General features: G+C 69.5%; 100 protein-coding genes, 1 tRNA gene and 2 pseudogenes (2 of these 103 running past the window's edge). 36 read left to right on the top strand and 67 right to left on the bottom strand.

What is annotated here, in order from left to right; genetic code table 11:
* Positions 1 to 328 carry the 3' end of a transposase gene (locus tag HUT19_RS42330; RefSeq protein ID WP_254886260.1) on the top strand. It extends 425 nt beyond the left edge of the window, so only the last 328 of its 753 coding nucleotides appear in the window; its start codon lies off the left edge, out of view; it ends in the stop codon at positions 326 to 328.
* A 31-nt stretch (positions 329 to 359) separates the two neighbouring features.
* On the top strand, positions 360 to 1,211 hold the full coding sequence (locus tag HUT19_RS42325) for a transposase (protein WP_217712300.1): 852 nt from the start codon (positions 360 to 362) through the stop codon (positions 1,209 to 1,211).
* A 210-nt stretch (positions 1,212 to 1,421) separates the two neighbouring features.
* On the opposite strand, the pseudogene HUT19_RS32985 reads toward HUT19_RS42325, so the two are convergent.
* Positions 1,422 to 1,853: pseudogene (locus HUT19_RS32985) on the bottom strand (ABATE domain-containing protein); the annotation flags it as partial.
* Between the two features lie 7 nt (positions 1,854 to 1,860).
* Between HUT19_RS32985 and HUT19_RS32980 the strand changes: the two are divergent.
* Together HUT19_RS32980 and HUT19_RS32975 are read left to right on the top strand one after the other, a co-directional pair.
* Positions 1,861 to 2,205, top strand: a pseudogene (locus HUT19_RS32980) (MBL fold metallo-hydrolase); the annotation flags it as partial.
* Positions 2,206 to 2,536: 331 nt separating this feature from the next.
* Positions 2,537 to 3,808: an IS256 family transposase gene (locus tag HUT19_RS32975; RefSeq protein ID WP_176183950.1), complete on the top strand. Its 1,272-nt coding sequence runs from the start codon at positions 2,537 to 2,539 to the stop codon at positions 3,806 to 3,808.
* A 70-nt stretch (positions 3,809 to 3,878) separates the two neighbouring features.
* On the opposite strand, the gene HUT19_RS32970 is transcribed toward HUT19_RS32975, so the two are convergent.
* From HUT19_RS32970 to HUT19_RS32880, 20 genes are all read right to left on the bottom strand, one after another.
* On the bottom strand, positions 3,879 to 4,376 hold the full coding sequence (locus HUT19_RS32970; RefSeq protein ID WP_176183949.1) for a hypothetical protein: 498 nt from the start codon (positions 4,374 to 4,376) through the stop codon (positions 3,879 to 3,881).
* Between the two features lie 150 nt (positions 4,377 to 4,526).
* The gene (locus HUT19_RS32965; protein ID WP_176183948.1) at positions 4,527 to 4,853 is read right to left on the bottom strand and encodes a hypothetical protein; all 327 of its coding nucleotides are present in this window, start codon (positions 4,851 to 4,853) and stop codon (positions 4,527 to 4,529) included.
* A gap of 135 nt (positions 4,854 to 4,988) precedes the next feature.
* The gene (locus HUT19_RS32960) at positions 4,989 to 5,465 is read right to left on the bottom strand and encodes a hypothetical protein (protein WP_176183947.1); all 477 of its coding nucleotides are present in this window, start codon (positions 5,463 to 5,465) and stop codon (positions 4,989 to 4,991) included.
* A gap of 298 nt (positions 5,466 to 5,763) precedes the next feature.
* Positions 5,764 to 6,486, bottom strand: a complete 723-nt coding sequence (locus tag HUT19_RS32955) for a DUF317 domain-containing protein (protein WP_176183946.1) — start codon at positions 6,484 to 6,486, stop codon at positions 5,764 to 5,766.
* A 97-nt stretch (positions 6,487 to 6,583) separates the two neighbouring features.
* Entirely contained in the window at positions 6,584 to 7,300 is a 717-nt protein-coding gene (locus tag HUT19_RS32950) for a DUF317 domain-containing protein (RefSeq protein WP_176183945.1), read from the bottom strand.
* 578 nt (positions 7,301 to 7,878) lie between these two features.
* On the bottom strand, positions 7,879 to 9,687 hold the full coding sequence (locus HUT19_RS32945) for a VWA domain-containing protein (protein ID WP_176183944.1): 1,809 nt from the start codon (positions 9,685 to 9,687) through the stop codon (positions 7,879 to 7,881).
* Between the two features lie 87 nt (positions 9,688 to 9,774).
* Complete coding sequence (locus HUT19_RS32940; protein WP_176187586.1) at positions 9,775 to 10,839, bottom strand: AAA family ATPase; 1,065 nt, start codon at positions 10,837 to 10,839, stop codon at positions 9,775 to 9,777.
* A gap of 1,043 nt (positions 10,840 to 11,882) precedes the next feature.
* On the bottom strand, positions 11,883 to 14,615 hold the full coding sequence (locus tag HUT19_RS32935; protein WP_176183943.1) for a BTAD domain-containing putative transcriptional regulator: 2,733 nt from the start codon (positions 14,613 to 14,615) through the stop codon (positions 11,883 to 11,885).
* Between the two features lie 35 nt (positions 14,616 to 14,650).
* Positions 14,651 to 15,094 (bottom strand): pilus assembly protein TadG-related protein, encoded by a 444-nt coding sequence (locus tag HUT19_RS32930; RefSeq protein WP_254885908.1) that lies wholly within the window; start codon positions 15,092 to 15,094, stop codon positions 14,651 to 14,653.
* Positions 15,091 to 15,525 (bottom strand): TadE/TadG family type IV pilus assembly protein, encoded by a 435-nt coding sequence (locus HUT19_RS43405; RefSeq protein WP_254885907.1) that lies wholly within the window; start codon positions 15,523 to 15,525, stop codon positions 15,091 to 15,093. The genes HUT19_RS32930 and HUT19_RS43405 overlap by 4 nt, the downstream gene beginning before the upstream one ends.
* Positions 15,522 to 15,893 carry a TadE/TadG family type IV pilus assembly protein gene (locus HUT19_RS32925; RefSeq protein ID WP_176183941.1) on the bottom strand — a complete coding sequence of 124 codons (372 nt, stop codon included), beginning with the start codon at positions 15,891 to 15,893 and terminating at the stop codon, positions 15,522 to 15,524. Before HUT19_RS32925 ends, HUT19_RS43405 begins: the two co-directional genes overlap by 4 nt.
* A 3-nt stretch (positions 15,894 to 15,896) precedes the next feature.
* Positions 15,897 to 16,097, bottom strand: a complete 201-nt coding sequence (locus HUT19_RS32920) for a hypothetical protein (protein ID WP_176183940.1) — start codon at positions 16,095 to 16,097, stop codon at positions 15,897 to 15,899.
* A 53-nt stretch (positions 16,098 to 16,150) separates the two neighbouring features.
* On the bottom strand, positions 16,151 to 17,047 hold the full coding sequence (locus HUT19_RS32915; protein ID WP_176183939.1) for a type II secretion system F family protein: 897 nt from the start codon (positions 17,045 to 17,047) through the stop codon (positions 16,151 to 16,153).
* The gene (locus HUT19_RS32910; protein ID WP_176183938.1) at positions 17,044 to 17,955 is read right to left on the bottom strand and encodes a type II secretion system F family protein; all 912 of its coding nucleotides are present in this window, start codon (positions 17,953 to 17,955) and stop codon (positions 17,044 to 17,046) included. The genes HUT19_RS32915 and HUT19_RS32910 overlap by 4 nt, the downstream gene beginning before the upstream one ends.
* Positions 17,952 to 19,286, bottom strand: a complete 1,335-nt coding sequence (locus HUT19_RS32905; protein ID WP_254885906.1) for a CpaF family protein — start codon at positions 19,284 to 19,286, stop codon at positions 17,952 to 17,954. The genes HUT19_RS32910 and HUT19_RS32905 overlap by 4 nt, the downstream gene beginning before the upstream one ends.
* The gene (locus tag HUT19_RS32900; protein WP_176183937.1) at positions 19,283 to 20,128 is read right to left on the bottom strand and encodes a hypothetical protein; all 846 of its coding nucleotides are present in this window, start codon (positions 20,126 to 20,128) and stop codon (positions 19,283 to 19,285) included. Before HUT19_RS32900 ends, HUT19_RS32905 begins: the two co-directional genes overlap by 4 nt.
* Positions 20,125 to 20,691, bottom strand: a complete 567-nt coding sequence (locus HUT19_RS32895; protein WP_368661720.1) for an SAF domain-containing protein — start codon at positions 20,689 to 20,691, stop codon at positions 20,125 to 20,127. Before HUT19_RS32895 ends, HUT19_RS32900 begins: the two co-directional genes overlap by 4 nt.
* Positions 20,692 to 20,897: 206 nt before the next feature.
* Entirely contained in the window at positions 20,898 to 21,515 is a 618-nt protein-coding gene (locus HUT19_RS32890) for a hypothetical protein (protein WP_254885905.1), read from the bottom strand.
* 221 nt (positions 21,516 to 21,736) lie between these two features.
* Positions 21,737 to 22,075, bottom strand: a complete 339-nt coding sequence (locus HUT19_RS32885; protein WP_254885904.1) for a hypothetical protein — start codon at positions 22,073 to 22,075, stop codon at positions 21,737 to 21,739.
* Positions 22,076 to 22,505: 430 nt separating this feature from the next.
* Entirely contained in the window at positions 22,506 to 22,973 is a 468-nt protein-coding gene (locus tag HUT19_RS32880; RefSeq protein ID WP_176183935.1) for an ATP-binding protein, read from the bottom strand.
* A 555-nt stretch (positions 22,974 to 23,528) separates the two neighbouring features.
* Between HUT19_RS32880 and HUT19_RS32875 the strand changes: the two genes are divergently transcribed.
* Positions 23,529 to 23,972 (top strand): dihydroxyacetone kinase subunit DhaK, encoded by a 444-nt coding sequence (locus HUT19_RS32875; RefSeq protein WP_176183934.1) that lies wholly within the window; start codon positions 23,529 to 23,531, stop codon positions 23,970 to 23,972.
* Here the strand turns inward: HUT19_RS32875 and HUT19_RS32870 are convergent.
* Both HUT19_RS32870 and HUT19_RS32865 read right to left on the bottom strand, forming a co-directional pair.
* Entirely contained in the window at positions 23,861 to 24,610 is a 750-nt protein-coding gene (locus tag HUT19_RS32870; protein ID WP_176183933.1) for an HAD family hydrolase, read from the bottom strand. The two genes, HUT19_RS32875 and HUT19_RS32870, sit on opposite strands and share 112 nt — an antisense overlap.
* The gene (locus HUT19_RS32865; protein WP_368661719.1) at positions 24,607 to 25,932 is read right to left on the bottom strand and encodes a helix-turn-helix domain-containing protein; all 1,326 of its coding nucleotides are present in this window, start codon (positions 25,930 to 25,932) and stop codon (positions 24,607 to 24,609) included. Before HUT19_RS32865 ends, HUT19_RS32870 begins: the two co-directional genes overlap by 4 nt.
* A 611-nt stretch (positions 25,933 to 26,543) precedes the next feature.
* Between HUT19_RS32865 and HUT19_RS32860 the strand changes: the two genes are divergently transcribed.
* The 11 genes from HUT19_RS32860 (at position 26,544) to HUT19_RS32810 (ending at position 38,161) form a co-directional block, all read left to right on the top strand.
* On the top strand, positions 26,544 to 26,879 hold the full coding sequence (locus HUT19_RS32860) for an ATP-binding protein (RefSeq protein WP_176183931.1): 336 nt from the start codon (positions 26,544 to 26,546) through the stop codon (positions 26,877 to 26,879).
* Between the two features lie 559 nt (positions 26,880 to 27,438).
* Complete coding sequence (locus HUT19_RS32855) at positions 27,439 to 27,810, top strand: DUF6415 family natural product biosynthesis protein (RefSeq protein WP_176183930.1); 372 nt, start codon at positions 27,439 to 27,441, stop codon at positions 27,808 to 27,810.
* Positions 27,807 to 28,262, top strand: coding sequence for a hypothetical protein (locus HUT19_RS32850; RefSeq protein ID WP_176183929.1), 456 nt, complete (start codon positions 27,807 to 27,809; stop codon positions 28,260 to 28,262). The genes HUT19_RS32855 and HUT19_RS32850 overlap by 4 nt, the downstream gene beginning before the upstream one ends.
* A 327-nt stretch (positions 28,263 to 28,589) precedes the next feature.
* Positions 28,590 to 29,060 carry a helix-turn-helix transcriptional regulator gene (locus HUT19_RS32845; RefSeq protein WP_254885903.1) on the top strand — a complete coding sequence of 157 codons (471 nt, stop codon included), beginning with the start codon at positions 28,590 to 28,592 and terminating at the stop codon, positions 29,058 to 29,060.
* A gap of 174 nt (positions 29,061 to 29,234) precedes the next feature.
* On the top strand, positions 29,235 to 29,729 hold the full coding sequence (locus HUT19_RS32840) for an RpiB/LacA/LacB family sugar-phosphate isomerase (protein WP_176183928.1): 495 nt from the start codon (positions 29,235 to 29,237) through the stop codon (positions 29,727 to 29,729).
* 534 nt (positions 29,730 to 30,263) lie between these two features.
* Positions 30,264 to 31,451, top strand: a complete 1,188-nt coding sequence (gene fxlM, locus HUT19_RS32835; protein ID WP_254885902.1) for a methyltransferase, FxLD system — start codon at positions 30,264 to 30,266, stop codon at positions 31,449 to 31,451.
* 39 nt (positions 31,452 to 31,490) lie between these two features.
* On the top strand, positions 31,491 to 31,715 hold the full coding sequence (locus HUT19_RS32830) for an FxLD family lanthipeptide (RefSeq protein ID WP_254885901.1): 225 nt from the start codon (positions 31,491 to 31,493) through the stop codon (positions 31,713 to 31,715).
* A gap of 62 nt (positions 31,716 to 31,777) precedes the next feature.
* Positions 31,778 to 34,849 carry a lantibiotic dehydratase gene (locus HUT19_RS32825; protein WP_254885900.1) on the top strand — a complete coding sequence of 1,024 codons (3,072 nt, stop codon included), beginning with the start codon at positions 31,778 to 31,780 and terminating at the stop codon, positions 34,847 to 34,849.
* Positions 34,846 to 36,075 carry a lanthionine synthetase C family protein gene (locus HUT19_RS32820; protein ID WP_176183926.1) on the top strand — a complete coding sequence of 410 codons (1,230 nt, stop codon included), beginning with the start codon at positions 34,846 to 34,848 and terminating at the stop codon, positions 36,073 to 36,075. Before HUT19_RS32825 ends, HUT19_RS32820 begins: the two co-directional genes overlap by 4 nt.
* An 18-nt stretch (positions 36,076 to 36,093) precedes the next feature.
* Entirely contained in the window at positions 36,094 to 36,975 is an 882-nt protein-coding gene (locus HUT19_RS32815) for a thiopeptide-type bacteriocin biosynthesis protein (protein ID WP_176183925.1), read from the top strand.
* Positions 36,976 to 37,012: 37 nt separating this feature from the next.
* Positions 37,013 to 38,161, top strand: a complete 1,149-nt coding sequence (locus HUT19_RS32810; RefSeq protein WP_176183924.1) for a hypothetical protein — start codon at positions 37,013 to 37,015, stop codon at positions 38,159 to 38,161.
* A gap of 120 nt (positions 38,162 to 38,281) precedes the next feature.
* Here the strand turns inward: HUT19_RS32810 and HUT19_RS32805 are convergent, their stop codons facing one another.
* A complete protein-coding gene (locus tag HUT19_RS32805) occupies positions 38,282 to 38,419 on the bottom strand; it encodes a hypothetical protein (protein ID WP_176183923.1) in 138 nt (45 codons plus the stop codon).
* 32 nt (positions 38,420 to 38,451) lie between these two features.
* Between HUT19_RS32805 and HUT19_RS32800 the strand changes: the two genes are divergently transcribed.
* Positions 38,452 to 38,724 (top strand): hypothetical protein, encoded by a 273-nt coding sequence (locus HUT19_RS32800; RefSeq protein ID WP_176183922.1) that lies wholly within the window; start codon positions 38,452 to 38,454, stop codon positions 38,722 to 38,724.
* Between the two features lie 273 nt (positions 38,725 to 38,997).
* Here the strand turns inward: HUT19_RS32800 and HUT19_RS32795 are convergent, their stop codons facing one another.
* On the bottom strand, positions 38,998 to 39,417 hold the full coding sequence (locus HUT19_RS32795) for an NUDIX domain-containing protein (protein ID WP_176183921.1): 420 nt from the start codon (positions 39,415 to 39,417) through the stop codon (positions 38,998 to 39,000).
* 267 nt (positions 39,418 to 39,684) lie between these two features.
* Entirely contained in the window at positions 39,685 to 40,986 is a 1,302-nt protein-coding gene (locus tag HUT19_RS32790) for a GNAT family N-acetyltransferase (protein ID WP_176183920.1), read from the bottom strand.
* 699 nt (positions 40,987 to 41,685) lie between these two features.
* Between HUT19_RS32790 and HUT19_RS32785 the strand changes: the two genes are divergently transcribed.
* Positions 41,686 to 41,985 (top strand): hypothetical protein, encoded by a 300-nt coding sequence (locus tag HUT19_RS32785; RefSeq protein ID WP_176183919.1) that lies wholly within the window; start codon positions 41,686 to 41,688, stop codon positions 41,983 to 41,985.
* A gap of 7 nt (positions 41,986 to 41,992) precedes the next feature.
* Here the strand turns inward: HUT19_RS32785 and HUT19_RS32780 are convergent, their stop codons facing one another.
* The 3 genes from HUT19_RS32780 to soxR all read right to left on the bottom strand — a co-directional run bounded on the left by HUT19_RS32780 (position 41,993) and on the right by soxR (position 47,052).
* Positions 41,993 to 45,295, bottom strand: coding sequence for a type ISP restriction/modification enzyme (locus tag HUT19_RS32780; protein WP_254885899.1), 3,303 nt, complete (start codon positions 45,293 to 45,295; stop codon positions 41,993 to 41,995).
* Positions 45,296 to 46,344: 1,049 nt separating this feature from the next.
* A tRNA-Pro gene (locus tag HUT19_RS32775) sits at positions 46,345 to 46,421 on the bottom strand.
* Positions 46,422 to 46,578: 157 nt separating this feature from the next.
* Positions 46,579 to 47,052, bottom strand: a complete 474-nt coding sequence (soxR, locus tag HUT19_RS32770; RefSeq protein WP_176183918.1) for a redox-sensitive transcriptional activator SoxR — start codon at positions 47,050 to 47,052, stop codon at positions 46,579 to 46,581.
* Between the two features lie 160 nt (positions 47,053 to 47,212).
* Between soxR and HUT19_RS32765 the strand changes: the two genes are divergently transcribed.
* Positions 47,213 to 47,932, top strand: a complete 720-nt coding sequence (locus HUT19_RS32765; protein ID WP_176183917.1) for a transketolase — start codon at positions 47,213 to 47,215, stop codon at positions 47,930 to 47,932.
* A 62-nt stretch (positions 47,933 to 47,994) separates the two neighbouring features.
* Entirely contained in the window at positions 47,995 to 48,906 is a 912-nt protein-coding gene (locus HUT19_RS32760; RefSeq protein WP_176183916.1) for a transketolase family protein, read from the top strand.
* A gap of 67 nt (positions 48,907 to 48,973) precedes the next feature.
* Here the strand turns inward: HUT19_RS32760 and HUT19_RS32755 are convergent, their stop codons facing one another.
* Positions 48,974 to 49,915: an alpha/beta fold hydrolase gene (locus tag HUT19_RS32755; protein WP_176183915.1), complete on the bottom strand. Its 942-nt coding sequence runs from the start codon at positions 49,913 to 49,915 to the stop codon at positions 48,974 to 48,976.
* A gap of 384 nt (positions 49,916 to 50,299) precedes the next feature.
* On the opposite strand from HUT19_RS32755, the gene HUT19_RS32750 reads away from it, so the two are divergent.
* Positions 50,300 to 53,581 carry an amidohydrolase family protein gene (locus tag HUT19_RS32750; protein WP_176187570.1) on the top strand — a complete coding sequence of 1,094 codons (3,282 nt, stop codon included), beginning with the start codon at positions 50,300 to 50,302 and terminating at the stop codon, positions 53,579 to 53,581.
* Between the two features lie 76 nt (positions 53,582 to 53,657).
* Here HUT19_RS32750 and HUT19_RS32745 read toward each other — a convergent pair whose 3' ends face one another.
* Entirely contained in the window at positions 53,658 to 54,083 is a 426-nt protein-coding gene (locus HUT19_RS32745; RefSeq protein WP_176183914.1) for a VOC family protein, read from the bottom strand.
* A gap of 99 nt (positions 54,084 to 54,182) precedes the next feature.
* Positions 54,183 to 55,193, bottom strand: coding sequence for a LysR family transcriptional regulator (locus HUT19_RS32740; protein WP_176183913.1), 1,011 nt, complete (start codon positions 55,191 to 55,193; stop codon positions 54,183 to 54,185).
* Between the two features lie 70 nt (positions 55,194 to 55,263).
* Here HUT19_RS32740 and HUT19_RS32735 point away from each other — a divergent pair, with 70 nt between their 5' ends.
* Entirely contained in the window at positions 55,264 to 56,481 is a 1,218-nt protein-coding gene (locus HUT19_RS32735; protein WP_176183912.1) for a TDT family transporter, read from the top strand.
* Here HUT19_RS32735 and HUT19_RS32730 read toward each other — a convergent pair.
* The 5 genes from HUT19_RS32730 to HUT19_RS32710 form a co-directional block, all read right to left on the bottom strand.
* On the bottom strand, positions 56,406 to 57,143 hold the full coding sequence (locus tag HUT19_RS32730) for a helical backbone metal receptor (protein ID WP_176183911.1): 738 nt from the start codon (positions 57,141 to 57,143) through the stop codon (positions 56,406 to 56,408). The two genes, HUT19_RS32735 and HUT19_RS32730, sit on opposite strands and share 76 nt — an antisense overlap.
* 108 nt (positions 57,144 to 57,251) lie before the next feature.
* Entirely contained in the window at positions 57,252 to 58,091 is an 840-nt protein-coding gene (locus tag HUT19_RS32725; protein ID WP_303332259.1) for an aldo/keto reductase, read from the bottom strand.
* 250 nt (positions 58,092 to 58,341) lie between these two features.
* Entirely contained in the window at positions 58,342 to 59,952 is a 1,611-nt protein-coding gene (locus HUT19_RS32720) for a TROVE domain-containing protein (RefSeq protein WP_176183909.1), read from the bottom strand.
* Positions 59,953 to 60,380: 428 nt separating this feature from the next.
* Positions 60,381 to 63,002 carry an ABC transporter permease/substrate binding protein gene (locus HUT19_RS32715; RefSeq protein ID WP_176183908.1) on the bottom strand — a complete coding sequence of 874 codons (2,622 nt, stop codon included), beginning with the start codon at positions 63,000 to 63,002 and terminating at the stop codon, positions 60,381 to 60,383.
* A complete protein-coding gene (locus HUT19_RS32710; RefSeq protein ID WP_176183907.1) occupies positions 62,995 to 64,143 on the bottom strand; it encodes a glycine betaine/L-proline ABC transporter ATP-binding protein in 1,149 nt (382 codons plus the stop codon). The genes HUT19_RS32715 and HUT19_RS32710 overlap by 8 nt, the downstream gene beginning before the upstream one ends.
* A gap of 189 nt (positions 64,144 to 64,332) precedes the next feature.
* Here HUT19_RS32710 and HUT19_RS32705 point away from each other — a divergent pair, with 189 nt between their 5' ends.
* Positions 64,333 to 65,289 (top strand): 5'-3' exonuclease, encoded by a 957-nt coding sequence (locus HUT19_RS32705; protein ID WP_176183906.1) that lies wholly within the window; start codon positions 64,333 to 64,335, stop codon positions 65,287 to 65,289.
* Positions 65,290 to 65,337: 48 nt separating this feature from the next.
* Positions 65,338 to 66,207: a siderophore-interacting protein gene (locus HUT19_RS32700; protein WP_176183905.1), complete on the top strand. Its 870-nt coding sequence runs from the start codon at positions 65,338 to 65,340 to the stop codon at positions 66,205 to 66,207.
* Positions 66,208 to 66,307: 100 nt separating this feature from the next.
* Here HUT19_RS32700 and HUT19_RS32695 read toward each other — a convergent pair whose 3' ends face one another.
* Complete coding sequence (locus tag HUT19_RS32695) at positions 66,308 to 67,522, bottom strand: IS30 family transposase (protein WP_254885897.1); 1,215 nt, start codon at positions 67,520 to 67,522, stop codon at positions 66,308 to 66,310.
* 511 nt (positions 67,523 to 68,033) lie between these two features.
* Here HUT19_RS32695 and HUT19_RS32690 point away from each other — a divergent pair.
* Together HUT19_RS32690 and HUT19_RS32685 are read left to right on the top strand one after the other, a co-directional pair.
* Entirely contained in the window at positions 68,034 to 68,831 is a 798-nt protein-coding gene (locus tag HUT19_RS32690; RefSeq protein WP_176183904.1) for an IPT/TIG domain-containing protein, read from the top strand.
* Positions 68,832 to 68,995: 164 nt separating this feature from the next.
* Entirely contained in the window at positions 68,996 to 70,261 is a 1,266-nt protein-coding gene (locus HUT19_RS32685) for an IPT/TIG domain-containing protein (RefSeq protein ID WP_254885896.1), read from the top strand.
* A 49-nt stretch (positions 70,262 to 70,310) separates the two neighbouring features.
* On the opposite strand, the gene HUT19_RS32680 is transcribed toward HUT19_RS32685, so the two are convergent.
* The 11 genes from HUT19_RS32680 to HUT19_RS32630 all read right to left on the bottom strand — a co-directional run bounded on the left by HUT19_RS32680 (position 70,311) and on the right by HUT19_RS32630 (position 81,821).
* Positions 70,311 to 73,133: an RNA helicase gene (locus tag HUT19_RS32680; protein WP_176183903.1), complete on the bottom strand. Its 2,823-nt coding sequence runs from the start codon at positions 73,131 to 73,133 to the stop codon at positions 70,311 to 70,313.
* A gap of 253 nt (positions 73,134 to 73,386) precedes the next feature.
* A complete protein-coding gene (gene tatC, locus HUT19_RS32675) occupies positions 73,387 to 74,364 on the bottom strand; it encodes a twin-arginine translocase subunit TatC (RefSeq protein ID WP_176183902.1) in 978 nt (325 codons plus the stop codon).
* Positions 74,365 to 74,427: 63 nt separating this feature from the next.
* On the bottom strand, positions 74,428 to 74,721 hold the full coding sequence (gene tatA / locus HUT19_RS32670) for a Sec-independent protein translocase subunit TatA (protein ID WP_176183901.1): 294 nt from the start codon (positions 74,719 to 74,721) through the stop codon (positions 74,428 to 74,430).
* A 230-nt stretch (positions 74,722 to 74,951) separates the two neighbouring features.
* The gene (locus tag HUT19_RS32665) at positions 74,952 to 75,188 is read right to left on the bottom strand and encodes a hypothetical protein (RefSeq protein ID WP_176183900.1); all 237 of its coding nucleotides are present in this window, start codon (positions 75,186 to 75,188) and stop codon (positions 74,952 to 74,954) included.
* A gap of 10 nt (positions 75,189 to 75,198) precedes the next feature.
* On the bottom strand, positions 75,199 to 75,462 hold the full coding sequence (locus tag HUT19_RS32660) for a hypothetical protein (protein WP_176183899.1): 264 nt from the start codon (positions 75,460 to 75,462) through the stop codon (positions 75,199 to 75,201).
* On the bottom strand, positions 75,455 to 76,426 hold the full coding sequence (locus HUT19_RS32655; protein WP_176183898.1) for a YafY family protein: 972 nt from the start codon (positions 76,424 to 76,426) through the stop codon (positions 75,455 to 75,457). The genes HUT19_RS32660 and HUT19_RS32655 overlap by 8 nt, the downstream gene beginning before the upstream one ends.
* Positions 76,427 to 76,445: 19 nt before the next feature.
* A complete protein-coding gene (locus HUT19_RS32650) occupies positions 76,446 to 77,423 on the bottom strand; it encodes a YafY family protein (protein ID WP_176183897.1) in 978 nt (325 codons plus the stop codon).
* A gap of 114 nt (positions 77,424 to 77,537) precedes the next feature.
* Positions 77,538 to 77,909, bottom strand: coding sequence for an FKBP-type peptidyl-prolyl cis-trans isomerase (locus tag HUT19_RS32645; protein ID WP_176183896.1), 372 nt, complete (start codon positions 77,907 to 77,909; stop codon positions 77,538 to 77,540).
* A gap of 39 nt (positions 77,910 to 77,948) precedes the next feature.
* Entirely contained in the window at positions 77,949 to 78,944 is a 996-nt protein-coding gene (locus tag HUT19_RS32640) for an FKBP-type peptidyl-prolyl cis-trans isomerase (RefSeq protein WP_176183895.1), read from the bottom strand.
* Positions 78,945 to 79,058: 114 nt separating this feature from the next.
* Positions 79,059 to 80,420: a Pup--protein ligase gene (gene pafA, locus HUT19_RS32635; protein WP_176183894.1), complete on the bottom strand. Its 1,362-nt coding sequence runs from the start codon at positions 80,418 to 80,420 to the stop codon at positions 79,059 to 79,061.
* A 9-nt stretch (positions 80,421 to 80,429) separates the two neighbouring features.
* Positions 80,430 to 81,821: an MFS transporter gene (locus tag HUT19_RS32630; RefSeq protein WP_176183893.1), complete on the bottom strand. Its 1,392-nt coding sequence runs from the start codon at positions 81,819 to 81,821 to the stop codon at positions 80,430 to 80,432.
* 150 nt (positions 81,822 to 81,971) lie between these two features.
* On the opposite strand from HUT19_RS32630, the gene HUT19_RS32625 reads away from it, so the two are divergent.
* Positions 81,972 to 83,051 carry a LacI family DNA-binding transcriptional regulator gene (locus tag HUT19_RS32625; protein ID WP_176183892.1) on the top strand — a complete coding sequence of 360 codons (1,080 nt, stop codon included), beginning with the start codon at positions 81,972 to 81,974 and terminating at the stop codon, positions 83,049 to 83,051.
* 277 nt (positions 83,052 to 83,328) lie between these two features.
* Here the strand turns inward: HUT19_RS32625 and prcA are convergent, their stop codons facing one another.
* The 5 genes from prcA to arc form a co-directional block, all read right to left on the bottom strand.
* Positions 83,329 to 84,087 (bottom strand): proteasome subunit alpha, encoded by a 759-nt coding sequence (gene prcA, locus HUT19_RS32620; RefSeq protein ID WP_176183891.1) that lies wholly within the window; start codon positions 84,085 to 84,087, stop codon positions 83,329 to 83,331.
* Positions 84,088 to 84,140: 53 nt separating this feature from the next.
* Positions 84,141 to 84,986, bottom strand: a complete 846-nt coding sequence (gene prcB / locus HUT19_RS32615; protein ID WP_176183890.1) for a proteasome subunit beta — start codon at positions 84,984 to 84,986, stop codon at positions 84,141 to 84,143.
* A gap of 112 nt (positions 84,987 to 85,098) precedes the next feature.
* A complete protein-coding gene (locus HUT19_RS32610; RefSeq protein ID WP_059148607.1) occupies positions 85,099 to 85,317 on the bottom strand; it encodes a ubiquitin-like protein Pup in 219 nt (72 codons plus the stop codon).
* A 135-nt stretch (positions 85,318 to 85,452) separates the two neighbouring features.
* Complete coding sequence (gene dop / locus HUT19_RS32605; protein WP_176183889.1) at positions 85,453 to 86,964, bottom strand: depupylase/deamidase Dop; 1,512 nt, start codon at positions 86,962 to 86,964, stop codon at positions 85,453 to 85,455.
* 259 nt (positions 86,965 to 87,223) lie between these two features.
* Complete coding sequence (arc, locus tag HUT19_RS32600) at positions 87,224 to 88,990, bottom strand: proteasome ATPase (RefSeq protein WP_176183888.1); 1,767 nt, start codon at positions 88,988 to 88,990, stop codon at positions 87,224 to 87,226.
* 254 nt (positions 88,991 to 89,244) lie between these two features.
* On the opposite strand from arc, the gene HUT19_RS32595 reads away from it, so the two are divergent.
* A complete protein-coding gene (locus HUT19_RS32595) occupies positions 89,245 to 89,535 on the top strand; it encodes a ferredoxin (RefSeq protein ID WP_176183887.1) in 291 nt (96 codons plus the stop codon).
* A gap of 19 nt (positions 89,536 to 89,554) precedes the next feature.
* On the opposite strand, the gene HUT19_RS32590 is transcribed toward HUT19_RS32595, so the two are convergent.
* The 3 genes from HUT19_RS32590 to HUT19_RS32580 all read right to left on the bottom strand — a co-directional run bounded on the left by HUT19_RS32590 (position 89,555) and on the right by HUT19_RS32580 (position 92,555).
* Positions 89,555 to 90,133, bottom strand: a complete 579-nt coding sequence (locus tag HUT19_RS32590) for a hypothetical protein (RefSeq protein ID WP_176183886.1) — start codon at positions 90,131 to 90,133, stop codon at positions 89,555 to 89,557.
* 140 nt (positions 90,134 to 90,273) lie between these two features.
* Entirely contained in the window at positions 90,274 to 91,230 is a 957-nt protein-coding gene (locus HUT19_RS32585; protein ID WP_176183885.1) for a tRNA (adenine-N1)-methyltransferase, read from the bottom strand.
* Between the two features lie 83 nt (positions 91,231 to 91,313).
* Positions 91,314 to 92,555, bottom strand: a complete 1,242-nt coding sequence (locus HUT19_RS32580; protein WP_176183884.1) for a site-2 protease family protein — start codon at positions 92,553 to 92,555, stop codon at positions 91,314 to 91,316.
* 84 nt (positions 92,556 to 92,639) lie between these two features.
* Between HUT19_RS32580 and HUT19_RS32575 the strand changes: the two genes are divergently transcribed.
* Positions 92,640 to 93,629, top strand: a complete 990-nt coding sequence (locus tag HUT19_RS32575) for a PD-(D/E)XK nuclease family protein (RefSeq protein WP_176183883.1) — start codon at positions 92,640 to 92,642, stop codon at positions 93,627 to 93,629.
* 27 nt (positions 93,630 to 93,656) lie between these two features.
* Positions 93,657 to 94,328: a response regulator transcription factor gene (locus HUT19_RS32570; protein WP_009719179.1), complete on the top strand. Its 672-nt coding sequence runs from the start codon at positions 93,657 to 93,659 to the stop codon at positions 94,326 to 94,328.
* A gap of 103 nt (positions 94,329 to 94,431) precedes the next feature.
* On the opposite strand, the gene HUT19_RS32565 is transcribed toward HUT19_RS32570, so the two are convergent.
* The 4 genes from HUT19_RS32565 to metH form a co-directional block, all read right to left on the bottom strand.
* A complete protein-coding gene (locus HUT19_RS32565; RefSeq protein WP_176183882.1) occupies positions 94,432 to 96,027 on the bottom strand; it encodes an ABC transporter substrate-binding protein in 1,596 nt (531 codons plus the stop codon).
* 54 nt (positions 96,028 to 96,081) lie between these two features.
* Positions 96,082 to 97,686, bottom strand: coding sequence for an ABC transporter substrate-binding protein (locus HUT19_RS32560; RefSeq protein ID WP_176183881.1), 1,605 nt, complete (start codon positions 97,684 to 97,686; stop codon positions 96,082 to 96,084).
* A gap of 338 nt (positions 97,687 to 98,024) precedes the next feature.
* Positions 98,025 to 98,726 carry an HAD family phosphatase gene (locus HUT19_RS32555; RefSeq protein ID WP_176183880.1) on the bottom strand — a complete coding sequence of 234 codons (702 nt, stop codon included), beginning with the start codon at positions 98,724 to 98,726 and terminating at the stop codon, positions 98,025 to 98,027.
* 139 nt (positions 98,727 to 98,865) lie between these two features.
* A complete protein-coding gene (gene metH, locus HUT19_RS32550) occupies positions 98,866 to 102,375 on the bottom strand; it encodes a methionine synthase (RefSeq protein ID WP_176183879.1) in 3,510 nt (1,169 codons plus the stop codon).
* 293 nt (positions 102,376 to 102,668) lie between these two features.
* Between metH and HUT19_RS32545 the strand changes: the two genes are divergently transcribed.
* The 6 genes from HUT19_RS32545 (at position 102,669) to HUT19_RS32520 (ending at position 109,204) form a co-directional block, all read left to right on the top strand.
* On the top strand, positions 102,669 to 103,433 hold the full coding sequence (locus HUT19_RS32545; protein WP_176183878.1) for an IclR family transcriptional regulator: 765 nt from the start codon (positions 102,669 to 102,671) through the stop codon (positions 103,431 to 103,433).
* A gap of 250 nt (positions 103,434 to 103,683) precedes the next feature.
* Positions 103,684 to 104,466, top strand: coding sequence for an MIP/aquaporin family protein (locus HUT19_RS32540; RefSeq protein ID WP_176183877.1), 783 nt, complete (start codon positions 103,684 to 103,686; stop codon positions 104,464 to 104,466).
* A 41-nt stretch (positions 104,467 to 104,507) separates the two neighbouring features.
* A complete protein-coding gene (gene glpK, locus HUT19_RS32535; RefSeq protein WP_176183876.1) occupies positions 104,508 to 106,034 on the top strand; it encodes a glycerol kinase GlpK in 1,527 nt (508 codons plus the stop codon).
* Positions 106,035 to 106,038: 4 nt separating this feature from the next.
* A complete protein-coding gene (locus HUT19_RS32530) occupies positions 106,039 to 107,649 on the top strand; it encodes a glycerol-3-phosphate dehydrogenase/oxidase (protein ID WP_176183875.1) in 1,611 nt (536 codons plus the stop codon).
* 272 nt (positions 107,650 to 107,921) lie between these two features.
* Positions 107,922 to 108,392 (top strand): hypothetical protein, encoded by a 471-nt coding sequence (locus HUT19_RS32525; RefSeq protein WP_176183874.1) that lies wholly within the window; start codon positions 107,922 to 107,924, stop codon positions 108,390 to 108,392.
* Positions 108,393 to 108,532: 140 nt separating this feature from the next.
* Complete coding sequence (locus tag HUT19_RS32520) at positions 108,533 to 109,204, top strand: FadR/GntR family transcriptional regulator (protein ID WP_176183873.1); 672 nt, start codon at positions 108,533 to 108,535, stop codon at positions 109,202 to 109,204.
* A 31-nt stretch (positions 109,205 to 109,235) separates the two neighbouring features.
* On the opposite strand, the gene HUT19_RS32515 is transcribed toward HUT19_RS32520, so the two are convergent.
* The 6 genes in view from HUT19_RS32515 to HUT19_RS32490 are tightly spaced (at most 59 nt apart) and all read right to left on the bottom strand, a layout consistent with a single transcriptional unit that may run on beyond the window.
* On the bottom strand, positions 109,236 to 110,087 hold the full coding sequence (locus HUT19_RS32515; protein WP_176183872.1) for an amidohydrolase: 852 nt from the start codon (positions 110,085 to 110,087) through the stop codon (positions 109,236 to 109,238).
* 11 nt (positions 110,088 to 110,098) lie between these two features.
* Complete coding sequence (locus HUT19_RS32510; RefSeq protein WP_176183871.1) at positions 110,099 to 111,100, bottom strand: aldo/keto reductase; 1,002 nt, start codon at positions 111,098 to 111,100, stop codon at positions 110,099 to 110,101.
* Between the two features lie 26 nt (positions 111,101 to 111,126).
* On the bottom strand, positions 111,127 to 112,164 hold the full coding sequence (locus HUT19_RS32505; protein WP_176183870.1) for an ABC transporter permease: 1,038 nt from the start codon (positions 112,162 to 112,164) through the stop codon (positions 111,127 to 111,129).
* Positions 112,161 to 113,828, bottom strand: a complete 1,668-nt coding sequence (locus HUT19_RS32500; RefSeq protein ID WP_176183869.1) for a sugar ABC transporter ATP-binding protein — start codon at positions 113,826 to 113,828, stop codon at positions 112,161 to 112,163. The genes HUT19_RS32505 and HUT19_RS32500 overlap by 4 nt, the downstream gene beginning before the upstream one ends.
* Before the next feature lie 2 nt (positions 113,829 to 113,830).
* On the bottom strand, positions 113,831 to 114,868 hold the full coding sequence (locus tag HUT19_RS32495) for a sugar ABC transporter substrate-binding protein (protein WP_176183868.1): 1,038 nt from the start codon (positions 114,866 to 114,868) through the stop codon (positions 113,831 to 113,833).
* Between the two features lie 59 nt (positions 114,869 to 114,927).
* Positions 114,928 to 115,343, bottom strand: the 3' end of a protein-coding gene (locus HUT19_RS32490) for an SDR family NAD(P)-dependent oxidoreductase (protein WP_176183867.1). Its footprint extends 427 nt past the window's final position; the window shows 416 of its 843 coding nt (coding positions 428-843); its start codon lies off the right edge, out of view — the gene reads right to left on this strand; its stop codon occupies positions 114,928 to 114,930.

The following is a 115,343-nucleotide window of genomic DNA, read 5'->3' as shown; positions in this document are numbered from 1 at the left end:
GAACCGGGGAGAGTTGGTCGCCGAGACCTTACGGACCGCGCTGGAGGAGCTCTCGGAGCACGGTGAGGAATGGCTGGCCCGGCTCGTCACCCAGGACTGGGCAGACCGCTATGGCCGGCCGGTGCGTTATGACCGGCTGCCTCGCGGTGGGGACGCGCTGATCGCCTACGTCCTGAAGGTCGGCGCGGCAGGTCTGGGTTCAGCAGTACTGGTACGACGGCGATGGCCAGCTGCGCTGGCGTGGACCGAAGTCCACTCGCGACCGGGCCAGCCGACGGGCTACCGAGCAGAGGAACACCGGCAAGACCAAGGCCGACGGTCGGCCTGATCCCGCCTCGGCACGAGTGCCATGGTCCAGTATGGAGATCGTTACCCCGCATGATCCCGAGGCCCGTTACAGCCAGAAGGTCACAGCAGCCGGACAGCGCGACTGGATCGGCTACCGCGACCACCAGAGCGAAACCTGCGACAGCCCCGGCCCGAACGTGATCGTGCAGGTCGTCACCCGGCCGGCGCCGGAACAGGACATCGATGCTCTCGACCGCATCCACCAGGGCCTGACCGCGCAGGGCTTCCAGCCCACAGAGCACGTCGTTGACGGCGGCTACGTCACTCCGGACAGTATCCACCGCACCGAACAGCGATGGGGCATCAGACTGCTCGGTCCGGTCCGCGACGATCCCCGTGCCTGCCAACGGCCGGGTTTTGCCAAAGAGGACTTCCGCATCGACTGGCAGGCCCGCACCCTGACCTGTCCGCGCGGTGTGACCAGCCCACCGTGGAAAACCACTCTCGGCGATGGACACCCCCGGCTGTCGGTTCTCTTCCCCCGTAAAGCCTGTAGAGAGTGCGAGGACAGGCTTCAGTGCACCGGCAACGTCGACGGCAAAGGACGCCACATTTTCCTTCTGCCAGAGCCCCAGCAGAAGCTCCAGACGAAGGTCCGGAAGGAACAGAAAACCGATCAGTGGCGTCGGCGCTATGCCATCCGCGCGGGTTGCGAGGCCACTGTCTCCGAGACTGTCCACGCTCATGGACTCCGCCGCTGCCGCTACCGAGGCTTGGCCAAGGCTCATGTCCAGCACGTGCTGACAGCCGCCGGAGCCAACATCATCCGCCTCAGCGAGTGCTTCCCACCCGGCACGGCACCATCGCGCCCGCCTCGACCGACGAGCCACTTCCAGCGAATCTGCCAAAGACTCACGACCTAGAGATCGCCAACAGCATCCAGAACCGCGGTCAGAGCCGCTTTCAAAGAGCGCCATCACCGTTGTCAGTGGTGGATGCCGATACACCGGTCGCGGCAGGAGCGGTTGCGCTGTGACCGGCGTGGCTTTGTTCGTGAGATGGGCAGCAGACTTTCACCCTTGAACAGCGGTGAGCCAGGACGTTGTTTTATTTGGCGCTGGGTGGCTGCTGAGCTATTGGGATGTGGTGCGGCGGGCGTAGGCGCGGGCCGCGCGGGCGCGGTCGCCGCAGCGGGTGGAGCACCAGTGACGGCGGCCGTGGCGGAGCAGGTAGCGGGTGCAGGGGGGAGAGCCGCAGGCGGTGAGGCGGTCCGCGTCAGGGCCCGTGAGCAGGTCCGCGGCATCGGCGGCGAGAGTGGCCAGGGCGTGGTCCACGATCGCGGTGGTGGGGTGGGGGGTGGCGCGGTAGGGACCGGTCTTGTCGTCCCACCGCAGCAGCGGGGCGGTGGGGACGCGGGTCATCGCGTCGTTGATGGCCCTGACCGCGGCGGGGAGGGCGGGCAGGCCTTCGGCTCGGGAGGCGAACAGCGACCGGATCTGTTCGCGCAGCGAGCGCAGTTGCGTCGCGCACATCTCCCGCATGCCGGCGTCGATCGGGGCGAGACCGCGTTCCGTGCTGACTGGCGAGGACCTGCCCACCGTCTATGTCAGCGGCGACAACGCCTCCCTCGACGCGGTCCGGGAGATCGCCGACCGGTTCGCCCCCATCGACACCGCCCTCCTCTTCGCCGGTGCCCCCCGCTTCCCTGTCCTCTTCGACAACCAGCTGCTCGTCCTCAACAGCGCTCAGGCCGCCGAGGCGGCCCAGATCCTCGGCGCCCGCCGCGTGGTCCCCGTCCACTACGACAGCTGGGCTCATTTCACCGAAGGCCGCGACGAACTGGAAGCTGCCTTCACCGCCGCCGGACTGGCCGACCGCCTGGACTGGGGTCAGCGAGACTGGCCTCTGGCGGCTTAAGGGCTAACGGCAAACGGCCTCCACGCCGCTCACAGCCGGGGCTCGGCCACCCGCCGGGCCCCCGTCCCATCGGAGCTGTCAGTACTGCGCCACCGGCGAGCAGTTCGGTTACTGCGGCCCCCTCAGCGGCTCCTGAACATCTGCTGGCGTCCTCGTGAACAAGCCAACCGGCGTACCACTACCGAGCCACTGGCGCGCCACCCGGGAGCCAGTGGCGAGCCAGCCTGGCCCCGGCTCGGCGGGAGCGTGTCTGAAAGATCGTGTAAGTCCGTGATGTGACAGGCTGGCCGAGGCCCGGCCTCGGGCCTTGGCCAGCCGGGACGGACAGAACATGACGGACAACGACACCCCGACCGCCGCATCGGTCGAGGACAAGCTGGTGAACGAGGTCGTCGAGCGGCTGATGGACCGCGCCGACGCATCAGGAGCTGCCCTGCTGGGCGAGGGCGGGCTTTTGACCGAGGTCACCCGTGCGGTTCTGGAGCGGGCTCTGGATGCCGAAATGAGCGAGCACCTCGGCTATGAGAAACACGATCCGGCCGGCCGGGGGTCGGGCAACAGCCGCAATGGGACCTCGCCGAAGACCGTGCTGACCGATGCGGGTGCGGTCACGGTGGCCGTTCCGCGAGACCGCAACGGCTCCTTCACGCCGAGGCTGGTACCCAAGCACGCCAGGCGGCTGGCCGGGTTCAACGAGCAGATCCTGTCGCTGTACGCCCGCGGCATGAGCGTGCGCGACATCCGCTCCCACTTGGCCGCCATGTACGACGTGGAGGTTTCACCGGACCTGATCAGCAAGGTCACCGATGCTGTCGCCGACGAACTGGCCACCTGGCAGAACCGGCCGCTGGACGCGATCTGGCCGATCATCTACATCGACGCCCTATGGATCAAGATCCGCTCCGGATCAGTGGTCTCCAAGCCGGTCTACCTCGCCGTCGGCGTCGACATGGACGGCCGCAAAGACGTCCTGGGCCTATGGGTCGGCGACGGAGGCGAAGGCGCTACGACATGGATGACCGTGCTCACCGAACTGCGCAACCGCGGCGTGGAGGACGTGTGCATCGTCGCCTGCGACGGCCTGAAAGGCCTCCCGGAGGCGGTCACCGCGACCTGGCCCAGAACCACGGTGCAAACGTGCGTGATCCATCTGATCCGAGCCTCGCTGCGACTCTCCTCCAGCCGTGACTACCCCAAGCTCGTCCCCGCGCTCAAAGCGATCTACACGGCGCCGACCGAACAGGCCGCCGAACAGGCGCTGGAGGAGTTCACCGCCTCGGAACTGGGCCAACGCTATCCGGCAGTCGTGCGGATTTGGCAGGCCGCCTGGAGCGAGTTCACCCCCTACCTGGCGTTCCCACCGGAGATAAGGAAGGTCGTCTACTCGACGAACCTGATCGAGTCGATCAACGCCCGGCTGCGGAAGACCACCCGCAACCGCGGCCATTTCCCCTCCGAGCAGGCCGCACTGAAGGTGCTCTACCTCGCAGTGCGCGAGCTGATCACCCCCAAGGCCAGCGATATCAACCACGTCGCGGCACACTGGAAGAAGGCGCTGAACCAGTTCTCACTGTTCTTCGAGGACCGGCTCAACACTACGTAGCCCCCAAAGGACTTACACAAAGACACTGACACGTCCTATCGGTCGCGGCAGGAGCGGTTGCGCTACTTCGCTACCGGCCTCCACCGCATCCGGCGTGCCCGCAGCCGCCGCAGGAACCGCCGTTGTTACATGCGCAGGGGCACGGTCCTACCCGTCTGGGGCGCGGTGCGCCGTCTGCCGTGCGCTGGTGGGGCATGGAAGCCGTGACGGGGGCGGTGGGGCGGTCGGGGTTGGTGCGGTAGGCGGCGGTCTCCAGCAGGCGCAGCCGGGCGGGGTGGGGGCGTTGGTCGAGGCGGGTGAGGAGGTGCGGGAGGGCAGGATCGGTCAGGCCGGTGGTGTGCCATCCGGCGGCTGTGACGATGTGTGAGGCGGCTTCTGCTTCGAGCCACGCCGCGTGGTGGGGTGAGAGGTGGCTGGCGTGCTGGTTGCAGATCTTCTCTGTTGCGGTGTGCAGGATGTCAGCGAAGGGGGCGGGGGTGTTGGTGCTGACGCGCTGGAGCAGGCGGTGGCTGCGGGCGAGGATCTGGTGGACGAGGACGCGGTGGTCCTTCAGGCCGAGAGTCGACATGATTCTACCTTTCGGGGAATTGTTTGGGGAATTGCCAGGCGCTTTGCATGGCGCGCCGGATGAGGGCCATGAGGGGTGGCGGGTCACGGGCAGGCGTGCGGAGCTTTGCCGTGCCGTCGGCTTGGAGCTGCCGGGTTCTGTCGCTGAGGGTCAGACAGCCAGGAGGGCGGTCCGGTAGGCGTCGAGGACTAGGTCGAGCTGGTGCATCTGTTGCGCGTAGCGGGCTGCGTGGAGTTCGGTGGCGCGGCTGGAGTAGAGGATGGCGGTCGCGTCGGCGTGGGGTGGACCCTGGTCGGTCAGTGCGTCGTTGAGGTGGTCGCGGGCGTTGGTGGCGTGGCGGCGGAGTGTGGTGTGGAGGCGGTCGGTTTCGCGGGCGGTGTCGCACAGGAGTTGGGCGAGTGTGCCGAGGGCGGTGTGGGTGGCCTGGCGGTGGCGGCGCAGGGCGATGTAGCCGTCGTCGCCGAGGGTGGTGCGCAAGGCTGCTTCACCCGGCCCGGCCGGGCTTGGGAACGGTGCGCTCATGTGGGGTGGGGAGGTCTTCGCGGTGCCGCGAAGGCGGCTGGCGGGGCTGTTCATGGCGGGTGGTTTGCCTTCCGGTGGTGTGGGTGCGGGCTATGAGGTCGCGCCGTAGGAGCAGGTGGGGGTGTGGGCTTCGTCGTTGGCGAAGGTGGTGGGGTAGGTGGGCGGGATGGGTCCGCCGCCCACGGGTGCGGGGCCGGTGGCCAAGAAGGTGCCGAGGTCGGCAAGGTGACGGATATCGGCCAGGGGCACCCGGGCTTTGCACATCGGGCAGGGGCCGAGGAGTTCGAAGGCGTCGTCCTCGTGGAGAGGTTGGCGGGCCAGGAATTCGTAGCGGGTGCCGGTGGCCCGGCAGATGGCGGTGGCCAGGAGGGGTTCGCCGGGTGTGGTGCGGCGCCGCAGCCAGTCCGGGGAAACCGTGATGCGGTCCAAGGTCAGGGCCAGTGCACTGGCCAGGCGTACGGCGGTGCGAGCGAGGTCGGCACCCCGGTACGGGCCGTAGGCGCTTGCGGCGGCTGTCTGCCGGATGAATACGGCGGCCTCCTGAGCGGATTCGGCGATGGACATCATGACCCCTGCCCGTCCTTCAGCAAGGTGGCCGCAGTGCGCCGGGGTGAGGTGGTGGAGGGGGTCGGCACCGGGTGCCTGGCCGACAGTTCCTCACGGGGCCTGCCGGTACTGAGGCGACGGGCCGGGCGGGTGCCAAGGTGCGTCTCGGGCTGGCTGTGCTGCATCGCGATGTACTCCTTGTCTGCGGCGATACGGGGCCCCGTCCTGTGCCGCCCGGGGGTTGTTGGGGGCGGCACCGGCCGGGGAGCAGTGCGGCATGGTGGGGGCGCAGGCGTTGGCGCTGCGAGACCGTGGGCGGTCAGGCCGGGTGAGTGATGGTGAGTGCCCCGGCCTCTGGGTTGGGCAGGGTGCGTCGTGGGACCGGGGTCGGATCGGTGATGGCCCGGCAGAGGGCGGCGACCAGGTGGGTTGGGGTGTGGGGGCAGGCGAGAACGAGCCACAGCACGGTCAGATCGGTCGCGCGGCGGGCTGCGCACAACCAGCTCGCCGCGCCTCCGTGGCTCGTGTGCGGGAAGCGTGGGGTGACGACGGTTGCCTGCTGATGGGGGCCGTACCAGGCGGTTTCGCCGTTCCCGAGGTCGCGCGTCCATCCGGCTGCCGCCAGCGGGGTCGTCGCATGTTCGGGGGAGGTGGGTGGCTGGAGGTAGTGCGGACCCGTGCCCGGGGTGGGAAGGGGGGTGTCATCGGCGAGGGCGGCAGCGAAGGCAGCGATGATCTCCGGCGGGGTGTCCCGGCAGAACCATGCCGTCCAGGCCGCGGGCCCATCGTGCACCGGGCTGGCGGTGAACTCCCAGTTCATCAGGGGCTGCTCGGGGCGCTTCGGGTCGGTGATATCGGCGAGGTGGCGTGCCTGGCACAGGCCGCTGGGGTCGCTGTAGTCGGTGTGGTGGGGTGTGTGCTCAGTGCGCCAACCGGCGGCTTGCAGGACGTGTGCGGCGGTGGTCGTGGCTTCGGGGTCCGGGCCCGCGAGGTAGCGGGGCACGATCAGATACGGCTGCCTGCTTCGGGGGTGGTGTGTCACGAGGGTCGTCTCCGTTTGTTCGGGGGTTGGCTGGGTGGGTGGTCGGGGTGCCGCCCCGGCCCGGGGTGTGCGGGGCGGCACCCTGCCTGCGAGGTGCTCAGGAGCCGTTGATCAGGTGGCGGGCCTGGGGCGGGAGGGTGTTCCCCATACGCCGCAGCGGCTGCGGGGATGCCAGGGCCGTGGTGAAGCTGGTGATCAGGTGGGCCGGGGTGGCGTTGTGGAATTCGGCCCACCACGGCGCCTCGTCTCCATCGCTGGTCCGTACCTCGACCTGCCACGCCTCCTCGCGGGCCTGGTCCAAGGCGGGGCCCGGGCGTGGCGGGGTGTGGGTGACTTCGGCGAGCAGATCCGGTGCCAGGGCGCGGGCCCCGAAGTCGCTGGTGCTGTACCGCCATCCGGCCTCGGTCAGGGGGTGCCAGACGGTGTCCGGGTGGCCGGTGTTGTGGAGGTAGGGCGGGCGGTCGCTGCCACTGTCGACGTCGGCGGCCAGTGCGGTGGTGAGGGCGGCGATGATCTCGGGCGGGGTGTGATGGCTCATCGCCGCGCGCCACACCGTGGGGGCGTGGCGGTGGGGGCGGGCTTCGATGTGCCACAGGCCGATGGGTTCGGCCAGTTCGCAGTATTCCGGGATGAGCCCGATGTGGAGGCGACTGTGATCGCCGAAGGCGTGGTAGTTGCCCCACTCGTCTTGCCGCTTGTGCCATTTGGGCCCGATAAGCGGGGCGAAGGCGGCGTCGGTGCGCCCGTCGCTGGCGGTCAGATAGCAGGGGTTGGGGTGCAGCGGAATGCGGGCACCGGCGGTGGAGTGTTTCATGATGCGGGCTCCTTCCTAGAGGAATAGAGAAACGAGGTGTGGTTCTTTGCCATGGCGCGCGGGCGCCGGGCGGGGCTTGGGGCCGTGGCAGGCGCGGTCAGTGCCTGGTTGAACGCATCTCGCCTGGCATCCCGCCAGGGAAGCCCGTGTGCCCGAGGGTGCTGGATCGTCGAGTTCGCATTCGACTGCAAGATCCGGCACCTCCTTTTAGGCAAAACCGTCCTACGGTCGGAATTCGCTGGAGTAATTCGATAATTGACTTCCCGGGATTTCCGGGGAATGCGACCACCATAGCTCGACCCATGGGACAAGCAAGCCTGAATTCGGGCCCTGAATTGCTAGAATTCGCGGGGCTTTGCGACGGGAACTAAGGCGTATTGGTGAGCGTGCGACGCAATGCGTCGAGCATCGCCCGGCGTACGACACTTTCCCTGGTCACCGCGGGTCCGGCGGCGCGTGTTTCGGATATGCGACCGATTCGCGGTCCCCGGGCCCCGGCCCGGTGCTGGGCCGGGGGCGGTAGTTGTGGGCGTTTGCTGTTGTGGCTGTGGTGCGGGCCGGGTCGGCAGGTTGAGGTGTTATGGGGCGGTGGTGAGGGCTGCGGTTGCGGCCTTGGCGATCGCGGCGGTTGCGCGGGCCGGATCGGTCAGTTCCAACAGGGTGGCGCCGGGCAGCGGGTAGGGGTCGGGGGCGAAGGCGAGCCATAGCACCGCGCAACCGGCCTTGTGCAGGGCGGTGACGCGTACGCTGGCCCGGGCGGCTTCACCCGTTGAGTAGTAGCCGTCGGAGGCGATCACCAGCAGGCGGCCCGCGCCTGGTTGGGTGAGGACGAGCCCGGCGGACAGGGCGTCGATGGCTTCGGCGAGGCTGTGGCCGACACCGCCTGCCTTGAACTGGGTGACCTGTGTTGGGGTGCGACCGGGGGCGGTGATGGCGGTCAGGGACCGGTTGTAGGCCACGGTCGCGGTGCGCGAGTCGGGGTCGGTCAGTGCGGTGGCCTTGGCGAGGATCCATGCGGCCGAGGAGATGGGATCGGCGGCGGCGCCCATCGACCCGGATACGTCCACGGCGATGCCGACCCGCAGTGGTGGAGTTGGGCTGGGCCGGTGTGCGGTACGCACCCAGGGTGTGGCAGTCGGGGTAGCGCCTGCGGCCCTTTGAGCGTCCCGGGCCAGGGCCTGGCGCATGTTGAGGCGACCGGGCGGGGCAGCCGAGGCGGTCACGGTGGTGATGCGTTCCCGGTAGGCGGCAGTCCGCAGCGCCCTGGCCATCTGTCCGGCGGCCGACTTCTCGGCCCCGGTCGGTGGCCGCGTGCCGGTCACCGGCGAACTGCTGCCTCCTCTGCCCGGTCTGCCTGGGGTGAACGGGCGCGTCGGGTGTGCAAATACGCGGTCCGCTGTTCGAGCGGCCTGCCGTGCGCGGGCCGCCTCGGCAGCCTTCGCCCGGGCCCGGACAGCTCGCGCGGCAGCGGCCTGGGCCTGGGCTGCGGCCTGAGCAGCCTCGTTCGCCTGGACCCGTCCGACGACTTTCCCGACCGCCTCGGCCAGCTCGCCTGGCCGTCCGACGCCTACCGGTTCCGGCCCGGTGGGTTCGGTGCCCAGCGCCTGGCACCAGGCGCGTGCGTGCTCGAGCATTCCGGGCCCGTCGTCGTCACCGGTGGCGTGTGCGGCCGTCCAGATGGCCGTCAGTGTGTTTAGGAGGTCGGGGCCGAGAATGCCGGTGACGGTCTGTTCCAGGGGTTCGGTCTCGTCGGGGTCGAGGATTCCGGCGTCGCGGCGGGCGAGGACCAGACCGGCGGCGAAGGCGGCCTGCCACCGGTCGCTGGGCGTTTGGGCGTTGATGTCCGCCAGGATCAGGGTGTGGGTACAGGCTCTCAGGAACCGGCGGTCGGCGGCGCGGCAGGCAAGGTGGGCGCCTTCAGCGCGCGCCTCTTCCAGGAGTGCGGCTGCCGAGTCGAAGGCTGTGCCGCGTAGTTCGGGTGGGGTGGTCCAGAGGCTGTGGGCGGCGTGTGCGGCCTCGTGCACCAGCGCGCCCCAGGCCACCGGATAGCGCTCCTCGTCCCCGGCCCGTCTCGGGTTGATGGTGACCGGGTTCAGAGGGGCGAAGAGCGCGGTGTCGATTTCCAGGGAGGCTGTGGCGGGATAGAAGGCGGCTGGGGCGCCGGACCGGGTGCCCAGCTCACAGGTGACGATCACATCCTCGCGCCCCGCCAGTTCCGGCAACCGGTGTGTCAGGGCGGCGGAGATCCGCAGCCACTGCCTGGCCTGGTGTGCGGGGCTCGGCTCGAAGGGTGGTCCGCCGTCGTCCTCCCAACGGGCCTGGGCCCATTCGGACTCGGACAAGGCGGGTGGCTGGTGCTGTACATGGGCCTGGGTCTGCGTGGGCATGGCTGATCGGTCCCTTCCTTAAGGTGTCCTGGGGGTCGGCTGGTGGCCGGAAGCGGCGGGGCGAGGGCGGCGGGGCGAGGAATGGGATCAGAGTTGGCGGCCGAGGGCCAGGGCGGTGACGGGCCTGCCCAGGGCCTTGGTGACGATTTCAGCGACCGTGTCACGGTCTTCCAGGGGGGCGATGCCGACCAGGTTGGCGAAGGCAGCATCGGCGCCCAGGACATCAGCGATCTTCTGGAAGGCGATCAACTCCCGTAGCTGCGGGGCCCATCCCACCTCGCCCGCCTGCTGGCTGGTGGCCAGGTGACGGGCGATCCGCACCGCCGTCCTGTTGATCTTCAAGGCGGCGGCAAGGTCGTAGTCGGAACCCACCTGGACCTGCACCGAAAACCTGCTCGCCAGAGCCTCGGTCAGGACCGCGCCATGGACTCCGGGGTTGTGACCGGCGATCACATAGAACCCGTCAGCGGCGGTCACCGTCTCGCCTTTGTGCGCCTTGACCTGGATCTGACGCCGCCCGTCCATCGCCGGATACAACGCTGCCAGCACCTTCGGGGAGATCAGCGTCGCGTCATCCAGCAACAGGGCGTGCCCCTCCTGCATCGCCGTCACCAGCGGGCCGTAGACGAACTGGTAGCCGCCGTTCTCGTCCTGGGTGTACTCGCCGATCAGGTCACCGACCGTCGTATCACCGTCCCCGGCAACCGTGATCAGATCTGGGAAGGCTGCCTCGATCAGCGACGTCTTCCCGGTGCCCGGTGGTCCGTACAGCAACACCGGCACGCTTGCCTCACGCAGCCGCCGCAGCGCCTCGACATCGGGCAGTTTGGCCAGTGCCCTGGGGTGATAGCGCTGCCCGTTGGGCCGGGTGACCGGGTCGGGCTTCCCGCCCGGCGGCGGGGTGGCCGGTCGTGGCGCCGGAGGCATACCGCCTGGACTGGGCGCCATGGTCACCGTGTGCTGTACAGCACCGGCGGTAAGGCCCGTGGCCCGGTACATACGGGGTTTGGAGCCGACCCTCTCCGCCTCGCCCCGGGCCACCAGGGTCTCGCAGGCGTTACCGACCGCGCCGCCCGAATGCCCGAGCGTGTGTGCCAGTTCCGTGACACTGAACTGCGCACCCGATGGGCTAGTGGCCAGGATTTTCGCGATCCAGGCCCGCAACTCACCCGGGCGCGCCCTGCTGCTCGCCGTGGCCGCCGAAGGCACTGGTCCTGTCAATGAGTTCGGTCCAGGCGTGGCAGGCGTCGTGGGCGGGGTGGGCGGGGTGGGCGGGGTGGGCGGCTGGGCGGTGCTGGTCATCACATGGCCTTTCGTTCGTCACAGGGCGCGGAAACGGGGCGGGCGGTCAAAGGTGGCGGTGCCGGACTGGCCGGCCTCGGGGCCAGGCAGAATGCGCATGTCGGCATTCACGCCCATTGCGCATCTCTCCTTTCCTTTCACGGCTGCCCGCCACCTTTCGGGCACACTCCACCCGTCATCCGTATTCGGGCGGGCCCCATTAACGGGAATTTCTTCCCGGGATTCCCCGGGAACACAACTAATATAGCTCGACTCGCGGGGCGCTTCGGTATTAATTCAGGCTTGGAATTGCTGGAATTCTCGCGAATTCACGACGCTAGTTAATGGCAAAATGCAGGCGTGCGACGCAATGCGTCGTGCAGGTCGGGATGGACGACGCTTCCCCAGGCGGCACCGGCACGGCGGCACCGGCACGGCGGCACCGGCACGGCGGCACCGGCACGGCGGCACCGGCACGGCGGCACCGGCACGGCGGCACCGGCACGGCGGCACCTTCGGCTGACGCCTGGGTGCCGCCGCGCCTCAGATCTGGCCCAGGCTGACGGCCGGCAGGGAATGAAAAGTGCTGGTGACGGGGCAACACGCCAGAGGCCAGGGACAGTGCAATGGCCTGTGTTCATGAGGCCGAGGGGCCGGGGCGGCCGGTCAGGTAGATCGGGGTGCGTTGCTGTACCGATATACAGTCGCCCTCGCTGGCTCCCGGCTCGCAGGAGCTGTGACCTGCGGCGATCCGGTGCCTGGGGTGTCGCATCCAAGGCCGGGCCCCGAATCGGCCCCCGGAACGAACCCCGGATCGACGGGGGGTACGCCACCCGAGCTGGCCGAGCCACACGGCAAGTACCAGTGACCTGTGGAGATGTCAGGAGTCCCGGCGCCTGGCGGGAGGGAGCTGGTTATCCCAGGTGGTGGGCGGAGCGGGTGCGAGTGGTGAGCAGTGCGCGGGTGGCGGGGTCTGGTTCGAGGCCGAGTTCTTTGAGGTTGCGTTCGAGGAGGGTGAAGGTGTGGCGCGCTGTGTCGTGTCGTCCGGCGGCTTGGTGCAGGCGGATGGCGTGCTGGTAGAGCAGTTCGTGGGTGGGGGTGAGGGTGATGGCCCTTTCCAGCAGGGCGAGTGCGTCGTCGGCATCCTGGCGGGTGCCGGTGTGTTCCGCGTGGTGGGCGAGGACCGCGACCGCGTCGGCGGCTTTGCTCGCGAGTGACTCGCGGACGCTGTCGCTCCAGGGATAGTCGCCGCCGTGGGCGAAGGGGCCGTGATAGTGCTCGACGGCCCGGCGCAGTGCGGACAGTCGCTGGGGCGTGTGGGTGGTGGTCGCTGCCTCGTGGAGCGCTTGGGCAAAGGCGGCGAGATCGGTTTCGACCATGCTGGGGTGGAGTTTGTGTAGTTCTCCGTGCAGCTGGATGAATTCAGCCCGGCTCTGCCCGGTGGCGGCGCGCAGCACGCGTCGTACAGCGCGGCGGAGGTTTTTCAATTCTCTTGCGATGTGGTCGGGGTCGTCGCTGAGGCGCAGGCTTCGGGCGATGTCGTCGGCGATCAGTCCAGTGGGGTGGGCTGCGAGGAGGGCGAGGAATTCGCGTACTTCGTCGCGCAGTCCTCCTCCGACGGGTTCGGGATTTCCCTGTACGTAGAGCGTTACTGGGCCGAGGACATTCAAGTGGACCGGCTTGGTCTGTTGTGGTTCCTCGGGTTTTACGGGCTCTGCGGGTTCTGGTCCGGCCGCCGGTGGCTCGTCTTTGGGCTCCTCGGCAGTGCCCTGCTCCAGGTTGTCAGGGCAGGGCGTGGCTGCTCGGGCGCCCGGGACCATGCGCAGGCGGGGTCGCTCGTCATGCGCCGTGAGCAGGACTTCCAGGACGTCGCGGCCGGCATGTGGGGCAAGGTGGAACAGCTGGAGGTCATCGAGTTGTCCGCCGGTTGCTGTCTGTTGTGTGGCGGTGCCGTCATGGGCAATGTGCCAGCTTGTGGCGCCGGGCAGGGTGCCGAGGGTGAGGACGATGAGGGTCCCATGCTTGGTGCGGTCGGCCAGAGCGGTCAGGCGTCCGGCGTGCGCGGCATCCGGCTGGGCGAAAAGGACGAGAGAGCCCGGTGCGCGGCGCTCTTCCTCCCCGGTCTTTGTCGTCGCCTGCTCGTCTTCGGTGTCTTGAGTGTCTCGTTGGTGGTGGGCGTGGGCGATGAGGTGTTCTTCCGCGCAGTGGATAGCGTGTTCGAGATCGTCGGTCACGGTCAAGGCGCTGAAGTTCGGTGGCATGCCTGGTAGCAGACGATCGGCTAGCTCTTGGGGGAGGACGCCTCTCACCTGGGGCGTGCCAGGTCGTTGGCGTTCGGCCGCGGTGAGGATGCCGGTCAGCAGCGCACGGGCGGCCCCCTCAGCGCCGGGCCCAGTCCAGCAGCAGCCGCCGACCCGGGCAAGAGTGGCCAGCGGGACTTCGGCGGCGTTGGCACTCCCGATCGTCACGGTGGAGGCGGGCTGGGGTGGTGCGGGCGGAGTGCGGCGCGTGATCAGCGTCATCGGATCGGTGTGCGCAGTACGGGGCAAGGCAGCCTCGCCCGCCGCCATGACAGCCCTCTCAACCACAGGGCTCAGGGGTGGGGCCTGTGCATCGAGGCCACGGCGGCGGGAGCGGTTCCGGTAGAAGCGGAAGAAACGCAGTGCGGCAAGGATACCGGCGGCACTGGTGATGCCGATGATGCTCGCCGTCCCGACGCTGATCGCGACCGGCCCTGGCCGCTCATGACTCGTGGCATGGGCGGGGGTGGCTCGGCTCTCTGTCTCACGCTGCGGGCTGATGCCGCGAGTTGCCGGGGCGGGGGCGTCTTCTGCTGATGTGGAGGGAGCGGAAGGCTTCGCCGGTGCGGTAGGCGGCGTTGGCGAAGTAGGCGGCCGTGGCGATGAGGCGGATGGGGTGACGGGGATGGTGAGTTGCCAGCCCGGCGTGAGCCGATCCGGGTCGCTCAGTCGGCCGCCGTCGGTCTGGATGCGCGTCTTGTTCAGGCCGTAGATGCGCGGCCATTTCAGCGCATCGCCCAGGTGCACCTCGGCGATGGCCCACAGGGTGTCGCCTTCAGCCACGGTGTACTCCACATCCCGGCTCTCAGCGGCCCTCGCTTCATTTGTCGAAGGGCGCTTGGTTTCCGACGATACCGCCGGGTTGACAGGAGCCGTGGAAGCTACATGAACGCGAAGATCTCCTGAGGAAGCATGGGGGTGAGCGTTCGCGGCGTAGGGCCGCCACAGGCTGACCAGGGCCAGGACGAGTGTGCCGATACACAGCGCGGCCAGCGTCCGCTGCGCCGACAGGGTTTCCAGGTGGACTGTGTGGGCCGTGCGGTCGCGTAGCAGCTGCGGCACATGGCCCGCGTACCAGGCGACTTCTTTGAGGATGGAGCAGGCGAAGGCGGCCCAGCACACCCAGCCGACCATGGCCAGCAGGTCGACGATGACCGGGTCAGTGATGGGCTCCATGACCCATCCGCCCAGGTCCCGCCAAGAGCCGAACTGGTCGAGCCACGGCATGCCAGTTGCCTGCCAGAGCACGTACGGCATGCCGGCCAGCAGGGCAAGGGCGACAGCGGCCGTGCCGATAGCCGTAATGGCGGCGCGCAGCCGGGCCCGCGATGAGGATCGGGAGGCCATGAGCGTATTCGCCCCTCTTCTGCTTCGCTGGTGCGCTACGGGTTGGTGCGTTCGGCGCGCACGGTGGCGTGGGCGGTGACAGTCAGGGCGCGTACGCCGATCAGTTGCAGGATCTGGGCGGGCTGATGGTGGGTGACCTGGACGGTGACCTCCTGGCCACGCACCGTCGTCTTGGCGGTGTCTCCTGTGGCGGTGACGTAGGCGGTGGCGGCGTGGGCCGCTTTGCCTTTGAGGAGTCGAATGTCTTCGGTGCTGCGCAGTCGGCCGATGTCGAGTTGCTGGGCTCCGGTGCGGGCGGCCTCCTGCGCGACATCCAGGGCGCGTACCTTGCCGGCCAGGGCCAGTCCGCCGTCGACGACGATCCCGGCGAACAGCCACAGTGCTGCCACGATGCCGACCACGAAAGCGGTGACCTGCCCGCGGTCCTGGTTGTTCGCCGCCTGCTCGCGGAGGCGTTGGATGTGTGCTGGTCGTTTCACCGGGTGCTCCGATGCACATCCACCGGGGAGTGGGCGGTTTGGTGGAGGGTGATCCGGCCCGGCATGCGGATGCGGGTGAGGTCGGTCAGCGTGACGGTGCAGCTGATGTATGCGGTCACAGTGCTGCCCGGCTGGAGACCGCTGGTGGTGAGGGTGACCTTGGGCTGTGAGCATGCGGTGCCAGCGTGGTCAAGGGAGGCGTGCGCGGTGCGTCGTGCGGTGGTGAGGGCTTGGCCTTGGGTGCGGGCGAGGGAGGCTGCGCGGGCTGCCTGGTGGACTGTGTCCGCCACGACGAGCCGGGCGTCGGTCAGGCGTCCCAGCGCGACAACGGTCATCAGAATGAGCAGGAGCAGGGGTGTGACCAGGACGAGTTCGACTGCTGCCGAGCCACGGTCCACTGTCGTTCCGGCGTGGCGCGGTGTGTTGCTCACGACGGTCCTCCGGCGGGGGTGGTGATCCGCTCGACCGCGCCGGAGGCAGTGCCGTGCACCCGCACGGTGGCCTGGGTGGGGGTGCGGCGGACCGTCACAGAGGGGGAGGTGAGGACGCGGCTTCCGAGTTGGGCCAGGCTGCGTAAGCCCCGGGCTTGGCCTTGTGCTGCGGTGCCGTGCTGGACCCGGGCGGCGGCCAGGGCGCGTTCGGCCGTGTAGTGGGCGAGGTGCCGGGCGTGCCAGGCCAGAGCGAATTGGACGATCAGCAGGGCGAGTATCAGGAGGGCGGGGACGGTCAGGACCAGCTGGGTGGTGGCGGCGCCGCGGTCGTCGTGGCCTGGTCGCGGTGTGCGCAGCAGGTGGTGCACCGGTTATCCCAGGTCGATGGAGTTGGCCTTGGCGAGGACCTTGGCGGTGATGATGCCGATCACCGTGATGGTAAGGATGGCCAGGAGTGCGGTGACGATGATGGTTTCGGTGGTGTAGCCCGCGTCCCGGCGGGCGTGGCGGCGTACGAGGCCAGCGTGGTGGCGCAGGGCGGCAGCGAAGGCCTTCAGGTGCGGGTGGAGCATCGAGATCGTTCTCCGTAATGCGTAGCGGCAGCGCTTTTTTTGGGGGGTGGTGGTCAGGTGACGGCGAGGACGTGTGCGAGGGCTGGGTAGCCGATGAGGAGCAGGAAGGCGGCGAAGAGGAGGACCACTGGCAGGGACATCTGTTCGGTGGCTGCTTGGGCTGCTCCGTCGGCCTCGGACAGGCGACGGCGTCGCATGGCGCGGGCCTTCGCGGTCAAGGAGGCGCGGACTTTGGCGCCTTCGGTGCCGGCCAGATTGAGGGTGGCAGCGAGTTCCGTCAGGTCGCTGACCCCGAGGTGCTGTCCGAGGTCGCCCAGGTGCTGCCAGGGGCTGGTGCGGGTGACCTGGGCGAGGTGCAGGGCGTGGCGGAGTTTGGATGCTGCCCACCCCTGAGGGGCTTGGACGGCGTCGGCCAGGGCCTGGTGTACGCCTGCTCCGCCCGCCAGGGAGATCACGGTCAGGTCCAGGACCAGTGTGAGTGTGTGCCGCATCTGGCGTCGGCGTTCAGCAGCTGCCTTACGGACGGTGATGTCCGGGAGGAAGAACAACGTCACCGCGAGGGTCAGGGAGCTGGCCAGGGGCATCCACCAGCCGATGTCGAGACCGGCGCCGAAGCGTGCCAGTGCGCCTGCGGCCCATGGTGTCAGCAGCCCGGCGGCGGCGCAGGTTGCCTTACCTGCCAGGTGTTTGTCCACATCCGTCCCGCACGCAGCAAGGTCCGCGCGCAGGGAAACGGTGGGGAAGCCCAGAGCCCGCACCAGCGGCACAGCTTTACGGCCCAGGCGCGTTGCCCACTCCGGGTCCTCTTCCCTCGTGCCGGTCGCCGATTTCGGCGGTGGTGCGTCGAGGGCGGCGAGCACGTCCGCGAGCGCGGGCCGTGGCGGGCGCAGCCCATAGGCGGTGACCACGAGTCCGGCGCCGAATACCGCGCCCAGCACGATCGTGATCATCGTGTTCTCCCCGTGGCGTGTGTGGTCTTGGCAGGGGTGGAGTCGAGGAGGCGTACCGGCTCCTCCAGGCGGCCGATGGCGGTCAGCCAGGTGAAGGAGGCTGCGAACAGGACACCGACGACGCCTAGGACCAGCTGGCCGGCCACGGTGTTGAACGGGTTCAGGTAGGGCCGGTTGAAGACGGTCAGGCCGACGGCCATGCCGAGGGTGACGGTTACGGTGACTCTCACTCCGGTGCGGATGCTGGCGCGGCCTGCGTCGATCCGCTGGCGCATGGCTACCTGTTCGCGCACCGAGTCGGCCAGTTCCCCCAGGAGTGCGGCGAGCTGGCTGGCTTGGCGTTCGGCTGCCATCACCAAGGCGGCGACCACCACGTCAGCGAGCGGGTCATCGACCTCGTCGGCGAAGGTCCGCAACGCGGCGGGCAGGGGCTGACCGGAGCGGATCGAGGCGACCAAGGTCCTCAGCTCGCGCTGCACCGCGGCAGGGGCGATGTCGGCGGTGGACAGGATGGCCTGTTCCAGCCCGGCAGCGGCGGAGAGCGTGTCGCGCAGCATCTCCGTCCACAGCGCGAGTGCTTCCATCCGTTCCGTCCGCCGAGCGGCCGCCCGGTCCGGGCTCAGGAGTCCAGGCAGTGTGAGCAGGGCCGCGGTGGTCAGCACGGCCGCTACCGGCCACCGCGTCAACGCTCCTGCCGCCACTCCAACGACCAGGGCGGCAACGAGGCGGCGCCGGTTCCAATGCGCGGGCAGGCGGCCACATACCCGCTGCCACCAGCCAGCCTTGGCGGTATCGCGGGCGGGTCGGCGTAGTGCACCGGTGATGATCAGCAGGAGGCCGGTGCCGAAGGCGGCACCCAGGATCGTGGCGACGACGGTGGCCGCCTCACCCAGTCGTGGGCCGGTCATTGGCCAGCTCCCCACCAGGTGAAGCCCGCAGCTTGAGCGTCCATGCCTGCCGCGATCAGCTCCTGAAGTGTCTCCGTTCGCAAGGGCGTGGCGGGGACCGCGCGGCCGTCAGGGCCGGGGCGGTAGACCTCGTTGGAGACCAGTTGGGCTCCGTCGGCGTCGACGACCTCGCGCACCGAGTCGATCACGCGCCTCCCCTCGGCGTCCCACCCGAGGTGCACCACGAAGTGGACGGCGGATGCCACAAGCAGATTGGTGGCCTCAAGCGACAGGCGCTCGGGCGCTTGAGCTGCGTAGGCGGCGAGCTTGGTGAAGACCCCGCGGGAAGTGGAGGAGTGGATCGTGGACAGTGAGCCGTCGTTGCCTTGGCTCATCGCGTTGCACATCGGGATGACCTCGCTGCCGCGGATCTCGCCGACGATGACACGGTCGGGCGACATGCGCAGGCCCCAGCGCACCAGCTCCGCCTGGTCGATGGCGCCCTGGCCCTCGATATTGGGCTCCCGGGCCTGCATCGCCACCACGTTGGGGTGCGCTGCCCGATCGTTGCCGAGTCCGAGTTCGAAAGTGTCCTCGATGGTGATCAGCCGCTCGGTCAGAGGAATCTGGGAGGCGAAAGCGCGCAGCACCGTGGTCTTCCCCAGATTGGTGCCGCCGCCGATGATGATGTTCTTCCGTGCCCGCACCAGCGCCGTGAGGAAGGCGGCCATGGGCTGGTCACACACCCCAAGGCGCACCAGATCGTCCATCGATGCTGCCGGAAACCGGTGGCGGCGTACCGACAATGAGACGCGCCCGGTGACGGCCATCACCGCGAACAGCCGTGAACCGTCCGGCAGCTGCAGGTTGAGCCGGGGCATCCCTCGGTCGAAACGTCGCTCTTCGCCATCCACACTCGCCGCCAGGGCGCGCACCAGGTCGACCAGCTCGCCATCGGAGGCCGCTACCGGTGCCCCTTGACGCCAGAGGCCATCTGCGGAGCGGATCCAGACCACGTCGCACCCGTTGACGCAGATGTTCTCCACTGCCTCATCCGCCAGCAGCCGCTCCAGCGTGCCGGTCCCGAGCAACGCGTCAGTGACCGCCTGCGCGACGCGTTCTTCCGCCGCGCGGTCCAGGGCGCCCCCGCCACGGACCAGCGCCTCGCGGGCCCGCGCCCCAAGCTCCTCATCGACCAACCGCTGGACTGTCACCCGACGTTGCGACTCGGCCTCTGGCGGCAGGCCCGCAGCTTCTCGTTCATTCGCATACTGCGCCAGGCGCGCCACGACCCGCCCGCGCACTGCGGCGGCCAGCTCCCGCTCGTCGGAGCGCTCCGTCACCGTGCTCACGAACCGGTCTCCTTCGTTGCCAGACCCGCCAAGCCGCGACGCAAGGAACTGCTGGCAGATGGAACAGCGCCCGCCCTTGCGAGATGACCGCCAAGGCCTTTCACTCCGACCTCGCCGGTCCCGGTCAGCATCTGGGCGACCTCACGGGCCGCTGCCATCAACCGCCCCGTCCGCCAGCCACTGGTCCGCAACGCCGAACGAGAACGCCCAGCCAGGACATCGGCCACCTTCGGATCCCAGGGCAGGAAGACGACGCGGCCCACACCAAGCGTTGCTGTGATCTCCCCCGGGCTGTAAGGACACGGACCGACCACGACCAGCACGTACTGCTCCACCAGAGGGCCTGCCTCCGCCAGGTGCGCATACGCGTGCGCCAGCGCATCCGCTCCACCTCGGGAAACCAGCACCACGGCACCGGAGGCACCCAGCAGACCCTCTACACACTCCCCCACACGGCCCACATCCAGCAGGACCGTGCCCTGCTCGGACCCTTCCCCCAACAGCACCCGCTGCCCGGACTCAGCAACCAAACGGACAGCCTCCGCGCACGCCCTGCCACCCGCTGGAGAGGCCACCGCACGAACACCGAAGGGCAGATCCGCTGTCGCTGCCAGCAAAGAACCTGGCTGTTCCTTCCGCGCCGCGGTGGCAAGGTCGAGTAACCCAGGCGTATGCGGACACCCGAACCGGACCGCCAGATCACCGCCAGAGACATCCGCCTCCACCACCACCGGCCGCAGATGGTCATCCGCCTGCTCCGGCCATGCCGCGGCCACAGCCAGCGCAGTTGTCGTCACCCCGGGCGCGCCCTTGACCGATCCCAGGGTGATCAAACGCCTCACGGTGCTTCCCGCCCTTCAGCAGGAAGCACCACCACACGGGGGTGCTCGATCCCCGCAGCGCGCCGCACCGCACCGGTCTCCATCAAGACCGTCACCGCCCGCGCACCGCCCGGGGACTCAGGAGCCTTCGCCTCCGCCACTGTGCCGACAACGGGAGCCGCAGTCTCCTCCTCATCGCTTGCCGGTGTACCTGCGCCGTCCGGGCCCTCGAGGACAGCGACCCGGTCGCCACGCGTCACATACGGCGAAGCGTTTCCCGCTTCGATCGCGAACGCCACTTCCGACTGCCCCTTGGGCGGATAGGCCCGCTGACCACCGAACTGCCCTGGTGCCAGCAACGACCCAGCCACCAGCGGCACCCGTGTCCGCCGACCCAGCACCTCGGCGCTGTCGGCCACTGGCACGACCCCAGTCTCCGACGCGGCCTCAGTCTGCCGCAGATCACGCGCCTCAAGGGAATGTCCCGCCGGCACATCCCGCGTCAGCACCAGCACCTTCTCCCGCTCGCCTGCCATCGACGCGACGAGCGAGAACCCGACCGCCGAGACGACCACAGTCCCCACACCGGCCCAAATCCAGCCCGGCCTGCGCCGTCCCACGGCCGCCGTCGGCCGCTGCGCGGGATCAGGGCGACGCGCCCCCGGCAACCTGGCACCCTCTCTCGGGCGCAAAGGTGACATGGAGGTACCCACAATTCACTCCACAGGAAGAGAAAACTCGCTGATCTCATAGGCCCCGCATCCCGCGGAGCGGTGCGTCCCCAGCGCGTTCAGCGCACGACGACTGCCTGAACCTCATCAACGACAAGCGGCCTCTCGGCTGCTATCGCCAGCCCCGGCACCCGCCCGGCCTGGCCCCCGCCATGCCATTCCACATCCCAGGTGACCCGAACCGAGACCGTGAACGTCCGACCGGGCTCACCCAGCGACGACATCCGGTAGGTGTAGCCACAATCCGGTGACGCTCCCTGCGGCGGCAACCTGGCCGAGTACTCAGTCCCGGGCCCAGAGCAAGTCACCACGCCACCCTCACCCATCGACCACACCGCCTCACGCGGCCGAGCCGTCGCAGTCACCCTCAGACCGGGCACCTTGACAGTCTCGGCAACCAGCCGCCATGAGCCGTGCTCTACCCACATCCAGGTCGGAACCCGTACCACCTGCACGAAATCCTCATCCGGACTCGTACGGATGACTGGCCTCGGCAACTTCAAGTTCTTCACAGCTCGCCGTGCGACAACCTCCACCGGCACCTTCTGCCGACGCTTCGGCTTGGACTTCTTCTGCTTCTCACCGTCAAAGCGCGGCAAGATCCCCAAACCGTCCCCAAGCCCGTACTCCCAGCCGTCCGACCTGACTGTCGGTGGCGCAGAAGAGACGTCCTTCATATGCGCCCGGGAGCCTCGCCGGGAAGGAGCCCTACGTTCCCCCGCGGCATCCGCAGTGCGTTTGCCATGGGCCTCAGCCCGTACTTGGCATCCGCCAGCCGCACAGCTGACGCCCCCGATGAGGTCTCGTCCCTCGTCAGCCTGCGCGGGAGTCACGACCGCCATCACGTCCAAAGATCCAAGCAACGAAACGACGGTCCAAATACCAACACGCCTCACCGTCAGCACGTGCCAGCCTCATGGATATAAAGATACGAGACCTTCCATACAGTCCCGTTACGCAGCACACGGGCGTCCGCCTTGAAATGGCTCCCCGGAACATCGTTCTTCAGCGTTCCGTTCAGCTTGTACTGCAGCCAGCCTGTGCCGTCCACGCAGTCCCGCAGTTTCACCTCTTTAGGGGTTGCCGTGACCACCTGCGGATTGACATACAGCTCCCCTTTAGTGACGACCTTTTCTCTCTGCGCCTCCTTCAAGCCGTACTTCATCAGCTCCAAGGCACCATCTCTCGCGTGGTCGTCCAACAGAGGAGAGGACGCATCGGAGTTGGCCGAGGCCACAGTCAGATCCTGCCACATAGCCCTGTACGCGCTCAGTGCCCTCCTGTGCCCCTGAGTAGACCTCTCATGCGATGAACTCGACTCCGCCCCCCTCACCAACGGCTTAGCGTCCGATGGAATCTCTGAGCAGCCGCATAGAGTCGCTCCCGCAACCGGGACGAGCACCAAGGCTAATCTTGTAAGCTTATTGGCATTCATTCCCCGATTTCACCACCCTCCAAAGCCAAAGCAGAATCTATAGGCGATCACGTGCTTGGAGTTCCCAACGAGACGTCAACTAAACCACTCCGACAGTCACTCGATCTGCTACAGGTTCGTTCATCTCTGCCCGGACAGGAGCGGTACTTGGCGCCGAATGAATGGTAATCACGCAGCAGCGGCTACTTGCTGATGCGGCGCGCGGCCGCCAGAAGCATCCGAGGTGGAAGGATCATCCTTTCGGGGGGTCAGAGATCACCATCCAGGCGGCCTTTATACCTGACCTTGAGGGACGGAACCCCCATTGGCCACCTGTAATTTGATCCACGATACGCAGTCCCCGCCCATCCTCGGATAGACTAGCAATCAGACTGTCGAGATCATCTCCATCTACTTCAAACTCCCCTCCGGAAGGGACAGCAGGAGGAGTGGCCGGGATGCGTGGGTCCCCGTCTTCAATTTCGAACACGAGCGATGCGCCTTTTCGTTGCAGCCGCATCTCGTATGGCCCACACGCGTGCTCCATGGCATTGGCAGTCAACTCCCAGGCCGCCCGTGTCACATCACATACCGCTCCGTCAGGTAGCCCCAGCTGGGCCAAAGCGCTCCGCAGGGCTACTCGGGCAGACACCGCGGCATCGCCGCTACGGCTGTTCCACCGCCACACCGAGGCTTGCCCTTCTCCCGCAGCGCCAATCATCGCCGCACCCCTCGTCCCGCGTGGTGGCGAGTGACACGTCGGTGACGACCGCGCCCAGTCTGTCCCCATGCGCGGGCCACACTCAATACGATCGGTGCATTCGTGAGGGAAATCGGTAGAAGAAGTACAGCCGTGAAACTGACGGGCACCATGGAAGACCTCCACCGTTCGCGGTTGGGATGCGACCACAACACCGCAAAGCTCACCCAGAGCGGAATCACACCTACGGGTGAAATCGCACCACCCCACTCAATGCCCAGCTCCCTTTCACAACCAGGCGCGCAGGGGAATCCCCAAACTCCTGCAGCTCACTCTGATTCAACTGCTCAGCCTACGCCCCCAATTGTCACCTATCGCAAAGTCCGCTTGCCCTCCACGCCAGTCCATGTGACGTAGGAGGAAACCGGGGTTCCGCTCTTCACGGTTGCCGGGTGTCGTATGGGTGCCCCAATCCACCCGCGACGGAGGCCAAGGTGTCGTCTTGTGTAGCCAAGCTATGCAGCTCATGCCGCCACCAGCTACTTGCCGTTGCATCAGCCGTGAACTGTCTCAACAATGAAGAGAATTCTCAATTCTTCGGACAATGTCGTGGAAGATATGCTCTCCGGGATTTCTGAAGCCCACTCCGACATCGTGCGCGTCGATCTCACCCAGCGGCTGTGTCTCCATCGCGCGCCACTGCCCGCGGGGCAAGTAGCTGTGATCTCCGGAGGCGACTCAGGTCATAAGTCATTGCACGCCGGATTCGTCGGAGAAGACATGCTCACCGCAGCTGTGCTCGGCGACATCTTCGCCTCCCCCAGCGCATACCAGACCGGCGGCGTGCTGAACGATGCCGAGGTTGCGCATCTGCTCGCTGGGCCGCACCTCGATCATCTGAACTCCTCTTACATCGCATCCTGCGGTGGCTCAGGACAGCCTTGGTCAACGTCCGAGGCAGCACATTGGTTGATCAGGCGAATTACGCGTTGCACGTCGGTTAGGTCAGGGACGACGTGACAGGCGCCGGCGGCAGCGAGTTTCTCGGCTGAGGCGGTACCGGAAGCGACGCCGACCACGGTGGCGCCTCCCTCCCGTCCAGTGCGGACGTCTTCGAGAGAGTCGCCGATGATCACGGTCGTATCCCGTGTGAAGGTATACGCGTGGCGTGTGCCGGCTCGCTGCTGTGCCACGCGCACGAGGGCAGGGCGGTGGGCGTCGTCGGAGGCGTATCCGCCGATGCTGAGGTCGAGATACTCGTCCAGGCCCAGAGCCTTGAGCTTGATCTCGGCGCTGCCTCGCAGGTTGCCAGTGACCACAGTGGGAACCAGCCCGGGCTCCAGTTGCACGGCGGCAAGGGCAGCGGGTGCACTGGGCATGACTTGCCCCGTGCGAGAAAGTTCGTCACGGTGACGTTCTAGTTGCGCGGGCATACGCTGCACGATGCGCTGCGCGAGTTCCTCGATCAGCTCGGGTTCCACTGCATTCACGCGCAGCAGCTCCCGGACAGCGAGGGGCATCGTCACCCCGGTTCCCCGAGCGGGCAAACTCTCGGCAGGCCGGCCCACTACCTCCTCGAAAAGTTCCCGATAGACCAGCCGGTCGGTGTCGCCGGTGTAGAGGAGGGTGCGGTCAATGTCCCAGAGAACCAGGATCATGCGGCGGCTCGCTGACGCATGATGCTTGCCCCGCGTTCCAACAGATCCCGGGCGAGTGAGGAGGCGCCGTAGGAACGCGCCTCGTTGAGCATGCTGCGCAGGTGGTCGTCAAGGCGGGCGGATTGAATGCCTTCGGCGAGGGTCAGGACGTCATGAGCAGTGGCGCAGCCAGCGTCGGCGTCGGCGGCGCGCATCTGTGCGGTGGCGGCTCGGGAGAGGAACTGGGCGGTGGTTCGGGTCTCATCCCGACTAAGCACGTCGCGGGCCGCGGCGAAGGATTGGGCTGCACGAGCTGGCTGGCCCAGGTCGAGGTAGCAGCTACCGGTCTGTCCGAGGATCTCCCCCGAGTTGATCCAGTACAGCCAGTGAGGATCGTCCGCACCCCGGCCGCGGGCGCAGAGTTCTTCGGCTTCGGCAAGTGCGGCCAGGGCGTAGCGCTCTTCACGGAGTCGGGCGTGGCCGCGAGCCTGGCGGGTGAGGAGCATGGCGTTCAGGGCAGGGGCGTCGTGATCGGTGATTGCCTGGCGCGCTGTGCGAGCGGCGGTGACAGCGTCGCGCGGGTCGCCGACGGAGTAACCGTGGATAGCGAGGAAGCCGAGGGCGCCGGCGTGCAGGCGGGAGTCGCCTGAAGCGTGGGCTGCGCGCAGAGCGCCGAGGAAGAAGTGCTGGGCGGTGTCGTGGTCGCCGCTGTCGAAGGTGTACCAGCCAGTCTGGGCTGCCGTGTCGGCGGTGACGGCAGCCAGGCGGCGCCCGTGATTCTCCGTATAGGAGCCTTGCTTGAGCAGGTTCAGGAGCATCCGCAGGTGAGTCTTCGCCGTGTAGGCGAGGCTTCCGCTCCCGCTGGTGGCGTCGACCTGACGGAGTGCGTCGGTGGTGCCTTGAAGCGAGTCGATCAGGGCGTCGGTGACAGTCGTGGTCCCGGAAGAAGCGGCCATGGCTTCCGCGGGGGCGATGGCGGACTGCATGACGTACTGGGTGAGTGCGGCTCCGCTCAGGGCGGTTAGCACGCGGCGGCGCTTCATAGCGGTACCTCCGATAGCCACTTCAAGTGACGTCACCATACGGTCCGCCGTCCAGGGCAGTACGGCCTCTGCGGATCGGCTGTGACCAGGCTTCGGCGCATCACCGCGTAGGGGTGTCAGCAGCAAAGGCTGCAGGTCGGAGGGCAGGCCGAGGCCGTTGAGAAGGTCGAGAAGGGTGGCAGGGCTCCCGATCTGCTTCTGACCGCGTTCTAGACCGGAAATGAAGGACTGAGGTAGCGCCGTCAGCTCACGCACGGCCATCTGAGATAAGCCAGACCGCTTGCGCACCAGGCGCAGCACATCGCCGAAATCCCAAGCGGCCAGGGCCCGGTAAACAGCTTCGTCGCGCCAAGCTCGATCGGGAACTCCCGGCGCCGTTCCCGCCTTTGCGCATAGGGCGCACAGGGCATCGGGGTTGTACTGACTCAGCTCGGTGGCACACCTCTCGCATACGCGGCTCGGCGGTCTCATAGCGCGGCCCCCTGGGTCGAACTTCCCGACGGTCCACACGATATGCGGGATTCCTTATCTCTACAGAGATATCGCCGCAGAGATCAGCACGGGTGCCTCCTGGCCCCACACTCATGTCCACTGCGCTGACCACTCGGTCAGATGCGGTGATCACGTTGTCGCTGCGGAGAAGGGAAGGACATGCGCGGCACCACGACGCCTCTGTTTGGCCCATGCCCGTCCCGTCTCCGCCCTGACAACGAGCGGACCACTCCTCGTAGGGCGACATCCGCCGCCCGATCGGTCCTCCGTGCCCCCAAGAGGACGTGATGACAACGACTGCCGAACGACCGCTTCGCTCTCCCATGACCGACGCTGACCTGTTGAGTCGCACCTTTCAGATCGCTGAGCGCAGGCCAGGCCAACCCCTTACACAGATTGACGCGTTGCAGGTCCGAGAGATGCGAAGCCTGACCAGGACTCGCCTGAACCAAAGCGGCCTGTCCTCCTTGGCGGATGACGCCGCGCTTGTCGTATCCGAGCTGGTCACCAACGCGGTGCAGCACAGCCACGGTCGCGAGATCACCCTTACTCTCTCCCTCCGGGACGGCCACTTGCACATTCGGGTGCACGACGGGATGAACAGCCGTCTACCCATCGTCTCCAAGCCGGACGCTCACGCGGAGAACGGCCGCGGATTGTGGGTCGTCGAGTCCATCGCCAACCAGCGACACGGCTCCTGGGGGAACAGCGACAACGACGCGATCTGGTGCGACCTGACCCTGGAGGTGAGCTGATGACCACGGCCTCCAGGCACCACTTGCTAGACCGCGCAATAGGGTGTGGCTTAAGGGCAATCGCACGCATCCGATCGCCCTGGCCGTCGCTTCCTCGCTCGCGCATGCGTGGCGGCCGGACATCGGCTCTCGGCCTTCCGCGGTGCGAAGCCGCAGGAGTGATGTCTGTGGGCCCCGTCCCTGATCAAGGTGATCACCGGTGCGATGGGCTGGCTCGGCGCTCGGGGCGCTCGCGGGTTCTCGCCCCCGCTCCCGGAACAGCAGGGGCAGATGACGAGCCCGCGCGGCCGAGCACCCGGCGGACTCCTCACCCCTCGCCCACCGCCGAAAGCCTCATCCACCCTCAGACCGCCTCGGGGCCAACAGACCCCGGAAATCCCGGGCCCCACGGAGTACAGACACGATGGAACGCCACCCCCACCCCCCAACGGCCGGCCCCGAGAGTCTCCCGCACTCCGCTTTACCGGGCGACCGCATCGGTGAGCTGCCTCAACGCCAGCGCTGGCACTTGGACGTAGAGCCCGCCCGGCTCACTCCAGTCACGGCCCTTCACACGTGCATGGCCGCCCTGCACAACTCGTTCATCCACGAAGAAGGAATCGACGACGACCTGGACACGGCCTTCGGCTTGCAGTCCGCCCTGCTCACCGTTGAGGACGTGCACGAGCTGGCGCCCCGCATCCGTCGCCACCTGCGCCAGTTGCTGAACATCGCAGTCCAGCGTGCCGCTGGAGTCCCGATTCCGGAACTCACGGTGATCGTGAGCCGAGCCCAGCAACTCGAAGTCTCGCCCCCACCTGCCGACCTCGCGGCAGGCCGAGGCTATGTGCGTCGGCTAGCACTGGCCGCCGAAGACGTCCTTGATGTGCTGACAGCCAAGGTGACCGACATCACTGGCCCCGTGTATGTCGAGGAGCGGTCGTCAGCATGACGCTGCCCCGTGGCTACTGGTGCCAGGTGATCTACACGGAACCGAATCGGTCCGACGCCGTAGTGCTGAGCATGACGACCGGGTTCCCCGGCCGCGCGATCACCTGGCTCAGGACGACCGCACCGAACATCGCCGTCGACATGGATCGCGAAGCCTTCGGCACCGTTTGGGCATGGCTCGGCGACCACCAAGGCGCCAGCAAGGCCGTCCGAGAGCTGCACAGCGGACGCCCGTACACCGTCGGCTTGGGCCGTAGCGAACGCCCAGTGTGGCTCCTCGCTCACCCCGTCCCGTGCCTTCCGCTCGCCAGCACCTGCATCGGTGTGTATCAACACGACTCATCCGATCTCAGCCGGGCCCCTGCGCTCCGAGGCCGGGTGGTAAGCCCGTCGCGCTGTCCTATGACCGGAGGTCCGCATGACCACCCCGACCACTACGCTCCCGTCGAGTGACCGAGCGGCCCCCGTCCGTTCGTTCGCGAGATCCCAGCCGGTCTATCAAGGCGGCGCCGATGTTGCGGCCCTAGGTGACTTGTGCTGGTCATGTAATCCGCCGCCGGGCGGCTCGGCTCACCCGGCAGGCAACAGCCCGGGCGGGGCTGACTGCTCGGCATGCCGCCCCTTCGTGCACCGGCAACGCCCCCGTCGGGGCCCAGGACGACCGGAGTGCACTACCGCATCCGCATGGCCCAGGAGCGCACCCCTCCAAACATCCGGCGTGCGGCGCGGGCCAGCCGTACGCGCTCACTAGACCACGCACGCAACTCACGGAGGACAGCAGTGACCCAGGCCGTCACGAACCCGGCCGCACGCCTATCGCCCAGGGAACAGCAGATCTTCGAGTACCTGGCCGACGGAAGCTCCCTCGCCGAGGTCGGGCTGCGGCTCGGCATCCGGCAGAACACCGTTCAGAGCTACCTCAGCCTGGCCAAGCTGAAATTGGGTGCCAAGAGCGAGAACGCGGCGGCTCTCGCTGCCGCCTACGCCCTCGGAGGCCTCCCGCAGCCCAAGCCTCTGGATCCTTCAGAGCTGAGCCTGCCCCGCGAGCAGCTGGCCCTCGTGCCGCTCCTCGCCCAGGGGATGCGGGTGTCGCAGATGGCGTCGGTGCTGAAGCGCCCAGTCAGCATCATCCGGCGCGACGCCCGCGGCTTGATGAAGAACTTGCGGGCCAGGAATGCGGCTCAAACCGTCAAGCGCACGTGGCAGTACCAACTCCTCACCGCAGACCAGGTGCTCGAGTGGCTGACGTAGGCGGACACGCCTCTGTTGGCGGCGCTTGATCCGGTTCACGGCAGTAGTCACGGCCATCGTCCCCGTGGGGAAGCGGGGCGGTGGCCGGGCTCGCCGTTCCAGCCGCGCGCGGCTTGTAGCTCCCAGTCCCCTTCACACCCGAACCGTCAGACAGGAGTACCCGCCGTGCCTTCCATGTCTGGGCTGCACGCTCTTCTTCGTATTGCCGTAGGAGCCGACCCGGCCGGTCGGCAGTACGCGAGTACGCTCACCGGTGATCTGTGTGCTCACCCCTTGGTCGATTTCGTCATCGATGTCAACGACAGCGGGGATCCGCCGCCCGCCTATCCCGAGGTAGCGCTCGCTGCGGCGCAGCTCGTCGCAGAAGGGCTAGCAGACCGGGCGCTGCTGGTCTGCCACACCGGACTGGGCATGGCCATCGCCGCGAACAAGGTCCACGGCATCCGCGCGGTGACCGCCCACGACTTGCTATCAGTGCAGGCATCGGTGGAGTGCAACAACGCTCAGGTCCTCACCCTCGGCCAAGGCGTCGTCGGCATCACCGCTGCGCGCCGCTTGGTGGCCGCATGGGTGACCTTCCGATGCGACTTCACCGCACCGGCGGCAGCGAAAGTCTCCGTCATCACCGAGTACGAGAACCGGGCTTCACGCCCGGCTGCCACCCGCTGACACAGGAAGGGGTGCCCACCATGCCAACCGACCCAAGGCCCTGCCTCGCTCGACCGCCGCACTTCGCTGTCGAGCCGAGCCTGCCATCCGCGGTAGGTACACGGATGTCGAACACCGGGCTGCCACGCACGTACTGGCCGAGTGCAACGACTGGCGTATTGGGTGGAAGTCCGTCGACGACCCAGCCCTTCGAGGACGCCTTCGCCGCCTTCACCCGGTGCGGACCGAAGGCGAGCACCGGCGACCTTATCCAAGTGGGCTTCTCTGTCGCGGTGCGGCCACCGTGTGCGTCCACACGGCACGGCCCCGGGCCCCGGAAAGGACGGCGCCACTGCCCAGCCCACGCCGACGCTGGGAGCAGGCGCCCCGACCACCCTCGCCCGCAGTCAGCGAGCGGCGGCCGCCGAGATCCGTCTGTGCTCTTCCCGGACGCCTCGTGCTCACGAATGACGATGGAGCCACTGCGGAGAGTGCTGGGGCTGCACGGAAACGACTCGATAGGGTGACGCAATGACTACGGTCCGAGAAAATGGCGTGGATGACGAAGCGGCCTCGCTGCGGGCGGCCATGGTGCGGGAACTGCATGATCTGGGGGCGATCACGTCCGAGACCCTCGCTGGCGCTGTGGCCACCGTGCCTCGGCATCTGTTCGCCGTCGACGAGCCGCTGAAAGCCGCGTACGCCGCCGACCAAGCCCTGGTGATCAAGCGCGATCAGGACGGTACTGCCCTCAGTTCTCTGTCGGCCACCCATATCCAAGTGGTGATGCTGGAGCAGGCCGAGATCGAACCTGGCATGCGGGTCCTCGAAGTCGGCTCAGGCGGCTACAACGCTGCGCTCATCGCCGAACTTGTCGGCGACACCGGGGCGGTGGTCTCAGTGGACATCGATGCGGAGATTGTCGAGCGCGCCCGCACTTGCCTGGACGCGGCGGGATACGAACAGGTCGAGGTGGTGCAGTCCGACGCCGACGCTGGCGTACCCGAGCATGCGCCGTTCGACCGCATCATCGTCACAGCCGGGGCGTGGGATATCCCGTCGGCGTGGCTGGACCAGCTCTCCGAGCACGGCAGGATCGTCGTCCCGCTGCGTATGCGGGGGCTCACCCGCTCGATCGCGTTCGACCGCGCCGATGAGGGCCTGGTCAGCGACAGCTACCGGCTGTGCGGCTTCGTGGCAATGCAGGGAGCCGGCGCCTACACCGAGCGACTCATCCGGGTTGCCGACGGCATCGGGCTGCGCGTCGATGACCAGAGGCAAGACTTCGACATCAATGGCTTGGCCGCCGCCGTGCGCTCGCCTGGACTGGAGGTGTGGTCCGGTGCGGCCTTCGACCTGCCGGACGAGCTGGAGCTCTTCCTGGCGACAAGCACGCCTGAGATGGCGATGCTGCACGGCAGCAAAGACCTCGTCGAGCAGGGCGTCTTCGCGCTGTCGGTGACGCGCGGGGTGCCCGCGCTGGTCGTCGGCGGGAGCTTCGCATACCGCACCAAACGGCCGAATCAGGAGACAGGCGGTTTCGAGAGCGGCGTCTTCGCCCACGGGCCTGATGCGGAGGCAGTCGCGGCGCGCTACATCGATTTGCTACGCCGTTGGGCATCCGAGCATCAGCGGCGCGGCGCGGCCCGCATTCGGTACCGGCCGATGCCCTCCGGCACGGCCAAGCCGTCCCAGGGAATTGTGGCGAAACAGCTCGGAGCCGTCGAGATTTCCTGGTCGTAGGCTCCGCGCCCTGCGACATCGTCGCGGGGAGGCGGGGAAGTGCGCACCACCCAACTCATCAGGGAGGTTTTTGTGTCCGTCCAGTTCGAGGACGCGGCGGCGCCGTCGGCCCCGCCGGTAACGAGCCATGAGGGGGATTTCGAGGGCTGGGACCTGGATGTCTCCATCGTCGAGTCCGGTCCTTCGGCCGACAGGCTCATCCGGATGACCGACGACGGCTGCGGCCAGACCTGCCAGTCCGCCTGCTCGACGACCTGCCCGTAGCCAGGCCGTCCGGAGTCCTGAACCGCGGTGTCCGGCTGGCTTTGGCCGGACACCGCACTCCGATGGGGGTGCGGGTGTACGAGTACGTCGATGCAGCGATGCTGCGGGCCGTGGCCTGGCCGCCGGGGCACCAGGTCCGGTCATGGCCCGATCCGACCGGAGGTGTGGCGTCCTGGCGGTTGTGGCTGGAGCGGCTGTTGCAGATGCCCGGCTTCGCAGCCGCCTTAGAGCAGGCAAGTCCCGTGCTGGCCCGCAGCGTCTGGGAGATCTGCGACGGAAGGAAGATGCCCGAGCCCGCCGTGCGGAAGGCGGTCCTGGCCGTCATGCGTTACCTGCTGCGCGCTTCAAGCCGGGCCACACCGTTCGGCCTGTTCGCCGGGGTGGCGCCTGCCCGGATCGCTGACGTGCCGACGGTGCACATCGGCACCGGACACCGGGCCGTCGCCAAGCCAGACGCTGCGTGGCTGACCGCGGTGATCGAACGGCTGGAAACCGACCCCGCGCTCCTGCCGCGCCTGACGGTCCAGGCCCACGCGCTGGCGGTCGAGAAGGACGGCCACCTGATTCTCGAACACCGCGGGGGCGGCAGCTCCGGCGGTCCCCCGGCCCACGTCCGGGTCCGCGCCACCACACCCGTCATGTCGGCCATGGACGCGGCACGCCGCCCTATCCGGGCGCAGGACCTCGCGTCCAAGCTCAGCGCCGACTTCCCCCACGTGCCTGCGGAGGTCATCGACAAGCTGCTGGCGGACCTAACTGCCCAGCGCCTCCTGCTCACGAACCTGCGCTGCCCGATCACAACAACAGATGCGCTGGGTCGTCTCCTGAATGCACTCGACGCAGCGGAGGCCGAGAACATTGCCACGGTCGCCAACACCACTGCACAGCTACGCCAGATAGCCGACGCTCTGGCCCGGCACAACACCACCGCCACCCGAGCGCGAGAGCAGCGCGCCCAGCTCACCAACGCGATGCAGAGCCTCAGCTCCTGTTCCGGGCCCGCGCTCGGTGTCGATCTGCGGCTCGAGGGAGAGGTGACGATCCCGTATGCGGTCGCCACCGAGGCCGCGCGGGCGGCGACGGCACTGGTACGGCTGGCCCACCACCCCTTCCTCAGCCGCGCCTGGGCGAGCTGGCACAGCCGCTTCCTGGAACGCTACGGCCCGCGCGCTCTAGTACCGATCCTGGACGCCGTGGACGGCGATACCGGCCTGGGCTATCCGGCCGGCTTCCTCGGCGGGCCACCCGCCCCGGAGAGCGGCCCGTTGGCCGAGCGGGATATGAAACTGCTGGCGCTTGCGCAGAACGCGGCGCTGCGACGCCAGCACGAGATCGTTCTGGACGACGCCATGATCGCCGACCTCACCACAGCAGGCTCCGACATGCGTGTCCAGCCGACCACAGAACTGACCGTGCGCGTCCACGCCTCCAGCACCCGGGCGCTGGGAGCCGGGGAGTTCACGCTCGCGATCACCGGAGTATCGCGCACCGCCGGAACGGTGACCGGCAGGTTCCTGGGCCTCCTCGGCCCCGGTGACCGCGAGCGGATGGCGAAGGCGTATGCGGCCGCGTCCGCCGCGACCGAGGGTGCCCTGACCGTACAGATCTCCGCACCCCCGCTGCATGTGGACACCGAGAACGTCGCGCGAGCTCCCCGGGCGATGCCCGCCGTCCTTGCCGTTGGCGAGTGCCACGACCACGACGACAACGGGAGGGTGCTCCTGGAAGACATCGTCGTCACCGCGGACGCGCAACGCCTCTACCTGATCTCGCGGACCCGGCACCGGCCGCTTGAGTTCGTGACCCTCAATGCAGTGGAGCCGGTTCACCGCACGCATCCGCTGGTCCGGTTCCTCACCGAGGTCACCAACGCGATGAGCGTCCCGTGCACGACCTTTGACTGGGGAGCCGCGACGAACCTGCCTTTCCTCCCCGCGCTGCGTTACCGACGAACGATCCTGTCCCCGGCGCGCTGGCTGCTCACGGCCGCTGAACTGGCCGCCCGCGAGGCAGACGGGGCCCAGTGGGACCGTTCCCTGGCCGCATGGCGGGACCAGGTGGCTGCTCCGAGCACGGTCTATGCCGGGGACGGTGACCAGCGCATCCGCCTGGACCTGACCGAGCCTGCGCACCGGGCGCTGCTGCGCGCGCAGGTGCAGCGCGACGGCGCCGCCGTACTCCGTGCGGAAACGGCCGCTGATGCGGGATGGATCGGCGGGCGCGCCCACGAGCTCGTCATCCCTCTCGCCGTGGGCGGCGAGCCGCAACGAGCACCGCAGTGGCTGGACGGCGGGCAGAGCGTCGGGCGCGAGCATGGTCACCTCCCCGGTTGCGATGGGCGTTTCCTCATCAAGCTCTACGGCCGCCCCGACCGCTTCGGCAGCATTCTCACCCGCCATCTTCCGGGCCTGCTCACCGAACTGGACAGTAGAGCGCGGTGGTGGTTCCTGCCCTACCGCGACCCCGACGACCATTTGCGGCTGCGCCTGGTCGTGCCGACCGACCGCGCCACGAGTACCCCCGCAGCGATCGGTGCCTGGGCCCGGAGACTGCGCCAGGCCGGGCTGATCTCCCGGGTGCAGTGGGACACCGATTTCCCCGAGACCGCCCGCTTCGGAGGCACCCTGGCGATCGACGCCGTCGAGGCGTACTTCGCGGCGGACTCGGAGGCTGCCGTCGCACAGATCGCTTGCAGCGTGACGAAAGGCAGTCCCGATACACGGGCCCTGACCGCCGCCAGCCTGCTCGACCTCACGACCAGCCTTATTGGGAACCCCGCCGAAGCGATGACCTGGCTGATCGACCACGCCCGGACCACCAGCACAGCTCCCGCCCGGGCCCTGTACGACCAGGCGGTCACCCTGGGGAACCCCCACGGCCACGGGCATCTGGCCCGGCAGCCTGGCGGCGAGCGGATCGTCGCCCGCTGGGCCCAGCGGCGCGAAGCGCTGGCCGCCTACAAGGCCGTGCTCGACACGGCGAGCACGGCCCGCGCGACCACTCTGCTGCCCGAACTGCTGCATCTGCACCACACCCGCATATCCGGACTCGACCTGGACGCAGAACGCCAGTGCCTGCACCTGGCCCGCGCCGCAGCGTTGAGCTGGACAGCACGAGGGAGAAGCGGCTCATGAGACCGATACCGCAGGCGCTGGCCGCCGCCGACACCATCGTCGCGGCGCTGACCGACCCGCACACCGCCTGGGCCGCAGCATCCAGTGGGCGAGCGTGGCCGCAATCGCTGGCCGGCGGCGCAGCGGGCATCGCCCTGCTCCACATCGAACGAGCCCACACCGGCCACGGCGACTGGATCACCGCGCACACCTGGATATCCCGGGCAGCCTCCGAGGACCTGACCGCCGCCTCCAACGCCAGCCTCTACCTCGGGGCTCCGGCCCTGGCCTTCGTCCTGCATGCCGCCGCAGGCTCCACCGGCCGGTACCGGAACGCGCTGGAGAAACTGAACGAAGCCACCATCGCAGTCACCCGTCGGCGCCTGGCCCACGCTCACGCCCGCATTGGCCGAGGCGAACGCCCCGCCATGCAAGAGTTCGACCTGATCCGCGGGCTCGCTGGGCTGGGCGCCTACCATCTCGTACGCCAACCGCACCACGAGATCACCGCCGATGTGCTGGCCTACCTGGTGCGCCTGACCGATCCCCTTCCCGAGGAAGGCGACCTCCCCCCGTGGTGGACCGACGTGTCCCCCAGCGGCGAGTCGAACCCGGCCTTCCCCGGAGGACACGGGAACTTCGGGCTGGCCCACGGCATCGGCTCCGTCCTCGCCCTGCTCTCGCTAGCTCTGCTGCGCGGCCTCCCCGTCCCCGGGGCACCGGAGGCGATCAGGCGGATCTGCGCGTGGACCGACCAGTGGCGCCAGCAGGACGACACTGGACCCTGGTGGCCGGGTCTCATCTCAATCGAACAGGCGACCGGCGGACATATCGATCCGGCTCTGCGGCCCCGGCCCTCCTGGTGCTACGGCGTCAGCGGCACCGCCCGCGCACACCAGTTGGCTGGCCTGGCATTGGGCGAGCCAACACGCGTACAGGCCGCCGAGAACGCCATTCTTGCGGCCCTGCGCGACCCGATCCAACTGGAGCTGCTCCCCGAGATCGGGCTGTGCCACGGAACGGCCGGACTGCTCCACGCCGCGTGGCGGATGGCCGACCAGACGAGGAACCCCGCGATCACTGCAGAGCTGCCGCACTTGGCCGACCGTCTGATCGTCGCGCTCGGCCGGCCCGACCACGATCCCGAACTGCTCGATGGAGCCGCTGGAGCGGCCCTCGCCCTGCACACCATAGGTACCGGAATCGCACCCGCATCGCACTGGGACACCTTTCTCGCTCTGGCTTGATCATCCTGGAGACGTCTGATGGACAACTCGCCCGCGTGGCACCAGGTCAACATCGCCTTCCCCGACTGGAGCCGAGCCGAGCACACCGCTCTGACCCGCCTCACCCCCCTCCTGTGCACTGCCGAGGACGAAGGCGCGATCAACACGTGGTTCCTCATCCGTAAAATCCCGTGCTGGCGGGTGCGCTACCTGCCCGGCCCCGACACCGAACACGACCGCATCGGCCGGGAGCTGGACGCTCTGACAGCCGCAGGGCACATCGCCGACTGGACACCGGCCATCTATGAACCCGAAGTGCACGCCTTCGGCGGAGTCGAAGGTATGGCAGCGGCCCACCGCCTCTTCCACCGCGACAGCCGTGGCCTCCTGACCTACCTCCAGGGCGGGGGCGGAGCCAAAAACGGACACCGTCGGGAGATGTCCCTCATGCTGGGCAGCATCCTGATGCGTTCTGCCGGCCTGGACTGGTACGAGCAGGGCGATGTCTGGGCGCGGGTTGCCGCCCACCGAGCACTGCCCACCACCTCCGACCAGAGGAGCTCCGACCGACTGCAAGCCGCCGTGCACCGGCTGATCACCGTGGACGCGGAAGACCAGATGAGCGAGGGCGGGCCCCTGGCCCATGCCGCGGGATGGGCCTGCGCCTACGCCGCCGCCGGGCAGGAGCTGGCCCACCTCGCCGCCTCAGGAGCACTGCACCGCGGACTGCGCAACATCCTGGCCCACCACGTGATCTTCGCCTGGAACCGGATCGGCCTGCCCTACGCCACTCAGGCCGCCCTCGCAGCCACCGCCACGACCGTCATATTCGGCCCCGACCCCACCGCAGAAGACGGCGTCGGCGCGGTGAACACCGACACGACCGCCACCGCCAGCGGCCCGCCCTCGGCACCCCACTGAACCGCGTCATCCCCGCTCCTCCTACCACCGGGGACCCATGGACCCAAACGGACCTATCGCCCAGCGCTTCCCGCTCGTCGCCCGCCCCCGTCCCGCCTGCCGACCGCTGCCCGAACGCGTGCACGCCCTGGTCGACCTTGCCGACACCGCAGCGCGCCAGTCCGACCCAGGAATCGCCTCGACCGTCTACAACCAGTCGGCTCTCATCGCATCCGACCTCAACATTCCCGAACTCGCTCGGGATCTGTGTTACCAGCACGCCAACGCCTACCTGCACGCCTGCCCCCTGCCCGGAAAGAGCGCCATCCGAGGACTGGAACCCGTCGTCAACCTGGCCCGCTTGCAGATCCGCGCAGGGAAGACCGACGACGGCCGACAACGCCTCCTCACCCTGTACGAAGCCGTCAGCACGGGCACGGCCGCACAATTCGATACCGTCGCCCTCCCCGCGCACCTCACCGCGACACCGGAAGACCGCAACCAGGTCCGAGCTTGGCTGTGGGCGGTCCTCCTCGCCGATGGCACGCGAACCCTCACCACCAAGGGACGCTGGGACGAGGCGCTTGCCCACATCAAGGAACACCGCGGCGTGGGCAACCGGATGCTCGATGGACGACAAGTCGCGGTCCTCGCCGCCCTTGTCGCAGGCGACCTCGCCCGCGCCGCAGCTCTCCTTGAAGACACCGCTCCCGGCCAACCATGGGAGCAAGCCGTGACAGCGTGCCTCATCGCGCTATGGCGTCGCGCCGCCAGGCAGCCGGCCGACCGCCACCCGCACGGCCTGGCAGACATCTACGCCGAGCTGGAGCCCGAACTCGGCATGGCCGTCTTCGACGCACGCCTCGGACTGACGATCTTGGATATCATCGGCAGCGACGAGGAGCCCGTCGCGCACCGCGTCGTCGACGAACTGCACCGCCGTGCGACAACACTGAACGATGGATATGCCGCCCGCGAGAACCTGACCCACCCCTTGTTCACCGCTCTCGCCACTGAGGCACAGCAGAAGAGTTGCCGCGACATCGTGGACGTGTGCGCACTCGGAGCTGGAAAGCTCCCTGACGAGCTGCGTAACCAACTCGCCATGGCGCTGCGGACGAGCGACCGCACGATCCGGAAAAGCGCTCGCTACCTGTACATAGCCGCGCCCACATCCAGAGCGGATTGTCCAACTGGGCAAAAATGATCACGGTCGGCCTTCGCTTTCAACCGCCTCGGAGCGCCTTCTGGCGAGCAGGCCACTGCCGCATGGCTGGGCGACCAAGTCGCCTTCGGCGAAGGGGAAGCAGCCAACGCGCCTACGCACCTACGCACCCCCGAAGTCATCGCCGCATTCCGGGACACCGATAGCCACCCGTTCCTCCCCGGCGTCGACTTCAAGGCCGCGTACGCCGAGGACGCGGTGCCCATCAAGCACGACGACCGGCCAGATGATCTCCTCCATCTCCGCCGAGCGCTACACCCACTACCCACAGCATGCCGGTCACTCCTCAGGCAGAACGTTTCTCCGAGGGCGACGCCGAGGCCGACCCGGGCGTGGGCGAGCAGATGCAGGACCTCCCGTTCGGTGTGCCCGTCTTCGAGCCGCGCTTCGAGACGGGCGACCAGCGGCCACCGTTCGACGACGGCTGCGGAGGCGTGACCGCTCTGGCGGGCGATTTCGGCGAGGCGGACCGTGGACTGTCCGAACTGAACCATCGCCCGGTGGTCGGTGTCAGCCGGATCGGTGACACCCAGGATGTGCGGTAGCAGCCGCAACTGCTCGGAGACACGGGGGAGGGAACCCACATCACCCAAGGTCTTCTTCCGGAGTTCAAGGACCGAGATGCAGGTCTTGTCGTAGCCGAGAAGGTCTCCCAGTTCGGTTTGGGTCAGGCCGTGGACGGTTCGATGGAAGCGCAGGATCGCACCGAAATCGCCGCTGCCCAAGATAGTGCTGGCCTGCGGGGTGACCCAGTGCCACACCACGTGCTGAGCCGAGGGACGGGACGCCGGCAAACATTCGGGGGCGGCCACGGCCTGTTACATCCGCCCGTACCAAGTGGCGATGGACTCCTTATACCCCTCGGGCATGGTGAGTTCCGGGACCTCGGCCTCCGTGAACAGTCCGATCTGCTGGTGCTCATGGCTGAGCACCGGGTCCACTTCCGGCGTGAGGACCGTGCAGCCATAGGTGACGATCAGGACGCGTCGTTCCGGGCGGGTCTGCGGAAGCGGCTGGTAGATCCAGACGTCCAGCAGCGGCCCCGCCTTGACCCTCCAACCGGACTCTTCCTGCAGTTCGCGCTCCACCGTGCACTCGGGGCTGATATCTGCTGCCTCCAGTCGGCCGCCGGGCAGCTCCCACTCGTCACGTTCGTTCTTCAGCAGCAGCACCCGACCGCGCACGTCCAGGGCGACGCCTTTGACGGAGACGGGCCAGGCGGGGGGCGTGTGCGTCATGAGAATCCCTCGCAGTGCGGGGCAGTCCCTGAGTGTTCGGACCGTAGCACGGGGCGTTCAACCCTCCCTGCTCTTGGGCGATTTACCTGAGTCGACAATCTGTACTAGTGGACGCGGCCGAGCTCTGCGGCGATCTCGTCAGCAGAACTCCATAAGTCGGGCACGACGCACTTTGCGTTACTGGTCTGCCTCGTTTCGGCTCCGCCACAGCTCAGCGCCTCTTCCTGGGTTGATCTGCGCAATCACTCCGGAGTGTTGCAGGACTGTTCAGCTGACCCAGATGCCATCGGGTGAGAGTCGGCGAGCAAGGCGCTGGCCCGCGGCGCTTACGGGAGTCGACCAGGACACATCCGCGACCTTGCATCCAAAGTCAGTGGCGAGTGCCTGTACGAGCGTGGCACCAATGCCACGGTGTCGATAGCTATCTGCTACCCAAATCAAGATAATTCGGGGGCGCAGGGTGGCGTCCGCATCCCTGCACGTGGAACCGTCGATGAGATCCCAACGGCGGTGCTCGTTGGTGTCGTGGGCGGCCACGTAGCCGATGATGCACTCGTCCACTTTTAACAGATATGCGCGATAGTTGTCCGTAGTCGCTTCAGGCTCACCTAAGTGGGACCACGACGGGAAGTCGTAGTTATACTCCCTCTGCGGCATACGCGCCACTTGGTGGGCCAACTTCCGCCACGAAATGGGTGACTGCGTTGTGACAATTGCCAGGTCACCCCACCAGTCAAGCCCCTTCGACACCCGCACGCCTAGCGCCCAAGCCACATGATGCACGCGGTGGACGTTGTCATCATCCCCCGTATCCCGAAGTCGCATGCCGCAGGGGCACTCATGGCTACTCGCGGTCTCCAACTGCTGGAATTGGACTGGTATCGCGCCGCGGCTAAGATCCTCGCCACTACCTCCCACCCAAGGCCGGAAGGGTGCATCATCCGACTCGACGTAACCAGTCCAGCGGTCCACCCACCCCGGATATTGCTCGGGGAACATCTCACGAATCTGTTTCTGAGCCGCTGACAGTGTGGGGCGAACCCACACACTGCCAGCCGTCGCCCGACCGTTGAGGCGCAGACCGCACTTCGTTGCCTTGGCTCGCAGGAACTTCAAGAACACCCCGGGGGGTGAATCGAAGTCGACTCCGCGGATCAGCTCTCGCTCACCAGGACCGAGCCATTCATCGACGGGTAATGCGAGGCGGTCGGCGAGTACGTGTAATCCGCTGTAATTGTGTTCGAGCTCAGCAGCGCGCAATGCTTCGACCGTAGCCTCGACGTCTCGGAACCTAGCGCACAAATCGATCCAGCGAGGACCGTTCCCGAAGTAAAAGGAGCCTTGGTAACCGTCATATCGAATGCGGTCTATCGCCGCATAGCGCGCCCTGTTGACTGCCTCGATGTAGTCCGCAGGTAAAGTTGGTTCGCTGCCCCGTGAGGATTCGGCATCGACGTAGTTATCTCGGTCGAGCTGAACGGTGGCGAACCAGCGTAATGCCCGGACTCGGAACTTCCGGGTATCCCGACTGCTTGCATCAGCGACAAGGTGGATAGTCCGCTCGGTCATGCATTCTACTCCATGGCTCTAGCCGGATCGGTCAGACCCATCATTCCTGCCTGTGCAACCCTCGGGAAGAGCACGGATCTGGAAGTGTCCATGCTGTCCGTCGTGCGGCACGCCCCCGCCACACCGCCGACGCCGTGCCCCCGGATTGAGTTCCCTCCCAGCCCAGAAGTAGCGGAGGTCTTGTTCGACGCAATCACTGTAATGCCGGCCCCCGCGCGGGAGGTGTCCGGGCTGTCCGGTCACAGACGGCTGCAACACCCAGGGTGTTGCAGCCAGTCGGCGAAGCCGACCTCTCGGCGCAGGCACCAGAGGCGACTTCCGATCTTGGCTGCAGCAGCGGGGACGGAACTTCCCTGCCTGGTCAAGAGCGGCCCGCCCGCTCCATCCGATCGCGCAGAGCGCCTGCGGTCCAAGGCGCGCCCTCTTCACAGCAAAAGAAGGGGGGCACGAGCGCAGGCGGGTAGCCGTTGGTGGGCGGCGCCTTCACAGACGGGCCGTGCGCACAGAGCCCCGAGCAACCCGGGGATACTGATCTGATTCAGGTGGAAGTTGGGTCGAACTCGGCCCTGATGCACGGGACTGACCCCCTGTGCTGCTAGACATGCAACCGTGCACTCAGCTCTCTCCCCTTCGCAGCTTCAACTTCTGCAACACCTCATGCTCGCCGAGGTTCCACACCCCGATACGGATCCCATGGCGGTGGCTGTCCGAGACCTCGAAGAAGCGAGCATCGCGGACGACGTGCGAACTCTCAGCTGGATGGGACTGGTGGAGACCCGGGGTGAGCGCCTGGCCATCACGCCGCGCGGACGGGCAGTGCACTTCGAAGCCGAGTGCGCCGTGCTCTCGGCGCGCCTGGCCGAGGTGAGCGTCTTCGCCGACGCCCTCCAGCGACGCACACCCTCTCTCGGTGCAGAACTACACGCGCTCCGCCAACTCGCCGACGGGGCATGGAGCGTGACGGAGGCGGTGGCATACGTGGAGCGCTGTGCCCACTGACCAGGCTCTACGCCTCCTCGCCGGCCTCAGTGGGGAGTACGACTCGGCGGTGAGGTTTGCGGGCCTTGTCGGCGACCGGCAGGATGCCGACCTTCTCAAGGTCGATTGTAGTAATAGTGGGAGCGGCGAGGACGCGGTCCAGCAGGCCCTGCTGGGTGGGCGCGAGGTCAACAAGTCGGCGCAGCACGGAGAGCAGTTCTCTGAGCTCCCGCGACCAGTCAGCTGGCCAGGACTCGACATGCAGGTCGTCCAAGGGGCTGGTCTTGCGGCTGTTGGGGTTGGCTTTTCGGTAGCCGAACCATTTCTTGACGATCTGCATGCCGCCGACGTCGTAGTTCCATACCTCGGCGGGGACAGGGCTGACGTGCCCGCCGCCCAAGTGCAGGGTGCCGGTCAACTCGGCGTACCGGATTTCGGCGGGGACTTCCGCCCCTATGTGCTGGTCGTAACGGAGCCGACGCGCATCGCCTAGCGGAAAGAGGACGTCTCCGGCCGGTCGGCCATCTTCTGGATCGACATAGCGCTCCCCGTACGTCGAGGCCCACAAGAGGCGTTTGCCCAGTTGCACCGCTTCGTACCACAGGGCGGAATCGCGGGTGAGCGGCAGCCGCACGCCCGGGGTGAGGAGCTCCTCGGTGAACCGCTTGGTGAACCCGGCGTGCCCGGCAACAGCCGCCGCGTATGCAGCCAGATCGTGCACCGTGACGTGGTCAAGGCCAAGTTCGGCGGCGAGGTACGCGAGGAGGCGTGGATGCACGTTGGGGGTACCGTCCGGATGGAGGATCGGCATGACCTTGCCACCACGGCCGTTGAAATGGTGGGTGTCAGGGAGCAGGGAGGTAGCGACGATCGCCGGCCCGGTTTCGATCTCGTGCGAGGACTGCTGGTTCAGGAAGAGCTGATCTGGCTGCATGGCTTCCCACAATGCAGGCCGGGCGAAGTCGATGACACGGCTATCAGAGATCAGCCACTGCCGGTCGAAGCTTCGCATGGCGATACGCACCAGGTCAGGTGCCAGGTCTGTTTCGTCCGCGAGCTCCTGGGTGTGCTTAGGCTGCCCGGGCAACGGATCCCTGCTGGCGTGCAGCGAACGGTCCCTTGTCTCCTTGAGCAGCTCCGCCTTCTTGGCCGGATCGTTTTCGTGGATCAGACGCGCCCATCGCTTCTCAAGCACCTGCCTGCTGGGGCCGTTGACCCAGGACCGATTGGCAGTGATGCCCAGGCTCCCCCAGCAGAAGAGATCGTGGAGAGCAGGGTAATCCTCCCACCCCGTCTCAGTGGTGGGACGGAAGGGGCGGATGGCATCCGAGTGCGTGTCCTGCCAGCCGTCGTCGTCCAGTCGGATCTCCTTGAGCTGGCGGTACTTGACGCCTCGCTTGCCGTGTACGGCGCGGTAATGGATACGGGCGGGTCGCTCAGGGTCGGTGTCTTTACTGCGGACAAAAACGCAGATGGCCAGCGGCTGGGCGACACCCGGGAAAATCCGGCTGGCCACATCCGGGCGGTGCCCTTCTGGAGACAGGTCGATGATCCAGCCCTCGTCACAGGTGCGCCGCAGGTAGTCCCGCATGCCACGCCCGCCGGGCCCAGTGGTGAAGCCAGAGGGCGTAATGAAGCAGACGACTCCCTGCTGATCCTGTGGATGGGCGTCGAAGACCTTCCACGTCGCCCAGCGCCAGAAGTAGACGTAGAGGTTCTTCAGCACGTGCTCATAGCGCCCGTTGCCAGGCCACTTGAAAGCCTCGATGGGAGCCACGCCCTGCGCGGGTGTGCCCTTCTCGACCCAGCCGCCGCGGCCCTTGGCCTTGTCGTCGTAGGGAGGGTTGCCGATCGCCACGGTGACTGGCGTGCTGGCCTTCACCCGGTTCGCCCGTTTACGGGACTCCGAGATCACCCCATACGTCGAGGCGAGGGTTTCCTCGGCCAGATAAGGGTCGTCCAACGTATCGGTGACGAACAGCTTCATCCCATCCGGCGGTGCGACCGCTTGATGCCGCTTAAGTAGATCCGACGTCCGCAGCTCGGCGACAGCAAAGGGCCCCATCTGCAGCTCGAACCCAATCAGACGCTTCGCCAGATCACCTATCGCATCCGGCGTTGCACCAGGGCCGATGTTCTCCGCCGCCCACGCGGCGACATGCTCAATGACCGTGTGAAGGTAGGTGCCCGTCCCCATCGCTGGATCGACGATGCGCACGCTCTCGTCCGCATATCCGTCCGAGAGGCCCAAGCGGGTACGCAGCACGTCCTCGGTGAGGCGCACCATCTCCTCAACCACTTCGCGCGGGGTGTAGTACGAGCCGCTCTTCTGCCGCAGCTTCTCGTCGTACACCTCCAGGAACGACTCGTACAGGTGCAGATATGCATCCCGCCGGCCCTTACGAATCGCCGCCCAGTCAACCGCGTCAATCACCTGAATCAGCAGATCGAGGCTGACCTCGAAGCTCACCGTGATGTTGTCGGTGAGGAGCTGAAGGGCTTTGCCCATCAAGGCATGTCCGGCATCCAGCCGCCGACCGACCTCATGCAGCCCCACCCCCTTCAAGGAGATGTCCTCGGTGCGTGCCAGCAGCAGAGCGAAAGTCACTGCCTGGGCATAACCGTCGGCGAAGGTGGCATCATCGGCCGTCGGAAAGAGCAGCTTGCGCCAGTCGTTCTTCAGCCCCGTGAACCGCAACTCCTCAGGACGCGCGCCCTCCGCCGCATACCGCCCCTCGAACTCCAGTTGCTCCAGGACCGCCGCGCGCAGGAGGCGGCACAGCGGCGCAGTGCGCCGAACCAGAGCGGAGGCTTGGCGGATTGGCTCGGGAACCCAGTGCAGGAAGGTCCGCAGGAGGCTGTTGAACGCTGCAGGCTCACGGGCGGTTAACGACCGTCCTGCACTGGCCAAGTCGCCCTCGAAGACGACCGGAGTGCCGATCTGCTCCCCGGTGCGGAAAAGCCGCCACTCCGTGCCGTTGGTGTAGAGCACGTTCGGCAGGTCGCGCAGTCGCTCCCACTGCTTCTTGTTACGCCCCGTGAACTTCTCCGGATCAACAGGATGACCGGGGCGCTTGACCTCGATGTAACCGACGATGTCGCCGTGTACCTCGACCGCATAGTCGGGGCGCACACCTACATCACGCAGGGGCGTTTCCGAGTGCCACAGAACGCCGTCCAAGGCATCGTGACTGCCCACAGTCTCTAGGAGCTTCTGCATCGGCGGGCGGATGGACGCCTCGGGGTCGCCCGGTCCGTTCACCATGTCCTTGCACGACGCACCGAAGGTCGATATGGCTTCCGAGAGCCAGCCGAACTGCTCCTGCGTCAATGTTGCACCCCCACGCACTGCCGATCACGACTTGATAGTATGTCAGGTCCGCAAGAAGAGCGAAACGAAGTCCCAGCGCAGCTTACGAAGTTGAGGGAAGAGCTTGGAGTATGGCTCGGTCGACGCTCCGCGCAGACGTAGAGGATCAGGCGAGGTCGCCAGAACGGAACCGTTGCCCTTGGGTCCCAGCTCTCGTCGACGCCGCCCCGTGCCTCGTCGACCTTTCGGTGCATGTAGTCCACTAGGTTCAGCCCGTAGTAGACGATGCCGGTCTGCCACATCGAGAGCACCGGATGCCCGAAGCTTTTTGCGGTCAGCGCAGGGGCTCAGCCGTAGCGAGCGCGGGCTCGTGCGACACACCCACCGACACACCGCCGGAACTCCACCACATGCCATACCTACTTCCCCAACTGCGCCCACCCCTCAGTCAGCAAGAACGCACGAACGCCCCACCGTGCAAGTGATGCGTCCTGACGCCACCCCATCGACCTCTCATCGGAATTGCTTGGCACACTATTTTGCCTCCCCTGAAGCCTCTCCCGGATGTCTCACTACGGCGCTACAGAGCCGACTACCGCGCTCACGCCCTGGGAGTGCCCCGTCCGCCGCCCAGCGCAAAGGGGCTTTGCCCCACCTTGGCGCGGCAAGCATCAGGCGACCGGAGAGCCCGAGTGATCACGGGCCTGCCAAGACGGGCTGCCCAGCGTCGCCAGCGTGGTCGGGCCTCCCCTGCCGCATGGGGAGCAGGAAGCCGGGCTCCCACTCCGAAAGGAGGTCGGAAACCGTCAAGGGGTTCTTATGCCTCTCGATGGCGAGAGCATCCATACCGGCGGGGTGACCTCGGCGACCTACGGTTGACGACGGCGCCCGGTGGCGCGGTACCGCGCGACAGGTCGACCGGATCGGGCGACGGACAAACCGGACGGGATTGACCCATCTGCGAGTTGGGAGCACGAGGGCTCCCAGAGGGCTCCCCATCGCTCCCAGTCCGGGAACGACAAAGGCCGCTTCCGCTACCCGCGGAAACGGCCTCCGACCTGCAAAAACGCTGGTCGGGACGACAGGATTTGAACCTGCGACCCCTTGACCCCCAGTCAAGTGCGCTACCAAACTGCGCCACGTCCCGGTGCTTGTTCGGCATGGGATCTCGCCCTCGCCGACCGCGCACGAGAACAATACCGCACTTCAGGGGGTGGTCGCTGCCACCCGGGGACAGGCGATGGATCTCCGCCAGGTGGGCGGCGGCTCGGCGGGGGTGGCGGGGTGGGCGTACCCAGCAAGGGTCACGCTGGGTGGTCGGATGGTGGCAATTCGTCGCCGAGGAGGTAGCGGGCACCTGGGCCGTGGGTGGAGGCGGTGTCGGAGGGGTTGTAGAGGGAGCATTTGCGCAGGGACAGACAGCCACAGCCGATGCAGCCGGTGAGTCTGCGCTTCAGCCGTTCCAGGTCGGCGATCTGCTGGTCGATGCGGTGGGACCAGGTGCGCGCGACGGCGTTCCACTGGGTGGCGTTGGGGGCGCGGTCGGCGGGGAGGCGGTCGAGGGCGGCGCGGGTTTCGTCGAGGGAGAGGCCGACCTGCTGGGCGGCCCGGATGAAGGCGACGCGCCGAAGGGTGGAGCGGGCGAAGCGGCGCTGGCGGCCGGTGGTGCGCTGGGAGTGGATCAGGCCGAGTTCCTCGTAGTAGCGCAGGGCCGAGGTGGCCAGGCCGCTGCGGGCGGCCAGTTCACCGATGGTGAGGAGGTCGGAGGTCGACGTCATGGCGGTCGATCCTAAGACGGTTCCAGGGCGGGCCCGGGGTCGGCCCGGGGTCGGCCCGGGGTCGGCGCCGGGCCGTTCCAGGGGCAGCCTCGGAGCGGCGCCGTTACCGTGATCCCTGCGCGCTTGACTTCAAGTCCACTTGAAGTTGCACGCTCTTCCCATGACCTCTACCGCAGTTCACAGCGCATACGCTTACACCGATCTTCAGCGGCTGATGGGCCTGATGACCGGCGACGAGAAGCACGGTCCGGCGGCCACCTCCACGCTGGACGCGCTCTGGGTGCTCTACGACCGGGTGCTGCACGTCTCGCCGGAGGGCGTGGATGACCCCGAGCGTGACCGGTTCCTCCTCTCCAAGGGGCACGGGCCGATGGCGTACTACGCGGTGCTCGCCGCCAAGGGGTTCTTCAGCGAGTCGCTGCTGCCGGGCTTCGGGTCCTATGACTCCCCGCTCGGGCACCATCCGGACCGGCTGCTGGTGCCCGGTGCCGAGATCGGCAGCGGGTCGCTCGGGCACGGGCTGCCGCTGGCGGTGGGGACCGCGCTCGGGCTGCGGGCGCAGGGGCGCACCGGGCCCGCGGTGTGGGTGCTCATCGGCGACGCGGAGCTGGACGAGGGCAGCAATCACGAGGCGATCGCGTACGCCGGGGCGGTCGGCCTGGAGCGGCTGCACACGCTCGTGATCGACAACGCATCCGCCACCCACGGCTGGCCCGGCGGTATCGCCTCCCGCTTCGCGACCGAGGGATGGTCCACGACCACCGTGGACGGGCGTGATCACCAGGCGCTGTACGAGGCATACACCGCACCGCACCCGGGGCGGCCGCACGCCGTCGTCGCCCGGGTGGAGGCCAAGCACCGGGTCGAGCCAAGGAGCTGAACCCCGCCCGACCTCCCGCACCAGCCATCTTCTCGGTTTTCGATGTGAAAGGACCCCGTGTCATGGACACCATGCGTGAGCGCTTCGCCTCCACCGTCTCCCGTCTGCTCGACGACGACCCCCGGCTGGCCGTCGTGCTCGCCGAGATCGGCATGGCCGACTTCGCTGGCGCCCAGCGTGCTCATCCCGATCGTGTGATCAACGTGGGCATCCGGGAGCAGCTGCTGGTCGGGGTGGGCGGTGGGCTGGCGCTGACCGGGATGCGGCCGATTCTGCACACGTTCGCCAGCTTTCTGGTCGAGCGCCCCTTCGAGCAGCTCAAGCTGGACTTCGGGCACCAGGGCACGGGCGGGGTGCTGGTGAGCGCGGCCGGTTCCTACGACTGGCCCGCGGGCGGCTTCACCCATATGTCGCCCGGGGACATCGCCCTGCTGGACACCCTCGACGGCTGGACCATGCATGTGCCCGGCCACCCCGACGAGGCCGAGTCCCTGCTGCGGCACGCCGCCGCGGCGGACGACCCGGTCTACGTCCGGCTGTCGGCCCACACCAACGCCGCGCCGCGCCCCGTCGCACCCGGCCGTCTCCTGACCGTTCGGGAGGGGCGCGGCGGCGTGGTGATCGCGGTCGGGCCGATGCTCGACAACGTGCTCGCCGCCGTCGAGGGGCTGGATGTGACCGTGCTGTACGCCACGACCGTCCGCCCCCTCGACGAGCGCTCGCTGCGCGCCGCCGTCGGGAGGGGCGCCGGGGCGGGCGCAGGAGCGGAGGTCGTGCTCGTCGAGCCGTATCTCGCCGGCACCTCGACCACCGCCGTCAACGACGCCCTCGCCGATCGGCCGCACCGGGTGCTCGGGCTCGGCATCGGACGGCGCGAGCTGCGCCGCTACGGCACCATCGACGAGCATCTCGCCGGTCAGGGGCTGGACCCCGGCTCGCTCCGGCAGCGCATCTCAGGCTTCCTGGTCCGGTGAAGCGGGTCCGGTGAAGCGGGTCGGGTGAAGCGGGTCCGGTGAGGCCGACTCGCGTGCTCCCGCCTCCTCAGATGTGCTTCTCCAGCCAGCCCAGCAGGTCCGCCTGCACCTCGTCCCGGTTCGTCTCGTTGAGGATCTCGTGCCGGGCCCCGTGGTATCCCCGCCAGCTCAGATCCCGCGTACCGATGTAGCGGAAGTCCTCGAGCAGTTCGTAGACGAGGGTCATGCGCTGGTTGCAGGGGTCCTCGGTGCCCACCGCCAGGTGCACCGGCAGGTCGGCCGGGATCCGGGCCTGCTGGCGCGGGTCGTTGATCTTGCGCACCGCGCGGACCCAGTCCAGGGCCAGACCGGCGCTGAACGGGAAGCCGCACAGGTCGTCCGCGGCGTACGCCGCCACCTCCGCCGCGTCCCGTGAGAGCCATTCGAAGCCCGTGCCGAACTCGTACGGGTCGTTGAACGACGCGAAGAGGGAGGGGGTGAAGGTGGACAGCGCGGTACGGCCGCCGGTCGCGACCTCCTCCCCGATCCGCGCCATCGCGTCCTCGATCTCGGCACCCGGGAGGGCGCGGAAGGTCCCCGAGAGAACCAGCCCGGCCAGTTCCGCGCCGTACTCCTGGGCGCAGTCGCGTGCCAGCATCGAACCCATGCTGTGGCCGAAGAGCACCAGCGGCAGCCCGGGGTGCTCGGCGCGGGCGCGGTCGCCGATCGCGCGCAGGTCCGAGACGATCGCCCGCCAGCTGTCGCCCTCCTCACCGGCGACCCCGAGGCCGCCCGTGGACGCCGCTGTGGCTCCGTGGCCGCGGTGGTCCGAGGCCACGACGGCGTAGCCGTGCCCGCTCAGGAAGCGGGCGAACCGGTCGTAGCGCTGGGCGTGTTCGGCGGCGCCGTGGGCGATCTGGACGATCGCGCGCGGCGCTCGGCCCTCCGGCAGCCAGGTGTACGTCGCGATGCGCGCACCGTCCGGGGTGGGCAGTGGGTCGGTGCGGTAGGTGGTGCCGCCTGTTGGCATACGGTCTCGTCCTCCTGGGGTTGAGAGTTGGAGTTCTGCTTGAGCGGTTCTTGAGAGGTTGTGGAGTCCAGGTCGAGGAAACCTCGAGCCGGGGCAGGGAACGGAAGCCCACTCTCCCTTTACCGGACGCTCAAGCCAAGGCTGTTGGCAGCAAGGTGTTGACCACGAACCCGTGGGGTGTGCAACGATCAAGCGCTTGTCTGCCGTTTGTTAACTCCTGACCCGTGCAACCCCCGTGTTCCAGGAGGACCGTTGGACACTCCAGACGCCCCAGGCGTTGTTGACGCTCTTGCCGACCCCGGTGGTCCCGCCGACCCCGGTGGTCCCGCCGACCCCGGTGATCCCGCCGACCCCGGCCTGTCAGAATCCGCGGACGCCCCGGAGATCCCGGACGCCCCGCTCTCCCCCTTCTCCCGCCGGCGGTTCCTCCAGGCCGCCGCGGGCACCGCCACCGCCGCCGCCGTCACCGCGCTCCCCGCCGAGGCGGCCGCCGCCGTCGGGGCGCGGGCCGCCCATCAGACGCGGCGCGCCTCGCTCTCCTTCACCGCTGCCACCAACGGCGCCGCGACACTCGCGCCCTCCGGCCAACGCCTCGTCGCCGAGGTGCAGAACGTCCTGTGGTCCGTGCCCCGGGACGGCGGCGACGCCACCCCGCTCACCCCGCCCGACCTCGAACCCACCCGGCCCGTCTTCTCCCCCGACGGCAAGCTGCTGGCCGTGTGCGCCTACAAGGGCGGCGGATTCCACATATGGACGCTGCGCCCCGACGGTACGGAGGTGCGACAGCGGACGGACGGCCCCTGGGACGACCGCGGTCCGGCCTGGTCGCCCGACGGTACCCGTATCGCCTTCGCCTCCGAGCGCGGCGGCGACCCGGTGAAGGGCAGCCCGTACCGGGTGTGGGTGCTGGACCTGGCCGGCGGCGAACTCACCCGGCTCACCGGGCTGCCCGGTCAGGAGGGCCCGCTCCAGGACGGCGCCTGGGAGGACTTCGACCCGACGTGGTCCGCGGACGGCGAACGGGTGCTGTTCGTCCGCGGGGTGCCCGGCGGGGTGCCCGTGGGAAGCGTTCTGGACGCCCGTACGATGGCCTCCGTACGGGCCGACGGCACCGGTCCGGTGCGGGTGGAACGCACCGAGACGGCCACCGGCGTTCAGGTGATGACGCCCGCCCTCTCGTCGGGCGGGCGGCTCGCCTATCTGCGGACCACCCCCGCGCCGAACGCCTCCTGCACCCTGGTGGTGGACGGGGAGCCGGTCGCCCTGGAGGGCCAGCCGCATCCCGTACCGCCGCGCTGGGCCTCCAAGGAGGAACTGCTGCTGACCGTGGACGGGCGGTTCCAACTGGTGCGCCCCGGCGGGTCCGGAGGCTCCGGCGAGTCCGAAAGCGCGTCCGAAAGCGCGTCCGAAGGCGGGTCGAACGACTCCGGGAAGCGCGCCGCGGCCAAAGACATACCCTTCCGCGCCACCCTCCCCGTGGACCGGCCCCGCTACCGCGTCAAGTCCTACGACTTCGACGGCGGCGGCGCGCGGCCGGTGCGCGGGTTCCATCTGCCCGCGCTGTCCCCGGACGGCCGCCGGGTGGCCTTCGCCGCGCTCAACTCCCTCTGGGTCGCGGACATCTCCGGCGGCCGGGCTCCGAAGCGGGTCGTACGGGCCGCGCCCACCCGCTATCTGCTGGCGCCCACCTGGACGTCCGACGGGCGCGCGCTGGTGTTCGCCGACGACCGCGACGGGCTGCTCGCCGTGCGCCGCCGTGACCTCGGCTCCGGTGCGGAGACCGTGCTCGCCTCCGGGGGCCGGGTACATCCCGCGCTGTCCCCCGACGGCAAGCGGCTCGCCTGTGTCGACATGTCGGGAAACCTGGTCCTGCGCGATCTCGCGGCCGATACGGAGCGGGTGCTCGCCGCGCCACTGGGCGCGGGCGGGCTGCCGGGGCGGCCGAGCTGGTCCCCGGACGGCCGGTATATCGCGCTGTGCGATCGCAACCGTCTGAACCAGCGCTTCCGCGAGGGCTACAACCTGATCCGGGTCGTCGACGCGCGCAGCGGCGCGGCGAAGCTGCACGCGGTGGCGGCCCACACCTCGGTCTCGGACCGCTATGACTCCGGGCCCGTCTGGTCCCCCGACGGCCGCCATATGGCGCTCATCGCCGAGTCCGCGCTGTGGCTGCTGCCGGTGCGGCCCGACGGCACCCCCGACGGCGCGCCGCGGCGGCTGACCGACGAGGCCGCCGACCACCCGTCATGGTCCGGGGACTCACGCCGGCTGCTGTATCTGTCGGCGGGGCGGCTGCGGCTGCTGGACGTCGCGTCGGGTGCGGTCCGTACGGTGCGGGTGCCCTTGGACCGGCGGCGACCGCGCCCGGCCGACACCGTGGTGCACGCCGGGCGGTTCTGGGACGGTACGGGCGGTGGCGGCACGGTCCGCGAGGACGTGGACATCGTGGTGCGCGGCGGGCGGATCGCCGCCGTGGAGCCGCACCGCGGCGGGCGGGTGGCCAAGCGCCGGGTCGACGCCTCGTCCCGCACCGTGCTGCCGGGCCTCTGGGACGCGCACACCCACCCCTGGCAGTACACCTATGGCGGCCGGCAGACCGCGCTCCAGCTCGCCTACGGCATCACCACGGCGGTCTCCCTCGGCGGCTTCGCGTACGAGCAGGCGCGGCTGCGGGAGGCGGTGGCGGCGGGCGCCCTGGCCGGGCCGCGGCTGCTGGCCACCGGTGAGCTGCTGGACGGGCCGCGGGTGGCGTACAGCATGGGCCGGGCGCATCGCACCCGGGACGGGCTGCGCCGCTCGCTGGAGCGCGCTGCCGCGCTCGACTGGGACTTCGTCAAGACGTATGTCAGGGCGCCGGGTTGGGTGATGGAGGAGGCCGCGCGGTTCGCGCACGAGCGGCTCGGGGTGCGCACCGGAAGCCATCTGTGCACCCCCGGTATCCAGCTCGGCCAGGATCTGACGACCCATCTCCAGGCCACTCAGCGGCTGGAGTACGGGCATGCTACGACGGCGACCGGGCGGGCGTACCAGGATCTGACCGAGGTCTACACGGCGACGTCGGACTTCCGGCTCATCGCCACCCCGTTCACGGCCTCGCCGCTGGTCGGCGCGGATCCCTCGCTGGCGCGGGACGAACGGGTGACCCGGCTGATGCCGCCCTGGGACACCGCGCTGGTCCGGCAGCTCGCCGGGACACCGCCGACCGACGCCCAACTCGCCACCCTGCGCACGGAGATCGGTGTCTACCGCGGGATCCTGGAGGCGGGCGGGGTGGTCGCGCTGGGTACGGACCAGCCGCTGGTGCCGGTGGGGCTCCATCTGCACCTGGCGCTGCGGGCGCTGCACCGGTACGGGCTCTCGCCCGCGGAGGCGCTGCGGACGGCGACCGTGCTGCCCGCGCGGACGTTCGGCGCCGAACGCGATCTGGGCACCCTGGAGGTCGGGAAGCTGGCGGACCTGACGGTCGTGGACGGCGATCCCTTCACCGACTTCGACTCCCTGGTGCGGACCGTGGCGGTGCTGCGCGGTGGGATTCCGTTCCAGAGCCGGGAGCTGGTCGAGTCCTTCCCGGCGCCCGCGCGGACGCTGCGCGGCGAGGCGGCCGACCGCTGGCTGGAGGTGGGACGGCAGCTGCGCCGCGACACCTGCTGCGAGCTGCACGGCTGAACGGCTGAACGGGGATCTTGAGCGGCGCCGGGTTCTTCGGGCCCGGCGCCGCTCCACTCGGCACACCTGCCGTCGATCAGAACACCGGCTGGCCGATGCCCATCAGGTTTCCCTCGCTGTCCCGGAACCACACGGCGCGTTCCCCCCGGGCGCCCTTGCTCGGGTAGTTCCCCTCGATATCGGCGATCCCGCCCTTCGTACGGAACCCGGGCGCGTCCACCTCCTCGAACACCACACCGCGCCCGCTGAGCTCGGCCACGGCCGCCTCGATGTCCTCGACCTCCCAGCCCATCTGGGTGAAGGTGCCGGGTGAGGCCCCCGTCGACTGGAACACCGCGAAGTCCACGCCGCCGCAGCGGTACAGCAGCCCGCCGGGACGTTCGTCGACGGGCTCCAGGCCGAGCTTCTCGGCGTAGAAGCGCCGCGCCCGCTCCAGGTCCTGGGCCGGAAGCCGGGTCGCCACGCGGCCCCGGGCCAGAGCGCCGCTGTCGTCTGCGTTCATTCCTCCACTGTGCCCGTGGCGGGCCCGCCCGGCCCGCCGCCGTTCAGCCATTCGGCCGTGCGGCTCACGTCGGCTCCGCTCAGCTCCCTTCGGCGCCGTTCAGCGGCTCGCACCCGTCGGCCGGGTCAGCCCCAGGAGGTCGCGGGCCGGGCCGGTGGGGCGGTGTCCGGCGGGCCACACCGCGCGCAGGTCGCGACGCAGCCGTACGTCCGCCACGGCGACCTCCACCAGCCGCCGGGCCGCCAGCTCCTCGTGCACGGCCAGCCGGCTGAGCACGGCGGGGCCGGCGCCGCTCACCGCCGCCGCCTTGACCGCCGTGGTGGAGGCGAGCTCCAGCAGCGGGGCCGCCAGACCGCCGTGGTCCGCGAGGGCCGCGTCCAGGACCTGCCGGGTGCCGGAGCCGCGCTCACGCAGGACGAGCGGGGTGGCGGCGAGTTCGGCGGGGCTGACCGGGGCGCGGCGGCGTGCCCAGGGGTGGGCCGGGGCGGTGACGACGGCGAGGCGGTCGTGGCCGATGACCACGCCGTCCAGCCCGCCGGGCACATCGAGGCCCTCGACGAAGCCGATGTCCGCCTCCTCGCCCAGCAGCCGTCCGGCGACCGCCGCCGTGTTCCCGGCGAGCAGGGAGACGGCGGTGTCCGGGCGCAGGGTGCGCAGCGCTATCAGCCAGCCGGGCAGCAGGTATTCGGCGATGGTCATGCTGGAGGCCACCCGCAGCCGGGAGTCACGGCGGTCGCGCAGGGCGTGGACGCCCGCGTCGAAGGCCTCGGCGGCCTCCACCACCCGCCGCGCCCAGTCGGTGACCAGCGCCCCGGCCTCGGTGAGCCGGGATCCGCGCGGTGAGCGGTCGACGAGGGCGACGCCCAACTGCCGTTCCATGGCCCGGATCCGGCTGCTGGCGGCGGGCTGGGTGATGCCGAGCTCGCGGGCGGCGCGGCCGAGGCTGCCCAGGCGGGCGACGGCGAGCAGCAGCTCCAGCGCGCCGAGGTCGGGGACGCGGTGGGATACCGGCGCGGCCTCCGCCGCCTCGCCGCCGTGCCCCGTGGGAGCCGCCGCGCCGCCGTTTTGTCCCGTGGCGGGCGCCGCGTCGCCGTTCCGTCCCTCGCCCATAAGTTCAGTTTATGCCCTCATAGGAAGGCGGTGTCTGGTGGCGGCGGGCGGGGCGCGCGAGGCTGCGGGCATGGTCACTCTCGCGCCTGCCCGCCCCCTCCCCGCCGCCGTGGCCGAACCGCCCCGGGCATCCGTACGCCACCTGGGTCCCAACTGGTACGCCACGGTGATGGGCACCGCGATCGTGGCCGGTGCGGGCGCCGGTCTGCCGGTGGGTGTTCCGTGGCTGCGGGACGTCTGCCGCCCGGTGTGGGCGCTGTCGGTGCTGATGCTGGCCGCCGTGCTGGTGGCCCGTACGGTGCACTGGGCCCGCCATCGCGACCGGGCCCGCGCCCATCTGCTCGACCCGGCGGTCGCGCCCTTCTACGGCTGTCTGGCGATGGCGCTGCTCGCGGTCGGCGGCGGGACGCTGACGGTGGGGTCGGATGTCATCGGCGTCACCGCGTCGGTCGCGCTGGACGCGGTGCTGTGGACGGCCGGAACGCTGCTGGGCCTGGTGGTCGCGGCCGGGATTCCGTGCCTGATGGTGACCCGGCACCGGATCGGCCCCGCGGACGCCTCCCCGGTGTGGCTGCTGCCCGTGGTGGCGCCGATGGTGTCGGCGGCGCTCGGCCCGCCCCTGGTGCCGCATCTGCCCGCCGGGCAGTGGCGGGAGGCCATGCTGGTGGTGAGCGGTGCGCTGATGGGCGCGAGTCTGCTGGCGACGCTGCTGATGCTGCCGCTGGTGTTCGCCCGCCTCCTTTGCCACGGACCGCTTCCCGCGGCGCAGACGCCCGCGCTCTTCCTCGTCCTGGGGCCGCTCGGCCAGTCCACGACGGCCGCGGGCGCACTGGCCGACGCCCTGCGGTCCGCGGGGTACAGCGGGGCCCCGGAGGTAGCCGCGCGGTTCGCCTCGGTGGCGTACGGCGTGCCGGTGATGGGGTTCGCGCTGCTGTGGCTGGCGCTGGCCGGGGCGCTGGTGGTGCGGGCCGTACGGCGCGGAATGCCGTTCGCGATGACGTGGTGGGGGTTCACCTTCCCGGTCGGCACCTGTGTCACGGGGGCGGCAGCGCTGTCCCGCCACACCGGGCTGCACGCGTTCGGCTGGCTGTCGGTGGGGCTGTACGGCTTTCTGGTGGCGGCGTGGGCGGTGGTCTGGACGCGTACGGCGGTCGGGGTGGCGCGCGGCACCCTGCTCGCGCCTCCGCCGCCTTCGCTTCCGCCGTCCGGGCCTCAGGACGCCGACGCCAGGGCCGCGTTGAGCACCGCGGGCGCCTCCGCCAACGAAGGCCCGTACCAGGTGAGATGACGGCCGCTGACCAGGGCCGCGGGCAGGCCGGGGAACGCCTCCGGCCCGTCCTCGGCCGTGAAGCGGTACGGCTCGTCCGGCAGCACCACCAGATCCGCGCCCCGCGCCGTCAACTCGTCGACGGGAACGCGGGGATAGCGCTCGTCGTGTCCGCTGTAGAGGTGCCGCACTCCCAGCCGGGCGAGGACGTCCCCGGCGAAGGTGTCCCGGCCCAGCACCATCCACGGCCGCCGCCACACCGGGACGACCGCGCGCCGCTCCGGCCCGGTGGGCCGTACGTCCGCCCAGGCCGCCTCGGCCTCGTCCAGCCAGCCGGGGCGCGGCAGTCCGCAGCCGCGCACCAGGACCCGGTCCAGTTCGCCGAACGCCTGGTCCAGGGTGCGTACTTCGGTGACCATCACCTCCAGACCGGCGGCACGCAGCGCGTCGAGGTCGGGGGCGCGGTTCTCCTCCTCGTTGGCGATGACCAGATCGGGTGCGAGGGCGGCGATCCGGTCGGTGTCGGGGTTCTTGGTGCCACCGATCCGCTCCGCGCCGAGGCCGGGCGGATGGGCGCACCAGTCGGTCACCCCGGCCAGCAGCTCCGGGGCGGTGGCGGCGACCGCCTCGGTGAGCGAGGGCACGAGGGACACCACACGCCGTACGGGGGTGCGAGGGCTCATCGCTCCACCGTACGGCGCGCTCGAACCGAGAGCAGCCGATGCCGCTCCGGCCCTCGGATGACCGCAAGCAGGGGCACCGGCTCCGGTCAGGACCGACGAGACGGAGCCCTATGCCGACTCGGTCAGCCGGTCGAGGCGGTCGCGTTGGGCCCGGGTCAGGCGGAGGCGTTCCGCCGCGAGGTTCTCCTCCAGGTGGTCGATCCGGGCGGTGCCCGGGATCGGGAGGATGACCGGTGAGCGGGCGAGGAGCCAGGCGAGCGCGACCTGCGCAGGGGTGGCGTCGGCCTCGGCCGCCACGGCGGCGACCTCGGCATTCGCCCCCGACTCCCCCCAGGCGACAGGACGCCACGGCAGGAACGCGATTCCCGCCGCTTCGCAGGCCGCGAGTACCGGCTCGTGCTCGCGGTCGAGCAGGTTGTAGCGGTTCTGCACGCTCGCGACGTCGACGATCTCCCGCGCCCGGTCGAGTTCGTCGACGGTGACCTCGGACAGCCCGATCCGGCCGATCTTGCCCTCGGTCCGCAGGTCCCGCAGGGTGCCCAGCTGGTCGGCGAGCGGTGTCTCCGGATCGATACGGTGCAGCTGAAGCAGCTCGATCCGCTCGATGCGCAGTCGGCGCAGAGCCTGCTCGACCTGATCGCGCAGAACAGCCGGCCGCCCGTCGAGCCTCCACTCGCCCGAAGGCCCCGATCGGGCGATGCCGACCTTGGTGGTGAGCAGCAGCTCATCGGGGTAGGGGTGCAGAGCCTCGGCCAGGAGTTCCTCGTTGGCTCCCCCGCCGTACAAATGCGCGGTGTCGATCAGGGTGATGCCCAGCTCGACGGCCCGCCGGGCGACCGCGAGAGAGGTCTCACGGGCCGGGCCCGGCTCCGTCGGCAAGCGCATGGCCCCGAACCCGAGGCGCCGTACGGTCAGATCCCCGCCGATACACAACGCAGTCGATGTCACGTGCTGTCTTCTCCCCCTCGCTGAGGCGCCAACGGTAACAGCGCCCCGGGTGGCCACACCCAAGGGCTGTGCCGTCATCCCCAGTGGATCAGCGAGCGGCGCCGGATGCGGTCAATCGCAAGGCGGAGGGCCGTCCTCGTACCGGGCGTACTCGGGCGATCCCGACAACGCGGCAGGGGCACCTCCCGGGCGAAGCCTGGGGGCGGCCGTAGCCGGCGTCGGGAGCCCGCTGGGGATGACGGGACAGCCCTCAGGCCGCCGCGGGCCTCCGCTCCTCCCACGGCCAGACCGGCCGGCCGGCGCCACCGCCCTGCTCCGACAGCAGTCCCACCATGGTGAACAGCTTGTCGCTGAAGCCGCCGATCTCGTACCGGCCGGGCCGCCGGGTGTCGATGGAGGAGGCCGCGTACCCGGTGGTGTCGACGCCGAACACCGGCACCCGCGCGGGGACGGCCTCCGAGGCCGGGACGGAGGGGCCGTCGGCGGCGAACGGGAACGTCTGCATGTCCGAGATGACGACCACCCGGTCGTGGTCGCGGTAGGTGTTCCGCAGCGCCGCGGCGAGTTCGGTGCCGTGGCCCACCTCGCCGACGCGCGCGCAGAACTCCTCGATCCCGCGCAGCGCCGAACCGCCCGTGGCCGGCCGGTGGGTGAAGTGCCCCGAGGCGAAGCCCACCAGGTCCACCTGGCAGCCGCGGTGGGCCAGCGCCACCCCGAACAGCGCGCCGACGTCCACGTGGCGCACCTGGGAGCGGCCGGAGACCGTGCTCAGCATCGAGGCCGAGGTGTCCACGAGCACCAGGGTGCGGCCGGGCAGCTTCGGCACGGACGTCGTGGCGGCCGTCAGCGCCTTGTCCAGCGCGTGGCCCCAGCGCAGCGACGGCGCGGCCCGGTAGGCGGACAGGAAGCGGTACGGGAACTGGCGGGAGCGGGCGACCTCGGCGGGGTCGGCCAGCCGGGCGGCGACCCGCTCGGCGACCTCGTCCGGCAGCCCGGTCCCGCCCGCCTGGTCGAAGTTGCGCAGGTTCCGCAGCAGCGCCATGTAGCCCATGGACGGCAGCACCGCCTGCCAGGCCACCGCGTCCATCGGCCCCTGGAGCCAGCCCGCCAGCGCCTCCCAGGTCATCCCCGCGGCGGCCAGCGCCTCGGCGGCGTCCGGCCGCTCCAGCACCGCGCGGCGCTCCCACTGCGGCAGCGCCATCAGCCGGGCGCGGGCGCGCAGCATGCGCAGCGAGACCGGCGGCGCCGCCGCGTCCTTCTGGTGGCGGCGGTCGACGGCGTGCCGGAAGAGCTCGCCCTGCCACGGCTTGTCCGGGTCCGGGGCGGCGTGCACCAGCTCCAGGACATCCGCGAAGCGGAAGCCGTGGCTCGCGGTGTCGTACTTCAGCAGGGCGCGCTCGGTGTAGAGGCGGCGGGCGGCGTCGGCCAGACCGCGCTTGACGGGCTTGGGCACGGCACGGCCGAAGGTGGCCGTCCAGTAGGCGAGCAGTTCGCCGGGCTCGTCGGCGCGCAGACACGCGGCGTCCACGAGGCGGCGGCTGTCGCCGTGCAGCCCGGCCTCCAGGCGCGCCTTGACGGCCTCGGCGGCGGCGACGAGCGAGGCGCTGCGCAGCTGGGCCTCGGCGCGCAGCCAGGTGATGAAGCGGGCCGTCCAGTCGGCGTCCTCGACGGCGACGGCGCGGACCAGACCGCGGAAGCGGTTGTCGCGGTCGTCGGAGGACTCGTAGAAGGTCTGCTCACCGACCATGTTGACCACGGCGAGCAGCACCAGTTCGGACTTGGTGTCGCGCGTGACGGCGGCGCCGCCCTCGGAGGTGGTCGCCGTGGCGGTGCGCCGCGCGGCGCGGTTGAACTTGCTCATGCTTCTCCCCCGAGTGAGCACAGGAGGAGACCGCGCACGGACTCGGCGGCGGCGCCCGGGATCGAGGTGGCGGCGGTGTTTTCGCGGAAGGGAAGTAACCGCTGCCCGCGCACCGGGCGCCGGCGCAGGTGTGCGCGCGTCTCCCGAGATCAGAGGCGACGACGGAGTTTCCCACTCCGCGCGGGGCGGAGTGTTTCAGGAATCGAACCCAAATCGACCGAAGTAACCGTCGTCTTCGCACCGGGAGGTGCGTTCACGGGTACGACCCTAGGGCCGCTTCCCCGGGGCCGTCATCCGAATTTCCCACCGCCCCCGGGCCACTTCGCACCCGCCGAGCGGACGGCAGCGGCCGGTACGCCGCCGCCGCGGCCCGGAGCGGGGAAGCTCCGGACCGCGGCGGCGGGCGGTCGTGGCGGTGACGCGGTGGGTCAGGAAGTCACCGGCGCCATCTGGTCCACGATGCCGGGGTGGGCGTCCATCCACTTCTGGACACCCTTCTCCTCGTTGCCCTTGCCCGCGTCCTGCACGGCCGCCTCAAGGCTCGCCAGCTCCTTCTCGCTCATGTGCCACTTCTTCAGCCACCCGTTGAACTCCGGGTACTTCTGCGGGAAGGACTTGTTGGCGAGGGTGTGCAGCTGGTTGTTGGCCCCGAACGCCTTCTTCGGGTCCGCCAGCTTGGTGAGCTTGTACTTGTCGTACGCCCAGTGCGGGGACCACAGGACGACGGCCACCGGCTCCTTCTTGGCGTACGAGCGCTGGAGCTGCGCCAGCATCGCCGGGGAGGAGCCGCCTGTGACCTCGTACTCCTTGTCCAGGCCGTACTGCTTGAGGACCTTGCCCTTGAGCAGCTTCATCTCGCCGGTGCCCGGCTCGATGCCGACGATCCTGCCCTTGAAGAGGCCGGACTTGCCCTTGAGGTCCGCCAGGGACTTCACGTCCTTGACGTAGGAGGGCACGGCGATCTCGAGCGAGGTCTTGTCGTACCACGCCCCGACATCGACGAGATTCTTCTTGTACCGGTCCCAGTACGGCTTCTGCGCGACCGGCAGCCAGCCGTCGAATTCGACGTCGACCTGCCCGCTGCTCATACCGGTGAACATCGACCCGACGTCGTACTGATTGATCTCCGGCTTGTAGCCGCGCCGCTCCAGGACGTTCTTCCACAGATAGGTGGTGGCGATGTCCTCGTCCCACGGGAAGTAGCCGATCTTGGGCGCGGCACCGGCGTCCTTGCCCTTCTGGTCGCCGCCACCGCCGGGCACCGGAGCGAGCTTGTTGACCATGCCGGGGTTCTTCTTCAGCCAGGCGCGCACGCCCTCCTGTTCCTTGCCCTTGCCCGCGTCCTGGATCGCCGACTCCAGGCTGCCGAGCTGCTTCTCGCTCAGCTTGAAGTGCTTCATCCACTTCGCGACCTGCGGGTTCTCCTTCGAGAAGCCCTTGCGCGCGATGGCGTCGAGGTGATCGCCCTTGCCGAAGGCGCCCTTGGGGTCCTTGAGCTTGGTGAGCTTGTACTTGTCGTACGCCCAGTGGGGGGACCACAGGGTGACCGCGATCGGCTCCTTCTTGGCGTACGAGCGCTCCAGCTGGGTCAGCATCGCCGCGGTGGAGCCCTTGACCAGGGTGTAGTTCTTGAGCCCGTACTCCGGAATGACCTTGTTCTGCATCAGCTTCATCTCACCGGCGCCGGGCTCAATGCCGATGATCTTCTTCTGGAAGGTGGAGGACTTGCTCTTGAGGTCCTCGAGAGACTTCACGCCCTTGACGTACGACGGCACCGCGACCTCCAGCGAGGTCTTGTCGTACCAGGAGCCGAGCTTCTCCAGCTTGTTCTTGTACTTCGACCAGTACGCCGCGTGGGTGGCGGGCAGCCAGGCGTCGGTCTGGAGGTCGACGTTGCCCGCGGCCATACCGGTCCACAGGGCGCCGACGTCGTACGACTGCACCTTGGGCTTGAAGCCGCGCTGCTCCAGCAGCTCCTTCCACAGGAAGGTGGAGGCGATGCCCTCGTCCCAGTTGATGTAGCCGATGTTGATCGACTGGCCCTTGCCGACGTCGGCGGTGACGGTGGGACCGGCCTCGTTGCCGCCGAACATCTTCATCCCGCCGGCGACCAGGGCCAGGACCACCACGCCGACCATGGCGACCGAGGTCGCGGGCCGCCAGTGGAGCACCTTCGCACCGCGGAGTCCCTTGGCCCGCTCCTTGGCCAGCGCGCGGCGGGCGAGCGGGGAGACGCGCTGGTTGAGCGCGCTTGTCATCCGGTCCAGGTACATGGCCAGGATGACCACCGCGATGCCGCCCTCGAAGCCCATCGCCACATCGACGGAGCTGATCGCCTGGAAGACGGTGGCTCCGAGGCCCGCGGCGCCGACCATACCGGCGATGACGACCATGGACAGCGCCAGCATGATCACCTGGTTGATGCCCGCCATGATGGTGGGCAGGGCGAGCGGCAGCTGGATGCGGAGCAGGGTGCGGCGCGGATGGGTGCCGAACGCGTCGGCCGCCTCGACCAGCTCGGCATCCACCTGGCGGATGCCCAGTTCCGTCATCCGGACGCCCGGGGGCATCGAGAAGATGATGGTCGCGACGACACCGGGGACCACCCCGAGGCCGAAGAAGAAGATGCCGGGGATCAGATAGACGAAGGCGGGCATCGTCTGCATGAAGTCCAGCACCGGGCGGATCGCCGCGCTCACGGTGCGGTTGCGGGAGGCCCAGATGCCCAGCGGCACCGCGAACACGATGGTGATCACACCGGCGACCAGCACCAGCGCGAGGGTGTTCATCGCCTCGTCCCACAGCTCGATCGAATCGATGAGCGCGAAGCCCGCGAAGGCGAGGACGGCGGGCAGCAGGCCGCGCAGCCACCAGGCGAGCACCGCGAGGATGCCCGCCATCAGCAGCGGCTCGGGGGCGCTGAGCACCGAGTTCACCACGTCGTACATGCCCTGCACGACGGAGGTGATGAAGTCGAAGAGCCAGCTCAGGTTGTCGCGGAGCCAGTTGACGCCGGAATTGATCCAGTCGCCGAGCGGAATCCTAGGCACCGGAGATCACCTTCTTCACGGACGCGGGAGCGTCCGGTTCGCCGGGTGCCGGTGGGTTCGCACCGTCGGGACCGTCGTCGCCGTCGCCGAGGACGGCGAGCAGCCGGGCGCGGGAGACGACACCGACGAGCGAGCCGTCGTCGTCGGTCACGGCGACCGCCACACCGCTGCGGGAGCAGGGCGTGAACAGCTCGATGATCGGGGTGTCCGCGGTGACGGTGGCGGGGGCGGCGTCCAGTACGTCCCGCTCGGTGCGGAGCGTGGTGCCGTCATCGGTGGTGGTGCCCAGCACCTCGCCGGGCTCGGTCATGATCGCTCCGGCGGTGAGCACCCGGCTGCGGTCGACGTCCTGGATGAAGGAGGCGACGTAGTCGTTGGCCGGGGAGACCAGGATGTCCTCGGCGCTGCCGATCTGGACGATCCGGCCGTCGCGCATGACGGCGATGCGGTCACCGAGCCGCATGGCCTCGTTGAGGTCGTGGGTGATGAAGACGATCGTCTTCTTGAGCCGCCTCTGGAGCTGGAGCAGCTGGTCCTGCATATCGCGGCGGATCAGCGGGTCGAGCGCGCTGAAGGACTCGTCCATCAGCAGCAGATCGGCGTCGGTGGCCAGGGCGCGGGCGAGGCCGACGCGCTGCTGCATACCGCCGGACAGCTCGTCGGGCCAGGACCGCTCCCAGCCGCCGAGCCCCACCATCTCCAGCGCCTCGGCGGCGCGCTTGAACCGCTCCTTGCCCGGTACGCCCTGGACCTCCAGGCCGTAAGCGGCGTTCTCCAGCACACTGCGGTGCGGGAAGAGGGCGAAGTGCTGGAAGACCATGCTGATCTTGTGGGAGCGCACCTGGCGCAGATCGCGCGGGTCGAGTGCGGTCAGATCGTGGCCGTCGAAGTGCACGCGTCCCGCGGTCGGCTCCAGGAGTCCGTTGAGCATGCGCAGCAGGGTGGACTTACCAGATCCGGACAGACCCATGACGACGAATATCTGGCCCGCCTCGACGTCGAAGGAGGCGTCGACGACCGCCGCCGTCGTACCCTCCGCACGCAAGGTCTCACGGTCGGTGCCGCCCTCGAGTTTCGACACCGCCTCATCGGGTCGTCTGCCGAACACCTTGTACAGGCGTTCAGCTCGCAGCTTGGACACGTACACCTCTCAGGTAGCACCAAAAAACGACCCGCCACCCCCGCCGGCGGGTCGTGGAGCGACGCGATATCGGACCGCATGCCCCTTGCAGTAGTTGAATCGTTGAATGAATTTGTTCCGCGGGCGCGCCTGCCCCGATCCGGTCGGCGTAAACCCTGCGGTGGCCCACTTCACACTCTCCATGCGTTCATGTCCGTGGGGTACGGCATCATGCGAGGCGTGACGCGACGCCTGATGCTTCTCGATACCGCCTCTCTCTACTTCCGAGCCTATTTCGGAGTGCCGGATTCGGTCAGATCTCCGGACGGGACTCCGGTGAACGCCGTGCGCGGTCTGCTCGACTTCATCGCCCGGCTGGTGCAGGACCACCGGCCGGACGACCTGGTGGCCTGCATGGACTTCGACTGGCGGCCCGGCTGGCGGGTCGCCCTGATCCCCACCTACAAGGCGCACCGGGTGGCCGGGGAGGCCCCCGAGGGGGCCGGGGTGGACCAGGAGGAGGTGCCGGACACCCTCTCCCCGCAGGTCCCGGTGATCGACGCGGTGCTGGACGCGGTGGGCATCGCACGGGTGGGCGCCGCGGAGTACGAGGCCGACGATGTGATCGGCACGCTCGCGGGCCGGGCCACCGGACCGGTCGACATCGTCACCGGCGACCGCGATCTGTTCCAGCTGGTCGACGACGGGCGGCAGGCGCGGGTGCTCTATCCGGTCAAGGGGGTGGGCACCCTCCAGCTGGTGGACGAGGCGATGCTGCGCGAGAAGTACGGCGTGGACGGCCCGGGGTACGCGGATCTGGCGCTGCTGCGCGGCGACCCGAGCGACGGACTGCCGGGGGTGCCCGGCATCGGCGAGAAGACCGCGGCCAAGCTGCTCGCCGCCCATGGCGATCTGGCCGGGATCATGGCCGCCGTGGACGACCCGGCCTCGAAGCTGACCCCCTCGCAGCGCAAGCGGCTGGACGAGGCCCGGGCGTATGTCGCGGTGGCCCCGAAGGTGGTGCGGGTGGCCCAGGACGTGCCCCTGCCCGCCTTCGACCCCGCGCTGCCGCGGCGGCCGCGCGATCCGGGGGCGCTCGGCGCGCTGGAGGAGCGCTGGGGTTTGGGCGGATCTTTGCGTCGCCTTCTGTCCACCCTTGAGGGATGAGCTGTTAGGTTAGGTAACCCTAACTCTTGTTGATCAGGGGAGATCGCCATGGCAGACCGTCCGGCCCGCAGGAGTCCGCGACCCCACCAGGCCCATGTGGTGCGCACCGAGCAGCTCACCCCGCATATGGTGCGGGTGGTGCTGGGCGGTGACGGCCTGGCCGCGTTCTCTGCGGGCGAGTGGACCGACCACTACGTCAAGCTGCTCTTCCCGGCTCCGGGTGTCAGCTATCCCGAGCCGTTCGACATCGAGCGGATCCGGGCCGACTTCCCGCGCGACCAGTGGCCGGTGACGCGTACCTACACGGTGCGCACCTGGGACCCGGCGGCGCGCGAGCTGGCCCTCGACTTCGTGGTCCACGGCGACGAGGGGCTGGCCGGGCCCTGGGCGCGGCAGGCCGAGCCCGGCCAGGAGATCCACCTGCTGGGCCCGGGCGGTGCGTACGCGCCGAGCGCGGACGCGGACTGGCATCTGCTCGCGGGGGACGAGAGCGCGCTGCCCGCGATCGCCACCGCGCTGGAGCGGCTCGCCGGACAGCCGGGCGGACCCGGTGGCGCGGACCGCGCTCCGGTGCGCGCCTTCGTGGAGGTCGCGGGTCCGGAGGAGGAGCACAAGCTCATCCTGCCGGAGGGGGCCGACATCGTCTGGCTGCACCGGGGCGGAGCGCCGGTGGGCCAGGCGCTGGTGGAGGCCGTGCGCTCGCTGGAGTTCCCGCCGGGCCAGGTCCACGCCTTCGTCCACGGCGAGGCGGGTTTCGTGAAGGAGATCCGCCGTCATCTGCGCCTGGAGCGGCAGGTTCCGCGCGAGTGGCTGTCGATCTCCGGCTACTGGCGGCGCGGCCACAACGAGGACGGCTGGCAGGCGTCCAAGCGGGAGTGGAACCAGCAGGTGGAGGCCGAGCAGGAGGCCGCGGCGTAGCGCCCGGGGCGCGGCGCGGCACACCGCGCCGACGGAACCGTGCGATGGCCCCGGCCGGGTGGCGGTTTCTAGGGGTCGTTGCAACACGTGGTCGTGTTGATCAGGCCGCGAGCAGTTTATGCAGGCGCTCGGCTGGGGTTTCCCAGCCGAGCGTTTTGCGTGGGCGGCGGTTGAGCTGGTCGGCGACGGCGGCCAGGTGCTCGGGGCCGTGGGCGGACAGGTCGGTGCCCTTGGGGAAGTACTGACGGAGCAGTCCGTTGGTGTTCTCGTTCGAGCCGCGCTGCCAGGGGCTGGCGGGGTCGCAGAAGTAGACCGGGATGTCGGTGGCGAGGGTGAACTCGCCGTGGCGGGCCATCTCGCTGCCCTGGTCCCAGGTCAGGGACCGTTTCAGCTGGGCGGGCAGGGTCTGGACTGTGGTTGTCAGCGCTCCCAGGACGGCCTCGGCGCCGTGGTCGCCGGGCAGATGCAGGAGCATGGCGTAGCGGGTCGCGCGTTCCACCAGGGTGCCGATCGCGGACTTCCCGTCCTTGCCGATGATCAGGTCGCCTTCCCAGTGGCCGGGCAGGGCCCGGTCCTCGGCCTCGGCGGGCCGTTCGCTGATCATCACCATCGGGGTGGTGAACCGCGGCTGGCGGCAGTTGGCCTGCTTCTGCGGCTTGCGGCGGGCCCGCCCCGAGCGCAGGGTGCCGGCGAGCTCGCGCCGTAGCCGGCCTCTGCCCTGGACGTAAAGGGCCTGGTAGACGGTCTCGTGGACCACGTGCATCTCCGGCCGGTCGGGGAACTGTGCCCGCAGAGCGTGGCATACCTGCTCCGGGCTCCACTTCTCGTCCAGCATCGCCTGGACGGCGGCCCGCAGCTCGGGGTTCTCGCTGATCTTCCGGCGCTTGGGGCGGGGCCGGCGGGCATCCGCGCGGGCCTGGGCCGCGTAGGGCCGGTACTGACCGCTGCCCGGGTGCCGGTTGCGGCGGATCTCCCGGCTGATCGTGGACGGACTGCGGCCCAGCTCGGCCGCGATCGCCCGGACCGTCGCCTTCTCACGCAGCCGGTCGGCGATGTGGATCCGGTCGGCCTCGCACAGGTACCGCGACGGCGCAGAAGGCGGCCCCACCGAGTTGATCGGTGGGGCCGCCTTGTTGCTGCCGGACGCGCCGCGTCCGTAGCGCCAGCGTTTCCCGGTCCGCCGGTTGATCCCGACAATCCGGCACGCTTCCGTGTTGCTCACGCCCTGCTGCATGAGCCGGAAGTATGCCTCCCGCTCACGAGTGAGCTTCCTGGGTCCCTGCGGCTGCCGGTCCTCACGGATCTCGAAGTCCATGCCACCCCTTGAGCTGGGGTGTTGCAACGACTCCTAGAACCCAAGGGTGAGGACACCCGGCCGGGGCCATCGGCGTGTACGGCAGCACCCGGCGCTCTGCGGCTGTTGGCTGGGGCACGGGGGCGGGGCGTACTCCCGCGCGCAAAAGATGTGTCGGCTTTAAAGCATATTTTCTGCTGAGTGATGAGATGCCCCCGATTGCACCTGTTGCACCTATCACCCGATTGCTTTAATCAACTCAGCGAGATCGGCACGCAGCACCTGGTTCCCGGGCCGGCCGGTTGCGCCGGCGCGACGCAGGCCGCGACGGTCCCGAGCGTGCTCGCTCCTCATCGCTTCTGAACCCCCGTCATCCCCTCGCACCCGCGCCCAGATGCCTGGCGCGGCCGTGGACCGCGCATGCCGGCGGCCCACTCACCCCTACCGCCCGGACGACCCGGGCCCCGGTGTCCCCGGGACCCCGCACCCCCTGGCCGAGGGGCCCCTGCGGCCCTTCAAAGGAGGCAACATCATGGCAACCATCACGTCGCTGGTGGATACCACCACCGGCACCAACCAGGGCAAGGCCGGCGACACGCTCCAGATCAACGGCACCGCCCTGGGGACGACCACCAAGGTGAACTTCGGTACGAAGACCATCACCACCGGACTGACCGTGACCGCCACCCAGGTCACCTGCACCATTCCCTCGGGGCTGTGCGCCGGTCAGGTGTCCGTCAGCGTGACCAGCAGCACCAATGTCACCAGCAACGCCCTGCCGTTCTTCCTGATCGCCGAGCCGGCCACCACCGGTGTGAGCGCCACCTGCGGTCCGGCGGCCGGTGGTACCTCGGTCACGCTCTTCGGCAACAACTTCCTGACCGGGACCGGGGTCACGGTGGGCGGCACGGCGGTCACCCCGACCCCCACCTTCAGCTCCAACTCACAGGTCACCTTCGCCACTCCGGCCCACACGATGGTCAACCCGTGCATCGACACGGTGAACGTCGTCGTGACCACGGCGGGCGGCTCGAGCACCCCGGTCAGCAACACGGTCCAGTTCTCGTACTACACCGCCCCGGCCATCACCTCGGTGGTGCCCGCCACGGGCACCCAGGGTGACAGCATCACCGTCAACGGCACCTGTCTGGTGGATGTGCAGTCGGTCGAGTTCGACGACGGAACGAACACCGTCGCCGCCGACTTCACCAGCCTCGGCAACACCCAGCTGGTCGCCATCGTGCCCGCGGGGCTGACCCCCGGCGCCGGGACCATCACCGTCACCACCTGTGGCGGGCCCTCCAACGCCCAGGCGTTCACCATCACCTGACCGGCCGCAGACCGGCCGCCGCCGCGCGCCGGATCCGGCACCACCAGCCCGTCCCCCCGTCCCCCGTCCGCACCACCGGCGCCGGGCGAGCGGCGACGCCCCGCGCCCTGGCCGACGGCCTGTCGGCCAGGGCGCGGTCGCCTGCCCGGCACGAGAAGGAGAACATGATGGCCCCCGTAGTGACCAGCGTCAGCCCCAACCAGGGTGCACCGGCGGGAGGTACCACCGTCACCATCACCGGCACCGGCTTTCTGGGCGCCTCGGTCGTCAGGTTCGGCTCCCAACTGGCCACCAATGTGGTCGTGGTGAGCAATACGCAGATCACCGCCAAGACGCCACCGGGAACGGGAACGGTCAAGGTCACGGTCACCGGTCCGAGCGGCACCAGCACCCAGAACGTGTTCTTCAGCTATGTGTCGGTGCCGGCGCCGGTGCTCACCAGTCTCAGCCCCGGCTCCGGGCCGGCCGCGGGCGGCAACACCGTCACCCTCAACGGCACCAACCTCAGCGGCGCCACCCAAGTCCTCTTCGGCGCCACCCCCGCCACCATCCTCACCAACACCCCCACCCAAATCACCGTCACCGCACCCCCCGGCACCGGCACCACCAACGTCACCGCCACCACACCCGGCGGCACCACCAACCCCCTCCCCTACACCTACATCACCACCCCCGCACCCACCCTCACCAGCCTCAACCCCACCTCCGGACCCACCACCGGCGGCAACACCGTCACCCTCAACGGCACCAACCTCAGCGGCGCCACCCAAGTCCTCTTCGGCGCCACCCCCGCCACCATCCTCACCAACACCCCCACCCAAATCACCGTCACCGCACCCGCCAGACCGCCCGGTTCGGTCAGTGTCACCGTCACCACGCCCGGCGGGATCAGCAATCCGCTGCCGTACTTCTACGTCGCCGCGCCCATCGTGACCGATCTGGCGCCGCACTTCGGCCCGGACACCGGCAGCAACACGGTCACCGTCTTCGGCAGCGGGCTGACGCTGACCAGTGCCGTCAGCTTCGGGGGGAATCCGGCCACCGGGATCACGGTGGTGTCGGACAACCAGCTGACCGTCACCGCACCGGCCGGGACCGGAACCGTCGCCGTCACCGTGACCACACCGGGCGGCACCAGTACGACGGGGACCGGCAACCCCTACTACACCTATCTCGGGGCGCCGGTGCTCACCAGCCTCAACCCCGCCCAGGGGCCGGACCTCGGCGGTGACTCGGTGGTGCTCAACGGCCTCAATCTGACCTACACCGACGCGGTGACCTTCGGGAGCGACCCCGCCGCGTTCTTCGCGATCTCGGACACCCAGGTGGTGGCGGCCGCCCCGGGCGGGCCGCCCGGCACCGTCCTGGTGGTGGCGCACACTCCGGCCGGGAACAGCAACGCCCTGTCCTACACCTACGAGCCGTCCTGACCGCCCGTCAACGGAGGAGCGGCCGGCCGGACCGGACTCGGCCCACCACTCACCCCACCGAGGAGTACGCCACGACGCCGCGCAGCAGCCCGTCGACCGCCCGGCGGGCGTTGCGCGTCACCGTGCCGTCGGGGGCGGCGGCCGCGATCTGGCCGAGCACATCGATCACTTGCTTGGTCCAGCGCACGAAGTCACCGGCGGGCATGTCGATTTCGCGCAGCAGCTCGTCGAGACCGTGTCCGGACGCCCAGCGGTAGGCGGCCCAGGCGAACCCGAGATCGGGCTCGCGCTGGCCGACGCCCTCGGCCTGGTTGATCCGGTGCTCCTCCTCCAGGGCGTCCAGCCGTCCCCAGATGCGCACCATCTCGCCCAGCGCCTCCTTGGCGCGGCCCGCGGGCAGCTTGGGCGGCAGCGCGTCGTCTGCGGCGCGCGCCTCGTAGACGAGGGCCGAGGCGCACGCGGCCAGCTCGGCGGGGGCCAGGCCCTCCCAGACGCCGTCGCGCAGGCACTCGCTGGCGAGCAGATCCAGCTCGCCGTAGAGCCGGGCCAGCCGCTTGCCGTGGTCGGTGACCTCGTCACCCCGCAGATAGTCCATCTCGCTCAGGAGCGCGCAGATCCGGTCGAAGGTGCGGGCGATGGTGTTCGTCCGGCCCTCGATCCGCCGCTCCAGCTGCTTGGTGTCACGCAGCAGCCGGTGGTAGCGCTCACCCCAGCGGGCGTGGTCCTCGCGGTCGGAGCAGCCGTGGCAGGGGTGGGCGCGCAGGGCGGTGCGCAGCCGTGCGATCTCGGTGTCGTCGGCGGCGGCCGAACGCTCCTTGCGGTGGCGGCGCACATCGTGGTGACCGGCCTTGGTGCGCAGCGCGGAGGCCAGATCCCGGCGGGACTGGGGACTGCGCGGGTTGAACGAGCGCGGGATCCGCATCCGGTCCAGCGGCTCGACCGGGACCGGGAAGTCGATCGAGGCGAGCCGCTTGACCTGGCGCTCGGCCGTGAGGACCAGCGGCCGGGGGCCGTCGTGGTGCTCGAAGCCGCGGTGGCCGTTGGAGCGCCCGGCGGGCAGCCCGGGGTCGAGCACCAGCGCGAGCCCGGCGAACTTGCCGGTGGGCACATGGATGACATCGCCGGGGCGCAGCTTCTCCAGCGCGACCGCGGCGGCGGCGCGGCGCTGGGCCACGCCCTGCCGGGCGAGCTCGCTCTCCCGGTCCTTCAGCTCACGGCGCAGCCGGGCGTATTCGTCGAAGTCGCCGAGGTGGCAGGTCATCGAGGCGCGGTAGCCCTGGAGGCCCTCCTCGTTCCGCTGGACCTGGCGGGAGATGCCGACGACCGCCTTGTCGGCCTGGAACTGCGCGAAGGAGGTCTCCAGCAGCTCGCGCGAGCGGTGCCGCCCGAACTGCGAGACCAGGTTGACCGCCATGTTGTACGACGGCTTGAAGGAGGAGCGCAGCGGATAGGTGCGGGTACCGGCGAGTCCGGCGAGCGCGGCCGGGTCCATGGCGCGCTGCCACAGCACCACCGCATGGCCCTCGACGTCGATGCCGCGCCGTCCGGCCCGGCCGGTCAACTGGGTGTACTCACCGGGGGTGATGTCGGCGTGCTGCTCGCCGTTCCACTTGACCAGCTTCTCCAGCACCACCGAGCGGGCGGGCATGTTGATGCCGAGCGCCAGGGTCTCGGTGGCGAAGACCGCCTTGACCAGCCCGCGGGTGAACAGCTCCTCGACGACCTCCTTGAAGGTGGGGAGCATTCCGGCGTGGTGCGCGGCGATGCCCCGCTCCAGGCCCTCCAGCCATTCGAAGTACCCCAGGACATGGAGGTCTTCGTCCGGGATGCCGGCGGTGCGCTCCTCGACTATCGACCGCACCTGGGCGCGCGCCGCGTCGTCGTTCAGCCGCAGTCCGGCGTACAGGCACTGCTGGACGGCCGATTCACAGCCCGCGCGGCTGAAGATGAAGGTGATGGCGGGCAACAGCCCCTCGGCGTCGAGCCGGTCGATGACCTCCGGTCTGCCCGGGGTCCAGATCCGGCTGCGCTGACGGCGCTCGCGCTCCCGGTCGGCCTCCCGCATCGAGCGCCCGCGGCGCTTGTCGCGGCCGAAGCCGGGGCGGCTGTTCTCCATCCGGGCCAGCCGGACCAGATCGGGGTTGACCTCGCGACGGCCGCTCTGGTCCCCGTCCTGGCCGTTCTTCTCCTCGAAGAGGTCGTACATCCGGCGTCCGGCGAGCACATGCTGCCACAGCGGCACCGGGCGGTGCTCGGAGACGATCACCTCGGTGTCGCCGCGGACGGTGTCCAGCCAGTCGCCGAACTCCTCGGCGTTGGAGACCGTGGCGGACAGTGACACCAGGGTCACCGACTCCGGGAGGTGGATGATGACCTCTTCCCAGACGGCGCCGCGGAACCGGTCGGAGAGGTAGTGGACCTCGTCCATCACCACATAGCCCAGCCCGAGCAGCGACTGCGAGCCCGCGTAGAGCATGTTGCGCAGCACCTCGGTGGTCATGACGACCACCGGGGCCTCGGAGTTGACGCTGTTGTCACCGGTGAGCAGGCCGACCTTGTCGGCGCCGTAGCGCTTGACGAGGTCGGTGTACTTCTGGTTCGACAGCGCCTTGATGGGCGTGGTGTAGAAGCACTTGCGGCCCTGGGTGAGCGCCAGGTGGACGGCGAACTCGCCCACGATGGTCTTGCCGGAGCCGGTGGGGGCGGCGACCAGCACGCCCTTGCCGGATTCCAGGGCCTTGCACGCCTCGATCTGGAAGTCGTCCAGCGCGAAGTCGTACATCTCGCGGAAGGGGGCCAGCGCGGTGGCCTGCTCGGCGGCCCGGACCCGGGCCGCGGCATAGCGCTCGGCGGGAGATAGCTCGTCGGTCATCGTACGTACGAGACTACCGGCCACCTCCGACAGCGCACGCGATCTTTATCCGGGCTTTGTCCCGGCCCCGGTCACTCGCCCGGCAGGGGTACCGTGCCGGGCGCCGCGCGGGCGGTCACCAGCGGCGGGACGCGCTCACCGTCCGCGTACGCGGTGAGACGGACGGCGGCCGGGCCGCCGCACCGTACGGCGCGCGGGGTGGCGGGCCACACGCTCTGCCGGAGCGGGACCGGCGGGGGGCGGCCGGGCGGCGTCAGGTGACGTCGTCGTAGCCGTTCCGCCGGGCGGGACCGTGCTCGTCGTCGCCGGTCAGCTCGGCCGGGGAGCCACTGGCGCCGACCCGCTCCGGGCCGCCGACGGCCTCGGGCGTCAGATCCAGCTGCGACGCCTCGTCGTCGTCCAGGCCGAAGTCGGGATCGGCGGCCTCGCGGCGGGCCTTGCGCCGGTCGTTGAGCAGCGCGATGCCGCAGGCGCCGAAGTAGAGCACGGTGACCGGCCCGGCCAGGGCGAACATGCCGATCGGATCGGTGCTCGGGGTGGCGATGGCACCGAAGACGGTGATGCCCATGATCATCGCGCGCCACCAGCCGATCATCCGGCGGCCGCTGAGGATGCCGGTGAAGTTCAGCAGGATCAGCAGCAGCGGAAGCTCGAAGGCGAGTCCGAAGACCACGATCATGCGGGCGAGCAGATCGAGGAAGTCGTCCAGCGGGAGAAGGTTGTTGGCGCCCTGGGGCGTGAAGTTGAGCAGCACCTTGGCGCTGGTCGGCAGGATCTTGTAGGCGAAGAAGGCCCCGCCGACGAAGAGCGGCACCCCGAGCCCGACGAAGAACAGGCCGTACTTCTTCTCGTTGCGGTGCAGACCCGGGGCGAGGAACGCCCACAGCTGGTAGAGCCAGACCGGGGTGGCGATCACCACACCGGTGGTGAAGGAGACCTTCAGCATGATGGTGAACGGCGACAGCAGACCGTTCACGGTGAAGTACGCGCACTTCTGGGCCGCGTCATGGGCCGAGAGCTCGGACAGCGTGACCCCACCGCAGCCGACCGAGTCCAGCACCGGTTTCATCAGGAAGTCCACGATGTCCTTGTAGAAGAACATCGCGACGATCGTGATCACACAGATCGCCAGGACCGACTTCAGCAACCGGTTGCGCAGTTCACGCAGATGCTCCGCGAGGGGCATCCGCCCCTCAGGGTCCTTCTCCTTCTTGCGGGCAGACTTGAGCAACCCACGTCCTCATCTCGTGCGTCCTGCGGCGGCCCGTTCAGGCCGCCTCCAAGTGGCCCTCGGTCAGCGCTGCGTGGTGCGGTCGCTCGGCTCGGAGACCGGGCGCGAGCTGGTGACATCACCCGGGGCGGCCTGGATGGTGCGGTGCGAGCCCTGGTCCTGGCCGGGGTTGGGCGGGTCGGCCGGGGCGTTCTGCTGCTGCTGGCCGTCCGACTTCATCGCCTTGGCCTCGCTCTTGAGGATCCGGGCGGACTTGCCCAGGGAGCGCGCCATGTCGGGGAGCTTCTTCGCGCCGAACAGCAGCACGATGACGACAAGGATGAGGATGATCTCGGTGGCGCCGAGCCTTCCGAACATAAGCGTCTACCTTCTCACCGAGGCGGCTGGTGTGGGGCTGCCGGACTGGTCGGACATGCGTCCGGCCGCCGTGCTGTCAGCGATCGTAGCGCGCACGGGTAAACCCGGGGCAATCCCCGTGCGGACGCCTGGTTGCGGCCCTCCGCCTCGTATTCAAGGCCGCGAACAGCCAGCCTACCTCGGGCGCCTGGCCGCCAGCAGGGTGCCTGCGCCCCGGGCGGCGGGCGCGGTCAGTCGCGGTCGGTGACGGTCGGTGCGCGCTCCCGGCCCCGGCGCAGCGCGTCCACCTGGGAGCCCAGCGGCGCCGTCGCCCGCTCCAGGTCCTCCGCGGCCCGGCTGATCCGCCGCGAGCTCTCGGCCACCTGCCGGGAGAGTCTGCGTACCTCCGCGTGGACCCGCACCGCACACAGCGCGAGCACGGCGATTCCGCAGAAGGCGAGGGAGAGCGCGAGCATCGGCCAGAGCATGACGGAGAGCCTAGACCGTGGAGTGCAGCCGCAGCGTACGCACCCCGCCGCCGGTGAGCAGCTCCACGATCCGCTCACCGGCCGGTTTGCGCACCGCCGAACCGCAGTCGGGGCAGGTGAAGGAGTAGAAGGTGGTGCGGTCGCTGGCCCCGATCGCCAGCCGGAGCGCCGCCGCGGCCAGCTCGAAGCGGCCGCGGCACTCCGGACACGCCGCCTTGAAGATCACTGAGGCGGGATTCCCCCCAGGGGTCACTGTGTGCGTCCCTTCACTCACCGTACGCCGCGAGCGCCCGCTGCGCCGCGTCCCGCGCACTGTCCGCGAGCCCCTGCGGGGAGACGATCCGGCCGTCCCTGCCCAGCCGGAGTGCCAGCCGCCGCAGCGAACCGGGGTCGGGGGTGCGCAGCGTGATCCGCAGACCGCCGTCGGGCAGCTCATCCGCGCTGTCGTGCGGGTAGTACTCGGCGACCCAGCGTCCGCCGGGAGCCACCTCGATGACCACCTCGGGGTCCTCGGCGCCGGTCTGCACCAGCCCGGTGGACAGCTCCGACAGATCGCGCAGCTCGATCGGGGGCGGGTCGGAGGCGTCGTCCAGCAGTCTGATCTCCACGACCCGGTCCAGCCGGAAGGTGCGCCGCGCCTCGGAGAGCCGGCACCACGCCTCCATATAGGTGCGGCCGACGGCGAACAGCCGGATCGGGTCGACCTCGCGCTCGGTGATCTCGTCGCGTGCGGGTGAGTAGTAGCGCAGCCAGAGCCGTCGCCGCTCGGAGATGGCCCGGTCGACATCGGCGAAGACCCCGCCCTCGGACTCGAAGGTGACCGAGAGCCGGGCGCTGGCCCCGGCCGCCTCACCCGCGGCGGCCTCCAATTTGGCGGTGGCCCGCAGCAGCGCGTCCCGGTCGCTCTCCCGCAGTCCGGGGAGGGTGGCCACGGCGCGGGCGGCCACCAGCAGCGCGGTGGCCTCGTCGGCGGCCAGCCGCAGCGGTTCGCCGGTGCTCGTGCCGGTGGCATCGGGGTTGTGCCACCAGATCCGCTCACCGTCGGTGTCGATGTCCAGCAGGTCCCCGCCGCGGAAGCTGGTGCCGCACAGCGGCAGCACATCGAGGTCGGAGATCAGCTCGTCCTCGCTGATGCCGAAGGCCCGGGCGACCTCGGCGACGCGGGCGCCGGGGCGTTCGCGCAGATACGTCACCAGGGACAGCATCCGGCGGGTCTGGTCGATGGCGTTTCCGGCCATATGAAGTCGGTCCGTCCCCTCAGCCCTTGGCCACGGCGCGCAGCCGGTCCACGACATCCGCCCGCAGTTCGTCGGGCGCCAGCACCACCACGTCCGGGCCGAACTCCACCAGCCAGGCGTCCAGGCCGTGCCCGTACGGGATCTCCAGCTCGTCCCAGCCGTCCCCGGCCGGGGCGGTGGACAGCGCCTTGGCCCGCAGCGGATAGCCGTGACCGGAGCGCAGCCGGATCCGGGCGGTGCCGGTGGCGGTCTCGCCCGACCAGGTCTCCACGGTCTCGCGCACGGTGACGTGGTCGGGCACCTCGGCGGTGAAGGCGCCGGTGCGCAGCCGGACCCGGCCGCAGATCCGGGAGAGCCGGAAGACCCGCTCGGCGGTCCGCTCGCGGTCCCAGCCGGCCAGGTACCACTGGCCGCGCCAGCACTCCAGCGCCCAGGGCTCGACCTGGCGCTGCTCGGGGCGGGCGGCGTTGGACTTGCGGTAGTCGAAGACGACGGGGCGGCGGTCGCGGCAGGCGAGCATGAGCGGTTCGAAGGCCGCCTCGTGGACCGGGATATGCGGCTCCAGCGCGCTGTGCGCCTGGGTGTCGTACGGGTCCTCGGCGACCGGCATCCCGGCGGCGCGCAGCTTCTGGAGGGCGCCGCTGGCCGCTCCCGCGAGCCGGGCCTGCTGCCAGACCTTGGCGGCCAGGCCCAGGGCGGCGGCCTCCTCGGCGTCCAGGGTGATGGGGGGCAGCCGGTTGCTGTCACGGCGGGCGAGATAGCCGACCTCGCCGTCGATGCCCTCCACCGTCTCGATGACCAGGCCGAGTTCGCGCAGATCGTCCTTGTCGCGCTCGAACATGCGGTTGAAGGCGTCGTCGTTGCCGCCGCCCGCGGCGCCGCCCGCCTCCAGGTACGCCTCGATGGAGCCGCGCAACTCCCGTTTGGTCAGCGGGCGCCGGGTTCCCAGCAGGCACAGCGCCAGATTCATCAGCCGCTCGGCCTTGGCAATCGCCATCGACGCCCTTTCTCTATGACCCTACGACCGTGACCGTACCGCTACCGGGACGCGCGGCAAAAGCCGAGGGCCCCTGCCCGCGGGCAGGGGCCCTCGGCGGGGCTCACCCGGGTCTCAGGCGGAGACCAGGTCGCAGACGAAGATCAGCGTCTCGCCCGGCTTGATCCGGCCACCGGCACCGCGGTCGCCGTAGGCCAGGTTCGGCGGGATGATCAGCTGGCGGCGTCCGCCGACCTTCATGCCCTGGAGACCCTGGTCCCAGCCGGGGATGACCTGTCCGACACCGAGCTGGATCCGCAGCGGGGTGTTGCGGTTGTAGCTGGCGTCGAACTCCTCGCCGGTGCTGAAGGCCACGCCGACGTAGTGGACGGCGATGTTGCTGCCGGCCTTCGCCACGGGGCCGTCACCCTCCCAGATGTCCTTGATCTGGAGATCGGTCGGCGGCTCGCCACCCGGGAAATCGACCTCGGGCTTCTCGATGCTCACGAAATTGCTCCTGTCACGTTGTGGGCAACCCGCACAGTCTTACAGAACCGCCAGGATGTCGACGCAGAAGACCAGCGTGGAGTTGGCCGGGATGCCCGGCTTGGCCTCGTCCTTGTAGCCCAGGTCGGGCGGTACGACGACCAGCACCCGGCTGCCCACCTTCTTGCCGGTGAGCCCCTGGGACCAGCCCTTGACGACCTGCTGGAGGGAGAACTGGGCCAGTTCGCCGCGCTTGTAGGTGGCGTCGAACTGCTTGCCGTTCTTCCACAGCACGCCCTTGTACTGGACGAGCAGCGCGTCGGTCTTCTTCACCTTCGGGCCGTCGCCCTCGATGACGTACTCCGAGACCAGCTTCTTCGGCGCGGCCTTCTTGGGGACGGTGATGGTGGGCGCCTTGCCGTCGGTGTTGGCGGACACCTTGGGCAGGTCGATATTGCTCTGGGCCACCTTGTCGCCCTTGGCCGAGCTCTTGCCGTTGAAGCGGTCGACGAGGTCGATGACGAACACCAGCGTGTCGGTGCCCTTGATGCCCGCCTGCGGCTGGCCCTGCTTGCCGTAGGCGTAGGCGGGCGGTACGGCGAGCTCCAGCCGGCTGCCGACCTTCCGCTCCACCAGCGCCTGGTCCCAGCCCGGGATGACCTGGCCGGCGCCCAGCTGGAAGGTGGCGGGCTTCTTCTTGTCGTACGAAGTGTCGAGGACCTTGGCGCTGCTCCAGATCTGGCCGAGGTAGTTGACCTGGAGGAAGTCCTTCTTGGCCGTGGTCGGCCCGTTCCCCTTGATGACCGTCTTGACCGCCAGGTCCGAGGAGGGTTTGCCCGCCCCCTTGGCGATCTTCGGCTTGTCACCGAAGTCCTCACCGGAGGTGATGGGGGGCACCGGCCCGCTCACGATCTTGCCGGTGGGGGCCGGCGACGGCGTCGGGCTGGTGGGCTCCTTGGACGGTGATGCCTTGTCGGATCCTGACTTGTCGTCACCGCAGCCGGCAAGCGTCAGCAGGCCCGCGGGCACGGCAAGGAGTACGGAGCGTCGGCGCACGGAGTCCTCGTTACGTAGATCTTGCGATGGACGATGCGCGTCACTCTACGTCGTACGGCGGGCCCCGTCCGAGGAACGCACGGGGCCCGCGCGGCACATAAGCCGTCCGCCATCTCACATACCGGCGATGAGTTTCTCCACCCGGTCGTCGACCGACCGGAACGGGTCCTTGCACAGCACCGTGCGCTGCGCCTGGTCATTGAGCTTCAGATGCACCCAGTCCACGGTGAAATCGCGGCGCTGTTCCTGGGCCCGGCGGATGAAGTCGCCGCGCAGCCGTGCGCGAGTGGTCTGCGGGGGAACCGACTTGCCCTCGAAGATTTTCAGGTCGTTGCAGACCCGGGCCGCCTGACCACGCTTCTCCAGCAGATAGTAGAGCCCCCGGCGGCGGTGGATGTCGTGGTAGGCGAGGTCTATCTGGGCGATGCGTGGATGGGACATGGTGATGTTGTTCTTGGCCCGGTACCGCTCGATGAGTTTGTACTTCATCACCCAGTCGATTTCGGTGGCGATCCGGTCCAGATCCTCGGTGCGCACCGCCTCCAGGGTGCGGCCCCACAGCTCCAGGACGCGCTCGACGGTGCCGGTGCGGATACCGCGGCGCTCGCAGAAGTCGACGGCCTTCTCGTAGTACTCCTGCTGGACCTCCAGCGCGGACGCCTCGCGCCCGCTGGCCAGCCGGACCTTGCGCTGACCGGTGATGTCGTGGCTGACCTCGCGGATGGCCCGGATCGGGTTCTCCAGGGTCAGGTCGCGCATCACGGTGCCCGCCTCGATCATGCGGAGCACCAGGTCGGTGGCGCCGACCTTGAGCAGCATGGTGGTCTCGGACATGTTGGAGTCACCGACGATGACATGCAGCCGGCGGTAGCGCTCGGCGTCGGCGTGCGGCTCGTCACGGGTGTTGATGATCGGCCGGGAGCGGGTGGTGGCGGAGCTGACGCCCTCCCAGATGTGCTCGGCCCGCTGACTGACGCAGTAGACGGCGCCGCGCGGGGTCTGGAGCACTTTGCCCGCGCCGCACAGCAGCTGCCGCGTCACCAGGAACGGGATGAGAATGTCGGCGAGCCGGGAGAACTCCCCGTGGCGGGCCACCAGATAGTTCTCGTGGCAGCCGTAGGAGTTGCCCGCCGAGTCGGTGTTGTTCTTGAAGAGATAGACGTCGCCCGCGATTCCCTCCTCGTGCAGGCGGCGCTCTGCGTCCACGAGCAGACCCTCGAGAATGCGCTCGCCTGCCTTGTCGTGGGTGACCAGCTCGGTCACGTTGTCGCACTCGGGGGTTGCGTATTCCGGGTGCGAGCCCACGTCGAGATAGAGGCGGGCGCCGTTGCGCAGGAAGACATTGCTGCTGCGGCCCCAGGAGACAACACGGCGGAAGAGGTACCGCGCCACTTCGTCAGGAGACAGCCGGCGCTGTCCCCTGAATGTGCACGTGACGCCGTACTCGTTCTCCAGCCCGAAAATGCGGCGGTCCATGACTGAACATTACGCCTGATGGCCTGCTCTGAAACCGGGTTCGGCCGCACGGTTGCGATCATTTTCCGCAGCGGGTGAACCCGGCGCCGGGGGAAACGCGTCGGGAAGCGGCTCGGGAGGCGCGTCCGGACGGGCCGCCGCGGCGTGCTGGGTGTCCGGTTCGGTGGCGGGCCGGGTGGCGGGTTCGGGGTCCGGTCCGGTGGCGGACTCGGCGCCGGGTTCGGCGCCGGGTTCGGCCAGGAGCCGCCGGGCGGCCAGCAGCACCACCAGCCCGGCCGCTCCGGCGATCCCGGGGACGGCGAATCCGGGACCCACACCGCCGAACTCGACCGCCGGTCCGGCGACCGCCGTCCCCACCGCGCTGCCGACCACGAAGGTGGTCACCAGCCAGGAGAACGCCTCGGTGACCGTACCCCCGGGGGCGTGCCGGTCGACCACGACGAACGCGCAGGCCAGCGCCGGAGCCAGAAACACACCCGCCACCCCGGCGAGTACGGTCATCGGCACCACACCGGGCACCAGCATCAGCGGCAGATAACCCAGCGCGAGCGCGGCCACCAGCCCCAGCAGCCGCCGTTCGGGCGACCCGGCCCAGGGGCGGGCGCCGTAGACCACCCCACCGACCAGCGCACCCGCGCCGAGCGCGGACAGCAGATAGCTGGAGACCATGCCGCCGCCGTGCTCGTCGGCGTAGGCGACCGAGGCCACCGCGATGGCGCCGAGGGCGAGTCCGACGAAGAAGAACGAGCCGAGCAGCACCAGGAGCCCGGGTGAACGCAGCGCGCCCAGCCAGTGCGCCTCGCGCGGCGCGGAGCGCCACCGACGGGACGGTGGCGACACCACGACGGACAGCGCGCCCGCGACCCCGAGGGCGTTGATGACCAGCAGCGCGGCCCTCTCCGACCACAGGGCGACCACCAAGGTCACCAGCAGCGGCCCGACCGCGAACATCACCTCCTGGGCCACCGCGTCCAGCGCGTAGGCGGCGTGGATACGGTCCTCGCGCCCCAGCACGCTCGGCCACAGCGCCCGCAGCCCGCCCTCCAGCGGCGGGGTGAAGCCGCCCGCGATCAGCATCGCGGCGCAGGCCACGGGCAGCGGGTCGAGCCCTACCACGACGAACAGCGCCATCCCGAGCGCGGACGCCACCGCGGCGGGCAGCATCACCCGCGGCTGGCCGAAGCGGTCCACGGCTCGGCCCAGCAGTGGCTGGCCGATGGCGTTGGCCGCGCCGTAGACGGCCGACAGCGCCCCGGCCAGGGCGTAACTGCCGCCCTCCGCACGCGCGAACAGCAGCACCGCGATGGCGGCCGTGGCATTCGGCAGTCGTCCGATGAGCGTGCCGGTGAGCAGCCGCGCCGCATGGCGGGTGCGCAGCAGGTCCCCGTAGCCAGCCGCCATCGTCCGTGCCCTCCTCGTGGTCGATGCGGGTCATGGTCAAGTTTTACGTATAACGTCCGTCGTCATACGTACCATGGCGGCCAGCCGCGGGTCCACTCCCGGACGCGCGGACGGCGCGGATCGCCGGGACGGCGGAGGGAAGCGGAAGCGATGGTGGCGAGCGGGGCCGCTGAGAGAGGTGTCCCGGGGACCGGCCGCACGGGTGACACCGCGGCGGACGGGGACCGCACGGCGGCGGGTCGGGCCACCAGCCGGGACGTGGCGCGGGTCGCGGGGGTCTCCCAGGCGACGGTCTCCCTGGTCCTCGGGGACAAGTGGTCCGGCCGGGTGTCCGCGCGCACCGCGGAGACGGTGCGCGCCGCGGCACGCCAACTGGGCTACCGGCCCAACCTCGCGGCGCGCAGTCTGCGGCTGGGCCGCACCCGGACCGCGCTGCTGGTGGTGCCCGCCCTGACGACCGAGTTCTTCGCCCGGGTGTACACGGGCGCGGCCCGGGTCGCCGCCGACCACGGCTTCGGGGTGGTGCTCTATCCCTCCCCCGAGGGCGTCGGCCCCGCCCGGGACCCGTTCGACTCCGCGCGTGCCTCGCTCGACGGTGTGATCGCCTCCTCCATGGCGGCCGACGCGCTGGCGGCGGTGCGCGGTGGCGGGCTGCCGCTGGTGATGCTCGACAGCGACCCGGCCGACGCGGCCGCGGCCGTCAACCTCGACATCGCGGACGGCGCCCGGCAGGTGGCGGGCCACCTCCTCGCCCTCGGCCACCGCCGTATCGCCCATCTCGCGGCGACCGTGGACTCCTGGACCTTCCGGGTACGCGCCGGCGCCTTCGCGGCGACGCTGGGCGCGGCGGACGGTGTGACGCTGAGCGCCGAACCGGCGGGGCTGAGCGTCGAGGAGGGCCGCCGGGCGGCCGAACGCGTCCTGGCCGCCCCGGGCCCGCGTCCCACGGCACTGGTGTGCGACGACGACATCCTGGCGGCGGGCGCCTGCAAGGCGGCCCGGCGGCTGGGGCTGCGGGTGCCGGACGACGTGTCCGTGACGGGCTTCGACGACCTGGCGCTGGCCACCGCGGTGGAGCCGGAGCTGACGACGGTACGGCTGCCCGCGGAAGCGGTGGGGGCGGCGGGGATGCGGGCCCTGATGGCGGTCCTGAACGGCGAACCGGCCCAGGACACCACCCTCCCGGTGGACCTCCTCACCCGAGGTTCCACGGCCCCTCCCCCGCGGTAGCCCACCGGGGCCCCGGGGCGTGCCACGGGGTTGCCCTGGACGTCGGTGAGCGCCACCGGAACCGCAGGTGCCCGCGCGCCCCCCGGGTGACGTCCACGCACGCGGCTCCCACCGGGCAGGGCCCGGCGCCCGGGCGGCGGGTGGCCGCGTGTCACCACCCCACGCGGCGCCCAGACACGGCACACGCGCCGATCCACGCTCCCCCACCACCGTGGGGCCTCACGCAGCGGCGCGCCCCGGGGCCTGGGGCCGCCGGGGCGCGGGTGGGGCGGGGTGGTTACTCCTCGGACTCGTCCGTCTCGGAGGAGGCGGACGCGTCCTCCTCGGCGGCGGTGTCCTCCGACTCCAGGAGCCGGGAGAGCTGGCGGCCGAGCACGCGCTTGAACTTCCGCTGCTGGGGGCGCTTGCGGTCCAGGACCGCGACCTCGAGCTGCTCGGCGGTGAGACTGCGCTCACCGCCGTTGTTGTCGCGGGCGAGCGACTCGACGGCCAGCTTGAGCGCTTCGGCGAGGGTCATGCCGTCGCGGTGGCGCTGATCGAGGTAGCTGCTGATCTGGTCGGCGTTGCCACCCACCGCGACCGAGCCGTGCTCGTCCACGATGGAGCCGTCGTGCGGCAGACGGTAGATCTGGTCGTCCTCGGGGGCCTCCCCGACCTCGGCGACGATCAGCTCGACCTCGTACGGCTTCTCGGCGGCGCTGGAGAAGATGGTGCCCAGCGTCTGTGCGTAGACATTGGCCAGACCACGGGCCGTGACGTCGTCACGGTCGTAGGTGTAGCCGCGCAGATCGGCGTAGCGGACACCGCCGATGCGCAGGTTCTCGAACTCGTTGTACTTGCCGACCGCGGCGAAGGCGATGCGGTCGTAGATCTCGCTGACCTTGTGCAGGGCGCGGGACGGGTTCTCGGCGACGAACAGGATGCCGTCGGAGTACTGCAGCACGACCACGCTGCGGCCGCGCGCGATGCCCTTGCGGGCGTACTCGGCGCGGTCGGCCATGGCCTGCTGAGGAGATACATAGAACGGCGTCGTCACCGGCTGTCCGTCCCTTCTGTCAGTGGCGAATGCATTCCGGGTCAACCGTCCTCTCAGAGCAGGGCGGCGCGGGGGCCGTCCGGCTCTTCGAGCCGCCGCTCGTGGATGGCGCGGACGATCTCGGACACCTCTGCGTCGGAGTACCTCTTGTAGCCGTCGTCGGTGATGACCGTGACGAGGGGGTAGATGCGCCGGGCCAGGTCGGGACCGCCGGTGGCCGAGTCGTCGTCGGCGGCGTCGTAGAGCGCCTGGACGACGGCGGTGGCCGCCTGGTCCTCCGTCAGGTCCTCGCGGTAGAGCTTCTTGAGCGCGCCCCGGGCGAACATCGAACCCGAGCCGGTGGCCGCGAAGCCGTGCTCCTCCGAGCGCCCGCCGGTGACGTCGTAGGAGAAGATGCGGCCCTTCTCCCGGTCGACGTCCCAGCCCGCGAAGAGCGGGACGACGGCCAGGCCCTGCATCGCCATGCCGAGATTGCCGCGGATCATGGTCGACAGCCGGTTGGCCTTGCCCTCCAGGGAGAGGACGGTGCCCTCGACCTTCTCGAAGTGCTCCAGCTCCAGCTGGAAGAGCTTGACCAGTTCCACGGCGATACCGGCCGTGCCCGCGATACCGACGGCCGAGTACTCGTCGGCGGGGAAGACCTTCTCGATGTCCCGCTGGGCGATCACATTGCCCATGGTCGCGCGGCGGTCACCGGCGAGCACCACTCCGCCGGGGAAGCTGGCCGCCACGATCGTGGTGCCGTGCGGGGCCTCGACGGCGCCCTGCACCGCGGGGAGCGGACGGTTCCCCGGAAGCAGCTGGGGCGAGTGCGCGCCCAGGAAATCCATGAAAGACGAGGAGCCGGGCGTCAGGAAGGCAGCCGGCAGACGCCCTGTGTCACGAGTGTTGGCTTCCACACGTTTCCTTCCACCAGATCTTGAAATACTGCACGGACCATACCCCTGGCCATGGAAGTCATCCGTCCTGCGCCCCCCTCTTCGCGGGGACGCAGGACGGAGAACACGCGCCTTACTGGCCGCCCTTCTGGACGAAGGACCGCACGAAGTCCTCCGCGTTCTCCTCGAGCACGTCATCGATCTCGTCCAGCACGGAGTCGACGTCGTCGGAGAGCTTCTCCTGCCGTTCCTTGAGGTCTTCCGCCGCCTGTGCGTCCTGCGCCTGCTCCTCGACCTCTTCGGTCGAGCGCGACGCCTTCTGCTGTCCGCCGCCGGTGTCCTTGGTCGCCATATCCCTCACCCCGCTCGGTTCGCCCGCTGATTCGATCGGTCTCAAGATCAGACCCTACAATCCGGGTCCGACATCGGCCTCCCACTTGCTACAACGCACGGAGGCCACCTCGATGATTCCCGGCCGGAGCCCGTTTCAGCCGCCCGAGAGCACCCGGACCAGGTCCTCCGCGGTGCGGCAGCGGTCCAGCAGCTCCTTGACGTGGTTCCGGGTGCCGCGCAGCGGCTCGAGGGTGGGAACTCGTTGCAGAGAGTCACGGCCCGGGAGGTCGAAGATCACCGAGTCCCAGGACGCGGCGGCGACATCGTCGGCGTACTGCTCCAGGCAGCGGCCGCGGAAGTAGGCGCGGGTGTCCTCCGGGGGCTTGTTCTGGGCCCGTGCCACGTCCTGGTCGTCCAGCAGCCGCTTCATCTTGCCGCGCGCCGCCAGGCGGTTGTACAGGCCCTTCTCGGGCCGTACGTCGGCGTACTGGAGGTCCACCAGGTGGAGCCGGGCGGCGTCCCAGTCCAGGCCGTCGCGCCGCCGGTAGCCCTCGAGCAGCTCACGCTTGGCGACCCAGTCCAGCTCACCGGACAGGCTCATGGGATCGCGCTCGAGCCGGTTGAGGACGTCCTCCCAGCGGGTCAGCACATCCCGGGTCTGCTCGTCGGCGTCGGCGCCGAAGCGGTCCTCGACGTACTTGCGGGCCAGCTCGAAGTACTCCATCTGGAGTTGTACGGCGGTCAGCGTACGTCCGCTACGCAGAGTGATAAGACGGCCCAGAGTCGGGTCGTGGGAAACCTGGTGCAGGGTGCGCACCGGCTGATCCACGGCGAGGTCCACCGCGATAAAGCTGTCCTCGATCATCGACAGCACCAGCGAGGTGGTGCCCAGCTTGAGGTAGGTCGAGATCTCGGAGAGATTGGCGTCGCCGATGATCACATGCAGTCGGCGGTACTTCTCGGCGTCGGCGTGCGGCTCGTCGCGGGTGTTGATGATGGGGCGCTTGAGGGTGGTCTCCAGCCCCACCTCGACCTCGAAGTAGTCGGCCCGCTGGCTGAGCTGGAAGCCGTGGTCATGCCCGTCCTGGCCGAGGCCGACACGGCCGGCGCCGGTGACCACCTGGCGGGAGACGAAGAAGGGCGTGAGATGGCGCACGATGTCCGAGAACGCGGTCTCCCGCTTCATCAGGTAGTTCTCGTGCGTGCCGTAGGAGGCGCCCTTGTTGTCGGTGTTGTTCTTGTACAGGTGGATGGGCTGGGCGCCGGGCAGCTCCGCGGCGCGCATGGCGGCCTCGGCCATGATGCGCTCGCCCGCCTTGTCCCAGAGCACCGCGTCCCGCGGATTGGTGACCTCGGGGGCGGAGTACTCCGGGTGGGCATGGTCGACGTAGAGCCGGGCGCCATTGGTGAGGATCACATTGGCCAGGCCGATGTCCTCGTCCGTGAGCTGGCTTGCGTCGGCGGACTCACGCGCGAGGTCGAAGCCGCGGGCGTCCCGCAGCGGATTCTCCTCCTCGAAGTCCCAGCGGGCGCGGCGCGCCCGGTGCATCGCCGCCGCGTAGGCATTGACGACCTGGGATGAGGTGAGCATGGCATTGGCGTTGGGGTGTCCCGGGACGGAGATCCCGTACTCCGTCTCGATTCCCATTACGCGCCGTACGGTCATGCGGCCCTCCTTGCCCGGCGCCGCCCCCTGGCGGGATCGGCGCTCAAGTACCGCTGCGCTTCTAGTCCGTGCGCGGCCCCCGATCCCCCACGCCGCGATACTGCGGTACCGACGAGCCTAGGACGGCTTTGCGGTGCTGCGGAGATCATCTCAGTCATTGCTCCGGTCGGGCTCGTAGGACTCATACGAAGAATGCGGTCCGAAAAGCGCATCCGGCTGCGGATGCCCCGTCCAGGACATCCGCAGCCGGACAGCGGTGTTACAGGTACTGACCGGTGTTCGCCACCGTGTCGATGGAGCGTCCCGTGTCCGCGCCCTGCTTTCCGGTGACCAGGGTGCGGATGAAGACGATCCGCTCGCCCTTCTTTCCGGAGATCCGGGCCCAGTCGTCGGGGTTGGTGGTGTTGGGCAGGTCCTCGTTCTCCTTGAACTCATCCACACAGGCGGCGAGCAGGTGGGAGACGCGGAGCCCCTTCTGGTTGTGGTCGAGGAATGCCTTGATGGCCATCTTCTTGGCCCGGTCCACAATGTTCTGGATCATGGCGCCGGAGTTGAAGTCCTTGAAGTAGAGGACTTCCTTGTCGCCATTGGCGTAGGTGACCTCCAGGAAGCGGTTCTCCTCGGATTCCGCGTACATCTGCTCGACGACCGACTGGATCATGCCCGCGACGGCGGCCTTCGGGGACCCGCCGTGCTCGGCGAGGTCGTCCGAGTGCACCGGGAGGGTGTGCGTCAGGTACTTCGAGAAGATGTCCTTGGCGGCCTCGGCGTCCGGACGCTCGATCTTGATCTTCACATCGAGACGGCCAGGGCGCAGGATCGCGGGGTCGATCATGTCCTCTCGGTTGGAGGCGCCGATCACGATCACGTTCTCCAGGCCCTCGACACCGTCGATCTCCGAGAGCAACTGGGGGACGATGGTGTTCTCCACGTCCGAGCTGACACCGGAGCCACGGGTGCGGAAGAGGGAGTCCATCTCGTCGAAGAAGACGATGACGGGTGTGCCCTCGCTGGCCTTCTCCCGCGCCCGCTGGAAGACCAACCGGATGTGCCGCTCGGTCTCACCGACGTACTTGTTGAGCAGCTCGGGGCCCTTGATGTTGAGGAAGAAGCTCTTCCCCGCGGGCTTGCCGGTCACCTCGGCGACCTTCTTGGCAAGGGAGTTGGCGACGGCCTTGGCGATGAGCGTCTTGCCGCAGCCGGGCGGGCCGTACAGCAGCACGCCCTTGGGCGGCCGCAGTTCGTGCTCCTTGAAGAGGTCGGGGTAGAGATAGGGGAGCTCGACCGCGTCGCGGATCAGCTCGATCTGGTTCCCCAGACCACCGATCTTCGTGTAGTCGATGTCCGGGACCTCTTCGAGGACGAGTTCCTCGACCTCGCTCTTGGGCACGACCTCGTAGACATAGCCGGACCTGGGCTCGAGCAGCAGGGCGTCACCGGGACGAATGGTGGTTTCCAGCAACGGCTCGGCGAGCCGCACCACCCGCTCCTCGTCGGTGTGCCCGATCACCAGGGCGCGCTCGCCGTCCTCAAGGACCTCCTTGAGGGTGACGATGTCCCCGGCGCGCTCGAACTCCATGGCCTCGACCACGTTGAGCGCCTCGTTGAGCATGACCTCCTGGCCACGCTTGAGGTCGTCGAGGTCGACGCTCGGGCTGACGTTCACCCGGAGCTTGCGGCCCCCGGTGAAGATGTCCGCCGTGCCGTCCTCGTTCGCCTTCAGAAAAGCCCCGAAGCCGGCCGGCGGCTGGGCGAGCCGGTCGACCTCCTCCTTGAGGGCCACGATCTGGTCGCGCGCCTCACGGAGTGTGTTCGCGAGCCGCTCGTTCTGTGCGGACACTCCCGCCAGATTGGTCTGCAGCTCGACGATCCGCTCTTCGAGAATCCTCGTATGACGCGGAGAGTCGGCGAGCTTGCGGCGCAGGACGGCGATTTCCTGCTCGAGATAGGCAACCTGACCGGCTGGGTCATCAGACCCCCGCCCCGGCCGGATGCCGCGGTTGATGTCGTCGTCGTGGGCTGCCACGGTCCTCACCTCCTCCAAGGGGAGCTGGACGCTTCCTGACCCTACCTGGGCCGGTGCGGGTTGAAACCCCTAGATCACAAACCCGGTCGGCGTGTGTCCGATCTTCACCCTTGCGCACTCCCTCACGCCAGGTGAATACCCACCCAACAACATCGGAAAGCGAGCGGTTGTATCGTCGAGACGGTCAACACCCGCCAGGGCTGGCGATATTTAGTCAACGAATCACGTATCGAGGGAACGGCAGGCGACGTACCGTGCGGAACGAGGAGCTCGGCGATCTTGAAGTCTGGATTGACCAGGACCTGTGCACGGGCGACGGGATCTGCGCCCAGTACGCGCCCGAGGTCTTCGAACTCGACATCGACGGTCTAGCCTACGTCAAGAGCGCCGACGATGAGCTGCTCCAGGACAAGGGCGCCACGGCCCCCGTCCCGCTCCAGCTGCTGACCGAGGTGGTGGACTCCGCCAAGGAGTGCCCGGGCGACTGCATCCATGTGCGGCGCACCGCGGACAAGGTGGAGGTCTACGGCCCCGGCGCGGAGTGACGGGACACCGCGTAACCGATCACACACTCCCCGGGACGGGCAGCGCGTCGAGCACGAACTTGCCGTCCCGCCACTGCCAGTTGACCTTGCGTTGCAGATCCGGGCAGCACCGCGGGACCTTCGCGGAGGAGTATCCCAGCAAGGTGGCCGAAACCTTCTTTCCGCGTACCGCGAAATCCCGGATGCTCATACCTTCCCCGGGATCCACGAACGTGGCCACGATCCGGGGCGCCGTGCCCTTGCCGCCCCCGCTTCCGGCGCGTTCCGCGGGTGACAGCACATAGACGCCGCTCGGCGGGGTACCGGTCGCCGAATGACAGCGCACCACCGCGACGGTTTCCGGCCGTCCGTCCCCGTCCAGGTCCCCCGAGCCCCGGTCCACCACATCCGGCCGGGCCCCGCCGCAGTCCATCGGGTACTGCGCCGCGCGGGGATCGGGGGCCTTGGCGGCCGCGGCGTGCGGCGCGGTGGTGGCCTTGGCGTCCGACGGCTGGACGAACGATGATCCGGCGACGACGGCGGCCACGGCGGCCGCGGTCGCGAGCCAGTGCACCGGACGGGGGTGGGTGTGCGCGAGATCCGGGCCCAGAGGCTGCACGCGGGATGACTCCTGTGAGAGCGGAGGCGGGGGGTGCCCCGCATGGTGCCACATCTCACACGGCGCGGCCACCGCCCCCGTCGAGGGGAAGTCGGTGGCCGCGCCGGGGCGTTGATGCGGGGTGGTCCGGTGTGGGGCCGTCAGCCGCGCCCGGAAGCGGTGTCCTGGCTCCCGGAGGCGGTCTGCTTGCCGCCCGCGGTGTCCGTTTCCTTCCCTGCGCCCCAGCCCGCGTAGTCCTCGCCGTAGGCGCCCTTGGCGGGACGGCGGCGGCGCAGCGGGGGCTCCACGCCGTCCGCGAGACGGCGGGCGGTGAGCAGGAAGCCGGTGTGCCCGATCATCCGGTGGTCGGGGCGTACCGCCAGTCCCTCGACGTGCCAGGTGCGGACCATGGTCTCCCAGGCCGACGGCTCGTTGAAGGTGCCGTGCTCGCGGATGGCCTCGACGGTCCGGGCGAGCTGGGTGGTGGTGGCGACGTAGGCGCACAGGATGCCGCCGGGGACGAGCGCCTTGGAGACGGCCTCCAGGCACTCCCAGGGGGCGAGCATGTCCAGGATGACGCGGTCGACGTCGGTGTCGGACAGATTGTCCTGGAGGTCGCCGACGGTCAGCCGCCAGGCCGGGTGCGGGGAGCCGAAGTAGCGCTCGACGTTCTGGGAGGCGATCTCGGCGAAGTCGGCCCGGCGCTCGTAGGAGTGCAGCATGCCCTGGTCGCCGATGGCCCGCAGCAGAAACATGGAGAGCGAGCCGGAGCCGACGCCCGCCTCGACGACCCGTGCGCCGGGGAAGATGTCGGCCATCGCCAGGATCTGCCCCGCGTCCTTGGGGTAGACCACGGCGGCACCGCGTGGCATGGACAGGACATAGTCGGGGAGCAGGGGGCGCAGCGCGAGATACGCGACGTTTCCCGTGGTGCGCACGACGGTTCCCTCGGGGGCGCCGATCAGCTCGTCGTGGGGGAAGGAACCCTTGTGGGTGTGGAAGTTCTTCCCGGCCTCGAGCGTGAAGGTGTAGTGGCGTCCCTTGGGGTCGGTGAGCTGGACCTGGTCCCCGACCTGGAAGGGCCCGCGACGGCGGGCGGCACCGGTCGGTTCGGACATGTGAACAGCCTACCGGGCCCCCCGGCCCCGCCGTGACCGCGGCCATGAGGGCACTCCCTCCGGCACCGGGCGGCGAGCGCGCCTCAGGAGGGCGTACGGGCCATGGCGGCGACGAAGGCGCGCTCGACGTCGGACGTGGACAGCACCCCGTAGATCTCGCCGGTCTCCTCGATCACCAGGTACTCGGTGGCGGGGGTGGCCCGCAGGGTGTCCAGCAGCTCCTCGCCGGTCAGCTCGGCGGAGACGCGCATACCGTCCTTGAGGTCCTGGGCCAGGCCGCTGACCGCGACCCAGGGGCGGCGGTGCTCGGGGATCCCGACGATGGCCGCCTCGCGCACCACGGCGGTCGGGGTGCCGTGGGCGTCCACCACGACCAGGGCGCGGGCCCCGGCCTCGTTGGCCCGGCGCAGCGCCTCCGAGAGCGGGGTGTCGCCCTCGACCGGGACGGCGCGGCGGGTGAGCGTGCGGGCGCGCAGATCCGGCAGCCGCTCGCGCAGCCGGGCCATCCGCAGACTGTTGCCCGCACCGGTCCAGATGATCGCGGCCAGTATGGCGGCGAGCAGCGCGTCGGTGAGCGAGTCCACACTGCCGAAGTCCTCGGGCTCACCGCCGAGGCCGCCGGCCTGGGTGAGCAGCGGCAGGCCGACCAGCACCGCCACGGCCAGCGCCCGGCCGCTCCAGGCGGCGGCGACGGTGCCGGTCATGGGCCTGCCGCTGAGCTTCCACACGACGGCGCGCAGCATCCGCCCGCCGTCCAGCGGCAGGCCGGGCAGCAGATTGAAGGCGGCCACGATGAGGTTGGAGATCATCAGCCCCGCGAGCAGCACCCCGGGCACCGTGCCGGGCTCCACCAGCAGCATGCCGAGGTAGAACACACCGGAAAGCACCAGGGAGAGCAGCGGGCCGACGAAGGCGAGGACGAACTCCCGGCCGGGTGTCTCGGACTCCTTCTCGATCTCCGAGACCCCGCCGAAGAACTGGAGCTGGATCCGGCGCACCGGCAGCTTGAAACGGAGCGCGGCGACGGTGTGCGCCAGTTCGTGCACCAGCACGGAGGCGTAGAAGGCCACGGCGAAGAAGAGCGAGACCAGGTAGCGTGCGGCGCCGAGCTCGGGCAGGACGCGCTCGAGCTGTCCGCCGAAGACCCAGGTGATGAGGGCGGCGACCAGGAACCAGCTGGGAGAGACATAGACGGGCACGCCGAACGGCCGGCCCATCAGGATCCCGCCGCCCACCTCGCGTGGGCGCCGCGGTTTGCCTGCCTCCGGCTCGGTCGTCCGGTCCGATCCCCCGTTGTCGGACTGCGGCTGCCCGCTGTTGTCCACGGTGTCCCCTCGTTGAGTGCATCGGTCGCACCCAGTTTTTGATACGGTCCCCACGATCATGCAGTGCCAGGGGCTCGGACGTCGATGGTATGCGTCCGGCTGTCGGTGGCGGGCCGTAGGGTCTTCGCCATGGGAACCACCACCGGGAAGGCCGAACAGACGGACGGGCCACCGCAGTCCGACCGCTCCGCGTCGCTGTCGCCGTCACGGGCGTCCGACTTCATGCGGTGCCCTTTGCTGTACCGCTTCCGGGTGATCGACAAACTGCCCGAGAAGCCGAGTGCGGCGGCGACCCGGGGCACGGTGGTGCACGCCGTGCTGGAGAGGCTCTTCGACGCGCCGGCGGCCGAGCGCACCGCCCCGCGCGCCCGGGCCATGGTGCCGGGCGAGTGGGAGCGCCTGCTCGCGGACCGGCCGGAGCTGGCGGAGCTGTTCCGTGACGACGACGCCCACGACGCCGGCGGCGGCGATGAGCACGCCGAAGGCAAGGACGGCGGGGGTGCCCCGGCCCCGGAGCGTCTCGCCGAGTGGCTGGCGGGGGCCGAGCGGCTGGTGGAGCGGTGGTTCTCGCTGGAGGACCCGGTCCGGCTGGAGCCCGCCGAGCGGGAGCTGTTCGTGGAGACCGAGCTGGAGTCCGGGCTGACCCTGCGCGGGATCATCGACCGGGTGGACATCGCCCCCACCGGCGAGATCCGGATCGTCGACTACAAGACCGGCAAGGCCCCCGCCCCGCAGTACTCGGCGGAGGCGCTGTTCCAGATGAAGTTCTACGCCCTGGTGGTGTGGCGGCTGCGCGGCACGGTGCCGCGCCGTCTCCAGCTGGTCTACCTGGGCAGCGGTGATGTGCTGACGTACGACCCGGACGAGGGCGATCTGCGGGCCGTGGAGCGCAAGCTGCTGGCCCTGTGGGAGGCGATCCGGCGGGCCACCGAGACCGGCGACTTCCTGCCCCGGCAGACCCGGCTGTGCGGCTGGTGCGACCACCAGGACCGTTGTCCGGAATTCGGTGGCACTCCCCCGCCCTATCCGTTGCCGATCATCCCCGTTCAGTCCCCGGAGACGGCTTCGGGATAATAGGGCCGGTCGAGCGAAGGAGATCCCGTGGCGATCCGTGTCCTACTGGTTGATGACCAGCCGCTGCTGCGCACCGGCTTCCGGATGATCCTCGAGGCGGAGCAGGATCTCGCGGTCGTCGGCGAAGCGGGGGACGGTCTGCAAGCCCTGGACCAGGTGCGGGCCCTCCAGCCCGACGTGGTGCTCATGGACATCCGGATGCCGCGGATGGACGGAGTGGAGGCGACCCGTCAGATCACCGGCCCCGGGCGGGACGGCCCGGCCAAGGTGCTGGTGCTGACCACCTTCGACCTGGACGAGTACGTGGTGGAGGCGCTCCGCGCGGGGGCCAGCGGCTTTCTGCTCAAGGACGCGCCCGCCACCGAGCTGGTGCAGGCGATCCGGGTGGTGGCGGCGGGTGAGGCGATGCTCGCGCCGAGCATCACCCGCCGGCTGCTCGACAAGTACGCCGGTCATCTGCCCTCGGGCGAGGAGCCGGTGCCGGACACCCTGCACACCCTCACCGAGCGCGAGGTCGAGGTGCTGAAGCTGGTGGCCCGGGGGCTGTCCAACGCGGAGATCGCCGCGGATCTGTTCGTCAGCGAGACCACGGTGAAGACCCATGTCGGCCATGTGCTGACCAAGCTGGGTCTGCGGGACCGGGTCCAGGCGGCCGTCTACGCCTACGAGAGCGGGCTGGTCCGCCCCGGCGCGCAGTAGCGGGCGGCTGCCGGCCCCGCCCGTCGGGCCGGTTCCCCACCGTCCCGTGACCGGCGGTCCCGGGGCGCGGACGGCTGGGTCCGCACCCCGGGATCCCCGGGTCTCAGTCCCGGGGCGACTTGCTGATCTCCCAGAAGCGGAAGACCGTGGACGAGTCGAGCGTCCACTGGAGCCCGGAGATGGTGTTCTGGGCCACCGCGTACTGCTTGCCCTGCCACAGCGGGAGCATCGGGACGTCGTTGGCGACGATGTCCTGGATCCGCTGGTAGTCGCCGACCGTGGCCGAGCGGCTGGGCTGCTCGGAGGTGGCCGGTATCAGCTGACCGGTGAGCAGCGCCGAGGTGTAGTGGTTGGCCAGGACGTTGTCGTTGCCGAAGAACGGCGCGACGAAGTTGTCCGGGTCCGGGTAGTCCGGCACCCAGCCCTTCACATAGACGCCGTACTTGCCGTCCGCGACGCCCTTCTCATAGGACGCGACGTCGGCGCTCTTCACATCGACGTCGAACAGCCCGCTGGCGTTGAGCTGCTTGGCGATCGCGCGCAGCCCGGGAATGGTGCCGGGGCCGTAGCGGATCGGGGTCCCCCACAGGGTCAGCTTGACCTTGCCGGAGATCCCCGCCTCCCGCAGGGCCTGCTTGGCCTTGGCGGGCTGCGGCCGGTCGCCGTACTTGTCGTAGAAGGCCGTGTTGTGGCCGGTGATCCCGGCCGGGACGACCGAGTACAGCGGTTCGGCGGTGCGCTTGTAGACGTCACGCACCAGGGTGCTGCGATCGATGAGGTAGGCGACGGCCTTGCGCACACCGCGCTTGCCCGCCACCGGGTGCTTCATGTTGAAGATCAGGTGCTGGACCTCGGCGCCGGTGCCCTCGACCACGTCCAGGCTCTTTGCGCCACCGACGCTGCGCGCCTGGAGGTCGGCGAGGTCCTTCATGGCCAGTCCGCGGTAGGCGAGGTCCACATCGCCCCGCTCCACGGCGGTCTTCAGCCGCTGCTGCCTGCCGTGGAAGAACTTCAGGGTCAGCCCGGTGTTCTTGGCCTCGGCGGGGCCCTTGTAGGCCTCGTTGACGGCGAAGTCGGCCTTGGTCTTGTCGTAGGACTTCAGGGTGTAGACACCGGAGCCGATCGCCTGGTTGTCGGTGCGCAGCTTGTCGGCCGGGTACTCCTCGTGGTCGACGATGGAGCCGGCACCGGAGGCGATCTTCTGCGGGAAGGTGGCGTCAGCCTGCTTCAGGTTGAAGACCACGGTCCGCTTGTCCGGGGTCTTGATGGACCCGATGGAGCCGAACATCAGCGCCGGACCGTTTTTGTCGTTGATCCGCAGGGTGCGCTCGAAGGAGAACTTGACGTCCTCGGAGGTGAGCGGGTGGCCGTTGGAGAACGTCAGGTCGTCCCTGAGCGTGCAGGTGTAGACCCGGCTGGCGTTGTCCTTGAAGGTGCACGTCTTCGCGGCCTCCGGCTGCGGGGTGGTGCTGCCCTTGGGGAAGCTCAGCAGGGACTGGAACACGTTGTTGAACAGCAGCCAGGAGCCGGGGTCGTAGCCGGATGCCGGGTCGGTGGCGAGCACCTCGTCCGACATCCCCATGACCACGTGCTTGCCGCCGCCGGCGGCGTCACCGTCCTCGCTTCCGCAGCCGGTCAGCAGGGCGGCGGCCAGCCCCGCCCCGAGGGGAGCTGCCAGCCACTGGTCACGTTTCCTCACGGATTGGTTCCTCACAGTTTCGTCGTCTCGTTACTCGGCCCCCGTCTGTCGTTGTCAGTCCTCGGCGCCGCGGCCGAGCTCCCAGAGCTGAAGCATGGTCGAGGAGTCGAAGGCGTACTCGGCACCGGTGACATGGTCGCGGGCGGCCACGTAGGAGTTCTCCTGCCACAGCGGCAGGTACGGGACGTCGTCGGCGATGGCGTTCTGGATGGCCTCGAAGTCCTTGGCGGCGAGGGCGCGCTGCGTCACCTGCCGGGTCTTCGGTATCAGCTCGTCCTGGATCTCACTGTTGCGGTAGGGCGAATTGAGGAAGTTGTCCCTGGTGAGGAAGGGAGCGGTGAAGGTGTCCGGGTCCGGGAAGTCGGGGAGCCAGCCCATGCCGTAGACGGGGTACTGGCGGTCGATGAGGGCGGGGCGGAACTCCGCCCACCGGACGCCCTTGATCTTGACGGAGAACAGACCGCTGGCGTTCAGCTGGCTCTTCAGCTCCTTGAACTCCGATGCCGTCCCCGGACCGTAGTGGTCGGTGGTGTACGTCATCGTGAGCTTCACCGGGGTGTGGATCCCGGCCTCGCGCAGCACCCGGCGCGCGGCGGCGGGGTCCGGGTCGCCGTACTCGTTGTGGAACGAGTTGGTGTGCGAGGTGATGTTGGACGGGATCATCGAGTAGAGGGGCTCACCGGTCCGCTTGTAGACGTCGCGCACCAGGGCCTGCCGGTCGATGAGGTAGGCCATGGCCTGCCGCACCGCCTTGTTCTTCACCACGGGAGCGGAGGTGTTGAAACCGAGGTAGCGGATGCCCTGGCCGGACTGCTCGAAGAGCCGGACGCCCTTGACCTTCCCCCTGTTCAGGCGGTCGATCTGATCGGGTGAGAAGCCCCGGGGGACCAGGTCCACCTCGCCCTTGGCCAAGGCTTTCTCCAGGGCCACGGAGTCGTCGAAGAAGCGGATCTCGACCGTGTCGGACTCCGACTTCACATCGCCCCGGTAGTTCGGGTTCTTGGAGAAGACCACCTTGGCCAGACGGTTGTCGCGCACCTCGGTCTTGGCGGTGTACGGACCCGACCCCACCATGTCGAAGCCGTTGTGCAGCGCGTCCGGCTCGTACACCTCGCTGTCGACGATGGACGCGGCCGGAGTGGTCAGCTTGGAGGGGAAGGTGGCGTCCGGGGAGGCGAGGTGGATGACGACCTCACGCTCGCTGGGGGTCTCGATCCTGTCCACGTTGGAGAGCAGGGAGACCGGACCGTTCCGGTTGTCGATGCGGAGCACCCGGTCGAGGGAGAACTTGACGTCCTCGGAGGTGAGCGCGTGGCCGTTGGAGAACTTCAGCCCGCTGCGCAGGGTGCAGCGGTACTGCTCGCTCCGCCGGTCCTGGAAGCCGCAATTCTGGGCGGCGTCGGGAATCGGTTCCACACCGGAGCGGGGCAGCCGCATCAGTGTCTGGAAGGTGCCGTGCAGCACGGTCCACGAGGCGAAGTCGTATGCGAGGCCCGGGTCCAGCGGAGCGGGTGCCGCCTTGGTCGCCTCGATCCCGTCCGTCACGCCCAGGACGAGCGCGTCACCGTCCGACCCCGAACCGTCGGTACCACCACACGCGGTGAGCGCTGACATCAGTAGGCCCGCCACGGCCGGCAGCACCAGCGACTTGCGCTTCATTGTCGGGAGTCTCCCTGCGATCGATCAACCACTCGGCGACGAGATTAGTCCGCGGCGCCAGCCATGCTGAGACACAACGAAGTTGAGGCGATATCACGCCCCGATAACGAGCAACGGTTGACCGATATGCGGACGCGGTCGCGTTTCGTACGGCATGTCACCAATCCGGACACAAGGGCGTACGCAAACCGCACCAGACGGGGCGTGGAGCATAGACCCACTCCCGTGTCGACATCAAGTGCAGTGATAAACATCACGTTCGTTATGACGCCATCCGAGAGGGAAAAGACCCGGGTTTTATTCAGTCTGTGATGTGCAGAAATACGCTCAGTACGCGATCAGTGCATTCCCGTGACCAGTGCCTGAAGAAATGGGAGATCGACTTCTTCGAGCGATCCGACGACCGTCCGGCCCGTCGCGGGTTCGATCGGCACCACGGACGGCACCGCCACCACCTGGCAGCCCGCGGCCTCGGCCGCCCGGACCCCGGTCGAGGTGTCCTCGACGACCACACAGCGGGCCGGGTCGGCGGCCAGTCCGGCGGCGGCAAAGAGATACGGGTCGGGGTGCGGCTTGGTCCGTGCGATCTCGTCGCCCGCGACCGTCAGGGCGAAGTGCTCCGAGCCGAGTGAGCGCAGCACCCGGTCCATCACGCGCCGGTGCGAGGCGGACACCAGGGCGGTCGGGACGCCGTGCGCGGCGAGCTCGGTGAGCAGCCTGCGGGCTCCGGGCAGCATCGGCACAGTGCCGTCGATCAGCTCGGTGAAACGGCTGTTCAGCAGGCCGGTGAGCTCCGCGAGCGCGATATCGGCGCCGGTGGCCTCGATCAGGAAGGAGGCACTTCGGGTCATCGGGCCGCCGACCACGACCTGGCGGTACTCCTCGGCCAGTGCGTGGCCGAGCTCGGCGAAGATCGAGACCTCCGCGTCCCACCAGATGCCCTCGGTGTCGACCAGGGTGCCGTCCATGTCGAGCAGAACGGCTTGCAGAGCGGATCCTTCGGCCGTACGGGTACTGACGACGGGGATGCTGCTGGTCATCCAAACACCTCCGGACAAGGGGCACGAAGGCCGGCCCCCTCCCGTGGAACGGAAGGCGACCGGCCTCTACCGGATCGACTAGTCTACGACGTGCCGCCGCGCGGCGCCTCATGACCGCTCGCGGACGGTCCCGCGGCCGTCACCGTGCGTTGAAGTACTTGGCCTCGGGGTGGTGGATGACGATGGCGTCCGTGGACTGCTCCGGGTGCAGCTGGAACTCTTCGGAGAGCTTCACGCCGATGCGCTCGGGCTGGAGGAGTTCGGCGATCTTGGCGCGGTCCTCCAGGTCGGGGCAGGCGCCGTAGCCGAGGGAGAAGCGGGCGCCGCGGTACTTCAGCGCGAACATGTCCTCGATCTCGCCCGGGTCCTCTCCGGCGAAGCCCAGTTCGGCGCGGACGCGGGCGTGCCAGTACTCGGCGAGGGCCTCGGCGAGCTGGACGGACAGGCCGTGGAGTTCGAGGTAGTCGCGGTAGGAGTTGGCCTCGAAGAGTTCGGCGGTGGCTTCGCCGATCCGGGAGCCGACGGTGACGACCTGGAGGCCGACGACGTCGGTCTGGCCGGATTCCTCGGGCCGGAAGAAGTCGGCCAGGCACAGGCGGCGGCCGCGGCGCTGGCGGGGGAAGGTGAAGCGGGTGCGCTCGCTGCCGTCCTCGTTGAGCAGGACCAGGTCATCGCCCTTGGAGACACAGGGGAAGTAGCCATGGACGACGGCCGCCTCCAACAGGTTCTCGGTGTGCAGCTTGTCCAGCAGACCACGCAGCCGCGGACGGCCGTCGGTCTCGACGAGTTCCTCGTAGGTCGGTCCGTCGCCGGTGCGGGCCTGCTTCAGCCCCCACTGGCCCTTGAACAGCGCGCCCTCGTCCAGCCAGCTCGCATACTCCTTGAGCTGGATGCCCTTGACCACGCGGGTGCCCCAGAAGGGCGGCGTGGGCACCGGGTTGTCGGTGGCCACGTCGGAGCGCGCCGGCCCCTGGTCCGGCTCCGGCTCACGCACCTGGGCGGCGTCGCGGCGGGGGACCCGGCGCTGCTTGAGCTCGGGCAGCTTGGCGCCGGGGACACCGCGCTTCACCGCGATGAGGGCGTCCATGAGGCGCAGGCCCTCGAAGGCGTCGCGGGCGTAGCGCACCTCGCCTTCGTAGATCTCGTGGAGGTCCTGTTCGACGTAGGCCCGGGTGAGGGCGGCGCCGCCGAGGATGACCGGGTAGGTGGCGGCCAGCTTGCGCTGGTTGAGCTCCTCCAGGTTCTCCTTCATGATCACCGTGGACTTCACCAGCAGCCCGGACATGCCGATGACATCCGCGCGGTTCTCCTCGGCGGCCTCCAGGATCGCGGAGACCGGCTGCTTGATACCGAGATTGACCACGTTGTAGCCGTTGTTGGACAGGATGATGTCCACGAGGTTCTTGCCGATGTCATGGACGTCACCGCGGACGGTGGCCAGCACGATGGTGCCCTTGCCCTCCGCGTCGGACTTCTCCATATGCGGTTCCAGGTGGGCCACGGCGGTCTTCATGACCTCGGCGGACTGGAGCACGAACGGCAGCTGCATCTGGCCGGACCCGAACAGCTCACCGACCACCTTCATCCCGTCCAGCAGCGTCTCGTTGACGATGTCCAGGGCCGGCCGCTCCTCGAGCGCGGCATCGAGATCCTGCTCGAGGCCGTTGCGCTCACCGTCGATGATGCGGCGCTTGAGGCGCTCCTCCAGCGGAAGGGCGGCCAGCTCCTCGGCCTTGCCGGCCTTCAGCGAGGAGGCGGTGGCGCCCTCGAACAGCTCCATGAGCTTCTGGAGCGGGTCATAGCCCTCGGCGCGGCGGTCGTGGATCAGATCCAGGGCGGTGGTGACCTGCTCCTCGTCGAACCGCGCGATGGGCAGGATCTTCGAGGCGTGGACGATGGCGGAGTCCAGGCCCGCCTTCACGCACTCGTCCAGGAAGACGGAGTTGAGCAGGATCCGGGCGGCCGGGTTGAGGCCGAAGGAGATGTTCGACAGACCCAGGGTGGTCTGGACCTCGGGGTGGCGGCGCTTGAGTTCGCGGATGGCCCCGATGGTGGCGATACCGTCCTTGCGGGACTCCTCCTGCCCGGTGCAGATGGTGAAGGTCAGACAGTCGATGAGGATGTCCTCCTCACGGATGCCCCAGTCACCGGTCAGATCGGCGATGATCCGCTCGGCGATCTCGACCTTCTTCTCGACGGTACGGGCCTGGCCCTCCTCATCGATGGTCAGCGCGATGAGCGCGGCGCCGTGCTCCTGGGCGAGCCGGGTCACCTTGGCGAACCGCGAATCCGGTCCCGCGCCGTCCTCGTAGTTGACGGAGTTGATGACCGCGCGGCCACCCAGCTTCTCCAGCCCCGCCCGGATCACCTCGACCTCGGTGGAGTCCAGCACGATCGGCAGGGTGGAGGCGGTGGCGAAACGCCCCGCCAGCTCCTCCATGTCGGCCACACCGTCCCGGCCGACGTAGTCCACGCACAGGTCGAGCAGGTGGGCGCCTTCGCGGATCTGCTCACGGGCCATCTCCACACAGTCGTCCCAGCGGCCCTCGAGCATGGCCTCCCGGAACTTCTTCGACCCGTTGGCGTTCGTCCGCTCCCCGATGGCCAGATACGAGGTGTCCTGCCGGAACGGAACGGTCTGGTAGAGCGAGGCGGCACCCGCCTCGGGCCGCGGCTCACGCTCGGCCGGGACCATTCCCCGCACACGCTCCACGACCTGACGCATATGCTCAGGCGTGGTACCGCAGCAGCCACCGACCAGGGAGAGACCGTACTCGCGGACGAAGGTGTCCTGGGCGTCGGCCAGTTCACCGGCGGTGAGCGGGTAGTGGGCGCCGTCCTTGCCGAGCACCGGCAGACCCGCGTTGGGCATGCAGGCCAGGGGTATGCGGGAGTGGCGGGCGAGATAGCGCAGATGCTCGCTCATCTCGGCCGGGCCGGTGGCGCAGTTCAGCCCGATCATGTCGATGCCCAGCGGCTCCAGAGCGGTCAGCGCGGCACCGATCTCCGAGCCCAGCAGCATCGTGCCGGTGGTCTCCACCGTCACCGAGCAGATCAGCGGGAGGTTCGCCCCGGTGGCGTCCAGCGCGCGGCGGGCGCCGAGGACGGCGGCCTTGGTCTGGAGCAGGTCCTGGGTGGTCTCCACCAGCAGGGCGTCGGCCCCGCCGGTGATCATGCCTTCGGCGTTGGCCTGGTAGGCGTCGCGCAGCACCGCGTAGGGGGCGTGGCCCAGGGTGGGCAGCTTGGTGCCGGGGCCCATCGAGCCCAGCACCCAGCGGTCGCGTCCGTCGGCGGCGAACTCGTCGGCCACCTCGCGGGCGATCCGGGCACCGGCCTCGGACAGCTCGAAGACGCGGTCGGCGATGTCGTACTCGCCGAGGGCGGCGTGGTTGGCGCCGAAGGTGTTGGTCTCGACACAGTCGACGCCGACCTCGTAGTAGGCGGCGTGGACCGAGCGGACGATGTCGGGGCGGGTGAGGTTCAGGATCTCGTTGCAGCCCTCGAGCTGCTCGAAATCGTCGAGGCTGGGCTCCTGCGCCTGGAGCATCGTCCCCATCGCACCGTCGGCGACCACCACGCGGGTGGCCAGCGCCTCGCGGAGGGCGTCGGCTCGGGCGGCGGATGTGGGCGATGGCATGTGCAAGGCCATGGATGTGCTCCCTGGGGTGCGACGGCTGTCGGCTTTGCGCCCCCTGCCGAGGGGGACGCACCAGGCCAGGGTAGCCGCCGGGCGCCGAACGCCGACGTCCGTTCCACCTGCCGGGACGGGACCCCGTGATCGGCCGTGGCGGAGGCCGTGACGAGGGTCACGGCGGATGCCCGGACGGAGGCCGTGACGCAGGCTGTGACGGAGGTTGATCGTTTTCGCCGTCCCTCATGTACCGCAACGTCGACATGGACCGATAGTGTTCAGCATTGTCGAACACGGTCGGGAGGTTGGCGATGGCTCGGAACATCCAGTCGTTGGAGCGAGCTGCGGCGATGCTACGCCTGCTCGCCGGTGGTGAGCGACGTCTCGGACTGTCCGACATCGCCTCCACCCTGGGGCTGGCCAAGGGCACCGCCCACGGCATCCTGCGCACCTTGCAGCAGGAGGGCTTCGTCGAGCAGGACGAGGCGTCGGGCCGCTATCAGCTCGGCGCGGAGCTGCTGCGCCTGGGCAACAGCTATCTGGACGTCCACGAGCTGCGCGCCCGCGCCCTGGTGTGGACCGACGACCTCGCGCGCTCCAGCGGGGAGAGCGTGTACCTGGGCGTACTGCACCAGCAGGGCGTGCTCATCGTCCACCACGTCTTCCGCCCGGACGACAGCCGCCAGGTGCTGGAGGTCGGCGCCATGCACCCGCTGCACTCCACCGCCCTGGGCAAGGTGCTCTCCGCCTACGACCCGGTGGCGCACAGCGAGGTGGCCGAGGGCGAGCGCAAGGAGTTCACCCCGCGCACGGTGACCGGGGTCGAGGAGTTCGAGGGCGTTCTCGCGCTCACCCGGGCCCGCGGCTGGGGCTCCGACGTGGAGGAGACCTGGGAGGGCGTCGCGTCGGTCGCGGCCCCCATCCACGACCGCCGGCGGCTGCCGGTGGGGGCGGTGGGCATCACCGGCGCGGTGGAACGGGTGTGCGACGGCGGCGAACTGCGCTCGGAGCTCGTCGCGGCCGTCCGGGACTGCGCCCGCGCCGTCTCCCGGGATCTCGGCGCCAGCCGCTTCTGATCACGTCGGCCCAGGTCCGCACTGGTTCACAACGGTTTCACATACTCGAGATTTTTCCGCCACACGACCCTTGACGGGGCATTCAGCGTGAAGAAAACTGCCGTTCATCGGTCGGCATTGTCGAACACCTGACGACAATATTCGCTATGGTGGACTCGCCGCGGGCCGACCAACGCCCTCCCATGAGGGCGCGGATCCCCGGGGAACCGGGGGTTCGCCTTCCCCTGGACGAAGGACAAAGGAGTCGCGGGTGTCCAGCTCCGACATCTTCATCGGCGAGACCATCGGTACCGCCGCACTCATCCTGCTCGGCGCCGGTGTGGTCGCAGGCGTCGTACTCAAGCGTTCCAAGGCTCTGAACGCGGGCTGGGTCGCCATCACCTTCGGGTGGGGCTTCGCCGTGCTCATCGGTGCCTACATATCCGCTCCGCTCTCCGGGGCGCACCTCAACCCGGCCGTGACCGTCGGTATCGCCGTCACCACCGGCGAGTGGGGCGACGTTCCGGTCTACCTCGCGGGCCAGATGCTCGGCGCCATGATCGGCGCCACGCTCGCCTGGCTCTCCTACTACGGTCAGTTCCAGGCCCACCTCACCGACCCGGAGATCGTGGCCCGCAAGGACGAGGAAGGCCTGGTCGACAAGGCCGCGGCTCCGGCCGCCGGCCCGGTGCTGGGCGTCTTCTCCACCGGCCCCGAGATCCGCAACGTGGTGCAGAACCTGATCACCGAGATCATCGGCACCGCCGTGCTGGTCCTGCTGATCCTCACCACCGGCCTCACCAAGGGCCTGGGCGTCTCCGGCACCGGAGTGCTGATCGTGGCCCTGTCGGTCGTCGGCATCGGCCTCTCGCTCGGCGGCCCGACCGGCTACGCCATCAACCCGGCCCGTGACCTGGGCCCGCGTATCGTGCACGCCCTTCTGCCGCTGCCCAACAAGGGCGGCTCGGACTGGGGTTACGCCTGGATCCCCGTCGTCGGCCCGCTCGTCGGCGGCGCTCTCGCCGGCGGTCTCTTCGAGATCGCGTTTGCCTGAGCCGACCCCCTACACCGACTTCGCAGGAGAGCATTCACACCATGACTGACACACACAGCACCGGCCCGTTCATCGCCGCGATCGACCAGGGCACCACCTCCAGCCGCTGCATCGTCTTCGACCGGGACGGCAGAATCGTCGCCGTCGACCAGAAGGAGCACGAGCAGATCTTCCCCAAGCCGGGATGGGTCGAGCACAACGCGACCGAGATCTGGGAGAACGTCAACGAGGTCGTGACCGGCGCCATCACCAAGGCCGGGATCACCGCCGCCGACGTCAAGGCGATCGGCATCACCAACCAGCGCGAGACCACCGTGCTGTGGGACAAGAACACCGGTGAGCCGGTGCACAACGCGCTCGTCTGGCAGGACACCCGTACCGACGCCCTGTGTCGCGAGCTCGGCCGCAACGTCGGCCAGGACCGCTTCCGCCGCGAGACCGGCCTCCCGCTGGCCTCCTACTTCGCGGGCCCGAAGGTCCGCTGGCTGCTCGACAACGTCGAGGGGCTGCGCGAGCGCGCCGAGTCGGGCGACATCCTCTTCGGCACCATGGACTCCTGGGTCATCTGGAATCTCACCGGCGGCGTCAACGGCGGTGTGCACGTCACCGACGTCACCAACGCCTCCCGCACGATGCTGATGAACCTGCAGACCCTGGACTGGGACGAGAAGATCCTGGCCTCGATGCAGGTCCCGGCCGCGGTGCTGCCGAAGATCCGCTCCTCCGCGGAGGTGTACGGGCGGACCGCCGAGGGCGTCCTCGCGGGCGTGCCCGTGGCCTCCGCGCTCGGCGACCAGCAGGCGGCCCTGTTCGGCCAGACCTGCTTCTCCGAGGGCGAGGCCAAGTCCACGTACGGCACCGGCACCTTCCTGCTGATGAACACCGCCGACAAGCCGGTCAACTCCTACAACGGCCTGCTGACCACCGTCGGCTACCGGATCGGCAACGAGAAGCCGGTCTACGCCCTAGAGGGCTCCATCGCCGTCACCGGTTCGCTGGTGCAGTGGATGCGCGACCAGATGGGCCTGATCAACAGCGCCGCCGAGATCGAGACCCTCGCCAGCTCGGTGGACGACAACGGCGGCGCGTACTTCGTGCCGGCCTTCTCGGGTCTGTTCGCCCCGTACTGGCAGGACGACGCCCGCGGTGTCATCGCGGGCCTGACCCGCTATGTCACCAAGGCGCACATCGCCCGTGCGGTGCTCGAGGCGACCGCCTGGCAGACCCGCGAGATCGTCGACGCGATGACCAAGGACTCCGGTGTCGAGCTCACCGCGCTCAAGGTCGACGGCGGAATGACCTCCAACAACCTGCTGATGCAGACCCTCTCGGACGCCCTCGACGCACCCGTGGTGCGCCCGATGGTCGCCGAGACCACCTGCCTCGGTGCGGCCTACGCCGCCGGCCTGGCCGTCGGCTTCTGGCCGGACACCGACGCCCTGCGCGCCAACTGGCGCCGGGCGGCCGAATGGACCCCCCGTATGGACGCGGACGTTCGGGACCGCGAGTACAAGAACTGGCTCAAGGCCGTGCAGCGGACCATGGGCTGGATCGAAAACGAGGAGTAATCACATGACCACCCTGCAGAGCGTTCCCTCCCTCGGAACGCACCCGGCTGCTGGTTCGATCCCGGGCCGCGCCGAAACCCGGGAACAGCTGTCCAAGGCAACGTATGACCTCCTGGTGATCGGCGGCGGCATCCTGGGCATCACCACTGCCTGGCACGCCGCGCAGTCCGGGCTGCGGGTGGCGATGGTGGACGCCGGCGACTTCGCCGGCGCCACCTCCTCCGCTTCCTCCAAGCTGCTCCACGGCGGCCTGCGCTACCTCCAGACGGGCGCGGTCAAGCTGGTCGCCGAGAACCACTTCGAGCGGCGCGCGGTCTCCCGGACCGTCGCTCCGCACCTGGCCAACCCGCTCACCTTCTACCTGCCGGTCTACAAGGGCGGTCCGCACGGCGCGGCCAAGCTGGGCGCGGGTGTCTTCGCCTACTCCGCGCTGTCCGGCTTCCGTGACGGCGTCGGCCACCTCCTCAGCGCCGAGAAGGCCGCACGTGACGTCCCCGAGCTGCGCACCGAGGGCCTCAAGGCGGTCGCGGTCTACGGCGACGGCCAGATGAACGACAGCCGGATGGCCCTGATGACGGTCCGGGCCGCGGCCGAGTCCGGTGCCACCGTGCTCAACCACGCCGAGGTGACCGGGCTGCGCACCACCGACGGCCGGGTCACCGGTGCGGACCTCAAGGACCGCACCGACGGCACCGAGTTCGGTGTCAACGCCCGTCTGGTGCTCAACGCCACCGGCCCGTGGGTGGACCACCTGCGCCGGATGGAGGACCCGAACGCGGCCCCGTCGATCCGGCTGTCCAAGGGTGCGCACCTGGTGCTCAAGCGCACCTCGCCGTGGAACGCGGCGCTGGCCACCCCGATCGACAAGTACCGCATCACCTTCGCCCTCCCCTGGGAGGACATGCTGCTGCTCGGCACCACCGACGAGGAGTTCGAGGGCGACCCGGCCGATGTCGCGGTCAACGAGAACGACATCACCCAGATCCTGGACGAGGCCGCCTTCTCCATCCGCGACCAGCAGCTCTCCCGTGATCTGATCACCTACTCCTTCGCGGGTCTCCGGGTGCTGCCCGGTGGCCCCGGCGACACCGCGAAGGCCAAGCGCGAGACCGTGGTCACCGAGGGCAAGGGCGGGATGCTGTCCATAGCCGGTGGCAAGTGGACGACCTTCCGTCACATCGGCCGCACGGTGATGACCAAGCTGGCCGAGTTGCCCGGCCGGCCGCTCGCGGACGACATGGAGCCGGTCAAGCAGTTGCCCAAGCACATGCCGCTGCCGGGTCTCGCCAACCCGCACGCCGTCGAGCACCGGCTGCTGGTGGACGGCGGCACCCCCGGCCCGCGGATGGCCGCCGACACCGCGCGCCACCTGGCCACCCACTACGGCTCGCTGTCCTTCGACATCGCGCGGCTGGCCGGCGCCGACCCGGCGCTCGCCGAGCGGATCCACCCGGACGCCCCGGAGATCTGGGCGCAGGTCGTCTACGCCCGCGACCAGGAGTGGGCCGAGACGGCGGACGACGTGCTGCGTCGCCGCACCACCCTCACCATCCGCGGTCTGGCCTCGGACGACATCCGCGGCCGGGTCGAGGACCTGCTGGCCAAGCGCGCCTGACCCCCGCGGGCCGCATCCGGCCGGGACGGCCGGGCGGGAGGATCACTCCTTCCGCCCGGCCGTCCGGCCTTTCCGGATGCACCGCCGCCCACTCGCTGCCCGGTCACGGCGGTTGGCCGCCCCGGGGGGCCTCGAGCCCGGGGGGCGAAAAATCAGCGGGATCGCTCTTGCCTTCTTCGGTGGCACGCGCATCAATGACTGCGCCCTCTTGTGACGGGCAGTCAGCACGGGTTCCACTTCAGCGCACCTCCCCCACGGCGGAAGGCACCCCCATGAGACGCATCACGCTCGGGATCAGTACGGCACTCGGAGCGGCGGCCCTGGCCACCGGGGCACTCGCCCTCGCACCGACGGCCTCCGCGGTCGACCCCACGACCGCCACCATCACGGCCGACTGCGGGAGCTTCGGCTCCGGATCGGCGACGCTGGTCGCCACGCAGGACGGCACCTCCGCGACCATCACCCTGTCCTCGTCGGCGGTCAAGGCACCCCTCGACGTCCCCGCCGGGGCGGTGCAGTCCACCCTGACGCTGTCGAAGAACGGCTCGGGGACCACCACCTTCACCGGCTCGTCCAACCCGGCCATCCCGACCGGCTCCGATGTGTCCACCGGCCCGCTGACCGGTACGGTCGCCGCGGGCGACGTCCTGGAGGCCACGTCCCTGAAGCTGGTGGTCTTCGGCTTCATCACGGTGGACTGCACAGCGACCTCGGCGCAGTCGCCGGGGCCGTTCACCTTCTGAGTCCGCTGAGCCCGGCCCCGCACCGGTGGGCCCCCACCGGGCTCCGGCAGCGGCCCGGTGGCGTCCTCGGCAGACGCCACCGGGCCGGTCACGCCATAATGGACCCATAGATCGGATGTTTGTTTCCGGGGAGGTCCACCATGGCGGTCACCGACGAGGCGATCGAGAAAATCAAGGGCATGATCGTCTCGGGTGCGCTGCGCCCGGGTGACCGGCTCCCCAAGGAGAGCGAACTCGCCGCCGACCTCGGGCTGTCCCGCAACTCGCTGCGCGAGGCGGTGCGGGCGCTGTCGCTGATCCGGATCCTCGATGTACGGCAGGGCGACGGCACCTATGTCACCAGCCTGGACCCCCAGTTGCTGCTGGAGGCGCTGAGCTTCGTCGTCGACTTCCACCGGGACGACACGGTGCTGGAGTTCCTCGCGGTGCGGCGCATGCTGGAGCCCGCCGCCACCGCGCTGGCCTGCACCCGGATCAGCGACGCCGAACTGGACGCGCTCAGTGCCCAGCTGGACGCGCTGGGGCAGGAGCCGTCGGTGGAGGAGCTGGTGGCCTGCGATCTGGAGTTCCACCGCGGCATCGTCCAGGCGTCGGGCAACTCGGTCCTCTGTTCGCTGCTCGACGGGCTCTCCGGCCCCACCACCCGGGCGCGGGTGTGGCGCGGACTGACCCAGGAGGACGCGGTGAGCCGCACCCTGCACGAGCACCGGGCGATCCTGGCCGCGCTGCGCGACCGGGACGCGGAGGCGGCCCGCTCCTGGGCGACGGTGCACATCGCGAGCGTCGAACAGTGGCTGCGCTCCACGCTGTGAGGGCGCTCGCGGCGGTGAGGGCGCTTGCGGGTCAGCCCGCCAGCCCGTACACCTCGGCCGCGGTGCCGCCGAAGAGCGCGCCGCGCTCGTCCTCCGTCAGCCGCAGCGCGGCCCGCTCCGCCAGCGCCACCACCTCGTCGTACGGGGCGGCCAGGGTGCACACCGGCCAGTCGGAGCCGAACAGCACCCGGCCGGGCCCGAACGCGTCCAGGACATACCAGGCGTAGGGCAGGATCTGCTCGGACCGCCAGCTGTCCCAGGACGCCTCGGTGACCAGGCCGGAGAGTTTGCAGACCACGTTGGGCAGGGTGGCGAGCGCGGCCAGCCGCCGGCCCCAGGGTTCGCGTTCACCGGCGGCGACGGGCGGTTTCGCGGCATGGTCCAGGACGAAGCGGAGCTCGGGCAGCTCGCGTACGGCGTCGATGGCCGAGGGGAGTTCGCGCGGGGTGACCAGCAGGTCGTAGACCAGGCCCGCGGCGGCCACGGCCGCGAGCCCGCGGCGTACGTCCCGGCGGGCCAGCCAGTGGGCGTCGGGCTCGTCCTGCACCTGGTGGCGCAGGCCCACCAGCCGCCGGCCGCCGGGCCCGGCGGCCAGCGAGGCGAGCACCTCGCGCAGCCGGGGGTCGGTGAGATCGGCCCAGCCGACGACGCCCGCGATCCGGCCCGAGCCCTCGGCCAGGGCGAGGAGTTCCCGCGTCTCCTCCAGGGAGGAGCTGGACTGGACGAGGACGGTGGCGCCGATCCCGTGGGCGTCGAGATGCGGTGCGAGGTCGCGCGGGGTGAAGGTGCGGCGGATGGGGTCGGCCCAGGGGCCGTCCATCCACGGCTGCTCCCGCCGGGTCAGGTCCCACAGATGGTGGTGGGCGTCGATGCGCCGCGGCACGGGGCGCTCCTTCACGGTCGGACCGGCAGCGGGAGGTCGTCGTCGAGCAGTCCGCGGCGCACCAGAGCCCGCCACAGCTCGTCGGGGATGTCGTGGCCGAACAGGGCGGCGTTGTCGTGGACTTCGGCCGGTGACGCGCAGCCGACGACCGCGGCGGCCACGGCGGGGTGGCCGAAGGGGAAGCGCAGGGCGGCGGCCCGCAGCGGCACCCCGAATCCGGCGCACACCTCGGCGAGGCGCCGGGCGCGCTCGACCGTCTCCGGTGGCGCGGCCCGGTAGTCGTAGCGGGCGCCGGGGCCGGGCGTGGCGAGGAGACCGGAGTTGTAGACGCCGCCGACCACCACCGAGGTGCCGCGCCGCTGGCACACCGGCAGCAGATCGTCGTAGGCGGTGCGCTCCAGGAGGGTCCAGCGTCCGGCGCACAGCACGACGTCCACATCGAGGTCGGCGACGAAGCGGGCCAGCACATCGCTGTGGTTCATGCCGAAGCCGATGGCCCGGACCACCTTCTGGTCGCGCAGCTCGGCCAGGGCCGGGAAGCCCGTCTCATAGATCTCGCGGATGTGGTTCTCCGGGTCGTGGAGGTAGACGATGTCGACGGCGTCGACCCCGAGCCGCTCCAGGGAGGTTTCCAGGGCGGCGAGGATCCCGTCCCGGGTGAAGTCCCAGGCGCGGACGCGGTCGGGGGTGTCGGCGAACCCCTCCGGCTGGGCGGGCTCCCCGGGCGCGCGCGGCCGCAGCCGCCGCCCCACCTTGGTGGACAGGGTGTACGCGGTGCGGTCGCACCCCGCCAGCGCATGCCCCAGGCGCTCTTCGGAGAGCCCGACACCGTAGTGCGGCGCGGTGTCCAGATAGCTGAGGCCCGCGTCGAGGGCGGCCCGTACGGTGGCCCGGGCGCGCGCCTCGGGCACCGCCGTGTAGAGGTTGCCCAGCGGTGCGCAGCCGAGCCCCAGGGGCGGTACGCGGACGCCGGAGCGCCCCAGTTCCCGCGGTCCGCGCGGTATCCGCGCCATGGCGGCCTCCTCCCTCCGCGTTCCCCTCAGTCCTGCTTCTCGCCGCTGGCGTAGCGGGAGATGATCAGCGCGACGATGATGATGGAGCCGTTGATGAACTGGTTCCACAGCGGCGGCACACCGCCGAGGGTCATCACGTTGACCACCAGCTGGAGGGTCAGCACACCGGTGAGCGCGCCGAAGAGGGTGCCCCGGCCGCCCTTGAGGCTGATCCCGCCGATGACGGCCGCGGCGAACACCTGGAAGATCCAGCCGTTGCCCTGGCTGGCGGCGACCGAGCCGTAGTGGCCGGTGTAGAGGACCCCGGCGAACGCGGCGAGCAGCCCGCCCGCGCTCAGCACGATCCAGGTGATGCGGTCCACGCGGATGCCCGCGGCGCGGGCCGCCTCGGGGTTGCCGCCGATGGCGTACAGCGCGCGCCCGTGGCGCAGATAGCCGAGGGCGAGGCCGCCGATGGCGTAGAGGCCGAGGCAGAGCCATACGGCGGCGGGGGCGCCCAGCCAGTCGGCCTTGCCCAGGTAGCGGAAGGACTCGGGGACGTTGACGATCGACTGGCCCTCGGAGATGCCGACTTGGAGGCCGCGCAGCATGGTGAGCATGCCGAGCGTCGCGATGAAGCCGTTGACGCGCAGTTTGAGCATCAGGAAGCCGTTGGCGGCGCCGATGGCCGCGCCGACGGCCAGGCACAGCGGGATGGCCGTCCACACCGGCAGCAGCCCGAGACCCTCGAACCGGGCGCCGTGCGCGGGGAGGACGAGCCACAGGGCGATCACGGGCGCGACCGCGATGGTGGACTCCAGGGAGAGGTCCATCCGTCCACTGATCAGGATCAGTGCCTCGCCGAGCACCAGCAGTCCCAGTTCCGTCGACTGCTGAACGACGCCGATCAGGTTGTCCTCGGTGAGGAAGGCGGGCGAGACGATGAAGCCGATCACCCCCAGGACGAAGATCACGGGGACCAGGGACAGATCGCGCCAGCGCGCGAAGTCCAGCCGCGGCCGGGCCCGGTCCGCCGGTCCGTCCACCACCGGCTCGGCGGCCCGCTGCCGTGCGGTATCGGTCATGACTGCCTTCCTCCCGTGCCGTCGTGGCTTCCCTCGTCGCCCTGGTGCGTGCTTCGGTGCGTGGCTTCGCGCGGGCTGTTGTGCGTGCCCTGGTGCGCGCTCTTGTGCATGGAGCCGGGTGCCGCGTCCGCTCCCCCTTCCGTGATGCCTTCCATCGCGGCGACAAGTCCGCGGTCGGTCCACCCGCTGTCGAACTCGGCCACCACCCGCCCGTGGAAGAACGCGAGGACGCGGTCGCAGACCCGGAGGTCGTCCAGTTCGTCGGAGACGATGACCGCCCCGCTCCCGGCCGCGGCGACGTCCCGCACCACCCCGAGCAGCGCGTCCTTGGACTTCACATCCACCCCGGCGGTCGGCCGGATGGCGACCAGCACGCTGGGCTCGCGCGCCAGCGCCCGCGCGACGACGACCTTCTGCTGATTTCCGCCGGACAAACCCGAAACGGGCTGCGAGGGTCCCGCGGTTTTGATGTCCAGCGAGGTGATCATGCGCTGGGCGAAGGCACGGGTGCGGGAGGGCAGCACGGTGCCGTACGGCCCGAGCTGGTCGGCGACGGTCAGGGTGGCGTTCTCCGCGACGCTCCGCCCCGGGACCAGGCCTTGACGGTGCCGGTCCTCGGGGACGTAGCCGATCCCGGCGTCGAGGGCGTGCGGCACACTGCCGGGGCGCACCGGGCGGCCGCGGACCGCCAGCCGTCCGCCGTCCGGCCGGCGCAGCCCCACCAGGGTCTCCCCCACCGCGGTGTTGCCGCTGGCCGTCGCCCCGGCCAGGCCCAGCACCTCACCCGGCCGCACCACCAGGTCCAGCGGTGCGAACGCGCCCTCCACCCGCAGCCCTTCGGTGCGCAGCACCGGCTCCCCGCCCGGTTCGGCCCTCCGGCGGGTGACCGGGGCGCGCGCCGCCGTGCGGGAGTCTTCCCCGGGCGCCCCGGCGGCGTCCCCGGTCATCGCCGCGACCAGATCCTCCTTGGGCAGCCCGTCGACCGGTGCGGTGAGCACATGGCGGGCGTCGCGGAAGACGGTGACGGTGTCGCAGAGTTCGTAGACCTCTTGCAGATGGTGCGAGATGAACAGGAACGCGACCCCCTGGGCACGCAGTTCGGCCAGCCGGGCGAAGAGCCGGTCGATCCCGCCCACGTCGAGCTGTGCGGTGGGCTCGTCGAGGACGATCAGCCGGGCCCCGAAGGACAGGGCGCGGGCGATCTCGACGAACTGCCGCTGCTCGACGCCGAGGTCCTTGGCCCGGGTCCGGGGGTCCACCGCCACGCCGTACTCGGCCAGCAGCGCACGGGCGGCCTCGCGCAGCTGGGGCCAGCGGATGCGCCCGGTGCCCGGGAAGCGGCCCAGATAGAGGTTCTCGGCCACCGTCAGCTCGGGAACGACCATCGACTTCTGGTAGACGCAGGCGACCTTGGCGCGCCAGGCGGCGGTGTCGCCGTAGCCGGGGGCGGGTTCGTCGGAGAAGGTCACCTCGCCCTCGTCCGGGCGCTCCATGCCGGTCAGGACGGAGACCAGGGTGGACTTGCCCGCCCCGTTGCGGCCGACGAGCGCATGGGCCTCGCCGGGAGCCACGGCGAGCTGGGCCCGGTCCAGGGCGACGGTGGGTCCGAACCGCTTGACGATGCGCCGGGCACGCACCGCGGTGGGCTGTTCCACGGTGGCCATGGCTACTTCCTCTTCTCGAGCTGGTTGGCCCACAGCGCGGGGTCGTCGACGTTCTCCTTGGTGACGAGCGGCGCCGGGAGCTGGTCCTCGAGACCGTTCCTGATCTTGACGATCCGTGAGCCGTGGCCGGTGGGGCCGGGCTTGAAGGTCTTGCCGTCCAGTGCGGCCCTGGCGTACGTCAGCGCGTACCTGGCGTAGAGGTCGGCGGGCTGGGAGAGGGTGGCGTCGATCTTCCCCGAGCGGATGGCGTCCAGCTCCTCGGGTATGCCGTCGTTGGAAATGATCGTGATGTGGCCGTCCGAACCCGCGGGCTTCAGCAGCTTCTTCTGCTCCAGCAGCGCCAGGGTGGGCTGGAGGAAGGCCCCGCCCGCCTGCATGTAGATCCCGTCGATGTCCCGGTGCTGGGCCAGCAGGCTCTGGAGCTTGGCGGAGGCGACGTCGCCCTTCCAGTCGGCCGGCAGCTCGTGCACCCTGATGCCGGGGTACTTCCTCTCCATGCAGGAGGCGAAGGCACGCGACCGGTCCCGGCCGTTGATGGAGCTGAGATCGCCCTGGAGCTCGGCGACCCGGCCCTTGCCGCCCAGCTTCTTGCCCAGGTATTCGCACGCCTTGGTGCCGTAGGCCCGGTTGTCGGCCCGGACCACCATGTAGACCTTTCCGGCGTCGGGGCGGGTGTCCACGCTGATGACCGGGATCTTCTTCTCCTCCAGCCGCTCGAGGGTGGAGGAGACGGCGCCGGTGTCCTGCGGGGCCATGACGATGGCCTTGGCGCCCTGGTCGCTGAATGCCTGGACGTTGGCGACCAGCTTGGAGATGTCGTTCTGCGAGTTGGACAGCGGCAGGGCGGAGACCGTGCCCTTGTCGATGCCCTTCTCCAGGTACTGCTGGTAGGAGTTCCAGAAGTCGGTGTCCGTACGCGGCATGTCGATGCCGACCTTGCCGCCACCGGCGCCGCCGCTCTCACGGTTGCAGCCGGTGAGCGCGGCGACGGCCAGCAGCACGGCGCAGGCGGCGGTGCCGGAGGTGCGCGGTCTCGTCATCGGGTCCGTCCTTGGTCGATCCTGTGCGTGGAGCGCGGTTGTGCGGGGGTGGCGGGGTCTCAGTGGGCGGTGTCGGGTGGCCGGGGTACGGCGTCGGGGCACTGGGGTACGGCGTCGGGTGGCGCGGGGCGCAGCCGCAGCCCCTGCATCCCTCCGTCCACCGCCAGCGCGGTGCCGGTGACGGCCGCGGCGGCGGGCCCGGCCAGATACGCGACGGCGGAGGCGACCTCCTCGGCGGTCACCAGCCGGCCGGTCGGCTGACGGGCCTCCAGGGCGGCGCGTTCGGCCGCCGGGTCGGCCGCCCGGTCCAGCAGCCGCCCCACCCACGGGGTGTCCACGGTGCCGGGGTTGACGCAGTTGACGCGGATGCCCTCGCGGATGTGGTCGGCGGCCATGGCGCGGGTGAGCGCCAGTACGGCGCCCTTGCCGGCGCTGTAGGCGGCGCGCTGCGGCAGCCCCGCGGTGGCGGCGATCG

This window comes from Streptomyces sp. NA02950 (assembly GCF_013364155.1).
Taxonomy (GTDB): domain Bacteria; phylum Actinomycetota; class Actinomycetes; order Streptomycetales; family Streptomycetaceae; genus Streptomyces.
Note: the sequence above shows the minus strand (reverse complement) of the source record. Positions and strands in the feature narration are given on the sequence as shown.

What these genes read in the sequence shown, in the direction of transcription:
- HUT19_RS42325 (WP_217712300.1), top strand. Translation starts at nt 360, where the DNA reads ATGGAGATCGTTACCCCGCATGATCCCGAGGCCCGTTACAGCCAGAAG.
- HUT19_RS32975 (WP_176183950.1), top strand. Translation starts at nt 2,537, where the DNA reads ATGACGGACAACGACACCCCGACCGCCGCATCGGTCGAGGACAAGCTG.
- HUT19_RS32970 (WP_176183949.1), bottom strand. Translation starts at nt 4,376, where the DNA reads ATGTCGACTCTCGGCCTGAAGGACCACCGCGTCCTCGTCCACCAGATC.
- HUT19_RS32960 (WP_176183947.1), bottom strand. Translation starts at nt 5,465, where the DNA reads ATGATGTCCATCGCCGAATCCGCTCAGGAGGCCGCCGTATTCATCCGG.
- HUT19_RS32950 (WP_176183945.1), bottom strand. Translation starts at nt 7,300, where the DNA reads ATGAAACACTCCACCGCCGGTGCCCGCATTCCGCTGCACCCCAACCCC.
- HUT19_RS32945 (WP_176183944.1), bottom strand. Translation starts at nt 9,687, where the DNA reads ATGCCCACGCAGACCCAGGCCCATGTACAGCACCAGCCACCCGCCTTG.
- HUT19_RS32935 (WP_176183943.1), bottom strand. Translation starts at nt 14,615, where the DNA reads ATGGCCTCCCGATCCTCATCGCGGGCCCGGCTGCGCGCCGCCATTACG.
- HUT19_RS32920 (WP_176183940.1), bottom strand. Translation starts at nt 16,097, where the DNA reads ATGCTCCACCCGCACCTGAAGGCCTTCGCTGCCGCCCTGCGCCACCAC.
- HUT19_RS32915 (WP_176183939.1), bottom strand. Translation starts at nt 17,047, where the DNA reads ATGATCACGATCGTGCTGGGCGCGGTATTCGGCGCCGGACTCGTGGTC.
- HUT19_RS32910 (WP_176183938.1), bottom strand. Translation starts at nt 17,955, where the DNA reads ATGACCGGCCCACGACTGGGTGAGGCGGCCACCGTCGTCGCCACGATC.
- HUT19_RS32890 (WP_254885905.1), bottom strand. Translation starts at nt 21,515, where the DNA reads ATGAAGGACGTCTCTTCTGCGCCACCGACAGTCAGGTCGGACGGCTGG.
- HUT19_RS32880 (WP_176183935.1), bottom strand. Translation starts at nt 22,973, where the DNA reads ATGATTGGCGCTGCGGGAGAAGGGCAAGCCTCGGTGTGGCGGTGGAAC.
- HUT19_RS32875 (WP_176183934.1), top strand. Translation starts at nt 23,529, where the DNA reads ATGAAGAGAATTCTCAATTCTTCGGACAATGTCGTGGAAGATATGCTC.
- HUT19_RS32870 (WP_176183933.1), bottom strand. Translation starts at nt 24,610, where the DNA reads ATGATCCTGGTTCTCTGGGACATTGACCGCACCCTCCTCTACACCGGC.
- HUT19_RS32860 (WP_176183931.1), top strand. Translation starts at nt 26,544, where the DNA reads ATGCGAAGCCTGACCAGGACTCGCCTGAACCAAAGCGGCCTGTCCTCC.
- HUT19_RS32855 (WP_176183930.1), top strand. Translation starts at nt 27,439, where the DNA reads ATGGCCGCCCTGCACAACTCGTTCATCCACGAAGAAGGAATCGACGAC.
- HUT19_RS32850 (WP_176183929.1), top strand. Translation starts at nt 27,807, where the DNA reads ATGACGCTGCCCCGTGGCTACTGGTGCCAGGTGATCTACACGGAACCG.
- HUT19_RS32840 (WP_176183928.1), top strand. Translation starts at nt 29,235, where the DNA reads ATGTCTGGGCTGCACGCTCTTCTTCGTATTGCCGTAGGAGCCGACCCG.
- HUT19_RS32825 (WP_254885900.1), top strand. Translation starts at nt 31,778, where the DNA reads ATGGGGGTGCGGGTGTACGAGTACGTCGATGCAGCGATGCTGCGGGCC.
- HUT19_RS32820 (WP_176183926.1), top strand. Translation starts at nt 34,846, where the DNA reads ATGAGACCGATACCGCAGGCGCTGGCCGCCGCCGACACCATCGTCGCG.
- HUT19_RS32815 (WP_176183925.1), top strand. Translation starts at nt 36,094, where the DNA reads ATGGACAACTCGCCCGCGTGGCACCAGGTCAACATCGCCTTCCCCGAC.
- HUT19_RS32810 (WP_176183924.1), top strand. Translation starts at nt 37,013, where the DNA reads ATGGACCCAAACGGACCTATCGCCCAGCGCTTCCCGCTCGTCGCCCGC.
- HUT19_RS32805 (WP_176183923.1), bottom strand. Translation starts at nt 38,419, where the DNA reads ATGGAGGAGATCATCTGGCCGGTCGTCGTGCTTGATGGGCACCGCGTC.
- HUT19_RS32800 (WP_176183922.1), top strand. Translation starts at nt 38,452, where the DNA reads ATGCCGGTCACTCCTCAGGCAGAACGTTTCTCCGAGGGCGACGCCGAG.
- HUT19_RS32795 (WP_176183921.1), bottom strand. Translation starts at nt 39,417, where the DNA reads ATGACGCACACGCCCCCCGCCTGGCCCGTCTCCGTCAAAGGCGTCGCC.
- HUT19_RS32790 (WP_176183920.1), bottom strand. Translation starts at nt 40,986, where the DNA reads ATGACCGAGCGGACTATCCACCTTGTCGCTGATGCAAGCAGTCGGGAT.
- soxR (WP_176183918.1), bottom strand. Translation starts at nt 47,052, where the DNA reads ATGACGTCGACCTCCGACCTCCTCACCATCGGTGAACTGGCCGCCCGC.
- HUT19_RS32765 (WP_176183917.1), top strand. Translation starts at nt 47,213, where the DNA reads ATGACCTCTACCGCAGTTCACAGCGCATACGCTTACACCGATCTTCAG.
- HUT19_RS32760 (WP_176183916.1), top strand. Translation starts at nt 47,995, where the DNA reads ATGGACACCATGCGTGAGCGCTTCGCCTCCACCGTCTCCCGTCTGCTC.
- HUT19_RS32755 (WP_176183915.1), bottom strand. Translation starts at nt 49,915, where the DNA reads ATGCCAACAGGCGGCACCACCTACCGCACCGACCCACTGCCCACCCCG.
- HUT19_RS32745 (WP_176183914.1), bottom strand. Translation starts at nt 54,083, where the DNA reads ATGAACGCAGACGACAGCGGCGCTCTGGCCCGGGGCCGCGTGGCGACC.
- HUT19_RS32740 (WP_176183913.1), bottom strand. Translation starts at nt 55,193, where the DNA reads ATGGGCGAGGGACGGAACGGCGACGCGGCGCCCGCCACGGGACAAAAC.
- HUT19_RS32735 (WP_176183912.1), top strand. Translation starts at nt 55,264, where the DNA reads ATGGTCACTCTCGCGCCTGCCCGCCCCCTCCCCGCCGCCGTGGCCGAA.
- HUT19_RS32730 (WP_176183911.1), bottom strand. Translation starts at nt 57,143, where the DNA reads ATGAGCCCTCGCACCCCCGTACGGCGTGTGGTGTCCCTCGTGCCCTCG.
- HUT19_RS32720 (WP_176183909.1), bottom strand. Translation starts at nt 59,952, where the DNA reads ATGAGCAAGTTCAACCGCGCCGCGCGGCGCACCGCCACGGCGACCACC.
- HUT19_RS32705 (WP_176183906.1), top strand. Translation starts at nt 64,333, where the DNA reads ATGTCCGTGGGGTACGGCATCATGCGAGGCGTGACGCGACGCCTGATG.
- HUT19_RS32700 (WP_176183905.1), top strand. Translation starts at nt 65,338, where the DNA reads ATGGCAGACCGTCCGGCCCGCAGGAGTCCGCGACCCCACCAGGCCCAT.
- HUT19_RS32695 (WP_254885897.1), bottom strand. Translation starts at nt 67,522, where the DNA reads ATGGACTTCGAGATCCGTGAGGACCGGCAGCCGCAGGGACCCAGGAAG.
- HUT19_RS32690 (WP_176183904.1), top strand. Translation starts at nt 68,034, where the DNA reads ATGGCAACCATCACGTCGCTGGTGGATACCACCACCGGCACCAACCAG.
- HUT19_RS32685 (WP_254885896.1), top strand. Translation starts at nt 68,996, where the DNA reads ATGATGGCCCCCGTAGTGACCAGCGTCAGCCCCAACCAGGGTGCACCG.
- HUT19_RS32680 (WP_176183903.1), bottom strand. Translation starts at nt 73,133, where the DNA reads ATGACCGACGAGCTATCTCCCGCCGAGCGCTATGCCGCGGCCCGGGTC.
- tatA (WP_176183901.1), bottom strand. Translation starts at nt 74,721, where the DNA reads ATGTTCGGAAGGCTCGGCGCCACCGAGATCATCCTCATCCTTGTCGTC.
- HUT19_RS32665 (WP_176183900.1), bottom strand. Translation starts at nt 75,188, where the DNA reads ATGCTCTGGCCGATGCTCGCGCTCTCCCTCGCCTTCTGCGGAATCGCC.
- HUT19_RS32655 (WP_176183898.1), bottom strand. Translation starts at nt 76,426, where the DNA reads ATGGCCGGAAACGCCATCGACCAGACCCGCCGGATGCTGTCCCTGGTG.
- HUT19_RS32650 (WP_176183897.1), bottom strand. Translation starts at nt 77,423, where the DNA reads ATGGCGATTGCCAAGGCCGAGCGGCTGATGAATCTGGCGCTGTGCCTG.
- pafA (WP_176183894.1), bottom strand. Translation starts at nt 80,420, where the DNA reads ATGGACCGCCGCATTTTCGGGCTGGAGAACGAGTACGGCGTCACGTGC.
- HUT19_RS32630 (WP_176183893.1), bottom strand. Translation starts at nt 81,821, where the DNA reads ATGGCGGCTGGCTACGGGGACCTGCTGCGCACCCGCCATGCGGCGCGG.
- HUT19_RS32625 (WP_176183892.1), top strand. Translation starts at nt 81,972, where the DNA reads ATGGTGGCGAGCGGGGCCGCTGAGAGAGGTGTCCCGGGGACCGGCCGC.
- HUT19_RS32610 (WP_059148607.1), bottom strand. Translation starts at nt 85,317, where the DNA reads ATGGCGACCAAGGACACCGGCGGCGGACAGCAGAAGGCGTCGCGCTCG.
- dop (WP_176183889.1), bottom strand. Translation starts at nt 86,964, where the DNA reads ATGACCGTACGGCGCGTAATGGGAATCGAGACGGAGTACGGGATCTCC.
- HUT19_RS32585 (WP_176183885.1), bottom strand. Translation starts at nt 91,230, where the DNA reads ATGTCCGAACCGACCGGTGCCGCCCGCCGTCGCGGGCCCTTCCAGGTC.
- HUT19_RS32575 (WP_176183883.1), top strand. Translation starts at nt 92,640, where the DNA reads ATGGTATGCGTCCGGCTGTCGGTGGCGGGCCGTAGGGTCTTCGCCATG.
- HUT19_RS32560 (WP_176183881.1), bottom strand. Translation starts at nt 97,686, where the DNA reads ATGAAGCGCAAGTCGCTGGTGCTGCCGGCCGTGGCGGGCCTACTGATG.
- HUT19_RS32555 (WP_176183880.1), bottom strand. Translation starts at nt 98,726, where the DNA reads ATGACCAGCAGCATCCCCGTCGTCAGTACCCGTACGGCCGAAGGATCC.
- metH (WP_176183879.1), bottom strand. Translation starts at nt 102,375, where the DNA reads ATGGCCTTGCACATGCCATCGCCCACATCCGCCGCCCGAGCCGACGCC.
- HUT19_RS32545 (WP_176183878.1), top strand. Translation starts at nt 102,669, where the DNA reads ATGGCTCGGAACATCCAGTCGTTGGAGCGAGCTGCGGCGATGCTACGC.
- glpK (WP_176183876.1), top strand. Translation starts at nt 104,508, where the DNA reads ATGACTGACACACACAGCACCGGCCCGTTCATCGCCGCGATCGACCAG.
- HUT19_RS32530 (WP_176183875.1), top strand. Translation starts at nt 106,039, where the DNA reads ATGACCACCCTGCAGAGCGTTCCCTCCCTCGGAACGCACCCGGCTGCT.
- HUT19_RS32525 (WP_176183874.1), top strand. Translation starts at nt 107,922, where the DNA reads ATGAGACGCATCACGCTCGGGATCAGTACGGCACTCGGAGCGGCGGCC.
- HUT19_RS32520 (WP_176183873.1), top strand. Translation starts at nt 108,533, where the DNA reads ATGGCGGTCACCGACGAGGCGATCGAGAAAATCAAGGGCATGATCGTC.
- HUT19_RS32510 (WP_176183871.1), bottom strand. Translation starts at nt 111,100, where the DNA reads ATGGCGCGGATACCGCGCGGACCGCGGGAACTGGGGCGCTCCGGCGTC.
- HUT19_RS32505 (WP_176183870.1), bottom strand. Translation starts at nt 112,164, where the DNA reads ATGACCGATACCGCACGGCAGCGGGCCGCCGAGCCGGTGGTGGACGGA.
- HUT19_RS32500 (WP_176183869.1), bottom strand. Translation starts at nt 113,828, where the DNA reads ATGGCCACCGTGGAACAGCCCACCGCGGTGCGTGCCCGGCGCATCGTC.
- HUT19_RS32495 (WP_176183868.1), bottom strand. Translation starts at nt 114,868, where the DNA reads ATGACGAGACCGCGCACCTCCGGCACCGCCGCCTGCGCCGTGCTGCTG.